This is a genomic window from Salinicola endophyticus (genome assembly GCF_003206575.1).
GTDB lineage: Bacteria > Pseudomonadota > Gammaproteobacteria > Pseudomonadales > Halomonadaceae > Salinicola > Salinicola endophyticus.
Map to the genome: position 1 here is coordinate 1 of NZ_PZJO01000003.1, position 114,467 is coordinate 114,467.

103 protein-coding genes, 1 tRNA gene and 1 riboswitch (1 of these 105 running past the window's edge) are annotated in these 114,467 nt (G+C 65.0%); of the genes, 37 read left to right on the forward strand and 67 right to left on the reverse strand.

From position 1 onward, the window contains the following. Positions 1-191 precede the first annotated feature (191 nt). Both DOM66_RS06625 and DOM66_RS06630 read left to right on the forward strand, forming a co-directional pair. On the forward strand, positions 192-1,121 hold the full coding sequence (locus tag DOM66_RS06625) for a transposase (protein ID WP_110689628.1): 930 nt from the start codon (positions 192-194) through the stop codon (positions 1,119-1,121). Positions 1,122-1,227: 106 nt separating this feature from the next. Then, positions 1,228-1,515, forward strand: coding sequence for a DUF4235 domain-containing protein (locus DOM66_RS06630; protein WP_110673983.1), 288 nt, complete (start codon positions 1,228-1,230; stop codon positions 1,513-1,515). A gap of 39 nt (positions 1,516-1,554) precedes the next feature. Here the strand turns inward: DOM66_RS06630 and fhuE are convergent, their stop codons facing one another. The 3 genes from fhuE to DOM66_RS06645 form a co-directional block, all read right to left on the reverse strand. Further along, complete coding sequence (gene fhuE / locus DOM66_RS06635; protein WP_110689629.1) at positions 1,555-3,729, reverse strand: ferric-rhodotorulic acid/ferric-coprogen receptor FhuE; 2,175 nt, start codon at positions 3,727-3,729, stop codon at positions 1,555-1,557. A gap of 205 nt (positions 3,730-3,934) precedes the next feature. Next, positions 3,935-5,242 carry a D-mannose isomerase gene (locus DOM66_RS06640; protein ID WP_110689630.1) on the reverse strand — a complete coding sequence of 436 codons (1,308 nt, stop codon included), beginning with the start codon at positions 5,240-5,242 and terminating at the stop codon, positions 3,935-3,937. Positions 5,243-5,410: 168 nt separating this feature from the next. After that, on the reverse strand, positions 5,411-6,274 hold the full coding sequence (locus tag DOM66_RS06645; RefSeq protein WP_110673980.1) for an SDR family oxidoreductase: 864 nt from the start codon (positions 6,272-6,274) through the stop codon (positions 5,411-5,413). A 675-nt stretch (positions 6,275-6,949) separates the two neighbouring features. Here DOM66_RS06645 and DOM66_RS06650 point away from each other — a divergent pair. The 4 genes from DOM66_RS06650 to DOM66_RS06665 all read left to right on the forward strand — a co-directional run bounded on the left by DOM66_RS06650 (position 6,950) and on the right by DOM66_RS06665 (position 11,673). After that, complete coding sequence (locus DOM66_RS06650; protein WP_110689631.1) at positions 6,950-7,858, forward strand: LysR family transcriptional regulator; 909 nt, start codon at positions 6,950-6,952, stop codon at positions 7,856-7,858. Next, positions 7,859-9,439 carry a BCCT family transporter gene (locus DOM66_RS06655; protein WP_110689632.1) on the forward strand — a complete coding sequence of 527 codons (1,581 nt, stop codon included), beginning with the start codon at positions 7,859-7,861 and terminating at the stop codon, positions 9,437-9,439. A gap of 88 nt (positions 9,440-9,527) precedes the next feature. Beyond that, entirely contained in the window at positions 9,528-10,397 is an 870-nt protein-coding gene (locus DOM66_RS06660; RefSeq protein WP_110689633.1) for a HalD/BesD family halogenase, read from the forward strand. A gap of 4 nt (positions 10,398-10,401) precedes the next feature. Further along, positions 10,402-11,673 (forward strand): M24 family metallopeptidase, encoded by a 1,272-nt coding sequence (locus DOM66_RS06665; protein ID WP_110689958.1) that lies wholly within the window; start codon positions 10,402-10,404, stop codon positions 11,671-11,673. A gap of 216 nt (positions 11,674-11,889) precedes the next feature. On the opposite strand, the gene DOM66_RS06670 is transcribed toward DOM66_RS06665, so the two are convergent. Continuing rightward, positions 11,890-12,597, reverse strand: a complete 708-nt coding sequence (locus DOM66_RS06670) for a VIT1/CCC1 transporter family protein (protein ID WP_110689634.1) — start codon at positions 12,595-12,597, stop codon at positions 11,890-11,892. 189 nt (positions 12,598-12,786) lie between these two features. On the opposite strand from DOM66_RS06670, the gene DOM66_RS06675 reads away from it, so the two are divergent. Next, on the forward strand, positions 12,787-13,326 hold the full coding sequence (locus DOM66_RS06675) for a cytochrome b (protein ID WP_110673975.1): 540 nt from the start codon (positions 12,787-12,789) through the stop codon (positions 13,324-13,326). A gap of 81 nt (positions 13,327-13,407) precedes the next feature. Here DOM66_RS06675 and DOM66_RS06680 read toward each other — a convergent pair whose 3' ends face one another. Both DOM66_RS06680 and denD read right to left on the reverse strand, forming a co-directional pair. Then, complete coding sequence (locus DOM66_RS06680) at positions 13,408-14,793, reverse strand: GntP family permease (protein ID WP_110689635.1); 1,386 nt, start codon at positions 14,791-14,793, stop codon at positions 13,408-13,410. Next, positions 14,790-15,773 (reverse strand): D-erythronate dehydrogenase, encoded by a 984-nt coding sequence (gene denD / locus DOM66_RS06685; protein ID WP_110689636.1) that lies wholly within the window; start codon positions 15,771-15,773, stop codon positions 14,790-14,792. The genes DOM66_RS06680 and denD overlap by 4 nt, the downstream gene beginning before the upstream one ends. Before the next feature lie 225 nt (positions 15,774-15,998). Between denD and DOM66_RS06690 the strand changes: the two genes are divergently transcribed. The 3 genes from DOM66_RS06690 to otnI all read left to right on the forward strand — a co-directional run bounded on the left by DOM66_RS06690 (position 15,999) and on the right by otnI (position 18,566). Further along, positions 15,999-16,751 carry a FadR/GntR family transcriptional regulator gene (locus DOM66_RS06690; protein WP_110673972.1) on the forward strand — a complete coding sequence of 251 codons (753 nt, stop codon included), beginning with the start codon at positions 15,999-16,001 and terminating at the stop codon, positions 16,749-16,751. A gap of 15 nt (positions 16,752-16,766) precedes the next feature. Beyond that, positions 16,767-17,714, forward strand: coding sequence for an L-threonate dehydrogenase (ltnD, locus tag DOM66_RS06695; RefSeq protein WP_223161918.1), 948 nt, complete (start codon positions 16,767-16,769; stop codon positions 17,712-17,714). A 75-nt stretch (positions 17,715-17,789) separates the two neighbouring features. Then, positions 17,790-18,566, forward strand: coding sequence for a 2-oxo-tetronate isomerase (otnI, locus tag DOM66_RS06700; protein ID WP_110689637.1), 777 nt, complete (start codon positions 17,790-17,792; stop codon positions 18,564-18,566). 1 nt (position 18,567) lies between these two features. On the opposite strand, the gene DOM66_RS06705 is transcribed toward otnI, so the two are convergent. Further along, on the reverse strand, positions 18,568-19,257 hold the full coding sequence (locus tag DOM66_RS06705; RefSeq protein ID WP_110689638.1) for a CvfB family protein: 690 nt from the start codon (positions 19,255-19,257) through the stop codon (positions 18,568-18,570). Positions 19,258-19,558: 301 nt separating this feature from the next. Here DOM66_RS06705 and DOM66_RS06710 point away from each other — a divergent pair, with 301 nt between their 5' ends. Beyond that, positions 19,559-19,921 (forward strand): hypothetical protein, encoded by a 363-nt coding sequence (locus tag DOM66_RS06710; RefSeq protein WP_110673969.1) that lies wholly within the window; start codon positions 19,559-19,561, stop codon positions 19,919-19,921. A gap of 564 nt (positions 19,922-20,485) precedes the next feature. On the opposite strand, the gene DOM66_RS19740 is transcribed toward DOM66_RS06710, so the two are convergent. Next, positions 20,486-20,830 carry a helix-turn-helix domain-containing protein gene (locus DOM66_RS19740; protein ID WP_188115151.1) on the reverse strand — a complete coding sequence of 115 codons (345 nt, stop codon included), beginning with the start codon at positions 20,828-20,830 and terminating at the stop codon, positions 20,486-20,488. Positions 20,831-20,992: 162 nt separating this feature from the next. Here DOM66_RS19740 and DOM66_RS06720 point away from each other — a divergent pair, with 162 nt between their 5' ends. From DOM66_RS06720 to DOM66_RS06730, 3 genes are all read left to right on the forward strand, one after another. Continuing rightward, on the forward strand, positions 20,993-21,391 hold the full coding sequence (locus tag DOM66_RS06720; RefSeq protein ID WP_157959007.1) for a helix-turn-helix domain-containing protein: 399 nt from the start codon (positions 20,993-20,995) through the stop codon (positions 21,389-21,391). Positions 21,392-21,622: 231 nt separating this feature from the next. Continuing rightward, on the forward strand, positions 21,623-22,003 hold the full coding sequence (locus DOM66_RS06725) for a hypothetical protein (RefSeq protein ID WP_110673967.1): 381 nt from the start codon (positions 21,623-21,625) through the stop codon (positions 22,001-22,003). A 79-nt stretch (positions 22,004-22,082) separates the two neighbouring features. Then, a complete protein-coding gene (locus tag DOM66_RS06730; RefSeq protein WP_110689640.1) occupies positions 22,083-22,781 on the forward strand; it encodes an aspartate/glutamate racemase family protein in 699 nt (232 codons plus the stop codon). Between the two features lie 40 nt (positions 22,782-22,821). Here the strand turns inward: DOM66_RS06730 and DOM66_RS06735 are convergent, their stop codons facing one another. Next, entirely contained in the window at positions 22,822-23,232 is a 411-nt protein-coding gene (locus DOM66_RS06735) for a MerR family DNA-binding protein (RefSeq protein WP_245392379.1), read from the reverse strand. Positions 23,233-23,297: 65 nt separating this feature from the next. On the opposite strand from DOM66_RS06735, the gene DOM66_RS06740 reads away from it, so the two are divergent. Further along, positions 23,298-23,996 (forward strand): cation diffusion facilitator family transporter, encoded by a 699-nt coding sequence (locus DOM66_RS06740; protein ID WP_110689642.1) that lies wholly within the window; start codon positions 23,298-23,300, stop codon positions 23,994-23,996. A gap of 89 nt (positions 23,997-24,085) precedes the next feature. Here the strand turns inward: DOM66_RS06740 and DOM66_RS06745 are convergent. Further along, positions 24,086-24,162, reverse strand: a tRNA-Arg gene (locus DOM66_RS06745). A 342-nt stretch (positions 24,163-24,504) separates the two neighbouring features. On the opposite strand from DOM66_RS06745, the gene DOM66_RS06750 reads away from it, so the two are divergent. Next, entirely contained in the window at positions 24,505-26,184 is a 1,680-nt protein-coding gene (locus DOM66_RS06750) for a methyl-accepting chemotaxis protein (protein ID WP_188115152.1), read from the forward strand. 162 nt (positions 26,185-26,346) lie between these two features. Here DOM66_RS06750 and metC read toward each other — a convergent pair whose 3' ends face one another. The 3 genes from metC to DOM66_RS06765 all read right to left on the reverse strand — a co-directional run bounded on the left by metC (position 26,347) and on the right by DOM66_RS06765 (position 29,792). Beyond that, on the reverse strand, positions 26,347-27,516 hold the full coding sequence (gene metC / locus DOM66_RS06755; RefSeq protein WP_110689644.1) for a cystathionine beta-lyase: 1,170 nt from the start codon (positions 27,514-27,516) through the stop codon (positions 26,347-26,349). A 108-nt stretch (positions 27,517-27,624) separates the two neighbouring features. Further along, positions 27,625-29,190: a rhodanese-like domain-containing protein gene (locus DOM66_RS06760; RefSeq protein WP_110673961.1), complete on the reverse strand. Its 1,566-nt coding sequence runs from the start codon at positions 29,188-29,190 to the stop codon at positions 27,625-27,627. Further along, positions 29,190-29,792, reverse strand: coding sequence for a cysteine dioxygenase family protein (locus tag DOM66_RS06765; protein WP_110689645.1), 603 nt, complete (start codon positions 29,790-29,792; stop codon positions 29,190-29,192). The genes DOM66_RS06760 and DOM66_RS06765 overlap by 1 nt, the downstream gene beginning before the upstream one ends. Positions 29,793-29,930: 138 nt before the next feature. Here DOM66_RS06765 and DOM66_RS06770 point away from each other — a divergent pair, with 138 nt between their 5' ends. Further along, the gene (locus DOM66_RS06770; RefSeq protein ID WP_110673959.1) at positions 29,931-30,788 is read left to right on the forward strand and encodes a LysR substrate-binding domain-containing protein; all 858 of its coding nucleotides are present in this window, start codon (positions 29,931-29,933) and stop codon (positions 30,786-30,788) included. Positions 30,789-30,830: 42 nt separating this feature from the next. Here DOM66_RS06770 and DOM66_RS06775 read toward each other — a convergent pair whose 3' ends face one another. The 4 genes from DOM66_RS06775 to rep form a co-directional block, all read right to left on the reverse strand. Continuing rightward, positions 30,831-32,342 carry a tripartite tricarboxylate transporter permease gene (locus DOM66_RS06775; protein ID WP_110673958.1) on the reverse strand — a complete coding sequence of 504 codons (1,512 nt, stop codon included), beginning with the start codon at positions 32,340-32,342 and terminating at the stop codon, positions 30,831-30,833. A gap of 19 nt (positions 32,343-32,361) precedes the next feature. Then, entirely contained in the window at positions 32,362-32,817 is a 456-nt protein-coding gene (locus tag DOM66_RS06780; RefSeq protein WP_110673957.1) for a hypothetical protein, read from the reverse strand. Beyond that, positions 32,814-33,770, reverse strand: coding sequence for a tripartite tricarboxylate transporter substrate binding protein (locus tag DOM66_RS06785; protein WP_110673956.1), 957 nt, complete (start codon positions 33,768-33,770; stop codon positions 32,814-32,816). Before DOM66_RS06785 ends, DOM66_RS06780 begins: the two co-directional genes overlap by 4 nt. Before the next feature lie 141 nt (positions 33,771-33,911). Next, entirely contained in the window at positions 33,912-35,975 is a 2,064-nt protein-coding gene (gene rep, locus DOM66_RS06790; protein ID WP_110673955.1) for a DNA helicase Rep, read from the reverse strand. A 78-nt stretch (positions 35,976-36,053) separates the two neighbouring features. Between rep and DOM66_RS06795 the strand changes: the two genes are divergently transcribed. Continuing rightward, the gene (locus tag DOM66_RS06795) at positions 36,054-36,509 is read left to right on the forward strand and encodes a GNAT family N-acetyltransferase (RefSeq protein ID WP_110673954.1); all 456 of its coding nucleotides are present in this window, start codon (positions 36,054-36,056) and stop codon (positions 36,507-36,509) included. Positions 36,510-36,530: 21 nt separating this feature from the next. On the opposite strand, the gene trmL is transcribed toward DOM66_RS06795, so the two are convergent. From trmL to pyrE, 3 genes are all read right to left on the reverse strand, one after another. After that, positions 36,531-37,001, reverse strand: coding sequence for a tRNA (uridine(34)/cytosine(34)/5-carboxymethylaminomethyluridine(34)-2'-O)-methyltransferase TrmL (gene trmL, locus DOM66_RS06800; protein WP_110673953.1), 471 nt, complete (start codon positions 36,999-37,001; stop codon positions 36,531-36,533). Between the two features lie 138 nt (positions 37,002-37,139). After that, entirely contained in the window at positions 37,140-37,709 is a 570-nt protein-coding gene (locus DOM66_RS06805; RefSeq protein ID WP_110673952.1) for a YfaZ family outer membrane protein, read from the reverse strand. 150 nt (positions 37,710-37,859) lie between these two features. After that, positions 37,860-38,561, reverse strand: a complete 702-nt coding sequence (gene pyrE, locus DOM66_RS06810; protein ID WP_110673951.1) for an orotate phosphoribosyltransferase — start codon at positions 38,559-38,561, stop codon at positions 37,860-37,862. A 127-nt stretch (positions 38,562-38,688) separates the two neighbouring features. Here pyrE and DOM66_RS06815 point away from each other — a divergent pair, with 127 nt between their 5' ends. Beyond that, on the forward strand, positions 38,689-39,456 hold the full coding sequence (locus DOM66_RS06815) for an exodeoxyribonuclease III (RefSeq protein WP_035470213.1): 768 nt from the start codon (positions 38,689-38,691) through the stop codon (positions 39,454-39,456). A 121-nt stretch (positions 39,457-39,577) separates the two neighbouring features. Here DOM66_RS06815 and poxB read toward each other — a convergent pair whose 3' ends face one another. After that, entirely contained in the window at positions 39,578-41,311 is a 1,734-nt protein-coding gene (gene poxB / locus DOM66_RS06820) for a ubiquinone-dependent pyruvate dehydrogenase (protein ID WP_110689646.1), read from the reverse strand. Positions 41,312-41,470: 159 nt separating this feature from the next. Continuing rightward, on the reverse strand, positions 41,471-42,193 hold the full coding sequence (gene rph, locus DOM66_RS06825) for a ribonuclease PH (protein WP_110673949.1): 723 nt from the start codon (positions 42,191-42,193) through the stop codon (positions 41,471-41,473). 214 nt (positions 42,194-42,407) lie between these two features. On the opposite strand from rph, the gene DOM66_RS06830 reads away from it, so the two are divergent. Continuing rightward, positions 42,408-43,271, forward strand: a complete 864-nt coding sequence (locus DOM66_RS06830; RefSeq protein ID WP_110673948.1) for a YicC/YloC family endoribonuclease — start codon at positions 42,408-42,410, stop codon at positions 43,269-43,271. A 718-nt stretch (positions 43,272-43,989) separates the two neighbouring features. Here DOM66_RS06830 and DOM66_RS20080 read toward each other — a convergent pair. The 6 genes from DOM66_RS20080 to chrA form a co-directional block, all read right to left on the reverse strand. Then, positions 43,990-44,439: a DUF6884 domain-containing protein gene (locus tag DOM66_RS20080; protein ID WP_407071978.1), complete on the reverse strand. Its 450-nt coding sequence runs from the start codon at positions 44,437-44,439 to the stop codon at positions 43,990-43,992. Between the two features lie 138 nt (positions 44,440-44,577). Then, the gene (locus DOM66_RS06840) at positions 44,578-46,413 is read right to left on the reverse strand and encodes a hypothetical protein (RefSeq protein ID WP_110689648.1); all 1,836 of its coding nucleotides are present in this window, start codon (positions 46,411-46,413) and stop codon (positions 44,578-44,580) included. Between the two features lie 563 nt (positions 46,414-46,976). Further along, on the reverse strand, positions 46,977-47,312 hold the full coding sequence (locus DOM66_RS06845) for a DUF190 domain-containing protein (RefSeq protein ID WP_110689649.1): 336 nt from the start codon (positions 47,310-47,312) through the stop codon (positions 46,977-46,979). 60 nt (positions 47,313-47,372) lie between these two features. Then, positions 47,373-47,900: an inorganic diphosphatase gene (ppa, locus tag DOM66_RS06850; protein ID WP_110689650.1), complete on the reverse strand. Its 528-nt coding sequence runs from the start codon at positions 47,898-47,900 to the stop codon at positions 47,373-47,375. 31 nt (positions 47,901-47,931) lie between these two features. Further along, entirely contained in the window at positions 47,932-49,236 is a 1,305-nt protein-coding gene (eno, locus tag DOM66_RS06855; RefSeq protein ID WP_110689651.1) for a phosphopyruvate hydratase, read from the reverse strand. 60 nt (positions 49,237-49,296) lie between these two features. Then, positions 49,297-49,359, reverse strand: a riboswitch (Fluoride riboswitch). Between the two features lie 82 nt (positions 49,360-49,441). Further along, positions 49,442-50,644 (reverse strand): chromate efflux transporter, encoded by a 1,203-nt coding sequence (gene chrA, locus DOM66_RS06860; protein WP_110689652.1) that lies wholly within the window; start codon positions 50,642-50,644, stop codon positions 49,442-49,444. Between the two features lie 511 nt (positions 50,645-51,155). Between chrA and DOM66_RS06865 the strand changes: the two genes are divergently transcribed. Further along, positions 51,156-52,316: a carbohydrate porin gene (locus DOM66_RS06865; RefSeq protein ID WP_157958768.1), complete on the forward strand. Its 1,161-nt coding sequence runs from the start codon at positions 51,156-51,158 to the stop codon at positions 52,314-52,316. Here DOM66_RS06865 and DOM66_RS19520 read toward each other — a convergent pair. Further along, positions 52,307-52,537, reverse strand: coding sequence for a hypothetical protein (locus tag DOM66_RS19520; protein WP_157959008.1), 231 nt, complete (start codon positions 52,535-52,537; stop codon positions 52,307-52,309). The two genes, DOM66_RS06865 and DOM66_RS19520, sit on opposite strands and share 10 nt — an antisense overlap. A gap of 317 nt (positions 52,538-52,854) precedes the next feature. On the opposite strand from DOM66_RS19520, the gene dsbD reads away from it, so the two are divergent. The 3 genes from dsbD (at position 52,855) to dsbG (ending at position 56,422) form a co-directional block, all read left to right on the forward strand. Further along, complete coding sequence (gene dsbD / locus DOM66_RS06870; RefSeq protein ID WP_110689654.1) at positions 52,855-54,747, forward strand: protein-disulfide reductase DsbD; 1,893 nt, start codon at positions 52,855-52,857, stop codon at positions 54,745-54,747. 2 nt (positions 54,748-54,749) lie between these two features. After that, positions 54,750-55,574, forward strand: a complete 825-nt coding sequence (locus DOM66_RS06875; RefSeq protein WP_110689655.1) for a redoxin family protein — start codon at positions 54,750-54,752, stop codon at positions 55,572-55,574. 68 nt (positions 55,575-55,642) lie between these two features. After that, entirely contained in the window at positions 55,643-56,422 is a 780-nt protein-coding gene (dsbG, locus tag DOM66_RS06880; protein ID WP_245392380.1) for a thiol:disulfide interchange protein DsbG, read from the forward strand. Between the two features lie 64 nt (positions 56,423-56,486). On the opposite strand, the gene DOM66_RS06885 is transcribed toward dsbG, so the two are convergent. From DOM66_RS06885 to DOM66_RS06915, 7 genes are all read right to left on the reverse strand, one after another. Beyond that, positions 56,487-57,791 (reverse strand): sensor histidine kinase, encoded by a 1,305-nt coding sequence (locus DOM66_RS06885; RefSeq protein WP_110689657.1) that lies wholly within the window; start codon positions 57,789-57,791, stop codon positions 56,487-56,489. Beyond that, positions 57,788-58,483, reverse strand: a complete 696-nt coding sequence (locus DOM66_RS06890; RefSeq protein WP_110689658.1) for a response regulator — start codon at positions 58,481-58,483, stop codon at positions 57,788-57,790. Before DOM66_RS06890 ends, DOM66_RS06885 begins: the two co-directional genes overlap by 4 nt. A 75-nt stretch (positions 58,484-58,558) precedes the next feature. Continuing rightward, complete coding sequence (locus DOM66_RS06895; RefSeq protein WP_110689659.1) at positions 58,559-58,972, reverse strand: DUF6691 family protein; 414 nt, start codon at positions 58,970-58,972, stop codon at positions 58,559-58,561. Next, positions 58,969-59,445, reverse strand: coding sequence for a YeeE/YedE family protein (locus DOM66_RS06900; RefSeq protein ID WP_110689660.1), 477 nt, complete (start codon positions 59,443-59,445; stop codon positions 58,969-58,971). The genes DOM66_RS06895 and DOM66_RS06900 overlap by 4 nt, the downstream gene beginning before the upstream one ends. Before the next feature lie 44 nt (positions 59,446-59,489). After that, positions 59,490-61,280: a SulP family inorganic anion transporter gene (locus tag DOM66_RS06905; RefSeq protein ID WP_110689661.1), complete on the reverse strand. Its 1,791-nt coding sequence runs from the start codon at positions 61,278-61,280 to the stop codon at positions 59,490-59,492. A gap of 52 nt (positions 61,281-61,332) precedes the next feature. Beyond that, complete coding sequence (locus tag DOM66_RS06910; protein ID WP_110689662.1) at positions 61,333-62,595, reverse strand: NAD(P)/FAD-dependent oxidoreductase; 1,263 nt, start codon at positions 62,593-62,595, stop codon at positions 61,333-61,335. A gap of 67 nt (positions 62,596-62,662) precedes the next feature. Further along, complete coding sequence (locus DOM66_RS06915; protein WP_110689663.1) at positions 62,663-63,577, reverse strand: MBL fold metallo-hydrolase; 915 nt, start codon at positions 63,575-63,577, stop codon at positions 62,663-62,665. A 768-nt stretch (positions 63,578-64,345) separates the two neighbouring features. On the opposite strand from DOM66_RS06915, the gene DOM66_RS06920 reads away from it, so the two are divergent. Then, entirely contained in the window at positions 64,346-64,801 is a 456-nt protein-coding gene (locus DOM66_RS06920; RefSeq protein WP_110689664.1) for an NUDIX hydrolase, read from the forward strand. Between the two features lie 252 nt (positions 64,802-65,053). Here the strand turns inward: DOM66_RS06920 and DOM66_RS06925 are convergent, their stop codons facing one another. After that, positions 65,054-66,505 (reverse strand): aspartate ammonia-lyase, encoded by a 1,452-nt coding sequence (locus DOM66_RS06925; RefSeq protein WP_245392381.1) that lies wholly within the window; start codon positions 66,503-66,505, stop codon positions 65,054-65,056. Between the two features lie 277 nt (positions 66,506-66,782). Here DOM66_RS06925 and DOM66_RS06930 point away from each other — a divergent pair, with 277 nt between their 5' ends. The 3 genes from DOM66_RS06930 to DOM66_RS06940 all read left to right on the forward strand — a co-directional run bounded on the left by DOM66_RS06930 (position 66,783) and on the right by DOM66_RS06940 (position 69,811). Then, positions 66,783-67,916, forward strand: coding sequence for a tyramine oxidase subunit B (locus tag DOM66_RS06930; RefSeq protein ID WP_110689665.1), 1,134 nt, complete (start codon positions 66,783-66,785; stop codon positions 67,914-67,916). 82 nt (positions 67,917-67,998) lie between these two features. Further along, positions 67,999-68,424 carry a Rid family hydrolase gene (locus DOM66_RS06935; RefSeq protein ID WP_110689666.1) on the forward strand — a complete coding sequence of 142 codons (426 nt, stop codon included), beginning with the start codon at positions 67,999-68,001 and terminating at the stop codon, positions 68,422-68,424. Between the two features lie 91 nt (positions 68,425-68,515). Continuing rightward, positions 68,516-69,811 (forward strand): NAD(P)/FAD-dependent oxidoreductase, encoded by a 1,296-nt coding sequence (locus tag DOM66_RS06940; RefSeq protein ID WP_110689667.1) that lies wholly within the window; start codon positions 68,516-68,518, stop codon positions 69,809-69,811. 23 nt (positions 69,812-69,834) lie between these two features. Here the strand turns inward: DOM66_RS06940 and DOM66_RS06945 are convergent, their stop codons facing one another. Continuing rightward, positions 69,835-70,752: a helix-turn-helix domain-containing protein gene (locus DOM66_RS06945; RefSeq protein ID WP_157959009.1), complete on the reverse strand. Its 918-nt coding sequence runs from the start codon at positions 70,750-70,752 to the stop codon at positions 69,835-69,837. Positions 70,753-70,915: 163 nt separating this feature from the next. On the opposite strand from DOM66_RS06945, the gene feaR reads away from it, so the two are divergent. Continuing rightward, positions 70,916-71,854, forward strand: coding sequence for a transcriptional regulator FeaR (gene feaR, locus DOM66_RS06950; RefSeq protein ID WP_110673926.1), 939 nt, complete (start codon positions 70,916-70,918; stop codon positions 71,852-71,854). A 139-nt stretch (positions 71,855-71,993) separates the two neighbouring features. Here the strand turns inward: feaR and DOM66_RS06955 are convergent, their stop codons facing one another. The 3 genes from DOM66_RS06955 to DOM66_RS06965 form a co-directional block, all read right to left on the reverse strand. Continuing rightward, positions 71,994-73,478: an aldehyde dehydrogenase family protein gene (locus tag DOM66_RS06955; protein WP_110689669.1), complete on the reverse strand. Its 1,485-nt coding sequence runs from the start codon at positions 73,476-73,478 to the stop codon at positions 71,994-71,996. 367 nt (positions 73,479-73,845) lie between these two features. Next, positions 73,846-75,189 carry an alginate export family protein gene (locus DOM66_RS06960; protein ID WP_245392382.1) on the reverse strand — a complete coding sequence of 448 codons (1,344 nt, stop codon included), beginning with the start codon at positions 75,187-75,189 and terminating at the stop codon, positions 73,846-73,848. Between the two features lie 491 nt (positions 75,190-75,680). Next, entirely contained in the window at positions 75,681-77,567 is a 1,887-nt protein-coding gene (locus tag DOM66_RS06965; protein ID WP_110689670.1) for an FAD-binding monooxygenase, read from the reverse strand. Between the two features lie 441 nt (positions 77,568-78,008). On the opposite strand from DOM66_RS06965, the gene DOM66_RS06970 reads away from it, so the two are divergent. The 5 genes from DOM66_RS06970 (at position 78,009) to DOM66_RS06990 (ending at position 82,732) form a co-directional block, all read left to right on the forward strand. Further along, a complete protein-coding gene (locus DOM66_RS06970) occupies positions 78,009-78,395 on the forward strand; it encodes a 5-carboxymethyl-2-hydroxymuconate Delta-isomerase (RefSeq protein WP_110673923.1) in 387 nt (128 codons plus the stop codon). 28 nt (positions 78,396-78,423) lie between these two features. Next, a complete protein-coding gene (gene hpaE, locus DOM66_RS06975; protein WP_110689671.1) occupies positions 78,424-79,932 on the forward strand; it encodes a 5-carboxymethyl-2-hydroxymuconate semialdehyde dehydrogenase in 1,509 nt (502 codons plus the stop codon). Positions 79,933-80,002: 70 nt separating this feature from the next. Then, positions 80,003-80,983, forward strand: a complete 981-nt coding sequence (gene hpaD / locus DOM66_RS06980; protein WP_110673921.1) for a 3,4-dihydroxyphenylacetate 2,3-dioxygenase — start codon at positions 80,003-80,005, stop codon at positions 80,981-80,983. Positions 80,984-81,054: 71 nt separating this feature from the next. Beyond that, complete coding sequence (locus tag DOM66_RS06985; protein ID WP_110689672.1) at positions 81,055-81,945, forward strand: fumarylacetoacetate hydrolase family protein; 891 nt, start codon at positions 81,055-81,057, stop codon at positions 81,943-81,945. Further along, positions 81,932-82,732 carry an FAA hydrolase family protein gene (locus tag DOM66_RS06990; protein ID WP_110689962.1) on the forward strand — a complete coding sequence of 267 codons (801 nt, stop codon included), beginning with the start codon at positions 81,932-81,934 and terminating at the stop codon, positions 82,730-82,732. Before DOM66_RS06985 ends, DOM66_RS06990 begins: the two co-directional genes overlap by 14 nt. A 12-nt stretch (positions 82,733-82,744) precedes the next feature. Here the strand turns inward: DOM66_RS06990 and hpaA are convergent, their stop codons facing one another. Further along, entirely contained in the window at positions 82,745-83,644 is a 900-nt protein-coding gene (hpaA, locus tag DOM66_RS06995; protein ID WP_110689673.1) for a 4-hydroxyphenylacetate catabolism regulatory protein HpaA, read from the reverse strand. A gap of 284 nt (positions 83,645-83,928) precedes the next feature. Between hpaA and hpaI the strand changes: the two genes are divergently transcribed. Beyond that, positions 83,929-84,732 (forward strand): 4-hydroxy-2-oxoheptanedioate aldolase, encoded by an 804-nt coding sequence (gene hpaI / locus DOM66_RS07000; protein WP_110689674.1) that lies wholly within the window; start codon positions 83,929-83,931, stop codon positions 84,730-84,732. Between the two features lie 167 nt (positions 84,733-84,899). On the opposite strand, the gene DOM66_RS07005 is transcribed toward hpaI, so the two are convergent. The 4 genes from DOM66_RS07005 to DOM66_RS07020 form a co-directional block, all read right to left on the reverse strand. Beyond that, a complete protein-coding gene (locus DOM66_RS07005) occupies positions 84,900-86,345 on the reverse strand; it encodes an amidase (RefSeq protein ID WP_110689675.1) in 1,446 nt (481 codons plus the stop codon). Continuing rightward, the gene (locus tag DOM66_RS07010) at positions 86,335-87,597 is read right to left on the reverse strand and encodes an MFS transporter (RefSeq protein WP_110689676.1); all 1,263 of its coding nucleotides are present in this window, start codon (positions 87,595-87,597) and stop codon (positions 86,335-86,337) included. The genes DOM66_RS07005 and DOM66_RS07010 overlap by 11 nt, the downstream gene beginning before the upstream one ends. Before the next feature lie 8 nt (positions 87,598-87,605). Then, positions 87,606-88,490 carry a SphA family protein gene (locus DOM66_RS07015; protein WP_245392383.1) on the reverse strand — a complete coding sequence of 295 codons (885 nt, stop codon included), beginning with the start codon at positions 88,488-88,490 and terminating at the stop codon, positions 87,606-87,608. 101 nt (positions 88,491-88,591) lie between these two features. Next, a complete protein-coding gene (locus DOM66_RS07020; protein ID WP_157959010.1) occupies positions 88,592-89,452 on the reverse strand; it encodes a helix-turn-helix domain-containing protein in 861 nt (286 codons plus the stop codon). Between the two features lie 500 nt (positions 89,453-89,952). Here DOM66_RS07020 and hpaR point away from each other — a divergent pair, with 500 nt between their 5' ends. After that, positions 89,953-90,360 carry a homoprotocatechuate degradation operon regulator HpaR gene (gene hpaR / locus DOM66_RS07025; protein ID WP_280951259.1) on the forward strand — a complete coding sequence of 136 codons (408 nt, stop codon included), beginning with the start codon at positions 89,953-89,955 and terminating at the stop codon, positions 90,358-90,360. 98 nt (positions 90,361-90,458) lie between these two features. On the opposite strand, the gene DOM66_RS07030 is transcribed toward hpaR, so the two are convergent. From DOM66_RS07030 to DOM66_RS07120, 19 genes are all read right to left on the reverse strand, one after another. Continuing rightward, positions 90,459-91,916 carry an APC family permease gene (locus DOM66_RS07030; RefSeq protein ID WP_245392384.1) on the reverse strand — a complete coding sequence of 486 codons (1,458 nt, stop codon included), beginning with the start codon at positions 91,914-91,916 and terminating at the stop codon, positions 90,459-90,461. Between the two features lie 154 nt (positions 91,917-92,070). Beyond that, positions 92,071-93,276 carry an MFS transporter gene (locus DOM66_RS07035; protein WP_110673910.1) on the reverse strand — a complete coding sequence of 402 codons (1,206 nt, stop codon included), beginning with the start codon at positions 93,274-93,276 and terminating at the stop codon, positions 92,071-92,073. A gap of 129 nt (positions 93,277-93,405) precedes the next feature. Beyond that, positions 93,406-93,882 carry a MarR family winged helix-turn-helix transcriptional regulator gene (locus DOM66_RS07040; protein ID WP_110673909.1) on the reverse strand — a complete coding sequence of 159 codons (477 nt, stop codon included), beginning with the start codon at positions 93,880-93,882 and terminating at the stop codon, positions 93,406-93,408. Positions 93,883-94,039: 157 nt separating this feature from the next. Continuing rightward, positions 94,040-94,972, reverse strand: coding sequence for a helix-turn-helix domain-containing protein (locus DOM66_RS07045; RefSeq protein ID WP_110689679.1), 933 nt, complete (start codon positions 94,970-94,972; stop codon positions 94,040-94,042). Positions 94,973-95,050: 78 nt separating this feature from the next. Next, the gene (locus DOM66_RS07050; RefSeq protein ID WP_110689680.1) at positions 95,051-96,379 is read right to left on the reverse strand and encodes a hypothetical protein; all 1,329 of its coding nucleotides are present in this window, start codon (positions 96,377-96,379) and stop codon (positions 95,051-95,053) included. 79 nt (positions 96,380-96,458) lie between these two features. After that, positions 96,459-97,889 carry an aldehyde dehydrogenase family protein gene (locus DOM66_RS07055; protein ID WP_110689681.1) on the reverse strand — a complete coding sequence of 477 codons (1,431 nt, stop codon included), beginning with the start codon at positions 97,887-97,889 and terminating at the stop codon, positions 96,459-96,461. 43 nt (positions 97,890-97,932) lie between these two features. Next, positions 97,933-99,375 (reverse strand): APC family permease, encoded by a 1,443-nt coding sequence (locus DOM66_RS07060; RefSeq protein WP_110673905.1) that lies wholly within the window; start codon positions 99,373-99,375, stop codon positions 97,933-97,935. Positions 99,376-99,589: 214 nt separating this feature from the next. After that, the gene (locus tag DOM66_RS07065) at positions 99,590-100,444 is read right to left on the reverse strand and encodes an intradiol ring-cleavage dioxygenase (RefSeq protein ID WP_110689682.1); all 855 of its coding nucleotides are present in this window, start codon (positions 100,442-100,444) and stop codon (positions 99,590-99,592) included. Between the two features lie 53 nt (positions 100,445-100,497). Continuing rightward, on the reverse strand, positions 100,498-101,556 hold the full coding sequence (locus DOM66_RS07070) for a maleylacetate reductase (RefSeq protein WP_110689683.1): 1,059 nt from the start codon (positions 101,554-101,556) through the stop codon (positions 100,498-100,500). Between the two features lie 8 nt (positions 101,557-101,564). Then, entirely contained in the window at positions 101,565-102,131 is a 567-nt protein-coding gene (locus DOM66_RS07075; RefSeq protein ID WP_110673902.1) for a nuclear transport factor 2 family protein, read from the reverse strand. Positions 102,132-102,215: 84 nt separating this feature from the next. Continuing rightward, positions 102,216-103,142, reverse strand: coding sequence for a flavin reductase (locus tag DOM66_RS07080; RefSeq protein ID WP_110689684.1), 927 nt, complete (start codon positions 103,140-103,142; stop codon positions 102,216-102,218). Positions 103,143-103,175: 33 nt separating this feature from the next. Beyond that, a complete protein-coding gene (locus DOM66_RS07085) occupies positions 103,176-103,367 on the reverse strand; it encodes a 2-hydroxymuconate tautomerase (protein ID WP_110673900.1) in 192 nt (63 codons plus the stop codon). A gap of 20 nt (positions 103,368-103,387) precedes the next feature. After that, a complete protein-coding gene (locus tag DOM66_RS07090) occupies positions 103,388-104,359 on the reverse strand; it encodes a PDR/VanB family oxidoreductase (protein ID WP_110689685.1) in 972 nt (323 codons plus the stop codon). A gap of 5 nt (positions 104,360-104,364) precedes the next feature. Then, complete coding sequence (locus DOM66_RS07095) at positions 104,365-105,123, reverse strand: SDR family NAD(P)-dependent oxidoreductase (RefSeq protein ID WP_110689686.1); 759 nt, start codon at positions 105,121-105,123, stop codon at positions 104,365-104,367. Next, a complete protein-coding gene (locus tag DOM66_RS07100; protein ID WP_110673897.1) occupies positions 105,123-105,617 on the reverse strand; it encodes an aromatic-ring-hydroxylating dioxygenase subunit beta in 495 nt (164 codons plus the stop codon). Before DOM66_RS07100 ends, DOM66_RS07095 begins: the two co-directional genes overlap by 1 nt. Beyond that, positions 105,614-106,888, reverse strand: a complete 1,275-nt coding sequence (locus DOM66_RS07105; RefSeq protein ID WP_110673896.1) for an aromatic ring-hydroxylating oxygenase subunit alpha — start codon at positions 106,886-106,888, stop codon at positions 105,614-105,616. Before DOM66_RS07105 ends, DOM66_RS07100 begins: the two co-directional genes overlap by 4 nt. An 89-nt stretch (positions 106,889-106,977) precedes the next feature. Continuing rightward, a complete protein-coding gene (locus DOM66_RS07110; protein WP_110673895.1) occupies positions 106,978-107,325 on the reverse strand; it encodes an IacB protein in 348 nt (115 codons plus the stop codon). Between the two features lie 55 nt (positions 107,326-107,380). Beyond that, positions 107,381-108,526 carry an acyl-CoA dehydrogenase family protein gene (locus DOM66_RS07115; protein ID WP_110673894.1) on the reverse strand — a complete coding sequence of 382 codons (1,146 nt, stop codon included), beginning with the start codon at positions 108,524-108,526 and terminating at the stop codon, positions 107,381-107,383. Then, positions 108,519-109,673, reverse strand: coding sequence for an amidase (locus DOM66_RS07120; RefSeq protein ID WP_110689687.1), 1,155 nt, complete (start codon positions 109,671-109,673; stop codon positions 108,519-108,521). Before DOM66_RS07120 ends, DOM66_RS07115 begins: the two co-directional genes overlap by 8 nt. Before the next feature lie 508 nt (positions 109,674-110,181). Between DOM66_RS07120 and DOM66_RS07130 the strand changes: the two genes are divergently transcribed. Further along, positions 110,182-111,369, forward strand: a complete 1,188-nt coding sequence (locus DOM66_RS07130; protein ID WP_245392385.1) for an MFS transporter — start codon at positions 110,182-110,184, stop codon at positions 111,367-111,369. Between the two features lie 64 nt (positions 111,370-111,433). On the opposite strand, the gene DOM66_RS07135 is transcribed toward DOM66_RS07130, so the two are convergent. Both DOM66_RS07135 and DOM66_RS07140 read right to left on the reverse strand, forming a co-directional pair. Then, positions 111,434-113,428, reverse strand: coding sequence for a hypothetical protein (locus DOM66_RS07135; protein ID WP_110673891.1), 1,995 nt, complete (start codon positions 113,426-113,428; stop codon positions 111,434-111,436). 58 nt (positions 113,429-113,486) lie between these two features. Further along, positions 113,487-114,467, reverse strand: partial view of an ATP-grasp domain-containing protein gene (locus DOM66_RS07140; RefSeq protein WP_110673890.1) — the 3' portion only. The gene runs 243 nt beyond the window's last position; 981 of the gene's 1,224 nt are visible here — the last part of the coding sequence; its start codon lies off the right edge, out of view; its stop codon occupies positions 113,487-113,489.

Genomic DNA, 114,467 nt, shown 5'->3' on the forward strand with positions numbered 1-114,467 from the left:
GCGTGAGATATCCGCGCGCAGGTCCCATCCAATACGGTAATTGCCAAATAAAAGAAGGGTTATGGAAGCAAATCGATAACGCGTTACGCTAGTGAGGGCCTATCCGACACCCGATAAGCCACGCCATCGGGCACGCCACCATGGTCACACCATAATCGTCACGTCATCATATTCGGGAGAGCGTATTGCGCATGGCGACCGCCGATTCGACGCCATTTTCGACCTTCGAGATCCCGCCGACACGCCGCCACGTCGAGACCATCGATTTCATGCTGTCGCGCCCTGCCCTGGCGCTGCTGCCGGAGTCGCTGCGCCCGGCGGCGCGGGGATTTCTCGCCTATCTAGCCACGCTCCCCGGCAGCGCACCGCACGTCTGCCCCGTCTGTGACAGCCGCGCGATCCACCTGGCCATGCCCGCCGGTACCCGCGGCATGCGCCGCGACAGCTACCTCTGCCGCGACTGCCGCAAGCGCTTCACCGTCTTGACCGGCACGCCGCTGCGGCTGCTGCGCTCGGAGGAGAAGTGGAAGCCCTGGATGAGCTACCGCTTTCAGGGCTTCTCCCAGGAGCTGATCGCCAACTTCCTGGGCATCAGCAACAAGGCCTCGATGACCTGGAGCCGCGCCTTTCTCAAGGCCATGGCCGACTATGACACCGAGCTCCACGCCTGGTGGCAGGCGCATCAATCCACCGAGATCTCCGAGCTGACCGAAGAGGCGGCGCGGGCACTGGCCGAATGCCAGGCGATGCTGGCCGGGCTACGCGCCACCAGCGACCGGCGCTGCCCCCACTGCGGCTCGGCCTCGGTTCAGGTGATCACCAGCCGCCGCGCCACCGAGTACCAGTGCCACGGCTGCCAGCGGCGCTACAGCAATCTCACCGAGACGCCGCTCTCCCATCTCCAGCACATCGAGCTATGGCCGGACTATGTGCGCCATCTCGTACTCGGCTATCACGACACCGAGCTGGAGCAGATCTTCGACCTGAGCAAGCCGCTGACCAACCTCTGGCGCCAGCGCTTTCTGCAGCTACTCCAGGCGCGCTGGCCGCTGCTGGCCCACTGGACGCTGTGGCAGTGGTCGCGGCGCCGCGCCAACCCCGGCAACGTGCCGCTGGCCTGAACTGCGAGCATGTGCTGCCAGCCCGCAGCGCCAGCACCATAGCCCCGCTGGCGGGGCGCCCGGGGATCGACCATGCTGGGGATTCAACCCCGGCAAGGAGGCCTGCATGAAACCGCAAACGCTATGGACACTCGTGGGCACCACGATGGCGATCGCCTCGGGCGTGGCCGCCCGGGAGGCGCTGAAGCACACCGCCAAGCGCAGCGCGTTCGAGCCACCGGTCAACCCCGATGACCCCGATGTGCGCTGGCGCGAGGCACTGCTGTGGGGCGCGGCCTCCGGTGCCGCCGTGGGCCTGGCGCGTATTCTGGGCTGGAAGATGGCCTCCAGCGGCATGCGCCGGGCCCGCCGTTCGCGGCATGGCCAGCGGCTGCTGTCACGCCTGGAGCGTTGACCCCGCTAGCCGGGAAAACCGCCAGCCGCCGGGGGCGCCTCAAAACGTGTAGCTCAGCGTCGAGGTCACGTTGAGCGGTTCGCCATAGACGCCGTACGTATCGAAGTAGGCGTAGTACTTGCGGTCGAACAGGTTGTGCACATTGACCTGCAGCGCCAGATTCGACGTGAACTGGTAGCGCCCGAAGAGGTCGGCAAGAGTGTAGCTGGGCTGCTCGAAGTCGCGGGTCACGCCCTTGGGGCCGACCTGGCTGGCGTAGGTGCGGCTCTGCCAGCGCCAGCCGCCGCCCAGGGTGAGCTGGCGCCACTGCGGTACCCGGTAGCTGGCGAAAAGATTCGCCTGGGTGCGCGGCCGATCGCTGTTGAACGCGCCTTGCGCCGAGGTCGCCGTGTAATGGGTGAAGCCGGCTGTCAGCTCCAGATCGTCGGTGACCGCACCGCTGATCTCCATCTCGAAACCTTCACTGACCACGTCACTCACCGGGGTCGCCGTGGTGACCAGCGAGCCGGGGGTCAACACGATATCCGCCACGTTGTCCTGTTCGAGCCGGAACACGGCGAACGAGGCGTTGAGCAGGCCATCGAACCAGGCCGCCTTGAGCCCGGTCTCGTAGTTCTTGCCCACCAGCGGGTCGAGATAGCCGTTGCCATCGGCCAAGCGGTAGCTCTGCGGCTGGAAGATCTCGGTGTAGCTGACATAGGCCGACCAGGTGTCATCGATCGCATAGATCAGCCCACCGTAGGGCGTGATATCGCTCTCGTGCTGCGCATGGTTGCCCAGCGTGCTCGACCAGGTCCGCCCGTGCCAGTCGGTGTAGCGTGCACCGAGAATCAGTGTCAGCGGGTCGGCCAGGGAGAAGCGAGCCACGCCGTAGAGCGCCTTCTGGCGGCTGCTGGCGCGCTCCGAGGGCGAGAAGTCGGGCCACGCCTGTGCCGGCGTGGCGCCGTTCCAGGCATCGAAGTCGTCGACCGCAAAGCCGTTGGTGAAGGCGTTCTCGTAGTCATTGGACTGGTCGTGATAGCTGCCCCCGAGCACCAGCTGGTGATGGCGGCCGAACAGCGAGAACGGCCCCTCGACATAGCTATCCACGCCGTCGACCCGGCGCTCACCGGTGTTCCACCCGGTGTAGTAGTAGACGCCCTGCCCCGTCTCCCGGTCCGGAAAGCCGTAGGGATAGGCGAGCCGCGAGTCCAGCGTGCTCTCTTCGTGGGTCGCCACGCCGTGCAGCGTCCAGCCCCCACCGAAGCGATGCTCGAGCTGGGCAAAGGTCTTCTTCGACTCCCACTCGTTGTAGGACCAGTCCGGCGCCACGCTGAACCCGCGGGTATAGTCCGTCTCGCTGCCGTCGCTGTACCACAGCGGCAGGCCACCCCAGGTCGGCGACGAGGTGCGGCCGCGCTGCGTGTCGTAACCCAGCGATAGCGTGGTGTCGTCGGTGACGTCGGCATCGATCACCAGATAACCGTAGCGCTTGCGCTCGCCGAAACGCTCGAGATAGCTATCACCCTCTTCATAGCCGCCGACGAACCGCGCCCGTACGTCACCCGAGCGGGTCAGCGGCGTGGTGACATCGACCACACTGCGCGAGCGATCCCAACTGCCGTAGCTAGCGCTGAGCGAACCGGTGACTTCACGACTGTCGGCATGCTTGCGCACGAAGTTGATCGAGGCGCCGGGGTTGCCCGCCCCGGTCAGCAGGCCGTTGGCACCGCGGACCACCTCGATCCGGTCATAGATCGCGGTGTTCAGCGCGCCATCGCCGAAATACCAGCGGCTATCGGTGTTGAGCGTGGGGATGCCGTCGTACTGGTAGCTGTTGATGCGAAAACCACGGGAATAGAAGTCGACGCGGCTGCTGTCGATCTGGTTCACCGAGACGCCCGTGGTGTGACTCAGGACATCCTCGACATCCCACAGCCCCTGATCCCGCATACGCTGCTGGGTGATGATGCTAACCGCCTGCGGCACCTCACGCAGTGTGGCGTCGAAGCGCGTGCCGGCGGTGGTGGTGCGACGGGTATAGCCGACATCGTCATAGAGGCTCGGGGCGGAGACGGTCAGCGTCTGCAGCGCGGTCGTCTCCTCGCTGTGGGCCATGGTGGGCGAGAGCGGCAGCAGCGCGGCGGCCCCCAGCAGCAGCGGCAGCCGCGGACCGAGCGGCGTGCGCGCAGCACACGCCGACGGCGGCGCCCGATGGAGAACGGGGGTTGGCATGGTAGATCCCTTGGGTGGCATCGCAGTGCGACGCTCGTTGTCATGGCATCGCCGATGCCCAGCGAGCAAGCGCAGGCCCGGCGATTGCCCAGGATCTTATGCAAACAATTCTCATTTATCAACGCGTGTGATAATCATCTGCAATTATGCACAGCGCGACTTCATCACCGCCTACCTTGGCGTCGAGCCGCGATCGCTCCGCGCCCTATAGCGCCCCATCGGCAATGGCGCGGGCCAGCGTGGGTGACAGCGGCAGGCGCGGCAGCAGCGTGGCCTGATAGGCGTGATAGAGATCGGGCTTGCCCGACCACACCTCGTTCGAGGGGCGGTTGTGACGGTCGAGCTCCTGCCACCAGCTGCCTCGCTCACGGTCGACCAGGTAGCTGTCGATATAATCCCAGAAGCGCCGGTACCAGGTTTCGTACTCGGCATCGCCGGTGCGCTTGAGCAGCGCCGCGGCCGTTGATGCTGCCTCCGCCAGGGTCCAGTGCATGCGCTCGTGCACCACCGGCTGGTCGTTCCAGTCGTGGGTGTAGATCAGCCCCGGTTCACCATCGACGTGCCAGGCCAGCTCGGTGGCGCGCCGGAACAGCCCCTGGGCATCCTCCAGCAGCCAGCCGGGGACGCTCTCGCCATGACGCTGCAAGCCACCCTCCAGATGCAGCATCAGCCGCGCCCACTCGAAGGCGTGGCCTGGGGTGGCGCCGTAGGGGCGAAACGGGTCCTTGGGGGTATCGCGGTTGTAGTCGCGCCACTCCTGCCACTCGCTATCGAAGTGCTCGACCACGCGGTAGTCGTTGGGACGCGCATGGGCATGGATGATCTTGTCGACGATGGAGAGCGCGCGCCGGTGCCACTTGGGCGCGTCGAGCACGTCGCCGAGCTGCAGGAAGGCCTCGGTGGCGTGCATGTTGCTGTTGCCGCCGCGATACGCCTCGCTGTCGCGCCAGTCGCGCGAGAACCCTTCGCGCAGGCGGCCTTCGTCTTCGGACCAGAAGCGTGTCTCGATGACCTCGACGATCTCGTCGAGCAGCGCCTTGGCCGCCGGATCGCCGGCCTGCCAGGCGCTGGCAGCGGCCAGGGCGACGAAGGCGTGGATGTACGCCTGCTTGGTCTGGCTCTCGCCTTCCCGCGGTAACGCACCGTACCAGCCGCCATGCTCGGCATCCCTGAGCGGGCCGCACAGGGCCGCCACGCCGTGGGCCACCAGCGGCGCCGCTCCGGGCTCGCCGCGCATCGTCGCCAGGGCGAAGCAGTGGGTCATGCGCGCAGTGATCATGGTGTCCGGGTGGGCATCCTCGGGCAGACGTCCATCGTCGTCCAGGGCAGCAAAACCACACTGGGGATGGCGCGAGGCACGATAGAACGCCAGCAGACGCCGCCCCTCCGTCTCCAGCCAGGCCCAGTGCGAGAGGCGGTTCAACCAGCTATCGCGCCGCGGCGGCAGATCCGACGAAGCGGCGGGCCGATAATTGCCCGTCAGGGGTATCCCGTTGCAATGACTATCAGACATGGATAACGGGCCTCCTCATGCCCGGGTGTCACGTTCACGCCTTGGCGCCCAGTGTCGGAGCCGTGCCCCGCTGCATCGATAATCCAGCGGGGCTAACTCATTGTCGATAACCCAGCGCCCATAACCCCCTGTGGGTAAGTCAGTGTCGAACACCCAACGCTGCAATTCTCAACCGTTGACCACGACGCCGCCATTGGGGTGAAGGGTCTGGCCGCTGATGAAAGAGGCATCCAGCGAGGCCAGAAAGACATAGCAGGGCCCCAGTTCCCAGGGCTGGGCGGCACGCCCCATCGGGGTCTCGCTGCCAAAATCCTCGAGCATCTGCGGATCGTGCGCCCCCAGCGTCGCCGGCTGCAGCGGCGTCCACACCGGCCCCGGCGCCACCGCGTTGACACGCAACCCACGCCCGACCACCTGATTGGAGAGCGCGCGGGTAAAGCTGATGATCGCACCCTTGGTCGCGCTGTAGTCGACCAGAAAATCGGGGCCGATATAGGCGTTGACCGAGGCGGTGTTGATGATCGCATCGTCCTCGCCCAGATGCGGCAGCGCCGCCTTGGTGAGATAGAACATGCCATGCATGTTGGTGGCAAAGGTCTCCTCCCACTGGGTGTCGCTCAGCTCGGCGAGGTCGTTGCTCACCTGCTGGGTGCCGGCGTTGTTGACCAGGATATTGAGCCCGCCGAAGTGATCGATCACCTTGTCGAGCGACGCCCGACAGAAGGCCGCATCGCGCATGTCGCCAGCGATCAGCAGACAGCGGCGGCCCTCGGCCTCGACCAGGCGCTGGGTCTCGCGGGCATCGTCGTCTTCGCTGAGATACATCACCGCCACGTCGGCGCCCTCACGCGCGAAGTGGATCGCCACCGAACGACCGATGCCGCTGTCGGCACCGGTGATCAGCGCCACCTTGCCTTCGAGCTTGCCGCTGCCGCGATAGCCGTCACGGATGAAGACAGCCGGCGGCTGCATCAGGCTCTCCTTGCCGGGCAGTGTCTGCTGCTGGGCATGGATGTGGGTCTTCTTGACCATGATGTTACTCCCTGTAAGTGACCGTTTGACGAAAACACGACTTCACGCCGAGATGAATCGAATCAGCACGCCGAACGTGACAATAAAAGGCTTATTCGACATGACGTCGAGAGCTGCTTTCACACCTAGTTCAGGGTGCCCGTCCTGGCAAGCGCCGGCTCGTACAGACCGGTCTGGAAGCGACGATAAACGGCTGACCCGACATGGCATCGAGAGCGACTGTCACACCGGGTTCAGGGGCACGTCCTGGCAAGAGAGGGCCTGAACGGAACGGTCTGGAAGGGTTGACCTGAAAGACGGGCCTGGCCGGACGGGTCGCCCAAGCCACCGACGCCGTGGCCGTGGCCGTGGTGCCAGCCACTTTCTTCAGGCTCACCAGCGCGCAGTGCGATCTATCCACGTAGCGAGAGCGGAGCGATGGCGGTGGTCATGGCCCATGGCAAAAGCGTCACTGATGGGGCACATGTTGCACTTGGTCTTTGAGAGCACCAAACCTCAATCCATCAGCGTCGCCTTCGGGCGCCGCTTTTTGTCTCAAATGGCTCATCGGCCTGACATCGCAGGGCGGCATTCATTAGAAATTCGTCGCAAAAGTGATGCAAACACTTATTTGACTGTGGGTTACCATGAGTATCGAATAGATTGCATATCAAAAACAAAAATGATGACTAGCGAATGCTCGATATCAAATATTACGTCTTGATCGACGCGGTCGAGCGACATGGATCTCTCCAGGCGGCGGCGGCCGCTATCGGTCTGACCCAGCCGGCGGCGACCCATCGCATCCGCGAGATGGAGCGAAGGCTGGCAGTTTCACTGTTCGAAAAGCGCGGCCGGCGTCTGTTTCTGACGCCGGCGGGATGGCGTTTGCTCGAGGCGGGCCGCGAGGTCATTCCCATTCTGATGGCAGCCGAGAGCGAGGCGTCTTTACTGGCACGTGGCGACCAGAAAGCGCTCAAATGGGGCGTCGACGCCTACGACATCGTGGATCGTATTCTGAGCAAGAGCATGGAGTACGACGTTCACCCGATCGAACTCCATCGGTTTTCTCCTCACACGATCCTCAGCGCGTTGTTCGATCAGCAGATCGACCTGGTACTGACGACCAATCCGCCTGTGCAGAAAGGCATCGAGACACTTCCACTGTTCGAGGACGAGCTCAAGGCGGTAGTGCCTGCAACGCACCCATTGGCCAGGCGAAAGTCCGTCAGCGCCGAGGAGATTGCAAGCGAGCCCTACCTGACCTTCAGCGCGGCTAGAGAGCCTGGCTACGAGTTCGATCTTTTTTTTCATCCGAGCCGCCAGGTGCCAGAGTCGATTCAGATCATTGAATCCGTCCGCTCGATTCTGGATGTCATCGCCACCACTCAGCGGGGCGTAACCATCCTTTCTTCCTGGATCATCGAGGCGGCTCAGATGCAGAAAACGCTCAAGACCATTCCTCTGCAGGACGTCAAGATTCCGGTGACCTGGCATCTCGCTTACCTAGACAAGGAGAGCATCAAAGAGCGGCTTCCGGCGCTGAAGGCAGTGTTTAAAAGCCTCATGAGAAGCCCTGACATTCAATCAAAACGGAGTCCGTGAATGAGCAAAACCTCACTACGAAAAGCCACGTTTTATCCCTCGCTGACGCTATTGGGAGGAATGACAATCCTCGCCCTAGAGAACAGCGAATTTCTCCTCAAGATCACCAGCGCCATACACGAATTCCTGATGAATGAGTTCAGCTGGCTCTATGCGCTATCCGCTTTTGCCCTGGTGCTCGTCGCGGCGGGCACTCTGTTCTCTCCGATCGCGAGACTACGTATCGGTGGCGAGAGCGCAAAGCCTATATTGACCCGTTGGCAGTGGTGCTCCATCACGCTGTGCAGCTCGGTAGCCATAGGGCTACTTTTTTTTGCCGCCGCGGAGCCGATCTTTTTCATGTCGGCCCCACCCTTGACGCTCGGCGCCAAGGCGTTCTCGACCGAAAGCGGAGTAAACGGTATCGCTTCGCTCTACATGCACTGGTCCTTTACCACCTACGCTATCTACACCGTGCCCGCTTTGATGTTCGCGATCGCCCACTACAACCTGGGCATGAAATTCAGCATTTCATCGGCCATGACCGCGGCCCTCCCCATCAGGATGGGCCCCGTAACGCGTCAGATCATAGATGCGCTGGCACTGATCGCGCTGGTTGCCGGCATGGTCGCCTCCCTGGGTACCGGCGCCATGATGCTGGGCGGCGGTATCAATCGCTTGTTCGGAGTAGAGGTCACCGACTCGCTGATCGGTGCGCTGTGCATGATCGTCATGCTGGCCTCGGCGCTCTCCGCAGCGACGGGCCTGCTCAAGGGCATTCGCATTCTCTCCAGCTGGAACGCTCGCGCGCTGGTCTTCATGGCGGCGCTGGTACTGATTTTCGGCCCGACCTCTTTTATCGCCAACGGCGGTATCGATGCGCTGGGGCGCTATCTTTCCGGATTCGTCAAGAACAGTCTCAATACCGGCACGATCAACGGAAACGGCTGGCCACGCGCCTGGACGCTATTTTTCTGGGCAAACTGGTTCGCCTGGGCCCCCGTCACCAGCATGTTCCTGGGCAAGATCTCGCGCGGCTACACGGTGCGCGAATTTCTGCTTTTCAACTTCCTCCTGCCGGCTTCATTCGTCCTGGTATGGTGTGCCACCTTCGGCGGCCTTGCGGTGTTCACCGAGCTCAATAGTGCCCATATCCTCAGCCAGGCCTTGAAGAATAGCGGCCCGGGCGACGTCATCTGGGTTCTCCTGGAACAGCTCCCGGCGGCCCTGCTCTTTGTGGCGTTGTTTCTGTGTCTTTCGCTGGTCTCCTACATAACCGCTGCCGACTCAACCATCGACGCCATTTCTGGCATGTGCTGCAACAGCAGCACCAGCAGCGAGATCAACTCATCGCCCTACTACATCAAGCTGATCTGGGGTGCCATCATCTCCATCATCACCCTGGTGCTGACCGTCAACGGTGGCCTGGAAGCGCTCAAGATGATCTCGACCATCGGTGGCTTCATTGGACTCTTGATCGTCATGTGCGCCGCCGCTTCTCTAGTCAGAATCATCTGCTGGCCAACCCTGCTGCCCGAGTTAAAAGGCGGCGCAATCCTGCCCCCCTTGAAGACACCGAGCGTCAGGCACAACGACATATAATTTTTACATCGCCCGGACGTGCTGAATCTTCATTATTCATTTATCGAGATCTCAGTAGCATGAAGTTATCAGCCAAGGAGATATCATCATGGGTTTACAGCAGAAAAGACAGGATATGGCCACCCTCGAAGACATCGTCAACCTGGAGTGCTATCCGCTCAACGCCCCTGATTCCGAAAAATATCGCGAGTGTGTCGAGCGGATTAGCCGTCAGCTGGACGAGGATGGTTGCGCCCATTTCGCGCGCTTCATCCGCAGTGACCTGATCGAACGCCTGCGCGAAGAGAGCGAAGAGGTCGCGCCCAAGGCGCACTATCACAGTAATAAGGTCACACCCTACGCAACCGCCGATGACGACGCCTACCCGGAAGATCATCCCATGCGTCGCTTCCAGGCATTCAGCAACGGCTTCGTGGCCAAGGATCTCATCGACGAAGACAAACTCGTTCAGCGTCTCTATCGCAATCCGATCTTTCAGCAGTTCATCGCCGACTGTCTCCAGGAGGAGCGCATCTACGAATACGCCGATCCGATCGCTGGACTGGTCATCAACGTGATGCCGGAAAACACCACCTTGCCGTGGCACTTCGACACCAACGAATTCATCGTCAGCCTGATGACACGGCGGCCCGAGTCCGGCGGCGACTTCCAGTATGCGCCCAATATACGCACCCCGGGTCATGAGAACTTCGAAGAGGTTCAGCGCATACTCGATGGCGACCATGGAAAGGTAAAGTCGCTCACGCTCAACACCGGTGACCTTCAGTTGTTCAAAGGCCGCTACTCCATGCACCGTGTCGCCCCCACTCAAGGTCAGCGCCTTTGCGCGCTGCTGGGCTACGCCAAGGAGCCGGGCATGATCGGTCGCGTCAAGCGCACCCAGGATGTCTACGGGCGCGTCACCCAGGCGCACATCGATGCCGAAAATGCGCAGCGCGAAGACTCACTGGCTGGTTGATATCATGACAACACTTTACTCGACTACGTCGCAGCCCCATCCGGCGCTCAACTACAGCACGGTCGATTTCAAGGACACTCCGATCGACCGGGCACTGGAGCATCGCGTGGCGCTCTATCGCCTTGGCCGCCTGCGCCAGCAGGTCAAGGAGCACGATTTGAATGCGGTGGTGCTCTTCGATCCCATCAACATCCGCTACGCCTGCGGCGTGCGCAACATGCAGGTCTATTCCCAACGCAACCCGGCTCGCTACCTGGTCGTCCCGGCCGAGGGGCCGGTGGTGCTGTTCGAGTACCGTGCCTGTGGTCACCTCGCCAAGGATATGCCCACGATCGACGAGATTCGCGGCGCATCACCGATCATGCCGCTGCACAGCGGCCCGCACTCGCCCCGTCACGTCAGCCACTTCGTCGCCGATATCGAGGACGTGATGAGCCGTTCGACCTCGGGCGGCAAGCGCATCGGTATCGAGAGCGCGCCAACGGAAGTCGTGAGCGCCATGATCGAGCACGGCTACACGCTCGTAGACGCCTCGCGGCCGGTGGAGATCGCCAAGTCCATCAAGAGCTTCGATGAACTCACCTTGATAGCCAAGTCGGTCGAGCTGACCGAGCAGGCCATGACCTTGATGGAGCGCGCCATCGAGCCCGGACTGACCGAAAACGCCCTGTGGTCGATTTTCCAGCAGAAGGTCATCGAAACCGGTGGCGAGTACATGGAGACCCGGCTTCTGAACTCCGGCGATCGCACCAATCCGTGGTTTCAGGAAACGTCGGACAAGAAGCTCGCCGCCGGCGAACTGATCGCCTTCGACACCGACACGGTCGGCGTCTACGGCTACTACACCGACTTCTCGCGGACCTTCTTCGTCGGCGGCGAAGGCGCAAGGCCCAGCGCCAAGCAGAAGGAGCTCTATTCACTGTCGCGCGACGAGATCGAGACCAACATCGCTTTGATGCGCCCGGGCATGTCGTTTCGAGAATACTCGGAAAAGGCGTGGAAGATTCCGGAAGGCTACCAGGAGCACCGCTATCTGGCCGTGGTCCACGGCTGCGGCATGACCGGCGAGTGGCCGATCATCTCGCACAGCATGGACTGGGACGAGGTCGGTTATGACGGTGTCATCCAGCCGGGCATGACACTGTGCATCGAATCCTTCTGCGGCCACCGCGACGGCGGCGAAGGGGTCAAGCTCGAGGAGCAGGTGCTGGTGACCGAAACCGGCATACGCCGCATGTCCACCTACGGCTACTCGGACATCCTGACGCTGGACTGACATACGTTTCCCGCCGAGAGCGCGATGGCCTGGTGTCTGCTGGCGCTGGGCACGTTCGGGGTGGGCTTCGTGATCCCCTCGCTCGGCGGCACTCCTCTGGGCATCCACGCCGAGCGGGTTGACCGCCGCCCGGCGCTGACGCTCACCATCATGCTGATCGCGAGTGCGATGCTGTCAATCGGGTCTCGCCGTCGGGATACCGACGAACGGCCGGGCTCACCCCCCGGCGATCCCGAAGGCCCAGCCCACCAGCGCCGTGGCGAGCATCGCCAGCACGCCCCAGAAGGTGACACGCACCACCGCCACCCGCGCCCGGGAGCCGCCGATACGCGCCGAGACCAGCCCCAGCAGCGCCAGGGCCAGCAGCGACCCCAGCGCCACCACCAGGGGTATCGCCAGCGCCGCGCGGGATAGCGCCCCTAACAGGGTAAAGGCCAGCGGCAGGGCCGCACCGGAGAAGAAGGAGAGTGCCGAGGTCCAGGCTGCCTGCAGCGGCTGCGCCGAGTTGACGCTGCTGAAACCCAGCTCGTCACGCGCGTGGGCGGCCAGCGCATCGTGCTGCATCAGCGTCTCGGCGACTTCATGGGCGAGCGGTGGCGACAGCCCACGGGTTTCGTAGATCTCCGCCAGCTCGCGCACCTCGAGTTCATAGTTGGCCTTGAGCTCGCGCCGCTCCCGCGCCAGATCGGCGTGCTCGGTATCCTTCTGCGAACTCACCGAGACGTACTCGCCGGCCGCCATCGACATCGCCCCGGCCACTGCCCCGGCGACACCGGCGGTCAAGACGCCGCCCAGGCCGGCACCGGCCGCCGCCATGCCGATCACCAGACTGGCGGTCGAAACGATACCGTCGTTGGCCCCCAGCACCGCGGCACGCAGCCAGCCCACGCGGTCGGAATAGTGGCGCTCCTTGGGAATGTTCATCGCAGGCTCCTGTAGGGTCCGTTCCCATCTCATCGCGATGAGTTTGGCGTTGTTACCTTAAGACAAACCTAAGCCTGCCGCCTGTAGTCTGACCCCGTCGAACGCTCCCGGGGGGCCGCGGCCGAAACCCGCCCCGGGAAGTGTGTCTCGACCTCGACGCCGACTCGTTCATCACCAGGACTGCCCGCCGTGAACTCGACATCTCCCCAGCGATACTCCGCCAAGGCCCGCCACTTCCACTGGAGCGTGGCATCCTTCGTCGTGCTGGCCTATGCGCTGATTCTCTCGACGGACCTCTTCCCACGCAGCAGCGGCATCCCCGAAGTGCTGCTGCAGAGCCACTTCTGGGCCGGTATCGGCGTGCTGCTGCTGGCGATACCGCGTCTGCTGGAGCGCCTGCGGCGCACGCCGCCGCCGGTCACCCCGGCGCTGCACCCGCAACTCGAGCGACTCTCGCGGGTCACCCACTGGGCGCTCTACGCCTTCCTGTTCGCGCAGCCGCTGCTCGGCATCTTCACCGTGTGGCTGAGCGACGGCGCCATTCCCGTGCCCGGCACGTCGCTGGCGCTGCCGTCGCCCTTCCCGGTCAGCCCCGCGCTGGGGCATGACGTGGAGTCCATACACACCACCCTGGGCACGATCTTCTACTACGTCATCGGGCTGCACCTGGCCGCGGTGTGCTGGCATCAGTTCGTGCGCAAGGACAATCTGCTCAAGCGCATGCTCTGACCCTCAGCCAAGCCATTAATCGACAGCGCCCGGGACTCTCGCGAGCCCCGGGCGCTGTCAGTGGAGAGACCGCTGGGGTCACTACCCCAGGAAGGCGTTGGCGATCAGCAGCGCTACCAGGCTAGTGGCCCAGCCCAGCGTGGTCGGCACCGACAGCACCAGCAGCTGGTGCTTGGCGGTCTTGACCCCGAGCAGACGGTTGACCACCCAGAAGTAGCTGTCGTTGAAGTAGCTGAAGAAGAGCCCGCCCAGACACGCCGCCTGCGCCGCCAGCACCATGTTGACGTCGGGCATGGCGGAGAGAATCGGCGCCGAGATCGAGGCCCCGGTGATCATCGAGACGGTGCCGCTGCCCTGTACGAAGCGCACCAGGGTGGCGATCAGAAACGGAATCAGCACCGCCGGCAGCGCCAGCCCGGCAATGCTCTCGCCGATGTAGTCGCCGGCGCCGCTGGCCCGCAGCACCGCACCCAGCGCGCCCCCGGCACCGGTCACCAGCAGGATGATACCGGCGCTCTCGACACCCTTCTCCAGGTGCGCCAGCACCTGATCCTTGGGCATCTTCGGCACCAGGCCGTAAACCGCCACCAGCACCCCGATGCCCACCGCGATGACCGGATGGCCGATGAACTGCACCCCCTGGACGAAGACACCCGGCGCACCGCTACCGCCGACCAGAGCGGTCACCAGGGTGTTCAGGAAGATCAGCGCGATCGGCAACGCAATCGGCAGCACCGCCTTGGCCAGGGTCGGCAGTTCGGACTCCGCCAGCGGCGTGGCGACCGGGTCCGTCTCATCACGCTTGAGTGAGCCGGGCACGTCGCGCTCGATCATCGCTTCGATGCGTGGGCCCATGATGCGTGCATAGAGCACCATCACGATCAGCGCCGGCGCGGTGAACACGATGCCCCAGGCGATCATCAGCCCGATATCGACACCGAAGATACCGGCCACCCCGAGCGGGCCCGGGGTCGGCGGCACTGCACTGTGGGTCACCGCCAGCCCCGAGGCGAGCGCGATGCCCAGGGTGAGCACCGAGCGCCCGCTGTTGCGCGCCAGCGCCCGCACCAGCGGGTTGAGGATCACGTAGGCGGAGTCGCAGAAGATCGGAATCGAGACGATATAGCCGGTGATCGCCATGGCCCAATCCTCGCGCTCCTTGCCGAGCAGCCTGAGGATCGCGTAGGCCATGCGTTGCCCCGCCCCGGAGACTTCGAGAATCCGCCCCATCATCACCCCGAAACCGATCACCAGACCGATGGTGGAGAGCGTCTTGCCGAAACCGGTGGTGATCGCATCGATCACCGCATTGGGCGACATGCCGCCGATCAGACCGGCGATCGAAGCGGCGATCACCAGCGCCAGCAGCGCGTGCACACGGGTTTTGATGACCAGCGCGATCATCACGAAGATGGCGATGCCCAGGCCGATGATGACCTGAGGCCCCGCGGCAGCAGCGTCTGTCATGAGTGGACTCCTTGATTGGATTTATCGTTGAGTTCGTCTTCCCGGTAGGCGCGGATGATGGCGTCGAAGTCGGCATCGGCACGCAGGCCCAGGGCCAGCGATTGCGTGACTTCCAGCCCGCCGGGCCAGCTGGCGACGATGGCATCGATGCGATCATCGGGTACGAAGCGCACCCGTTCGCGCGCGGCCGCGCCGGCGCTGCGTTCGAGCGCCGCCAGCATCTCGTTCACGCTGACCGTGATGCCGGGCAGATTGAGGGTGCGCCAGGCGCCGAGCCGGGCAGCCGGCAGCGCCAGCGTCTGGGCCAGGTTCTCGACCACGGTGCGGGGTGATGAGAGCCACAGCGGCAGCTCGCCGGACACCGGGCAGGTGGTCTCGACCCCGGCCAGCGGCTCGCGGATGATCGCGCTGGCGAACGACGACGCCGCCTGATTGGGCTTGCCGGGGCGCACCACGATGGTGGGCAGACGGCACACCCGGCCGTCGACGAAGCCACGTCGGCTGTAGTCGTTGACCAGCAGCTCGCCGATCGCCTTCTGCGCGCCGTAGGAGGAGCGCGGCTGCGGGCCGACCGCCTCGGCCACCGGCTGTGCCAGCCCCGGCCCGAACACCGCCAGCGAACTGGCGAACAGGAAACGCAGCGGCTGCGGGCGGTTGCGGCAAGCGTCGAGCAGCGTCCGCGTCGCCTCCAGATTGACCCGCATGCCGAGCTCGAAATCCGCCTCGGCCTGGGCGCTCACCACCGCGGCCAGATGGCACACGGCGCCGGTATCCGCAGCAAACGCCGAGGCCACCAGCGCCGGATCGGCGACATCCCCGATCAGCGACTCCACCCGCGCATCGGCCAGCGGGCACGCCGCCAGATCGATCGAGGTCACGCGGGTGACCGGCTGTCCGTCGATGGCGATCTCTCCCGACAGCAGCCGGCTGATCAGTCTGGCGCCGAGAAAACCGGCGCCCCCTGTGACGATGACATGCATGCTAACTCTCCTGGTTGAGCGCCCCCGTCCGGCACCTGGCACTGCGGGGTCTGAATCCGGACGACTGCCTGACCAAAGGCGAATGGCGCTGGCGTTTGAGATTTAGCATCTTGTCTGACAAATTATGCGTGGCAGCAATATCGCCATTGGTCGGATAGGGTCTACAGAGGCGCCACGACGGGGTTTCCCGGCGGCACACTACGACCAACGGATAAGGAGAATCCCTTGAGTGGAGACACCTCGACGCCCTCGCGCGGCCCGCAGCTCTCGGAGCAGGTGGCCGCACGTCTGAGCGATGCCATTCAGAGCGGCGAGTGGGCCCGCGGCGAGCGCCTGCCCACCGAGGCCGCCCTGGGCCAGCGCTTCGGCATCAGCCGTTCGGTGGTGCGCGAAGCGATCTCGATGCTGCGCAACGCCGGCCTGGTCACCTCGCGTCGCGGCAGCGGCAGCTTCGTCGCCGACGCGCCGACCGTATCTTTGCGTCTGGCCCTGCCCGACTCGGATCTGAGCTCGGTGATCGAGGTGCTCGAGCTGCGCCGGCCGCTGGAGGTGGAAGCGGCACGGCTCGCCGCCAGCCGCCGCACACCCTCGCAGCTACGGCGCATCCGCAACGCCATGGTGGATATCGACGAAGCGGTGGAGGCGGGCCTCTCCGGGGTGGAGCAGGATCTGGCCTTCCACCGCGCCATCGCCGAAGCCGCGCACAACGCCCACTTCACCGCGGTGCTCGACTTCTACAACCGCTTTCTGCACCACGCGATCCATGTCACGCGGACCAACGAGTCGCTGCGCGAGACCTTCATGCAGCAGGTGGTCGCCGAGCACCAGACCATCGTCGACGCGATCGCCGCCGGCGACCCGGAAGCCGCGGCGCAGGCCGCCGCACGCCATCTGGAACACGCCGAGGTGCGTCTGCGCCAGGCACCCGAAGATCTGATCGCGCGTGTGCGGGCCCAGCGCCCGAACGCACCGGACTAACACAGGAGAGAAGGCATGACACAGACACACAGCGGCGCCGGCACCGTCATCGGACCCAGGGTCGGCCTGATCGGGCTCGGCTCGATGGGCATGGGCATGGCCACCTCACTGGTCAAGGCCGGTTTCGAGACCTGGGGCTGCGATCTGCGCCCGGAGGCCCGCGAGCAGTTCGCCGCCGCCGGCGGCCACGCCGTCGCCACGCCGGCCGAGATGGCCACCGAGGTCGAAATCGTGCTCACCGTCGTGGTCAATGCCGAGCAGACCCGCGCGGCACTGTTCGGCGACGCCGGGCTGGTGCAGGCCAGCGGCGGCCTGGCGCCGGGCAGCGTGGTGATCTCGTGTGCGACCTGCGCCCCGGAAGCGGTGCGCGAACTCGGTGCGGAGCTCGCCGCCCACGATGTCCAGCTGCTCGACGCGCCGATCTCCGGCGGCTCGGTGAAGGCCGCCCAGGGCCAACTGACGATGATGACCTCCGGCCCCGCGCCGCTCTACGAGCGCACCGGCACGGTGCTCGATGCGCTCGCGGCCAAGGTCTTCCGGCTCGGCGACCAACTCGGCCAGGGCTCCCAGGTGAAGCTGGTCAATCAGTTGCTGGCGGGCGTGCATATCGCCGCCGCCGCCGAGGCGATGGCCTACGGCATTCGCGGTGGCTGCGACCCGCAGACCCTCTACGAGGTGATCACCCAGAGTGCCGGCAACTCCTGGATGTTCGAGAACCGGGTGCCGCACATCCTCGCCGGCGACTACACCCCGCACTCGGCAGTGGATATCTTCGTCAAGGATCTGGGGATCGTTCACGATACCGCCCATCGCGACAAGTTCCCGCTGCCGCTGACCGCCCAGGCGCTGAGCCAGTTCACCCTCGCCTCGGCCCAGGGCCTGGGGCGCGAGGACGACTCGGCGGTGGTCAAGGTCTACCCGGGCATCACCCTGCCCGGCAGCGCCGCCAACGACCCCGGCTGAATGGAATACCCCTCGTCGAAAAGCGGTAGTCGAAAAGAGACCGTCGAAAAAAGTAGCCGAAAAGAGAGCCACGCCATGCCACGCTTTGCCGCCAACCTGAGCATGATGTTCAACGAGGTGCCGTTTCTCGAGCGCTTCGCCCGCGCCGCCGAGTGCGGCTTTGCCGGGGTCGAGTTCCTGTTCCCCTATGTCTGCGAACCGGCGGCCATCGCCGCCGAGCTGCAGCGCCACGGGCTGACCCAGGTGCTGTTCAATCTACCGCCGGGGGAGTGGGAAGCGGGAGAGCGCGGGCTGGCCGCGCTGCCGGGGCGCGAGGCGGACTTCCGCGCCAGCATCGACACCGCGCTGCGCTACGCCGAGGCGCTCGGCTGCACGCAGCTGCATGCCATGGCCGGGCTGGTGGCGGAGGGCGTATCACACCAGGCGATGCGCGAAGTCTATCTAGAGAATTTGCGCTTCGCCGCGCGCAAGCTGGCCGAACAGGGGCGCACGCTGCTGATCGAACCGATCAACACCCGCGACATGCCAGGCTACTTTCTCAACCACCAGGCCGAGGCCCACGCCCTGCTCGCCGAACTCGGCGAACCCAACGTCAAGGTGCAGATGGACTTCTATCACACCCAGATCATGGACGGAGACATCTGGAAGACCTACCAGCGCTACCGCGACGGGGTCGGCCACATTCAGATCGCCGGGGTGCCGGAGCGCCACGAGCCGGACACCGGCGAGGTCAACTACCCCTGGCTGTTCGGCCAGCTGGATGCGGCGGGCTACGCCGGCTGGCTGGGGTGCGAGTATCGGCCGCGGGGGGAGACAGCGGCGGGTCTGGGCTGGCTGGCAGCGTGGCGCTGATTCAGTTGGCGTCAGCGTCCCCGCGCAGGCGGATGCCGTCGGTCTCGATCACGATGCGGCGCTGCTTGTAGAGCCTGCCGATGGCCTGCTTGAAGGCGTTCTTGCTGACGCCGAGGCGGGCCTTGATCGTCTCCGCCGGGCTCTTGTCGCCGAGCGCCAGGAACCCATCGTGGCGGGCCAGTTCGGCGAGGATCTTCTCGCCCACCACGTCGAGCCGCGCCGAGCCCGGCGGCAACAGCGAGAGATCGAGCCGGCCATCCTCGCGCACCCGCTTCACATAGCCCTGGACACTATCGCCCCGGCGCAGCGGGCGGCTCATGTCATCGTGGTAGAGCAGGCCCCAGAAGCGGTGATTGACCACCGCCTTGGCGCCCAGGTCGGTGAGATCGGCGATGATCAGCTGCACCGCATCGCCCGCCGCCAGCCCCTCGGCCTCATCCTGCAGAAAGCGGTCGAGCTTCATGCTCGCCACCGGCCGCATGCGATCGTCGACATAGATCATCACCAGCACGCGCTTGCCTTCGTCGGGACGAAAGCGCTGCTCGCCGAACGGCAGCAGCAGCTCCTTGGGCCGGCCCCAGTTCAGGAAGGCACCGATATCCGTGACCCGCGACACGCGGAGATAGGCGACCTCGCCCACGTTGGCGTGGGGCTCGGCGCTCGGGCCAGCAGCAGGGGGGCGTGAAGACATGGGCAGATTCCTGAAGGGTGCATGGGCGGGCGATCGCGGCCCATCCTAGCGTGCCGACGCACCGGTGCAAGGCCGGGGCATGGCGAGATACAACTTTCGTATCAATCGCATCGATAATCGAATTCGTCAGACTTGATTAGCAGACTAACGTAACCCTCTCCATACTGTCGTCAACGGTCGGGGGCAAGGAGACGCCCCCCGAAAACGGCCAGGAGCCGCTTTCGACGTCGCCCAGCGACGACCCGAAAGGGTGACCGCCACGGATGGCGGATCACACAACGATATGATTGGAGGTAACACCATGAAAGCACGTATTCTCGCAGCCGTCGCACTTGCCGTTGCACTGCCGACCGCCGCTCAGGCCAACAGCTTCATCAACGAGCACATCTTCGAGCAGCAGAGCGAGCAGCTCAACACGCAGCAGACCGCTCAATACCAGGCACTGCCGACCGCCTACAGCGTCGATACCGTCAGCGGTGGCCACAGCGCCGCAGCCGATCAATCGCTGCACAACGTCGCCGAAAAGACCCAGCTCTCGACCCAGATCCCGGCCGGCGGCAGCAGCCTGATCGCCCAGGGCCACAGCGCCGCAGCCGCTCAAGGCCTGGCCAACGCCAATCAGACTGGCCAGGACAACGGCAGCGTGAGCTTCTCCACGCTGTAATCGATACGCCAGACGGCTTATCATCGCCAAAACCGCCGGCCCAGTGCCGGCGGTTTTGCGTTCATGGTGCGATGAATCCCTGAGCACATGGCGAATTTACCGCCAGCAAAGCGTGCCTAAGGCTGATCGCCATGCGTCCGTTTGCGATACGGCAAACCTGTTTGCATTTCATGGCTCCCATCGAATGCAAGAGTCCCGCAGCCACTGTCGTCAACCAAGCTCTCTTGGCGCTGACATCCGCGGCAGAATCCCGGATCGCGGTGCCCACCATTGGGGCACTCGCCAGAGATCCCTCGAGTGTGATCCAGGCAAGGTCATACTCTCTTGTCCAGACTTTTTACGAAAATCAACTCCGCTCACTGATTTTTCTTATAAACCCTATGGTTTTGACTACTCTTCTGCCAAATCGCGCCAGGGATTCATGGCCTCGGGTTCGTTATCTGTCATCGTAAAGGGCCCGATATCGCTCTTCGGTAAACACCGGCTCGATGGCACGATACAACGACTCTTAAAAAACACCTGCACTCATTAGGTATTTGTATTTTAACTGCCCCCGGCAGGTCGCTATGATGAGCGCTCATGGTCTGAATACTGCCTGGCTTCGGCTGGGCTTTTTTGTGCCCCTTTCTCCTGCCCTCTCTCTGCCGCATTTGCCCCGCTCTCCTTCGGCTCCAGCGCTCGGTGGGGTAACGCGACAGGCTTGGCATTCGCCAGCAGCCACACGGCGCTGAACGCCCCTTCGCTGGCCATGGCCATGCGCTGCGCGTGGTGCGTCTCACCGGTGTACTCCGTGCGCGGCAGGCAGTCGCGGCGCAGCCATTTGCACACCGCCGAGGGAGAGACCCTGCAAATTCGCGCGCAGCGTGACACCCCGCCCACCCGCTCCACCGCAAATCGAATGGCACTCATGGCACCCTCGCTGAGCGTGTACTTTGGGTACACACATATCAGGCACTGAAAGTACATTCAAGCAGTGAGACTATTGAACCTATGGTTCACACTGGTCATCGAGACGATTTCAGCGCTCGTCTGCTCGAAGCACTCCGTCACGCAGGAAAGGACGGCCATGGGATGGGCGCTCGCCTAGCCCGAGCCGTGCGCGTCACGCCCAAGGCGGCAAGCAAATGGATCCACGGTGAAGCGCGCCCCAGCCATGACAAGAAGATCGCGCTGGCGCGCTGGCTGGGAGTACGCGAAGCCTGGCTGGACTACGGCCAGGGCCGCATGCTGCGCGATGACGCAGAGGCCGAAGCGAACTATGCGCGCCCCCCGCGAGAGGCCCTGGAGGTCGCGGAGCCATCGCCGGCCCGGCCGTTAGCGAACGCCGAGCACACGCTGTCGCTCATCGAAGAGGCCGTGCTCGCCGGCGAACTGGAAGAGTCTGACCTACTGCTGCTGGAGCAACTGGTACAGCGCTTGCGGCGGACCAGTCATCACCCGGCGGGCCAGCATGACGACGCCGACGCCTGAGCCACGCCACTTTGTGGGTCTATCCCTCTCGTAACCCTTCTTCGACAGCTCCGCTTTCCGACAACGCGGCTTTCTAGCAGCACGGCTTTCAAGCAGAGCGGCTTTGGCGACAACGCCGATAAAAGAGATTGAACTTACAGTCCTTTTATTATGTACTACAAGTACATTATTGGTAATTATCTACGACCCGCCACCGCGCAGTCTGGCTCGGATGTTGATCACGAGGACGCCATGAACCGTTTTCGCTACAAAGACACGCTGGTGCTCGATGATGACTGGCTGCGGTTCGAAGTACCGATGCCGCCGCAGCGCTTTCGCTATACCGGCCGGCAGATCGCCACGATCTACGATAGCCATATCTGTCAGGCCGGCATTCCCGATATCGATACCGTCTACTGCGCGCACATTCAGCACGCCCCGAACATCGATAGCTATCAGCCGGCGCTCTACGTGCCGAGCCAGCACCACGCCATCGTCGTCATCGACCACCGCTTCGCGCTGGCGCGTCACGCCAAGGCGTGGATCGCAGATCGCGTGCGTGAGCTCATCATCGCCCGCCGCCAACCCTGGCCCGGCAGTCACCGTTCCCCCCTGCTCTCGAACCCCGCCTAGGCCCCGGCTCTCGCTTCCTGGCGACACTGGCATCGAGCGATCATCGATGATGTAGTGGCTGGCCAACAGGGAGGAACCCATGAAGACGATCGGTGTACTCGGTGGCATGAGCTGGGAATCGACCCAGAGCTACTATCGCCTGCTCAATGAAGGCGTGCGTCAGCGCCTGGGCGGGCACCACTCGGCCAGGATCGCGCTGGTGAGCGTCGACTTTGCCGAGATCGAAGCCCTACAGCGCAGTGGCCAATGGGACGAGGCCGGCCAACAGCTCGCGAAGGCGGCAGGCCAGGTGGAAGCCGCCGGTGCCGAGTGCCTGCTGCTGGCCACCAACACCATGCACAAGGTCGCCCCGGCCATCGACTCGGCGCTGGGCATTCCGCTGCTGCATATTGCCGATGCCACCGGCGAACGCCTGGCGGCAGACGGCATCGACCAGGTAGGGCTGCTGGGCACACGCTTCACCATGGAGCAGCCCTTCTATCGTGAACGCCTCACCGAGCGCTACGGCATTCACTGCCTGATCCCCGAAGAGGACGAGCGCGAGGCGGTCCACCGCATCATCTTCGAGGAGCTGGTACAAGGCGTCGTGAGCGACGACTCCCGCGAGCACTATCGCGACATCGTCGCCAACCTGCACGCCCGCGGCGCCCGCGCGATCATCCTAGGCTGTACCGAAATCGCCCTGCTGCTGAGCCCGCAGGACAGCGCACTGCCGCTCTACGACACCACCGCACTGCATGTGGAGATGGGGCTCGCCTTCGCGCTCGACGCCCGCTGAAAGACGACCGTTGAGAACGCCCGCCTGCCAAGGCAGGCGGTCAGGGGCCATGGGCCCGCGAGAGCGACTCGATGATCTGGCAATCGGCGATCTTGTCGCCGTGACAGCAACGCTCGAGCCGGTCGAGTTCCTGCTCCAGCTGGCGAAGGTGCTTCAATCTCTCCCTAACCCGCGCCAGCTGTACATGAATGATCTCATCGACCCGATCGCACGGGGCCTCCTCGTCGTCGGCGAGCCCCAGCAGCGCTTTGACATCCTCCAGACTCAGCCCCAACTGACGAGCGTGCTTGATGAAGATCAAGCGATCCCGCTCGCGCGCCGTATACAGGCGATAACCGCCCGCCGTCCGGGTGGCCGGCGACATCAGCCTCGCCCGCTCGTAATAGCGGATGGTCACCGCCTTGGTCTCTGTCGACTTGGCGAGCTGACCGATCGTGAGTCGCGACTCCATGACGCTTGACCCTATAGCCACTAGAACCTTCATGCTATCAGCCGGTCATTCGAGGAGGTATCGGCATGGACTCCTGCTGCGAAAGCAAGGCTGGCGAGCTGGCACGGTTACGAGGCGCACAGGCCAGGGTGCTGTACGGGGTACTCGGCATCAACGGCGCGATGTTCGTGATCGAGTTCGTGGCGGGTTGGCTGGTCGGCTCGACCGCCCTGCTGGCGGATTCACTCGACATGTTCGGGGATGCCACCGTCTACGTGCTGACCCTTTACGCGCTCAACCGCAGCGAGAAGACGCGAGCCGGCGCGGCGCTGATCAAGAGCCTGTTCATGTTTGTCTTTGGCCTGGCGGTCATCGCCGAGGCCATCCACAAGAGCATCACCGGTAGCGTGCCCGACGCCGGCGCCATGGGTGCCATCGGGGCGCTGGCACTGGCGGCCAACACGGCCTGCTTCCTCATGCTGCTGCGCTACCGTTCGGCGGATCTCAATATGCGCTCGACCTGGCTCTGCTCGCGCAACGATCTCATCGCCAATAGCAGCGTGGTGCTGGCAGCGGTCGCGGTCAGTGTCACCGGCACGCTCTGGCCCGATGTGATCGTGGGGCTGGCCATCGCCGCGCTGTTTCTACACTCGGCCTGGCGGATCGGACACGAGGCGCTAGCCGCGTGGCGGGAGGCTGGGGCAGCCCGCGAAGAGACACCTCGGCCTGCCGGCAACGCCGAAGCCAGTAGCTGCTGCGGCGCGAAATCCTGTTGCGGTGATTGAGACGACTGGCGTCACGGCAGGAACAAGCCGCCCCCACAAACGAAAACCGCCACCCGGCGTGAGCACGGGTGGCGGTCTTCGTAACAATATGGCGCGCCCTAAAGGATTCGAACCTTTGACCTTTGCCTCCGGAGGGCAACGCTCTATCCAGCTGAGCTAAGGGCGCGTAGTGCAGGTTGTCACAAGCGGTGGTTCAACAAGCGCTTGGCCGTTCTGCGAACGGTGATTCGCCCGTTTGCGGCGCGGCCATCCTACCTGCTCGCCTGCAGGGTGTCCAGCCTCGGGCTGGCGCTGTCGTCATGATGGGCTAAGCTCAGCGGGCCCAAGGCTACGCAAATCTAAAATATTGTTACAATAGAAAACACTAATTGAACTTAGCCGCGTTTTCTGCCGATATAGCTACTGGACACGCAAGCAAAGAATGAAGAAGAGCGCCGTCAAACCGGTGCCACCATCCGCCCAGCCAGGCGTGCAGGCAGCGGAACCACTATCCAAGGACACCCAAGCCATGTCATTCCTCAAGCGCAGCGTCAAACTCAGGCTCGGCACGAGTCTAGGCCTGTGTACCGCCATGCTGATCGCCACCGGCCTGATCGGGCTCTACGGCGCCAGCCAGGAGCGTGATCACGTCGAACGGACTTACACCAACAACCTGCTGCCCATCACCACACTGGCCCAGGTCCGTGCGGGTCTTCTGCTCAACCGGGGGCTGATCGGCGAAGCGCTGACCTCGGGCCAGGACGCCGATCTGACCGAGATCAGACAGGAGATCGACGAGAACCGCCAGAGCATCAAGGAAAACTGGGCCCGCTATGACAAGAACAGCGTCAAGGATGGTGCCGAAGCGGCAGCCGCCAAGGCGTTCCCCGAACGCCTCGCCACCCTGGAGTCTCAACTCAATGGCATCATGAGCGACCTCAACGCCGGCAACCTCGCCAGCGCCACGGCGGCCATGAACGGCCCCGTGAAGCAGAGCTATGATGACACGCTGGAGAGTCTGCAGCAGGCAATCCAGGCCAATATCTCCCAGGCCGACACCGGCTTCGCCTCGGCTGAGAAGAGCTTCAGCGACCTGCGCATGCTGATCATCGGCAGCATCGTGCTGGCCACGCTGCTGGCCGGCTTGCTCACGCTGTGGCTGGTGCGCGGTGTCATGACCCCGCTGGGCAAGGCGCGGGAACTGGCCACGGCACTCGCCGAAGGGCGTCTGGATACCCATATCAATGTTACCTGCCAGGATGAGTTCGGCGACATGCTGCGCGATCTCACCTCGATGCAGGAACGTCTGACCCAGGTCGTCACCGCCGTACGCCATAACGCTGAATCCGTGCAGCAGGCGGCCGACGAGATTGCCCAGGGCACCGACGACCTCAACCGCCGTACCCAGGAGCAGGCCGCGAGTCTCGAGCAGACTGCCGCATCGATGGATGAGATCACCGCTACCGTGCGCCACAACGCCGACAACTCCTCCCAGGCCGATACGCTGGTCGACGAAGTCAGCCTGCGCGCCCAGCAGGGCGGCGTGGTGGCCAAGCAGGCGATGCAGGCCATGGCGGAGATCAACGATTCGAGCCAGCGCATCTCCAGTATCGTCGGACTGATCGACAACATCGCCTTCCAGACCAACCTGCTGGCGCTCAACGCCTCGGTGGAAGCGGCACGTGCCGGCGAGCAGGGTCGTGGCTTCGCGGTCGTCGCCGGCGAAGTTCGCACCCTGGCCGGGCGCAGTGCCGATGCCGCCAAGGAGATCAAGGAGCTGGTGAAGGAGAGCGTAGAGAAGGTCGGCTCGGGCACACGCCTGGTGGACGACGCCGGCAACGCGCTCAACGAGATCGTCGAGGGGGTCAAGCGGGTCAACGACCTGATGGGCGAGATCGCCGTGGCCAGCCGCGAGCAGTCCCAGGGTATCGATCAGGTCAACCAGGCGGTATCGCAGATGGACACCGCGACACAGCAGAACGCCGGGCTGGTCGATCAATCGAGCACCTCCAGCCGTCAGCTGCTGGCACATGCCCGGTCGCTGTCCGAAGAGATGGCTTTCTTCAAGGTGAAAGAAGACCACGCCGCGTCGGCCAAGCGCCGCCCGCAGCCGTCGGTGAACGCGCCCCAGGCTCGGCTGGCGAACGCCAAGCCCAGCCAACCCAAGGCTACCGCCAAGCAGCAGGAAGAGGAGTGGACGACCTTCTGAGGCCGCCAGACCGCCGGCTCGACGCGAGCCGGCGGTAACCCCTGGTTCCACCGTTCGATCGTGACGTTTGAAGGCCTGGCGTATCCGCCAGGCTTTTTTTCGTGCGAGGCCGGTTTTCCTGTGGATGCGGTTGGCGGAGGCGACTCACGGCCCGGCCATGGCTCAGCGCAGAACGGCCTGCCAGGCCTGGGCCAGATCTGCCTGCAGATCCTCGACGGCTTCCAGACCGACATGCAGCCGCAGGCAGGGCCCGCGGCTCGACCACTCGGTAGAGAGGCTGCGCGCAGCGGCCACATTGCATGGCAACGCCAGGCTTTCGTAGCCCCCCCAGGATGAGCCAATGCCAAACAGGTGGAGGCTATCCACCAGGGTATCCACCTGAGCCTCGCTCACCTCGCGCTCGAACTCGAGGGTGAGCAGGCCATTGCTGCCCCGGAAATCGCGCTGCCACCAGGCGTGCCCCGGGTGCTCGGGACGGCACGGCTGGTGTACCCGGGCGACCCGCGGCTGCTCGCAGAGCCAGCCGCCGAGCGCCTCGGCATGGCGACCGTGGGCGTCCATGCGGCAAGCCAGCGTGCGAAGACCGCGTAGCGCCAGATAGGCGTCGTCGCTGCTCAGTGACTGACCCAGCGTGACCGCCATCTCACGCAGTCGCCGGCCGGTCTCGCCATTGGCGCTGACGCTGCCCATCATTACGTCGGAGTGGCCGACCACGTATTTGGTGCCCGCCATCAGCGACACCGTGGCCCCCAGCGACAGCGGCTGCATCAGCACACCGCTGGCCCAGGTGTTGTCCACCACCAGCGGTATCTCTCGGGCGCTCGTCAGCGCGGCCAGGGCGGGCAGGTCCTGCATTTCGTAGACCAGCGAGCCCGGTACCTCGGTGTAGACGAGACAGGTGTCGTCGGTCAGGAGCGACTGCAGATGCGCGACGCTGCCGTCGAAGTAGTCGACGCGTACGCCCCAGGGCCGCAACCACCCATCGACGATGCGTCGCAGCGGCTGGTAGACGCTATCGGCGACGATGATCTGAGCGCCGGGCCGGGCCAGGGTCATCAGCACCAGGTTGATCGCGGCCACACCGGAGGGCGTCAGCAGCGTCTGTTCGGCGCCCTCGAGGCGCGAGACGGCATCCTCCAGCGCGTAGGTGGTCGGGGTGCCGCGCCGGCCGTAGCTGAACGGACGCTCGCCCTGTTCGCGACGACGCTTGGTGTCGCGCATCTGGGCGAGCGAGTCGAAGGTGACGGTGCTGGTACGCACCACCGGGGGATTGACGGAGGCCGGCCCCGATTGGGGCCGGCCGATATGAAGCAGATCGGTTTCCAGCTGCATGCATGGCTCCCTGCCGGCACTCCGAGGCTCGGGCCGGCGGCGTTAGACAAGTGTCGTTGTTGGCCGTCCGCGCTCGCCGAATCGCCCCTCGGCGAGCGCCCGGGAGGATCAGATCGCGAAGGTGGCGCGCTCTTCAGCGTCGAGCTGTGCCAGCAAGCCGGTCTCCCACGCCAGATAGCGACGTGACGCTTCCAGATTGCCGTCGTGACGGTCGTGGACGAAGAACAGGTAGTCGATACACTCGGCATCGGCAGGGCTCTCCGGGGTCGAGACCAGGTCGATACCCTGGCTACGCCAGGTGTCGAGCGCCAGCGGCAGCCACTTCACGCGGTGAAACCCGCGCATCTTCAGGTCCGGCAGCAAGCAGGCCACGGCGCCGGCATCACCTACCAGCACGGTGTGTGCACCGGGGTCGAGATCGGCGAGCTGGGTCTCCAGCAGCGCACGATTGACCCAGCGGGCACCGCGAAGATGCGCCTGGCGATAGGCCATGCCGGGCTGCAGATCGAGCAGTTGGGCGCTATCGAGGGCCGCTGCCACCTCGAGCGTCGGCACGTCGGGGGTCACTTCCGCCACCCCGCGCCCCTCCGCCACCGCGATCTCGCCCCAGCCGCGGCGACCGCCCTCCAGCCACGCCACCTCGTGCCCCATCAGCGCCAGCCATGCCGCCACCATGGGGGCACGGCAGGCATCGTCATCGAGCAACACGATCCGCGCCCGGTAGACACCGACCCAGTGATCGGTGGCCTGGATCAGCTGCCCACCCGGCGCGTGAACCGCCTCGGGATGGCCGTCGTCGTGGTACTCCTCGGCGGTACGCACATCGAACAGATAGGTGGTGCGGGTCTCGTCGGCGAGCCAGTCATTGAGGCAAGCGGTGTCGATCGCCCGCGCCCCGTGCGCCGTTGCCGTGGTCTGCGCGGCCTGCGCCCAGCGCTCATCGACCGGCGCCCGCGCCGGGTAGCGGCGTTGGCTGCCGTACTCGAGTTCGAGCCCCGCCAGCCGCCAGCCCTGGGTCCCGTTCTCCAGGGCGTAGACCGGATTGTCGACCCCCAGCCAGCGCAGCGTCTGGGCGCCGACGATACTGCGCGTGCGGCCGGCGCAGTTGATCACCACCGGCGTCTCGCGATCGCCATCGAGCAGCGCCGGCAGCCGCCGGGCCAGCTCGCCATTGGGGCAGCACACGCTGCCGGGGATGTTCATCTTGTGGTACTCGGTCAGCGGGCGACCATCGAAGATGTGCAGCGGCTCGTGCCGCGCCTGCTTCGCGGCCAGCGTCTCGGCATCGATGACGGGCGTGTGGAAGCGCTCATGGGCCAGTTCGCCGAACGTCTTGCTGACCACATTGACCCCGGCGAAGCAGCCGAATCCGGCCTCGGTCCAGCCCTCGATACCCCCCGCCAGCACGGCCACATCGCGATACCCCAAGGCGCTCAGGCGCTGCTGCGCATGGCGGGCTCGACCTTCGTCGGCGCGATCCATCACCACGATCGGCGCCGCCAGCCTGGGCACCAACCGGGTGATACCCGCCTCCAGCCGGCTGAGCGGCAGATTGACGACGTGAAACGGATGCGACATGCCGTACTCGCCGAACTCGCGCACGTCCAGAAACGCCAGCTCCGCACCCGCCGTGCCGAGTCGTGCCTTGAGTGCGGCAGGGGAAATCGTCGACATCAACGTGCTCCCGTCGAGCGCGTCTGCACGCCGATGTCCATCAGCCGACGGGTGCCGGCCTCGACATCGAAGGTGGTACGTTCGGTGAGCGTTTCCAGCGCGCGACCATAGAGGTGCAGGTGGCGAATCGGCTGCTCGCCCTCGATGAGCACCGAGTGGATATCGTTGGGCATCAGGGCCACGCCGCTACCGGCACCGATGCGCACCTCACGATCCACCTCGATTTCGGCCCTGCCGTCGACACTGCCGTCGTCGAGCCGCCGATAGAGCGTGTTCAGCTCCTCCCCCTCGACCCCGGCAATGCAGGCCCAGGTCGTATGATCGTGGGGCGGAATCCGCTTACCCGGGCGCATCACGTTGAGATACAGGGCAAAAGTCTGCTCGGGGGTCTGATCGATCAGATAGCGCGCCTGGCGTTCGTCGGCCCCCGGCGGCGGGAACTCCGCCTCGTTCCAGATTTCGCGCTGGGCGGCCAGCCCCTCGAGGGCCTTCAGCACCTCCGCCAGCGCATCACGGTTGACGCCCTGGCGTTCGATGATGTCACGCACGTGATGCAGCGTGGACTCGACGGTCTGTTGACGAATTTCAGCAGTGGGAGCCATGGCACGGTTTCCTCGGTAATGGCAAACGATGAGCGCGTCGCAGGCGGCGCGTCCCGGTAGGAGAACCCCAAGCTACTGCATTAAAGTTCTCCGATATATTAAGCTTTCAGGCCACAAACATAACGAGGTCTTAACAATATGCGGCACCTGGATCTCTCTCTGCTGCGCACCTTCGTGGCGATCTGCGACGAGTCGAGCTTCGCCCGGGCCGCGCTCAAGGTGCACAAGTCGCAGCCGGCGATCAGCCAGCAGATGCGACGTCTGGAGGAGGAGCTGCAGGTGTCGCTGTTCTTCAAGCAGGGGCGCCAGAAGCAGCTGACGCCGGCGGGTATCCGTCTGGCCGAATACGCCCGGCGGCTGCTGGCCCTGCACGACGAACTCTGGTCGACGCTGCACGATCAGGAGTTGAGCGGTCCGGTGCGCATCGGGGCGCCTGCCGATATCGCCGATACCGTACTCCCCGGCATCCTGCAGCGCTTTGCGCGTGCCAATCCGCGCCTGTCGATGGCGATCCATGTCGGCCGCAGCCCCGACCTGATGGACATGCTGTTCGCCGGCGAACTGGACCTGACCATCTCCACACGTCAGGCCGAAGACCGCGAGCATCTGCTTCTGCGCAGCTCACCGGTGGTGTGGCTCGCCGCCAGCGACTATCAGCTCGACGAGGGCGCGCCGCTGCCGCTGGTGCTGGCCGACGAGCCGAGCATTTTCCGCCGCGTCGCGCTGGAGGCGCTCCAGCGCGCCGGCTGCGCCTACAAGGAGAGCTACGTCGCCCCCAACCTGGCCGGCATCAAGGCCGGGGTACGCGCGGGGCTCGGTATTACCGCCCGCAGCGTCGAGATGGTCACGCCGGAGTTTCGCGTACTGGGCGAGCGTCAGGGCCTGCCGCCGCTGCCGGACATGAACTTCTACCTCTACCTGCGCGACGACAATCCGAGCGAGGCGGCCACCAAGCTCTATCAGTTGATCGCCAGTCAGATCGGCGGGCGGGCGTGACTCCGGCGTCTCACAAAGACGGTGCCTCACAAAGACAGTGCCTCACGAAGCCAGCGCCTGTTGCCGCCGACGGAAGTAGCGTCGCCCCAGCGGCCAGAGCAGAAACAGCAGCGTGAACAGCAGCATGCCGGCGCTCAGCGGCTGCGTGACGAAGTAGGTGAACGAACCGTTCGACAGCGCCATGCTCTGGAAGAATGCGCGCTCGATCACCGGCGCCAGCACCAGCGCCAGGATGAATGGCGACAGCGGCACCTGCAGGCGATTGAACACGAAGCCGATGCCGCCGAAACAGACCGCTACCACAACCCCGAATACGCTGTTGCCGATGGCGTAGGCCCCCGTGAGGCATAGACAGGCGATCGATGCCGCCAGCAGCGGCTGGGGGATGGCCCGAATCAGATTCGGCACCAGCCGGGCCAGGAGCAGCCCCAGCGGGAACATCATCAGGTTGGCGATCACGAAGCAGATCACGATCAGATAGGCGACGTCGGGGCTGGCCTCGAATAGCCCGGGCCCGGGACGCAGCCCCTGGATCAAGAGCGCCCCCAGGAACAGCGCCGAGGTGGAGTTGCCCGGTATGCCCAGCGACAGCAGCGGCACCATCGAGCTGGCGACCACCGAGTTGTTGGCGGCTTCCGGGGCGGCCACGCCCTCCGGCAGGCCCTGGCCGCAGCGCTCGCCGAAGCGCCGTCTCACCCGCTCGTAGGCCAGGTAGATCGCGACCAGCATGCCGGCTCCCGGCAGAATACCGATCAGATTGCCCAGCGCGGAAGCGCTCAGCCAGGTCGGGAGCAGCCGCTTGATCATCGACGCCGACAGCAGCATGTCACCGAAGCGGATCGGCGTGCGGTCGATGCGATCGCCCGCCGCCGTCTCGGCGCGGGTGGAGAGCATCTCGAACACCACGCTCAGCCCGAACAGGCCGATCAGGATCGGCGTCAGCGGCAGCCCTTCGAAGAGCCAGAAGCTGCCGAAGGTGAACCGCGGGAAGCCCGCCTCGGGACTCATCCCGATCATCGCCACCAGAAGCCCGAGTAGACACGCAAAGGCGCTCTTCATGGCATTGCCGGCGCCCATGCCGACCACCGTCGATAGCCCCAGCACACTCAGCGAGAAGTACTCCGCAGGGCCGAACTTGAGCGCGTACTGAGCCAGCAGCGGGGCGAAGAACACCAGCACCAGCGCCGACAACGTACCGGCGAAGGTCGAGCTGTAGGTGGCGATCCCCAGTGCCATGCCGGCCTTGCCCTGCTTGACCATGGCATGACCATCGATGGCGGTGAGCACCGAGGAGGCGGTGCCGGGGATCTTGAGCAGAATGGCCGGGAACGAGCCGCCGAAGCAGGCCGAGCAGTAGACCCCCACCAGCAGGGGGAAGGCGATGTCCGGCGGCATGGCGAAGGTCACCGGCACCAGTACCGCCAGGGTGATGGTGTCGTTGAGCCCGGGAATGGAGCCGACCACCAGCCCCAGCGCCACGCCCGCACACAGACTCAACAACGGCCACAGGCTGAACGCATGCAGCCCCGCGGCCCACAACGCAGAGTAATCCATCGAATGCTCCTCGGAGGGGTCAGGCGAACAGCGGGCCGAAGATCGGGCCCGGCAGGGCGACGCCCAGCAGGCCGCCGAACACCGCGCCGATCAGCGCCACCAGGGCCAGCGCCATGACCAGCAGGCGTCCGCCCAGCGGATAGCCCATGATCCAGGCACAGCCGACGAACAGGACCCACAGGCCGATATCCGCGCCGACCCACTCGATCAGCGCGACCGCCGCGATCACCAGGACCAGGGTCATCACCAGCCTGGCGCCACGCACCGCCTCGAAGTCGGCACGCTTGCCGGGGAAGCACCCCAGCGCGACGGCGCAGGCCAGCAGCAGATAACCGATGATCTCGGGCAGTGCCGCCGCCGACTCGGGGTAGCCTCGGCTGACGATCAGTACAGCGACCGCCAGACCGCCACAGAGGAGCGCCAGCGCGAGGTCGAAGCCCCGCGCCGGCGCCGAGATTCCCAGATGACGACTCACGACTGGCTTTCCAGCAGCGGAATCACCTGCTCCATCTGGGTGGCGGTCTTGTCGAGATACTGACGGAAGGCAGCGTCGTCACGGTAATCGACCTTGTAGCCGGCTGCGGCCATCCGCTCGATGAACTCGGGAGAGGTCAGCACCTTCTGCAGACGCGAAGCGAGCTCGGCTTCGACTTCGTCGGGCAGGCCGGCCGGTGCGCCGATGCCACGGAAGGTGCCCCACTGCACGTCGTCGCCGGTCACTTCCTGATAGGTCGGCACGTCCGGTGCCAGATCACTGCGGGCCTGGTCCATCACCGCCAGAATACGGATGTTGCCATCCTTGGCCGGCCCCACCGCCTCGCCCAGCGACATGAAGCCCGCCTGCACGTGGCCACCCATGAGCTGCTGCAGCTGCATGGCAGCGCTGGCATTGTGGACATAGCGGAAATCGAGCCCCTGCTGCTGGGCCAGCGCGAGGGCGGCGATATGGTGGGAGGTGGAGTTGCCGGGGGTGGCGATGCTGACGCTGCCATGGGAAGCCGCCGCCAGGAACGCCTCGAGATCGGGAAGGTCACCCTTGGCCGAGGTGACGATGACCTCCGGATCGAGGTTGTAGAGCGCCAGCGGCGTGAAGCTGTCGAGGTCGTAGCTGACGTCTTTCATCAGCGAGTTGTTGATCACCGACGAGGTCATCGCCAGCAGCGTATAGCCATCGGCCGGCGCGGAGCTCACGTAGGTCTGACCGACGACCGCCCCGCCACCCGGCATGTTCTTGACGATGAATTTCTTGCCGTCGAAGGCTTCCGGCGCCGCTTCGGCGATCATGCGACCGGTGATATCCACCGCTCCGCCGGAGGCGAAAGGCACGACGTAATCGATGTTCTTGTTGGGATAGTCAGCCGCCTGAGCCAGTGAGGCGGAGGCCAGCATGACCAGGGCGACGGAAAACGACGAGCGGAGGCGAATCATGGGAGGTCCTTGGTTGTGTTATGTATGGGACCCCCTCACGCTATCGCCGAACAGTTACGCCATCAATTAAACAAATCCGATTAATTTATAAGCATCCTTTAACTTTGACAGCCCCTATCGGCCTCCCGGCAGCCATTTCCTCTACCCCAGCAGCGACCTCAGCCCGGCGATGGCGCTCTGGCCACGCTCCTGCTTGCGCTCCGGGTTCTCCTTGTCGGCGCGTCCTTCCCACTCCAGATCGTCCGCCGGCAGTTCGTCGAGGAAGCGGCTCGGGGTGCAGTCGAGCAGTTCACCGTAAGCCTTGCGCTGGCGCGCCAGGGTCAGCGTCAGCGTGCGCCGGGCGCGGGTGATGCCGACATAGGCCAGGCGGCGCTCCTCTTCGATGGTGCCGGCCTCGATCGCGTTGCGGTGCGGCAGCAGCTCCTCCTCCAGGCCCATCAGATAGACATGGGGAAACTCGAGCCCCTTGGAGGCATGCATGGTGAGCAGTTGCACGCGGTCGGAGTCATCCTCCTCGGCCTGCTGCTCGAGGATGTCGCGCAGCACCAGGCGCGAGATCGCCGCCTGCACGTCGTCGGTCTCCTCGCTGGCCTCGCCCTCGTCGTCGTCGCGGTGCATCGACTTCTCGAGCTGGTCGATCAGCGTCCAGACGTTGGCCATGCGGCGCTCGGCGATGGTCGGCGCGCTGGCATTCTGGTAAAGCCAGGCTTCGTAATCCATGTCGCGGATCATCTCGCGGATCGCGGCGATGGCGTCGCCCTGGTCCATGCGCTTGCGCACACCGTCGATGAAATGCGCAAAGCGGCCGAGACGCTCTACCGCACGGGTCGGCAGCACCTGCTCCAGCCCCAGCTCACCACAGGCGGCGAACATCGAGCGCTGGCGTTCGCTCGCCTGACGTTCAATGACATAGTTGGCGAGCTTCTCCAGCGTGCCGGGGCCGATCTCCCGGCGCGGCACGTTGACGATGCGCAGGAAGGCGTTGTCGTCATCCGGATTGATCAGCAGGCGCAGATAGGCCATGGCGTCCTTGATCTCGTTGCGCGAGAAGAACGAGGTGCCACCGGAGAGCTTGTAGGGAATCTGGTGGTGCTGCAGCTTGAGCTCCAGCAGCCGAGCCTGGAAGTTGCCACGGTAGAGCACGGCGAAGTCGCGCCATTCGGCACGCTCCTTGATCCGCCGGGTGAGGATCTCGCCGGCCACGCGCTCGGCCTCAGCCTCCTCGTGACGGTTGACGATCACGCGGATCGCATCGCCCTGGCCCATGTCCGACCACAGGGTCTTGTCATAGACGTGGGGGTTGTTGGCGATCAGAGTATTGGCGGCGCGCAGGATGGTCGCGGTGGAGCGGTAGTTCTGCTCCAGCTTGATCACGTTCAGGCGTGGGAAATCCTCGCCCAGGGTGACCAGGTTCTCCGGGCGTGCGCCGCGCCAGGCATAGATCGACTGGTCGTCGTCGCCGACCACGGTGAAGGTGGCGCGTTCGTCCATCAGCATCTTCACCAGCTGGTACTGGCTGACGTTGGTGTCCTGGTACTCGTCCACCAGCATGTAGTGGATACGCTTGCGCCAGCGCGCCAGGGCTTCGGGGTCGCTCGACAGCAGCACCACCGGCAGCATGATCAGGTCGTCGAAGTCGACCGCGTTATAGGCCTTGAGATGGCGGTTGTAGGCCTCGTAGATGCGCGCGGCGTACTGCTCGTCCTCGTCCGCGGCGTGGGAGATCGCGTGCCCCGGCAGCACCAGGTCGTTCTTCCACTGGGAGATCTGGCTCTGCACCGCGCCGATCTGCTCGGCGTCGGTGTCGGCCTCCTTCTGCATCAGGTCGCGCAGCAGCGCCTTGGCATCTTCCGGGTCGAACAGCGAGAAGCCCGGGCGGAAGCCCAGCGCCTTGAGCTCGCGGCGGATGATGTTGAGCCCCAGGTTGTGGAAGGTGGAGACGGTCAGCCCGTGGCCCTCACGCCCCTTGAGCATCTGCCCCACGCGCTCCTTCATCTCGCGCGCCGCCTTGTTGGTGAAGGTGACCGCGGCGATCTTGCGCGCACTCATCCCGCACTCCTGGACCAGATAAGCGATCTTGGTGGTGATCACGCTAGTCTTGCCCGAGCCGGCCCCGGCCAGGACCAGACAGGGACCATCGATATAGCGCACCGCTTCCTGCTGGCGCGGGTTGAGCTTGGCAAGGCGTTGGCGGATATCGGACATGGGGGCAGAATCGCAGAGGTAGGAACGGTGAGATCAGAACGCTGACATGAGAACGATAGACAGGGAATGATACACCCCATGCAGATCAAAAGAGACGACCTGAGCGGGCCGGAGATCGCCGCGCTACTCGAAGCCCACCTGGCGGACTTCGCCCCCCACTCCCCGCCGGAGAGCCGGCATGCGCTGGATCTCTCGGCCCTGCGCCACCCGGACATATTCTTCTATAGCGTGTGGGAGGCAGGGGAACTGCTCGGCTGCGGGGCCTTCAAGCGCCTCGACGCGACACACGCCGAACTCAAGTCGATGCGCACCGACGCGCAGCACCTACGCCGCGGCGTGGCTCGCGCGCTACTCACCCATCTGATCGACGAAGCGCGGGCGGCGGGGTTCGAGCGCCTGAGTCTGGAGACCGGCTCGGCGGCGCACTTCGACCCGGCGCACAGGCTCTATGCGGCATTCGGCTTCGAGACCTGCGGGCCCTTCGGCGATTACGTCGAAGACCCCTACAGCGTGTTCATGACCCGGCGGCTGTAAACCCGATGCCCCAGGCCGCGCTCACACATCCACCGCCCCGGCGAAGTCGAGCTGGCGCCACGCCTCGAAGACGATGATGGCGCAGGCGTTGGAGAGGTTCAGGCTGCGGCTGTCGGCCAGCATGGGAATGCGCAGACGCTGCGCCGGCGGCAGGGCATCCAGCATCTCCTGGGGCAGGCCGCGGGTCTCGGGACCGAAGACCAGCGCATCGCCCTCGCGATAGTGGATATGGTTGTAGCCGTGGCGGCCGCGGGTCGAGACCGCGAAGACCCGCTCCGGGCCGACGGTTTCGAGAAACGCCGCCCAGTTGGCATGAACCTGGACCCGCGCCCACTCGTGATAGTCGAGGCCGGCGCGACGCAGCCGCTTGTCCTCCAGCTCGAAGGCCATCGGCTCGATCAGGTGCAGCCGAAAGCCGGTATTGGCACAGAGCCGGATGATGTTGCCGGTATTGGGCGGAATCTCGGGTTCGAACAGCACGATATCGAGCATGGCGACAGCCTCGCGGTGATGACGGGCATCAGCGCATGATACGCCATCGGCGCCCACATGGGGCGCCGATGGCAGGGCCAGTTACCGTGACCGGTTAAACAGGCTGGGTATCGCCGAGCTGATGGCAGATACGCGGCATCAGAAGCCGACGCTGACGCCCAGCACCGGCCCGCTGTCCAGCGTGTGCCCGTTGTCGTTGTCGAAGTCGGTGCGCAGGTAGCGGTAACCACCGTAGACGTAGGTGTGCGAGATGATGTTCACCCGCGCCTGGGCGCCGTACTCGTAGCTCTTGTCGATATCGCCGTGGGCCAGCCCCTTCGGCGTGTAGAAGCCGTAGGCGCCCACCGAGGTGAGCGGAATCGGGGTGTCGACGAAGGCCGAACCACCCAGACCCAGGCCGCCACCATTGCCGTAGTGGGTGTCCTGGTACTGATAGCGCCCGCCGACCGAGAGATCGATCCCCGGCAGCCACGGCGAGAACATCAGCGAGCCGGAGTACGCCTTGGCGTTGTGCCCGCTGTCGTCGGTATTGAGATAGCCCACCCCGGCACGCAGGCTGGGCAGAATGGTCTGGCTGGCTTCGACCCCGAAGGAGTCCTTGCCGCCGTTGGCGGATACGCTCAGCGCCATCGCCTGCTGACTGGCGAAAACGAAGGTGGCGGTGGCGAGGGCGAAGCCCAAAGGTTTGAAATGGCTGCGCTTGATCATGTCACGTCTCCAGAAAGTCGCGCCGAAACGCGTTGGCCTTGCGGCTTAAGCGTGACATAATCCGGCAAATTATCAAACGGTGTTTTTAAACCGATTGTAATTCCCCGGTGCCCGACCCGAGCCGCCGGGGGAGCGGCCGCCTCGCCGGACTCAGCGCGTTTGGGTCACGCCGTAGCGGTCGCGGTAGGCGCGAATCGCCTCGGCGTGGTGGGCGAAGTCATCCCGCTCGCCCGCGCCGGGTTCGCGCGCTTCGAGATAGGCGAGCATCTGGTCGAGATTGACGATACTGATCACCGGCATGGCGTAGGCCGCCTCGACCTCCTGGATGGCGCTGTGCGGCTTGAGGCCGTCGCCATCCTGGCCGCGCTCCTGGCGGTCCAGCGCGATCACCACGCCGGCGGCACGCGCACCGGCGGCCTCGATCAGCTGCATGACTTCGCGGATGGCGGTGCCGGCGGTGATGACATCGTCGACGATCAGCACCCGGCCGCGCAGTTCGGCGCCGACGATGTTGCCGCCCTCGCCATGGTCCTTGGCTTCCTTACGGTTGAAAGCAAAGGGAATATCGCGGTCGTGATGGTCGGCCAGGGCAATGGCTGCGCTCGCCGCCAGCGAGATACCCTTGTAAGCTGGACCAAACAGTACATCTGTCTCGATCCCGCTGTCGGCGATTGCGCTGGCGTAGAAACGCCCCAGCCTGGCCAGGGCGCGGCCGGAACGGAACAGGCCGGCATTGAAGAAATAGGGACTGACCCGACCGGATTTGAGCGTGAACTCACCGAACCGCAGCGCCCCTTCGGCGATGGCAAATTCGATGAACTCTCGTTGATATGGTTGGATCTCCGCGCTCACTCGAGCCCCCCTGTGTCAGTCCCGGCCGTTGTCTTGTGTCGCTTGCGCCCCCATTTAAGGCGCTTCGCTTTTACCTAAATCTCGCAAGCTCGGGTATCATACACGCGCGACGAAGAAGGAACACGGTATGAAAATCGCCAGCATCAATGTCAACGGGATCCGTGACGCCGTCGAACGAGGCTTTCTCGATTGGCTGGCCGAGCAGGATGCCGATGTCGTCTGCGTGCAGAACCTGAAAGCCAAGAGCTTCGAGCTGGACGACAGCATCCTCTATCCGGAGGGTTACGAAGGATACTTCCTGGACGCCGAGCAGGACGGCTTCTCCGGCGTCGGGCTCTATTGTCGCAAGATCCCCAAGGCGATCATGTATGGCCTGGGCTTCGAGCAGTGCGATCACGAAGGGCGCTTTCTGCAGGCGGACTACGACCGCTTCAGCATCGCCACCTTCCTGATGCCGGACGGCCAGGACCCGGCCGCCAAGCAGACGTTCATGACCCAGTACCTCGAGTACCTGAACAAGATGGCGCGCAAGCGGCGCGAATACATCATCTGCGGCACCTGGCACATCGCGCACAAGACGCTCGACCTGGCCAACTGGACCGACAACCAGACGACCCCCGGCTTCAAGCCCGAAGAGCGGGCGTGGATGGATCAGGTCTTCGGCCCCACCGGGTTCATCGACACCTTCCGCGAGGTCAATCGCGACGCCAACCAGTACACCTGGTGGCCCAAGCTGGATCAGGAAGTGCCGCGGGCTCGTCAGGAGGGCTGGCGTCTCGACTATCAGGTGGTCGGCCCCAACTTCCGCCGCCATGTGAAGGACGCCTGGATCGATACCGATGCCACCTTCAGCGAGTTCGCTCCGCTGATCGTGGAGTATGATCTCGAACTCTGAGGCGAACCGGCCGCACCTGGCCGGGCCCGATCTCGGAAACTAGACGCCCCGCTGATGCGGGGCGTCTTGCGTTGGGTACGACAGCGGGCGGCGTGACCGCCGCTGCCAGCCCCGGCGACGACTAGCCGCGTTGCCAGGGCCAGTTGGTCTTGACCAGATCGATCACCTCATCACCCCGGCCACTCATGATCGCGCGCAGGGTATAGAGGCTGAAGCCCTTGGCCTGCTCGGCCTGGATACGCGGCGGGATCGACAGCTCCTGCTTGGCCGTGCGCACGTCGACCAGCGCCGGGCCTGGATGTTCGAACGCCGCCGTCAGCGCCGCATCGAGGGCCTCGGAAGAGTCAACCCGCTGGCTGAACAGACCCAGCGACTCGGCAACCTCGGCGAAGTTCGCCGGCGATAGATCGGTCACCTCGTCGACGAACCCAGCGGCCTTCATCTCCATCGCCACGAAACCCAGGGTCTGGTTGTTGTAGACCACGATCTTCACCGGCAGCTGCTGCTCGACCAGGGTGATCAGATCACCCATCAACATGCTGATGCCGCCATCGCCGGCCAGCGCCACCACCTGGCGATCGGGAAAGGCCGCCTGCCACCCCATCGCCTGCGGCGTCGCAGTCGCCATCGAGCCGTGCATGAACGAGCCGGTCAGGCGCCGCTGCCCGTTCATCGCCAGATAGCGCGCCGCCCACACCGTCGGCGTGCCCACGTCGCAGGTGAACACCGTGTCCGCGGCGGCAAGCTCGCTGACCCGCGCGGTCAGATACTGCGGATGCAGCGGCTCGCCCTCGGCGCGCGGCGTGGCCAGCTCGTCGAGCCCCTGGCGCGCCTTGTGGTAGTGCGCCTGGGTCTCCTCGAGGAAGCTGCGATCGGGCTGTTCGGCCAGCCGCGGCAGCAGTGCGTCCAGCGTGGCGCCGATATCCCCCACCAGCCCCTGGAGCAGCGAGCAGCGGCGCCCGAGATGCGTACCCCGCTCGTCGATCTGGACGATATTGCCGTGCTCGGGGAAGAAGTCGCGATAGGGGAAGTTGGTCCCCAGCAGCAGCAGGAAGTCGCACTCCTTGAGCGCGTGATAGCCGGAGCTGAAGCCGATCAGCCCGGTCATGCCGACATCGTAGGGGTTGTCGTACTCCAGCGACTGCTTGCCGCGCAGGGCGTGGATCACCGGGGCGTTGAGCCGCTCGGCCAGCGCCACCACCTGGGCGTGATGGCCGTGGCAACCATAGCCGCCGAGAATCGCGATGCGCGAGTGGCCGGCGAGGTGCTCGGCCAGCGCATCCAGCGCCTCTGGCGGCGGCACCGCCACGGCGCGTACCGGGGCGTTCCAGCTCGCCTGCTTGACCGGCGCCGGCTGGAGCGCGACATCCCCCGGCACCACGATCACCGCCACCCGGCGCTGGGTCAGCGCCGTGTTCATGGCGGTCTCGAGGACCTGCGGCATCTGATCGGGTGAAGAGACCAGCGCGCAGTAGTCGCTGCACTCGCGGAACAGGTTCTCGGGGTGGGTCTCCTGGAAATAGCCCAGGCCGATCTCGCTGGAGGGAATCTGCGCCGCGATCGCCAGCATCGGCACGCCGGCGCGCTGGGCCTCGTAGAGGCCGTTGATCAGGTGCAGATTACCCGGGCCGCAGGAGCCGGCGCAGACGCTCAGCGCCTGGGTGGCATCGGCCTCGGCGCTGGCTGCCAGCGCCGCCACCTCTTCGTGGCGCACGCCGCGCCAGCGAATCTGCTCCTGACGGCGCAGGCTCTCGGTGAGGCCGTTGAGGGAGTCCCCCGGCAGGCCCCAGATATGACGTACGCCGGCACGGGCGAGTGTCTCGATGATCAGATCCGCGATGGTGAATTCGGCCACGTTGCTCTCCTGGTGATGGTGGCCGCGCCGGCACAGCGCCAGGCTCGGCCCGGTGACTGATGGCTTGGGCTGAAGACTAGACTTTAGTCTAGTCTATCCCGTCCGCCACGCGAGTCGGGCCGAGTGCGGACCGAGTTAGAGCGGCGCGCCATGGCGCGCTCAGCGGCGGACGCCGAGCACCTCGCGCTGCTTGTCGAACAGGGTCTGGCAGCCGCCCTCGGCAAGATCGAGCATGGCGTTGAGTTCGGCACGCGAGAACGCCTCGGCCTCAGCGGTGCCCTGCACCTCGATCAGCTTGCCATCCTCGGTCATCACCACGTTCATGTCGGTGTCGGCGGCGCTGTCCTCGGGATAGTCCAGATCGAGCACCGGGGTGTTCTTGTAGACCCCGACCGAGATCGAGCTGACCAGCTGGCGAAAGGGGTCGGACTTGATCAGCTTCTTGCGCTGCATGTGCTGCAGCGCCTCGACCAGCGCCACGCAGGCACCGGTGATCGAGGCGGTACGCGTGCCGCCGTCGGCCTGGAGTACGTCGCAGTCCACGGTGATGGTGAATTCACCCAGCTTCTTCAGATCCACCGCCGCGCGCAGGCTGCGGCCGATCAGGCGCTGGATCTCCAGCGTGCGGCCACCCTGTTTGCCGCGCGCTGCCTCGCGCCCGCCGCGGGTATGGGTGGCGCGGGGCAGCATGCCGTACTCGGCGGTGACCCAGCCCTGGTTCTTGCCGCGCAGCCAGCGCGGCACGCCGGCCTCGACGCTGGCGTTGCAGAGCACCTGGGTGTCACCGAAGCTCACCAGCACCGAGCCCTCGGCGTGGCGGGTGAAACCGCGGGTCAGCGTGACCTCGCGGGGCTGGTCGGGGCGTCGTCCACTCGGGCGCATGAAAGCCTCATCGAAAACCTATGAATTGAGACGTCACATTCTACCCGAGTGTGCGACGAATTCCCCGCCGGCCCGTCCTTCTCCCGCGGTGGCGATGCGCTACACTCGACCCCCACGCGATCTCACGCCGAGCGTGACGCTGTCCAAGCCAGAGACGGTCTGCGCCCGAGACGCGACGCAAGACCCAGATGCCCCATGCGCTCAAGGACTTCCCATGCCCCATAGCATGACCGCTTTCTCCCGCCAGACCCATGATGCCGAGTGGGGCAGCCTGCAGCTCGAACTGCGCTCGGTGAACCAGCGCTATCTGGAGCCGCACTTCCGGCTCGCCGACGCGCTGCGCGACCTCGAACCAGCCTACCGCGACGCCCTGCGCCAGCGCCTGTCGCGGGGCAAGGTGGAGTGCACGCTACGCTTCGAACCGGCGGAGGGCGGCGCCACCCCGGAGATCAATGATGCTCAGTTGGCAGCGCTGGCCCAGGCCCTCGGCCAGGTACGCCAGACGCTGCCGGAAGCGCCGATGCCCAATGCCCTCGAGCTGCTCGCCCACCCCGGTGTGATGGCGAGCCAGCGCCTCGATCTGGACGCGGTCAAGGCCACCGCCCTGGCGCTGTTCGAGACCGCACTGACGGATCTGGAGAGCGGGCGTGCCCGCGAGGGCGAGCGTCTGGCGGCGCTGATCCGCGAGCGCCTGGACGGCGTACGCGAACAGATCGCCAGCGTGCGCGCGCACTTGCCCACGATGCTCGAACGCCAGCGCGCCCTGCTGCTCGAACGTCTGGAGAGCGCCCGCGCCGAACTCGACCCGCAGCGGCTGGAAGCGGAGATGGTCCTGGTGGCCCAGAAGGCCGATGTCGCCGAAGAGCTAGACCGCCTGGAGACCCATGTCGGCGAGGTCGAGCGTCAGCTCAGACAGAAGGGGCCCATCGGCCGGCGGCTGGACTTCCTGATGCAGGAACTCAACCGCGAAGCCAACACCCTCTCCTCCAAGGCGGTGGTCGCCGAGACGACTCGCTGCGCGGTGGAGCTGAAGGTGCTGATCGAACAGATGCGCGAGCAAATTCAGAATATCGAGTAGGCTTCATCAAAATCCAAGAAAAGGGTGACATCAGTGGCACAGGCAGCGTTGAATGCCATTACGTCAAATTGGCGGTCCTAATAGTTGGGCAACACGACCGCCAGCAGCCTCCACAGTCGCCTGACCACTGCAGGTAACCGGTCTGGGAGCGCAGCCCTCGCCGAAGTATCAGGCGGACCACACGGTACTCATCGCGTGTTTCGCCGGACTCCCAGAGATCCTGGTGAATCTGCAATCGCCGCGGACACCTCCACTCTTGAGCCAGGCATGCTTGATCAACGATAGGCGCTGACTCGCTGCTCGTGAGCTTTTTCTCTTTCCTGTGCAGCCAAATCCGCTTTCAATTCGATCGGCCGCGAACTGCCACGTCCCCACCAAGGCAGCTCATGACAATCACGAGCCTGTAGGGCCGTCCCGATGTGCAAACGGAAGATAGAGCCTCGATAGTTTCCGCTCCCGGCCTGAGTCCCCTTATGGGCCCTTGGTCGCTGCCAAAGCGTAGATCGTGAACCTGCTGCAACACCATGAGTTCCTACCCGCACGATTCGGCCCGGCATGGCCGGATGTACAGGTTGCTCATGGGGATCAATGAATAGATAAAGCCCTGCACGAGGAAGTGCCGATTGGCCGCTATACTGAGCAAGTGGCAACCCTTGGCCCTCCCGGGTGAGCAGCTTCGCCAACTGCTCGTGAAAATGGTGATGGGCCTGATCGCGCGTCATACTGATCTTCCCATTTGATCCCGTAGCCAGCTAAGTTGATGGCCGAGACGCTTGCCTGCCAAGGGCACTTCCACGGTGTGATCTCTTGCTGCTAACCAAGGCATCAGGTTTTCTCGATAGCGCTCGCCTGCCAGCATCAAAATCGACGCGTCAGAGGGAATTGCTTCGCTCAGTGAATGGCAAACACGAGCGGCCCAGGCGCGTCGATCAGCGATGGGCATACGATTCAGAGTCCGCTCGTAGGGCGCGATGACGGTCTCTGGCGCTAGAAGACCGTGTTCGGCAGAAAGAACGTACCAACAATCGGCCTGCCGACTAGCGTAAGCTCGCAAACTGCGGAACAGATTGGAGGTATAAAGCTCCCCAGCCGGAGCTGGAACAGACTGTTTGGTCTTTACGCATGAGACAAGAGCAATCTTCAAAGGAGGACCCCTACCATTGGACAATGTCGGCGGATCGACCTTTGAATCTTATTTGCATTCAATTCTCAAAGACCATTTATTCTAAAAAGTTCGGCCATATTATCTCCATCCACCCCGTCCGAGACCAATAAAACAAATGAGATTTCTCATGCTCGCCTTCTATTATAGCAACTGCCCCTCCACTGCTTCACCTTCCTCCATTCGCAAAAGTACTTTTATATCCGATTGATCGAAAAAATGTTGGTACAGCTGCTGCGCAACCGTGGGGCCTTCTTTCAAAGAGTTGGTCAAAGCTTCAAGTTTGGCTGCATATCGCTGTTTCTGATCTTCTTGTACAGAGGAAAGGAATGAATGGCTCATCGACATTTGAGCGCTGAAAATCTGTTGGTTTCGGGATGCGGTCCCAGGCAGATCGGCTAGGCCATCGATAATTCGACACGCTTCGGTTCGATAACGAGATAGCGGGTTGGCTATATAGAGTAGAGCGTAGCTGACGACACGTAGCTGAACGACTTGAAGATAAGCGGTCGTCCACTCCTGTTGCTTCGCGAGACTCTCCTCAAGCTTTAGACGTGAGCTCTTGGCGCTCAGGATTTTCCCTTGCTCTATTTTTTTAGCGAGCTCTTCTTCTCTTGAGATTCTATCTTTAAAATGGCGTTCTAATTCGTATAAATCAATAAGCCGCTGTTCCAAATGATTCTGAGCAGCCCCATCGACACCTTCGATGGGATAGTGATCCAGAAGGCTCTGAATATACTGGACCATACCTTCTAGCTTATATCGTCGCTCATTGTCGAAATCTGCCTGCAAGGCATCAATCTGTCGAATAATTTTTGTCAGCTTTTCATTGATGTCATGTAGATGTTTCTGTGCCACTGCAGTAGATACGACATTCCATATGGCTCCGCTAACCAGAACGTTTTGTAAAGCCTCCGGCTTACTCAGGGTCGCATGCTCCTTAAATCGCCCTCCATGAGTGACAATAGCCCGCGCTCCTTCCTGACCTTTGGCTTCAGTCAAAGAGCTAAATGGCAAACTGCATAGCACATAATTACCCCGCTGCTGTTCTGCCATCGCTGCCAGCCCCGGAATATTGGATAACAGTGGATTCAGCATACTGATTTGCTCATCCGGCAAATCACTACCTGACCCTTCGGGCTCACGGTCGAATAGGCTGATTTTCATGAGGGGCCCGCCGTTTTCGTCGGTTAGCTCCAGACTATTGATCGCGGCGGCGTCTGCAGTCGAGAGCGAACTTTGAGACGGCACCATTTTCGTTGGTTTCTCAGCGTCCAGCTGCTGTCGCAGGCTTATCCATCCCATTTGCGCCACAAAAGGTATGGTTACTCGATAGGCTTCAGAGAGCACACTATTGACAGCGAGACCGGCGCCAATCAGCGCTCCCGCTGGGTTCAACCGCATGCCAACCGCAGCTGTTCGCATACCGATTGCAGCTGCTAGCGTTTTGGTCTTGCCGTTAAAAACTTTCGAGGCAAATCCGCGCGCTTTGTCACTGATATCCTGGGGGATGAAGAATGCTCCAGACAGCACTCGAGCGCTGGTGCTTTTTTCCAGACGCTCGGCCGGACTCAAATCACGCCATTCGTCGCCAAACAGGGCTAGCGCAATCTCACGCTCCTTCTGCTCGCAGCTTTTGCCCTCATTATCCGTACCATTCAACTTTTTGAAGACGTCCCCAACGATCTCGTCGTAGGTGGCTGTGGGGCGTTTCAGAATTCGACGTGTGACGTTCGCGATGGAGTGGCCGCCAAACGCCTGAGCTTCGAAAGCGATCAAACTGAGCACATTGTCATCGTATCGGCCGGGTTCGGGGTTCTGCCTCGCGAAGACCAATGCTCTTTTATATTCAGCAGCCAGACTGGTGCGCCCCTTGCCCGAATCAGTGATCACATCGACCAATACATCGATTTCCTCGGGGAGGGATTTTTGCAGCCGTTCGAGTAACACCTCATCGCACGGCCATTTCTTCTGGCTCATCTCTGACTCCCCTCAGGCAGGTTGGATCTCAGTGGGCGGCAAAGGACCTCGGAGAAGTTAAGGGTCTCGCCGTTTTACGCTAGGTATATCGGCAGATGGGTAACTATCTTCAATAATGAGACCTTCACGTTGAAACTGCTCGTTCGTGCCAGAAGGGGGTGGAAAATTCGTCGTTTTGTCTCCTCAAGCGAACCAGCAAAGGGTGGATCCGTTCCCAAACGCTTCTGATCGGTTGAGGGCAGGCCTTCCTCGTCGGTGATGGATAGAGCTTCAGTCGGCCCCAGAGACCCTTTCCGAGGTCCAACCACAGCCAAACGGAGAGCACTATGGGTAGCAAAAAGAAAAACAGACAAAATTATCAGCATAACTAATTGATTTTAAGAGGAATGATACAAATATTCCATATTAAGATTCAGAATATCGAGTAGTGCCAAGGCGCTAGGGGTTGTGCGAAAAGTCGACGAGCAAGGCAGTTTCCGTACACAGCCTGACGCGGACATCTACCACTGCGGCGAGCCAGCCATGCGAGAAGGGCTCCGGGGGAGCCCTCGGTGATCCCGGCCTCAGCCGTTGTGTTCGTTCAGTTGACCGAAATGGACGGGGCGGCAGAGGCAAAATACCGGGGCGCCAGTGGCTTCGATGGCGTCGATGAAGCGCTCAGCCGCTTCCTCTCCCAGGGCGTAGATGAGCTCGACCGGCTGATCCGCCAGTTCGAAGAAATGGGCGGCGTGCATCCGGCCATCTTCTCCCACGCCCTCGACATCGCGACGCCAGGTCATCCGGGTAATACCGTGCGCTTCTGCCGTGTCCGTCACCAGATCCACGATACGCTTGCCCTCGTGACGGCGTGATTCCGGCACAATGAACGTGACTTCGTAACCGCTTTTCAGACGTTGCATATCTTCACCTCCCAGCCGGGCGGCCTGTCGCTGACCGTCCGGCTGACATGGTCGTCCGACCTATGCCTGGTAGCGCTCGACGGACGAGGCGATCTCCTGACGCGCCTGGTCGAGATCCCCCCAACCATCCGTGCGTACCCACTTATCCTGTTCCAGCCGCTTGTACTGCTCGAAGAAGTGCACGATGCGCGCCAGTGTCGCGGGCTCCACGTCCTGCCAGCGGTGGATATTGTCATACAGCGGCGTCAAGTCGCTGTGCGGCACCGCCAGAATCTTGGTATCCGTCCCGTGCTCATCGGTCATGCGAAGCATGCCAATGGGGCGGCTGCGAATCACCACGCCGGGGTCCAGCGGACAGGGCGTCAGCACCAGCACGTCGATCGGGTCACCATCTTCGCTCAGGGTCTGAGGAATGAAGCCGTAGTTGGCTGGATAGACCATCGATGTCGACAGAAAACGGTCCACGAACAGGGTACCGCTAGGCTTGTGGCCTTCGTATTTGATAGGGCGGTGATTGACGGGTATTTCAATCACGACGTTGATGTCGTCCGGAATCGACTGGCCGGCTGCAATCAGGTCATAACTCATGGCATGACTCCCTCTAAAGAGTGATGAACGTTCAGGCACTGCGCGTGCGGAAAGTCCCACGGCCGGCGAAGCTCGCCTGGCTGCCCAGTTCGTGTTCTATCCGCAGCAGTTGGTTGAACTTGGCGACCCGTTCGCTACGACAGCCCGATCCGGTTTTCATGTGCCCACAGCCGATCGCCACGGCCAGATCGGCAATGAAGGTATCCTCGCTGTCTCCGGATCGGTGGGAGAGATAGCAGCCGTAACCATGGCGATTGGCTAGGGCCACGCAGTCGAGGGTTTCGGTGACGGTGCCGATCTGGTTGGGCTTGATCAGCACCGAGTTGGCGACACCCCGATCGATGGCGCGCTGAAGCAATTCAGGGTTGGTGCACAGCAGATCGTCGCCGACCAGCTCCACCCGGCCTGCGAGCTGCCGTGTCAGTGTTTCCCAGCCGGCCCAGTCCTCCTCGCCCAGCGGGTCCTCGAGCAACAGGATCGGGTAGCGATCCAGCCACGCCTGCCACAGTTCGATCATCTCGTCGGCACTGCGCAGGGCGTTGTCCGAATGGCTGAACCGATACCCCCCGGTGTCGGCCATTTCGCTGGCCGCGGGGTCCAGCGCCAGTGAAATATCCTCGCCGGGGCGATACCCGGCCGCCTCGATGGCTTGGAGGATCAGCTCTACCGCCTGTTCGTTGCTCGTCAGCATCGGCGCGAATCCGCCTTCGTCACCGATCCCGGTGCCGAGGCCACTATCGGCCAGCAGGGTCTTGAGCGCATGGAAGGTCTCTTCCCCCATCCGAATCGCCTCGGCAAAAGAACTCGCCTGGTGGGGCACGATCTTGAACTCCTGGATATCCAGGTTGTTGCTGGCGTGCCGACCGCCGTTGATGACGTTCAGGCACGGCACCGGCAGCAGATGCGCGTTGCTCCCCCCCAGGTAGCGATAGAGCGGCTGGTGGTGATGACTGGCGGCGGCGCGGGTCAGCGCCATCGATACGGCCAGGATGGCGTTGGCACCCAGCTGCGATTTGCTGTCGGTGCCGTCGAGTTCGCACATGAGGCGATCCAGCCGACGCTGTTCGTCGGCCCGCTGGCCGATCAGTGCCGGGGCGATCAGATCGTTGATGTTGGCCACCGCCTTGAGCACGCCACGCCCCTGATAGCGAGCGGGGTCATCGTCACGCAGCTCGACGGCTTCACGACAGCCGGTAGAGGCGCCCGAGGGCACGATGGCGCGGCCGCTGGAGCCATCGTTGAGGGTCACGCAGGCCTCCACGGTGGGATTACCGCGGGAATCCAGAACTTCGAGAGCGAAAAGCGAAGAGATATGACAGGCAGGTTGTGCTGACATGATGCCGCTCCTGAACATTCGCGAAAATGCCGCCAGCGATCACGCTGGGCAAGCTTCACGGGTTGAACAGGCATCATCAGCCGAAATGGCGGTTAAAGGAGGAATGCCATCTCCTTATTCCAACGTAGCAGCCCCCTGACCTCCGCGCCAGGACGAATCGACAGCCTGTTGCGTGAACAGGTCGCGATCGCGTCGCGCCTCAGGCTCACCCCACGAGTCCGATACCCACCGCGGCCGCGACGAGCAGCACGACCACCCGCCACGCCGGCCAGTGCCAGCGCGTCAGCAGCCCAAAGCCCAGCGCTGCCAGGACGATATCCAGCGGCGCGACGATGGCGCTCTGCCAGATCGGGTCGTACAGCGCCGCTGCGAGGATACCGACCACGGCGGCGTTGGTGCCCTGGATCAGCCGCTGCGCACTGGCCGAGGCGCGCAGCCGCTCCCAGTAGGGCAGCACACCGATCAACAGCAGCATGCCAGGTAGAAAGATCATGACCGTGGCCAGCGCCGCCAGCAGCCAGCCGTGAGTACCGGGGGCCATCGCCGCGCCCAGATAGGCAGCAAAGGTGAACAGCGGCCCCGGCACCGCCTGGGCCATGCCGTAGCCGGTGACGAAAACGCTCTGGGTGACCCAGCCGGGCTCGACCACCGCGGCCTCCAGCAGCGGTAGCACCACATGCCCGCCACCGAAGACCAGCGCACCAACGCGGTAGAAGGCCGCCATCACCGCGATCACCGCCCCGCCCCCTGACGCCGCCATCAGCGGCAACAGCAGCAGCAGTACCAAGAACACGATCAGCGCCGGCAGGTTCCAGCGCCGCGAGGGTATCAGAGGGTGGGCGCTGGCCAGCATCGGCACCGGGCGGCAGCGCCACAGGCCGATGCCCGCGCCCATCAGGATGGCGCCCAACTGACCGGCGGCGCCACCGAGCAGCAGCGCCAGGCACAGGGCGATCAGCGCAATGGCAGCGCGGATCAGGTCGGGGCAGAGCTTGCCGGCCATGCCCCAGACCGCGTGGGCGACCACCGCGACCGCCACCAGCTTGAGGCCATGGAGCAGCGCCTGACCGAGCTCACCCCCCAGAGTCGAGGCGCCGGCGGCGAACAGCACCAGCGCCACGGCAGAAGGCAACGTGAAGGCGCACCAGGCGACGAGCGCACCGGGCAGGCCGCCGCGGCGCAGGCCGATGGCAAAACCAACCTGGCTGCTGGCAGGCCCGGGCAGGAACTGGCACAGCGCAACCAGATCGGCGAAGTCCGACTCGCCGAGCCAGCGTCGGCGCACCACGAACGCCTCGCGGAAGTAGCCCAGGTGCGCCACGGGCCCACCGAAGGAGGTGATCCCCAGCCAGAGAAAGATGCGGAACAGCTTCCCCAGGTGGGCAGAGGAGACTTTGGGCGTGTGCATATGGCTCGCGCTTCGACGACGGTTCCTCCAGCCGCCACGGCAGCGCGCCGGGCGACTCCCGATCCCGGCTGGCCGGGGCAAAGGCACTATCTCAGGTTCGGCAAACACCCGCCACAGTGCCATGGCGCCGGCCATCCGCCCCATCCTGGGGCATCGAAATACGAGACTGTTTCGCTAGAGGAAGCTATTTCGTAACCAAATGTAAACAAAGCAGGCGCCAAATACACTCCCGTGTAACAAGCGGGCGGAAAGGCCATGCCCAGTCAGCGACGGCCGCTGGCGCCCCATGCGCTCACGGTACCGAATCAAGACACGCAGACGCCGCACACCGACAACAAGAGCAAAGAGACGCAGGGAAAAGAGACGCAGGGAAAAGAGAGCAAGAGGAAGGGAGCTGCCGACAGGGGCCGGCAGCTCGAAGATCGCCCGGGCGTGCAGGCCCGAACGATCACATGGCGCCCCATCACCCACCAGGCATCACAACACACCAGTTGGAAACGGGAATACACCGATGAAAAGCATAGCACACGATAGCCGCCTGCCATTGGCGGCACTGGGCCTGCTGACGCTGGCACTGACCTCCACGGCGCACGCCGACCTGCGTCAAGAGACCGACGATGGTTACCTTTCCCTCGGCGGCGACGTGGAGCTGAATATCAACGCGCAGAACAACCAGACCGCGTCCGGCCCACTCTTCTCCGGCGATGCTGCCAAGAATCACGACGAGTATGACCAGGATGGCCGCATCCGGCTGACGTTCAAGGGCGAAAAACGCCACGCCGGTTACTATGCAAACTTCAAGGCGCAGCCGACGGTAAAAACCGCCGGCAAGATGGGCGTCGACGACGCCTGGCTGGCATTGGGCAACGACGCCGGCACACAGATGAAGATCGGACGCTTCAAGGCCTTCAACCTGTTCCCCAAGGGGCAGGACGTCTTCGTCAAATATAGCGGCGATACCTCGGACAGCCTCTATCGTGACGGGCGCGGCTATATCTACCAAGCCAAAGAAGCCCGAGGGCGTGCCGGCGATGCCGGGCAGGTGATGTTCAGCCAGAAAAGCGGCGACTTCTACGCCGAGATCTCGACCCTGTTCGGCGATCGCCGCGATCTGTTCGGTTCCAAGACCTATCACGGCTACAAGATCGACCCCAAGGACAACGCCAAGGACTTCTTCATGGTACGCCCGGTCGTCGCCTGGACCCCGGGCCCCTGGACGCTGGCTGCCGGCCTCGAAACCAATCTGGTCAACGACGCCCTGGTCGACGCCAACGGCACCGACATCAGCGACCGCCACGGCTACGCCACGCGCCTCTCCTACGCCGACGGTGAATGGACGCTGAACGCCAACCTGGCCTACATGGACGCCCCGGACGAAAAGGACTTCACGCTGGGGCTGAACGCGCTGTGGAACGATTTTGGCCTCGGCTATATCCACGCCCGCAACGACATCGATAACGTCAGCGAAAACGCCGACAGCGACAAGCTCATCTCCATGGCGGGCCGCTACAAGATCGACACCGTCTACACCTCCTACCGCTTCAGCGACGTGATGTCGCTCAAGGGTATGGAGATCTACCCGGGCGCCTACTACAGCCATCTCCGCCACGACGGTTCAGACAAGGCCGTGGACCGCTACGGCGTGCGGGTACGCTTCAAGTACTACTTCTGAGGTCCCAGTCGTCCCCTGGGGATGACAGGTGTCACTGCAGGCTGGCCAGGGAAGGCCGCCTTGCCGCTCTCTCTCGCTTGCCCTTCTCTCTTGCCCTTCCCTCTTGCTAGCCCCGCCACCCAGTGGCCCAGCGCCAGCCGGCGCGCCAGCCACCAACCCAGCACCAGCGCCACCAGAAACGCCGCCAGCGAGCCCGAACCAGGCACTCGATAGATCCACACTCATATCTCCTTGGATAGCGTTCGCTGCGCTACGATACCCCTCTCTACTCCGCCGCCGAATGTGCCGCTGCCGGCGTGGCGAGACAGGGGTGACTCAAGGGCGCCGCCCCTCGACCGTGCAGGGCGCACCAGGAGACGCTGACCACCAGCTTCTTGACGGGTGGCGCGGCGCTGCTGATCGGGCTCCTGGTGGTCACCCGCCAGTAGGCTGGTACCGCCGGCTCTCGATATTCAGCGTGTCAAACATCGCTTCATCTTCAGCTCATCTCTCTGGTCCAACCTGCCAGCATCGAAACGAACAGGCACAGGAGTCGAGGATGCCATCTAGCCGGGAACGCTGGGCCGTGGCGCTGGTCCTGTTCGCCATGGCCACGCTGGCCATGGCGCAGGATCCGTTCGGGCAACAGAGCGACTTCCTGCCACCGGACCAGGCCTTCGCACCGACGCTGATACAAGACGGCGACGAGGTGAAAATCGACTGGCAGATCGAGCCCGGTTACTACCTCTATCGCCACAGCTTCTCTGCTCAGGCCGATGAGCGCGAACTATCGCTCGACATCCCCGAGGGGGAAACCATCGAGGACGAGTATTTCGGCCGTTCCGAGATCTACCGTCATGCGTTGCGCATGACCACGCAGCCCGGGGAAGCCGATACCCTCACCCTTCACTGGCAGGGTTGCGCCGATGCCGGCCTCTGCTATCCACCCCAGCAGCGGACCTTCGATCTGGAGTCGGTCGCCGAGGCCTCGGGAAGCGACACCGCGAACGCGCCATCTGCCACGTCATCGTCTGTCACACCGAGCCCCGATACCCAGACAGGCGCGGCGATGGCGAAAGATCAGCAGCTGGCGGCGCAGCTCGCCGGTGGCAACGGCATCTGGACGCTGGCAGCGTTCTTCGGCATGGGGCTGCTGTTGACCTTCACGCCTTGCGTGCTGCCGATGATCCCCATTCTCTCCAGTCTGATCGTTGGCCAACGTCGCAGCGGAGGGAATCCGCGCACCGCCGGCTTCATGCTCTCACTTGCCTATGTCCTTCCCATGGCCGCGACCTACGCGATACTGGGTGTGGCCGCGGCCATGGCCGGCGCCAATCTGCAGATGCTGTTCCAGAACGTCTGGTTCATCAGCATTTTCTCGGTGCTGTTCGTGGTGCTGGCGCTCGCCATGTTCGGGGCCTTCGAGCTCGAACTGCCACGGGCGCTGCGTCAACGCCTGGATGCGGGACTGTCGAGACAACGCGGCGGCCGCTTCACGGGCGTCGCTGCCATGGGGGGGCTCTCCGCCCTGCTGGTCGGCCCCTGCATGACCGCTCCTCTCGCCGGCGCCCTGCTCTTCATCGCCGACACCGGCAATCCGTGGTTGGGCGGTGCGGCACTGCTCGCGCTGGGCCTCGGCATGGGCGCCCCGCTGGTGCTGATCGGCACGCTCGGCAGCCAGTTGCTGCCCAGGCCCGGCGCCTGGATGACCCGCGTCAAAGCGCTGTTCGGCTTCGTGCTGCTGGGCATGGCGATCTGGTTCGTCGCCCGAACCCTCTCGGATGCCATCGTTCTTGGCCTGTGGGGCGCACTGGGCCTGGGGGTAGCGATCTCTCTCGTCGCCATGGCGCGTGGTGCCGACCCGAATGGCAATCGCCTGGAAGAGAATAGGACGGGTAGCGTTCTCCCCCTGATGGCGACAACGTGCGCCGCGATCATCGGCTTGTGGAGCGTGTTGATCCTGATCGGTGCCGCCGGTGGCGCCAAGGATCCGTGGCACCCCCTCTCGGTCTACGTCCCGAGCGGTGTGGCAGCAACCTCGCAGGGTGCCAATGGAGCTGGGCCCATCGCGTTCGACGATGTAAAGGACCTGGACACGCTCGAACGCCGCGTCCAGGCCAGCGCCAACAGCGGCCAGATGACACTGGTCGAATTCACTGCTGACTGGTGTGTCTCCTGCGAGGTCATCGAACGGGAAGTGTTCAGCGACCCGGCCGTGAAGGATGCGCTCCAGGACGTGCAGCGACTGAGTATCGACGTTACGGATTACGACGCCGAGGACCAGGCGATCATGCAGCACTTCGGTGTCGTTGGACCACCGACCCTGATGTGGTTCGGCCCCAACGGTCAGGAGCAGCGCAGCGTCCGCATCATCGGCGAGGTGGATGCCGAAGCCTTTCTCGACCGCTATGCGCAAGCCAGGCAGCGGGCCAACGAGTCCATGGAGGGCTGACCATGAATCCGCTCGATCGCAGTATCGCTCTGGGGCCCCTGGGCGTGAGTCTGGGTCAGCTTCTGCTGGTCGTGGCCATGATCGTCGCCCTGATCGTAGGTGCTTGGATGGGCCGTCGTCGACAGATCAGCGTCGGCGATGTCCTGTTCAATGCGTTGCTGTTCGGCGTGATGGCTGCACGCATCGTGTTCGTGGCCCGCTACTGGCAGAGCTACGACACGTTCTGGTCCTGGCTAGACATCCGGGATCGCGGGTTCGAGCCACTGGCGGGGCTGGTCATCGCTTTCATCTATCTGGCTTGGCGTTTCTGGCGGCAGCCGGCCATGCGCCGTCCCCTAGGTGCAGCGGTTCTCTCGGGTGCCCTGGCGTGGTCGATGACCGCTGGCGCCCTGACATTGATGACACCCCGCGGGGCGAGCCTGCCCTCGATCCCGCTAGCAGACCTCGATGGTTCGCCGGTGGTTCTGCCCACCGTACTGCAGGAAGCCGACCAACCCATGGTGGTCAATCTCTGGGCGGGCTGGTGCCCGCCCTGTCGTCGTGAGATGCCGATGCTGGAACAGGCCCAGCGAGAGCGGGGCGACGTGTCGTTCGTGTTCGTCAATCAGGGCGAGAGCGTCGAGGTCATCAAGACGTTTCTGCAGCGAGAGTCACTCACGCTCGATCACCTCTATCGCGATCCGAACATGACCTTCGGTCGGAAGGTGGGCGCGGTGGCGATGCCGACCACGCTCTACTACGACGCCGATGGCCAGCTCGTCGACACCCACTTCGGTGAGCTTTCCCGTGCCACGCTCGATCGCAGTCTCGAGCGCTTCGTTCCATGACGCCCCGGACGCGCGTTCAACCCGAGTGCTTCATTCGCCCCGGATATCCAGAAAAGGAGACGACAACGATGCAAGACCACGCCCCCCGAATGATGCCACTGCGCCTCGCGCTGCCATTGGCCGCCGGTATTGCCCTGGCGACGAGCCTGCCCGCCGCCGCCGACTGGCCCACGCCGATCCAGACACTCGAGCGGCAGGGCCTCACCATTCACGGTGAATTCGACGCCCCCGGCGGGCTCAAGGGCTACGCTGCCAGCATTCGAGGGCAGAGCGTGGCCGCCTATCTGACGCCGGACGGCGATCATGCCGTCGTCGGCACGCTGATCGACGCCCAGGGCCGCGACGTCTCCGCCGGGCCGCTGGAACAGCTCGTCGATGGACCAAAGAATGCCGAGCTATGGAAGGCAATGGCGGAGCAACACTGGGTTCGCGAGGGTGATACCGATGCCTCGCGCGTGGTCTACACCTTCAGCGATCCCAACTGCCCCTACTGCCGCAAGTTCTGGCAGGATGCTCAGCCCTGGGTCGAAAGCGGTGATGTGCAGATTCGTCATCTGATGGTGGGCATTCTGAAAGCGGACAGCCCTGAGAAGGCCGCCGCGATCCTGGCGGCAGACGATCCCAGCGCCGCGATCGCCGAGCACTATCGCACCGACGCCATGCCGGACAGCGAAGGAACCGATCAGAGCGAGCGATGGGTCGCCGACAACACGCAAGTGATGCGCGACGCCCAGCTCCATGCCACACCGGTGATTTTCTACCAGGACGACGATGGCGCGGTGCACAAGGTCATGGGTGCCCCCGCACCGGACAAGCTGCGCACCATCATGGGTAGCGACTCGCCCTGAGCTTTCCTGTCCACCACTGCTTATCCCCCTTATTCATCCCCCCTGCTCACCCGCCCCTGGCGAATCAGGCCAGGGGCAGCGAGAGCGTAACCCGCAGCCCGACATCATCGTCGGAGGCGAGCCGCAGGCTCCCGCCGGCCCGGGTGGCGATCGTCTCGACGATGGATAACCCCAGGCCGCTGCCCTGAGGATGATTGCCGCGATGGAAGCGCTCTGTCAGTCGGGCCAGTTCATCGGGCGGGATGGTCTCGCTCCGGTTGGCGATGTCGATCACGGCCATGCCATCCGTCTCGTGTGCCTCGACCTCGATCGGGGTGTCGGGCGAACCGTGACGCATGGCGTTCTCGAGCAGATTGCGCAGCGCGATCACCAGCAACTCCCCGGACAACGCAACGTGAAGCCGACCGACCGACGCGTGCCAGTGGCATCGATCACGACTGCCGGTCTCCACCATCGCGGCCTCCAGGGCGTCGCCAAGCCGCGTAGAGTCGACACTCCCCCGAGTGATCTCCTCGCTCTCCATGCGTGCCAGCAACAGCAACTGGTCGAGCGTCTCCGTCAGCCGTCCCACCCCCGCCTCCGCCTGCTGCATCGCCTCCCGGCGGGGATCGCCGTCGACGCGTCGCGCGATCTGCAGATGGGTACGAATCGCGGTCAGCGGCGTGCGCAGTTCATGCGCGGCATCGTCAGTAAAGCGCTGCTCCAACTCCAGCATGCGCCGGGTGCGTGCCAGCAGGGTGTTGAACCCCTCGATCAGTGGGCGAATTTCCCCCGGCAAGCCGCGGATCGGCAGTGCCGAGAGATCGTCGTGATCGCGTGACATCAAGCGCCGCTGCAGCCTCGACAGCGGCGACAGCCCCCGGGTCACGCCCCACCACAGCGCGATCAGACTGCCGATCGACGCGAGCAGAAAGGGGTAGAAAGCGGCACGGCGTACTTGAGCCAACAGTGACGCCCGTTCCCGCAGGCGATCCGCCACGGTGATGCGCTTGTCGTCGTCGACCAGGGTATAGACGCGCCAGCGCTGCCCATTGTGATCGCGGTCGCTATAGCCTTCGTCATCGACTGCGAGAACATCGTTCATTTCCGGATGCGTACCCGCCACCACCTGCCCGCGCAGCGAAGACACCCGGCACGCAACACCCTCGAGCGCAGGGATGGTCGATGTCTCGCCCACTTCTTCATCCCAGGCCGCCGCCGGCACGCGATCGAGCAGGCCGGCCACCATTCGCGCCGACTGTGCCAGACGCTGATCCAGCGAACGCTCGAGCTGGGTCGAGAGATCGCGCATCGACCACGCCGCCGTCAGCCCCCAGAGCAGCATCAGCGTGATCCCGAGCGTGGCGACGAGACGCAGCCGCAGGCTCATGAGGGCGTGTCGCCATGCAGTCGCTCGGCGGCGGCAAGCGCGCCGAGACGGTAGCCGACGCCCCGGACCGTCTCGATGACATCGCGTCCCAGCTTGCGACGCAACTGATAGATATGCACGTTGAGGGCGTTGCTCTCGATCTCGTCATCGATGCCGTAAAGGCGATCCTTCAGCTGGTCGGCGCTCAGGACCCGCCCACGCGCCCGCATCAGCGCCTCCAGCAGCATCAGCTCGCGACGCACCAGCGCCACCGGTGCGCCATCCAACGTCACGCTGCGAGCAACGGGGTCCATCGCCAGGTGCCCGTGACGAAGGGAGCGGTCGACCTGCCCGGCGCTGCGGCGCAACAGCGCCTGCAACCTTGCCGTCAACTCATCAAGGTCGAATGGTTTGACCAGATAATCGTCGGCCCCGCCCTGAAGCCCTTCGACACGACTGGCCACGGCGTCTCTCGCCGTCAGCATCAGTACCGGCATGGCAATACCCGCGCGACGCCACTGTTGCAGCAGCGTCAAACCATCGCCGTCAGGCAGACGGCGATCGAGCACCGCGGCATCGTAGTCGATCGCGGCCAGCGCCCCGCGTGCACCGTCCAGCGTGGTCACGGTATCGACGACGAAATCGCTCAGCGCCAGTCCCGCTTCGATGCCGGCCGCCACCGGTGCATCGTCTTCCACGAGCAGTACGCGCATGTTTCTCCCGTTTTCACCCGATCCATCCCCGCCACAGTCTGGCGAACGGCGATGATGCCAGGATGAGTTGGCTCCTCAGTGAACGGGAGAAAGCCGGCGCGATAGCCACCAACCCAGCACCAGCGCCACCAGAAACGCCGCCAGCGGCCAGCTCAGCCCTGCCAGCGAGGCCACTGCCGGCCCCGGGCAGTAGCCGGAGAGCCCCCAGCCGATGCCGAAGAGCGCAGCGCCACCCAGCAGACGGGCATCCAGGTCGCGCCGGGTCGGCAGCTGGAACCGCCCCGCCAGCAGCGGCGTGCCGCGGCGCCACACCAGCCGGTAACCGATGAAGGTAGTGACCACGGCACCGCCGAGCACGAAGATCAGGATCGGGTCCCAGGCGCCGGCGACATCGAGAAAGCCGATCACCCGGGCAGGGTCGGTCATGCCGCTCAGCGCCAGCCCGAGCCCGAACAGCAGCCCGGCGAGATAACCCGCCACGGGCTTCATGCGCCACCTCCCGCCAGATGGCGCACAACGAACACGGTGAGCATCGCCACCAGTACAAAGACCAGCGTGGCGGCCAGTGAACGTGGAGAAAGACGGGCCAGCCCGCACACCCCGTGGCCGCTGGTGCAGCCACTGCCGAGCCCGGTGCCCAATCCGACCAGCAGCCCGGCGAGCAGCATCGTCGGCGTGCCCGCGAGCGGCGCGCCGATCACCGCACTACCGAGCGCTGCCACGCCGCCGCGAGGCGCCACATTGCCCCAGTCGAGACCCAGCAGCAGCAGTAACGCCGGGCCGGAGACCAGCCCCAGCAGGAATGCCAGCCGCCAGCCGCGGTCCCCGCCGCGCTCGAACAGCGCACTGGAGAGAATCCCGCTGATGCCGGCGATCCGACCCAAGAGCCCCATCAGCAGGGTGGCGGAGAGCCCGATCAGCACGCCGCCAGCGAGCCCGAACCCGGCACTCGATAGGTCCATCTTCATACCTCCTTTGATAGCGTTCATGATCCCGGGAGCCGCTTTCACTCCGCCGCCGAATGTGCCGCTGCCGGCGTGGCGAGACAGGGGTGACTCAAGGGTGCGGCACCCCGACCATGCAGGGCGCACCAGGCGTCGAAGGTGCTCAGGAAGACCCGGCCGTTGAGCGTCTCCAGCAGCTCGGTGCGGCTCAGGCGATCCATCACCGGCCCCTTCACTTCGGCCAGATGCAGCCCGATGCCGCGCTCGCGCAGGCGTCGGTTGAGCGACTCGAGACTCTCCAGCGCGCTGGCATCGATCACGTTGATCGCCTGGCACGCCAGCACCAGGTCATGGGGCGGCGGCGTGCGATTGACCACCGCGGTGACCAGATCTTCCAGATGGCGCACGTTGGCGAAATAGAGGCTCTCGTCGACCCGCAGAATGGCCACTCCGGCATCGGTCTCCACCGCGTGGCGGCGCACGTTGCGGAAGTGCTCGGTCCCCGGGATGCGACCCACCTCGGCGCTGTGGGGCCGGCTGGTGCCGTAGAGATGCAGCGCCAGCGACATGCCCACGCCGACCACGATCCCCACGTCCACGCCCAGGATCAGCGTCGCCAGCGCGGTGGCGGTCATCGCCACACCCTCGCCGCGGGCGTAGCGCCAGACCCGCGCGAACGCCGGCAGATCGATCAGCGACAGGGTGGCAATGACGATCGTCGCCGCCAGGGTCGCCAGCGGCAGCACCCCCAGCCAGGGCGACAGGCACAGCATGGCCAGGGCGATACCCACCGCGGTGAAGGCGCTGGCCGCCGGGGTGCGGGCACCGGCATCGAAGTTGACCACCGAGCGCGAGAAGCCGCCGGTGATCGGCATGCCACCGGTGAAGGCCGCGGCCAGATTGGCACCACCCAGACCGATCAGCTCCTGATCCGGGTCGACCCGCTCGCCGCGGCGCATCGCCAGTGCCTGGGCCACCGAGACCGACTCCACGTAGCCGACGATGCTGATCAGCACCGCCGAGCCCAGCAGCGATTGCCACAGCGCCGGGTCCCACTCGGGCAGGCGCAGCGGCGGCAGCCCGGCGGGAATCGGGCCGATCACCGCGATCTCACCGCCCAGCCAGCCGGCGCCGCCGGCGATGGCGGCGGCCAACGCGATGGTCACGATCGGGCCCAGCTTGACCAGCATGGCGGCCGCCCCCGTGGGTACGCCACAGCGCCCCAGCAGCGCCTTGCCGTGGCGGCGGATCGCCCATAGCAGCGCCAGCGAGCCCAGCCCGACCAGCAATGTCGGCAGGCTCAGCCCCGGTAGCGCCCCGGGCAGCGCCTGAGCCAGCGCCGGCAGCGTGGCCCCGGAGAGCTCGATGCCGAGCAGCGACTTGATCTGGCTCGCCGCGATCAGCAGCCCCGAGGCACTGACGAAGCCGGTCATCACCGGGTGGCTCAGGAAGTTGACCAGAAAGCCCAACCGACACAGCCCCATGATCAGCAGGATCGCCCCGGAGAGCAGCGCCAGCACCAGCGCCGCGGCGATATACGCCGCCGACCCCGCGGGGGCGACCGGAGCCAGGGCCGCGGCGGTCATCAGCGAGACCACCGCCATCGGGCCGACCGAGAGCGTCGCGCTGCTGCCGAGCAGGGTGTAGATCACCAGCGGCACCAGGCTGGCATAGAGCCCCACCACCGGCGGCAGACCGGCGAGCATGGCGTAGGCCAGCGCCTGCGGAATCAGCATCAGCGCGACGATGATCGAGGCGAGCAGATCCTGGCCCAGCAGGCCGGCGTGGTAGTGCCGCCCCCAGTCGAGGATCGGCAGCCAGCGCGCCCACCCGCGCCGAGGCAACGGGGTCATGCGCTCACGGCTCCGCTACCCGCCCACCGCCGGCTCAGGAACCTGCGCATGCTCACCCCCGCGCCTGCGGCTTGGCCAGCCACTCGCGCCCCTTGAGCAGCAGGTGCCAGTAGATGAAGGGCAACTGCTGCGCCTTGAGGTGCCAGCCGAGCCGGGTCGGCCGGGTGGCCTGGTTGAGCCAGGCGGGAAAGGTCGGCTGCAGCTGGCCGCCGTAGCCGAACTCCGCCAGCACCACCCGGCCGCGCTCCACCGTCAGCGGGCAGGCGCCATACCCCGCATAGCCGGAAGGCATCGGCTTACCATCAAGTGCCGCCAGCAGGTTGTCCGCCACCACCGGCGCCTGCTTGCGCACCGCGGCGGCGGTCTTGGCGTTGCCGGTACCGCTGGCATCGCCAAGACCGAAGACATCCGGGTAACGGTTGTGCTGAAGGGTCTCGGCATCGAGATCGAGCCAGCCACCGGCGTTGGCCAGGGGCGAGTCACGCACCAGCCGTGGCGCGCGCTGGGGCGGCACCACGTGGAGCATATCGAAATCGGTCTCGATCTCCTCGCTGGACTCACCGTCGGTGACGCGAAAGCGCGCTTTCTGGGCCGTACCGTCCACGGCGATGAGATCCTGCTGGAACCGCTTGTGGATGCCATAGCGCTGAACGTAGGCATCCAGCGCCGGCACGAAGTCCGGGACGCCGAACATCACACCGCCAGCGTTGTGGAAGTTGACCTCGATATCGCCCAGGACGCCCTGCTTTTCCCACTCATGGCAGGCGAGATACATCGCCTTCTGCGGTGCCCCGGCACACTTGATCGGCATCGGCGGCTGGGTGAACAGCGCCTTGCCGCCGCGCATGCCCTGCACCAGCGACCAGGTATAGGGCGCCAGATCGAAGCGGTAGTTGGAAGTGACGCCATGGCTGCCCAGGCTCTCCTCCAGCCCCTCGATCGCCTGCCAGTCGAGTTCCAGACCCGGCGCCACCACCAGCGCCCGGTAGCCGAGCGTCGAACCGTCACCCAGTACCACCTGGCGGGACTCCGGCAACAGGCGTTCGGCGCTGGTCTGGTGCCAGGTGACGAAGCCCGGCATCACCGAGCGCATCGAACGGCGCGTCTGCTCCGGGGTGAAGACGCCACCGCCGACCAGCGTCCAGCCGGGCTGATAGAAGTGATCCTGCGCCGGCTCGACGATGGCGATATCGAGATCGGACTGGCGCCGATGCAGGCTCGCCGCGGCGGCGATGCCGCCGGCACCGCCGCCGACGATCACCACATCATGGTGCCGGGTGGTGGATGCCGTCGAGGCGTCTGGGGTCTCACTCATGAGGCTGTCTCTCCTGCGGCCTGTGCTTGTGTCATATCGATGGGGCGGCGTATCGAGCGGGCCCACCTCACTCCCAGGCCGCGCCCTCCAGCGCATCCAGCGGGATCTTGAGGTAGCGCTTGCCGTTCTCTTCCGGTTCCGGCAGACGGCCGCCGCGCACATTCACCTGCAGCGCATGCAGGATCAGCTTGGGCATCGGCAGCTCGTGATCGCGCTGCTGGCGCAGTGCGACGTACTCCGCCTCGCTGCTCTCGCCCAGGCGATGCTTGTTGTGCTGGCGCTGCTCGCGCACCGTGCTCTCCCACTGCGGCTCGCGGCCGTCGGGCATGTAGTCGTGGCCGGTGAACAGGCGGGTGTCATCGGGCAGCGCCAGAATCGCCTGAATCGAATGCCATAGCTGGTGGGCGCTGCCCCCGGGGAAGTCGGCCCGGGCGGTGCCGAAGTCGGGCTGGAACAGGGTGTCGTGGACGAAGGCGGCGTCACCGATCACATAGGTGACCGAGGCCAGGGTATGCCCCGGCGAGTGCATCACCCGCACCGGCAGTTCACCCAGGGTGAAGGTCTCGCCATCGCTGAACAGGCGGTCCCACTGGCTGCCGTCGGTGGGCAGTGCCGGCCAGTTGTAGATGCGCTTCCACAGCGCCTGGACCTCGACCACCTGGGCGCCGATCGCCGTCGGCGCGCCGGTCTTGTCGTGCAGATAGCGCGCGGCGGAGAAGTGATCGGCGTGGGGGTGGGTATCCAGAATCCACGCCACCTCGAGCCCTTCCCGGGCGATATAGGCGAGCAGCTCATCGGCGTGGTGGGTCGCGGTCGCCCCGGATTTTTCATCGTAGTCGAGCACCGGATCGATGATCGCGCAGCGGCGCGTGGCCGGGTCACTGACGACGTACTGGACGCTGAAGGTGCGCGGGTCGAAGAAACCGGCGACATCGGGCCGGCCGTGTTCCCGATCACCACGGGAGATAGCGAAGGTGTGCATGACGGCTCCTTGGTGGGCGACTTCCTCAGCATAACGCCATTTAAGTTCTAACGTTATACCTTTTTGAAATATAACTTATGCCGTTTTTCCTGCATGGAGACAGGCTTTCCGGTGCCTTGCTGGCCGCCTTGACCTACGACCGGGCCACTGGCGCGCAGCGGAACCGGACGGGCGAGTGGCACTGCGGGCCTTGGCGCTGTGCAAGCGCGCGAGCGCGGGTTTTCGCTTGCCAAAGTGGCCTTCTAGCCAGTCAGAGAGGCCCGATGAAAACAGAAGGTATGGGAATCAATGGGCTATGATGGGCCGAATTGGGCGGCCTCTCAGAGGGTGTTTACAAAGTCGGCGAGCGAAGGCAAGACAAGGCAAAATCGGTCGAAAAAGCGGAGTTTACGCGGGGTAAATGAGCATTTTGAGGCCGATTTTAACGCCGTATTGCCGAGCGCAGGCATTTTGTAAACACCCTCTCAGGGGTGTCGTACAGACGGGTTATCCCGTGGTCGACGCTGTTGTCGACGCTGTTGTCGACGATATGGCCGGGTGGATTTTGTTCTTTTCGGTTGTGCTGCCATTGGTGGCGCCGCCGATGCTGAGACGGCCTTGTTGAGGCGGCACGACGACAGCTATCGATCGATATCACATCAGATAGCTATCCCGTAGCTGTCGGCCGATATCCCCCGGTGGTCTCTGTTTGAGAAGTCTGCCCTGCTGAGCCCGGCGGCGCATGAGAGGCGCTGCCTGAAGTGTTGTTTCCGTTAGCGGTGGTGAACAATGGAAGTGCGTTACTGCTCCAGATTGATGCTCGTGAACGAACAGAGTGCCTTGTTGCTGTTTCAATACCAGGATGAACATACGTCGTCTGCTTTTTGGGCCACGGCAGGCGGAGAACTGAAACCGGGTGAGTCCTATCTTCAGGCGGCCAGCCGGGAACTGTACGAAGAGACGGGGCTGCGCGAGGAGATCGGGCCGCTGGTGATGGAGCGCGAAGCCGTGTTCGCCGTTGCCCGCTCGCAGCCGGCGTTGTGGCGGGAACGTTATTACCTGGTGCGCTGCCCCAAGACGTCCCAGGTTTTCGCGGCGGATTGGACCGATGAGGAAAAGGCCACCATCCAGCGATGGAAGTGGTGGTCGCGGGAGGCGATGCGCGCCGAGGGACGCCAAGCCTTCAAGCCCGAGAACCTGATCGACCTGCTGGCCGATATCATTGAGGGCAAGCCGGTAAAGTGAAGATCTCATCAAAGCACGACAATGGAGAGTCGGGCCCGGCCTGGCTCTTGAAGCACGGCCTGGCAAAACCGTCTGACTCGATACAACCGATTCCGGCTATCCACGTGGTTCAGCGGCGAGTATCCATTGCCCTGCATTGATAATGAGGGGCGACGGTGATTGTCTTTTTTCCTCGACGACGCTGTCGCATTGAAGGAAGCCGCGGCGGTCATGACCGTCGCGGCTTCTCTGTCTGCCCCTCTTGGGCGTTACCTAGACTCGTAAGGGCGCGAGCCTGGGCGCAATCATATTCTCCGGGCGCAGGATATCGGCGAGCGAGGCTTGATCGAGCAAGTTCTCCTCCAGCACCAGCTCCAGCACGCCGCGGCCGGAGACCAGCGCCTCGCGGGCGATGCGCGTGGCGTTGTCGTAGCCGATATGCGGGTTGAGCGCGGTGACCAGCCCGATCGAGCGCTCCACCATCTCGCGGCAGTGGGCCTCGTTGGCGGTGATGCCCTCGATGCAGTGCTCGCGCAGCATGTGCATGGCGCGGGTCAGCAGGCGGATGGAGTCGAACAGCTTGTAGGCGATCAGCGGCTCCATCACGTTCAACTGCAGTTGCCCGCCCTCGGCGGCCATGGTCAGCGCCAGGTCGTTGCCGATCACCTCGAACGCCACCTGGTTGACCGCCTCGGGGATCACCGGATTGACCTTGCCGGGCATGATCGAGCTGCCGGGCTGGCGCGGCGGCAGATTGATCTCGTTGAAGCCGGCACGCGGCCCGCTGGAGAGCAGGCGCAGGTCGTTGCAGATCTTGGAGAGCTTCACCGCCAGGCGCTTCAACATGCCCGAGAAGAGCACGAACGCCCCCATGTCGGAGGTGGCTTCGATCAGGTCCTGGGCCGGCACCAGCGGCTGGCCGCTGATCGCGCCGAGGCGCTCCACCGCCAGGCGCTGATAGCGCGGGTCGGAGTTGATCCCGGTGCCGATGGCGGTGCCACCCAGGTTGACCTCACACAGCAGGCGCGGAATCTGCGCCTCCAGGTGGCCCAGATCCTCGCCCAGGGTGGTGGCGAAGGCGTTGAGCTCCTGGCCCAGCGTCATCGGCACCGCATCCTGCAGCTGGGTGCGGCCCATCTTGAGCACGTCGGCGAAGGCCGCGCCCTTGTCCGCCAGCGCGTCGCGCAGCTGCGCCAGACTGCCGAGCAGCGCATCGTGGCCCAGCAGCAGACCGAGGCGGATCGCGGTGGGGTAAGCGTCGTTGGTCGACTGCGCCATGTTGACGTGGTTGTTGGGGTGCAGGTGCGCGTAGTCACCCTTGGCGTGGCCGAGGTGTTCGAGTGCCAGATTGGCGATCACCTCGTTGGCGTTCATGTTGGTCGAGGTACCCGCCCCGCCCTGGATCATGTCGACCACGAACTGATCGTGGTGCTCGCCGGCGATCAGCGTCTGGCAGGCGTGGCGGATCGCTTCCAGACGGGTGGCGTCGAGATAGCCCAGCTCGTGATTGGCCTCCGCCGCGGCCTGCTTGACCATGGCCAGCGCGATCACCAGCTTGGGATAGTGCGCCAGGGGCACGCCGCTCAGGTGGAAGTTCTCCACCGCGCGCTGGGTCTGGATGCCGTAGTAGGCGCTCTGGGGCACGGGCAGCACGCCCAGCAGGTCCTTCTCTTCACGGGTGGGGATCGTGTCGGCGTCAGTGCCGAGATCCGGGGTCGCCATCATGGTGGGTATCGTCTTCAGTCAGGGGGTTCGAACGGCCTGGGCGCCGGGGTGCCGGCGCCGCTGGGCGTAAGGTAACGCCGCTCCGGCTCGCCTGCCCAATGCCGTTGCGTGGTGGTGCATGCCCGCCCGGCATGGGGAGAGCACCGCTGATGAGGAGACCGGTAACGACCCGGCAGCGCGGAAACGCATATGTTGCCGATCTGTGCTAACGCTGACTCCAGAGGGTGCGCAATATGAGTCCGTGCATATCAAGAATAATATTGCGACGGAGTCAGCAATGAACGATACGAAGATCGATTTTATCTACCTGTCCGAGCAGGACATGATCCGCGCCGGCGTCACCGATATGGCCGCCTGCGTCGATACCATGGAAGAGGTCTTTCATCTTCTCCATACCGGTGACTACCGTATGGCCGGCCCCAACAATGACTCGCACGGCGCGATGATCATGTTCCCGGAGGAGTCGCCCTTCCCCACCATGCCCAAACCGACCGCGGACCGCCGCATGATGGCGATGCCGGCCTATCTGGGCGGCAGCTTCTGCACCTCGGGCGTGAAGTGGTACGGCTCCAACATCGCCAACCGCGACAAGGGCCTGCCCCGCTCCATTCTGATGTTCACGCTGACCGACCCGGACACCGCCGCGCCCCTGGCGTACATGTCGGCCAACCTGCTGTCGGCCTACCGTACCGGCGCGGTGCCGGGTGTCGGCGCGCGTCATCTGGCACGCAAGGATTCCCGTGTCGTCGGCCTTCTGGGCCCGGGCGTGATGGGCCGCACCAGCGTCGCCGCGTTCATGGCGACCTGCCCTGACATCGACACCGTCAAGGTCAAGGGTCGCAGCGAGAAGAGCGTCAACGAGTTCATCGACTGGGCCAAGACGCACTATCCGCAGTTGACCGTCGAGGTGGTCGATACGGCGGAAGCGGTGGTGCGCGACTCCGACATCGTGACCTACTGCGCCTCCGGGGAAGTCGGCGACCCCGACCAGTACCCCCTGGTCAAGCGCGAGTGGGTCAAGCCCGGTGCGTTTCTGGCGATGCCGGCACCGACCAACTTCGATGAAGACCTGGAGGCGCCCGAGATCCGCAAGGTGCTCGACAACACCGGCCTTTACGAGGCCTGGTACGAGGAAGTGCCCAAGCCCGCGCACCACACCATTCCGCTGATCGGCGTGAAATTCATGGACATGCTGCACGCCGGCACCCTCGATGCCAGCGCGCTGGAAGACCTGGGTGCGATCGTCTCCGGCGATAGCCCGGGGCGCAGGAACGACGACGAGATCATCATGATGTCGGTCGGCGGCATGCCGGTCGAGGATGTCGCCTGGGCGACGGTGATCTACCGCAAGGCCGTGGAACAGGGCATCGGCGTCAGGCTGAATCTGTGGGATGAACCTGCCCTGAAATGAGCCGACACGGCCCCCGTTTGCGGGCATCGGCAGTATGGCCGGTGTCCGCCTTTTTCGTCGATTGCAACATGAGCGCCCTACCATGACCCACATCACCAAGGTCAAGACCGGTTCCCCCTTCGAAGAGCACGCCAGTTACTCCCGCGTGGTAGCCGTCGACAACTGGATCCTCGTCTCCAACACCGCCGGACGCCATCCGACCACCAAGCAGATTCCCGACGACGTCGGTGAGCAGTTGAAGCAGGTGTTCGCCAATATCGAGCGCGGCCTAGCCGCGGTCGACAGCAGCCTTGCCGACATCGTATCCGCGAAAATCTTCATCCAGGACCCGGCCGACACCAACACCGTCATGGGTCTGTTCGGCGAGATCATGCACGGCATCGACCCCGTCATCACCGTGACCTGCCCGCCGCTGGGTGCCGAGGTCTACAAGGTCGAGCTGGAAGTGACCGCCTATCGCGGCGCCGGCAGCGCCGAGATCCACCGGATCGACACCTCCGCACAGTGAGAGCTCGTCCGCGCCCCATCCGGGCGCCCGACAGGTGGCTGGCAGTGACCGGCCGCCTCCGGTTCGCCGACTCATCGACCAGGACACTTTCATGGCTCCAACCATTGCACCCGTCGATACCTCCAAGGATTTTCCCGACGCCACCACCGTGGTCATCATCGGTGGCGGCATTATCGGTCTGACCGCCGCGCTGACGCTCGCCGAGCGCGGTGTGCCGGTCGTCGTGCTGGAAAAGGGCCGGCTGGCCGGCGAGCAGTCCTCGCGTAACCTGGGCTGGGTTCGCAAGACCAATCGTCATCTCGAGGATGTGCCGCTGGCACTCGCCGCTGACACGCTGTGGGCGACCATGGCCGAGCGGACCGGCAGTGACGTCGGCTATCGCCAGTCGGGGATCATGTTTCTATCGCGCACCCCCGCTCAGCTGGCCGTGCACGAGGCCTGGCTCGACTCGGTATCCGAGCTGTCGCTGGACTCCAGGCTGCTGAGCCCCCGCGAGATCGACGCGCAGGTGCCGGGCGGTCGTGGCGACTGGGCCGGTGCTATCTTCACGCCGTCCGACGGCCGCGCCGAGCCGACACTTGCCTCCAGCGCCATCGCCCGCGCGGCCATCGCCCGTGGCGCGGTGATCGTCGAACACTGCGCGGTGCGCAACATCACCCGCGCTGGCGGCCGGGTCAGCGGAGTCGTGACCGAGCGCGGCGAGATCCGCTGCGATCAGGTGCTGCTGGCCGGCGGCATGGGGTCCCGCCGCTTTCTGGGCAATATCGGCATCTCCCTGCCGACACTCCCGCTGGTCCTGTCGGTGTTTCGTACCGGCGCCATGGAAGGCCCCACCGATGTGGCCGTCGGCGGGCCGGATTTCTCGTTCAGAAAGCACAAGGATGGTGGTTTCATCGTGACCCAGCGTGGCGCACTGGATGCCCCCCTGACGCTGGATCACCTGCTGGTCGGCGCCAAGTACTTGAGCGCCTTGCGCGCGCAGCGCGGGATGCTGCGGATCTCGCTGGGCAAGCCTTTCTGGCGGGATCTCACACTACCCAGGCGCTGGAAGCAGGGGCGATCGCCGTTCGAGCGCGAGCACACGCGCACCATCGACCCAGCGATCAACGAGGGGCTCAACCAGGAGGCGTACCGCAATCTGGCGGCGGCCTGGCCGGTGTTCGAGAACATGAACGTAGTGGAATCATGGGCGGGCATGATCGACATCACTCCGGACTCGAACCCGGTCATCGATGCGGTGCCGGGCGTGCCGGGACTGACACTGGCCACCGGCTTCTCCGGCCATGGTTTCGGTACCTCACCGGCAGCGGGGCAGCTAGCGGCCGATCTTGTCATGAACTCGGCGCCGCTCATCGATCCAAAGCCCTACCGATTCGGCCGATTCTAGGCGCTGTACGACAACGGACGCCGTCAACTTGGCGACTCGAGCAATCGGGCCCGCGTCGCAGAGGGTGACTCCTGGAACAGGCGCCGATATTCGCGGCAAAAATAGCTCTGGTGGAAAAAGCCCTGCGCGGCAGCAGCATCCGCCAGGTACTGGGCCGGATCCTGAAGCAGGCTGCGTCGCACGGCATTGAGCCGTAGCGCGCGCAGATAGGCCACCGGCGACTGCCCCACCTCGGCCTGAAAGCTGTATTGGAGTGTGCGTCGTGAGATCTTCAACTGGTCGCAGAGTGCCATCAGCGAAGGCGGGTCCTCCGGACGACTCTGGATCAGCGCCTGGCAGCGTTCGACGATATAGCGCCGGGTCCGATAGTTGTTGGCATCCGGCTCGATGGTGGGCACATCGCTGCCGAGCAGCATGTCGATGCTCTCTTCGAGCTGACGGATCAGCGACTGCTGCAGCGCCGGCGGTATCGGTTCATGGGCGGGGCGCTGGCTCAGGTAGTCGGTCATCCACTGCCACTGCCCGCGGACCTGGTGCAACAGCCCCGGGGATACCTCGAGTCGTCGCAGTCGATACTCATCGCGCCCCAACCATTCGTGACGGCTGCGGTCAATGGAGACCACCAGCAGATCGTAATTCGAGGGCACCACGCTCCAGAACTGATCACAGCGGGGCAATAGCGTCACGGTATCGATACCGAACAGACTCGCACTGGGCCAGCGAATCGGCGTCACCAGATGCCACTGGGACTCGGGGAAATGCATGCGCTGGAACAGGCTCAGATTGGCACTTTCACGAAACAGGCGAACCGAATGGCTGGCGACATCGACGATCTCACCGGAAAAATGGCCCGCCTCGATCTGGCTGATCTCCTGCTGCCAGCCATCCAGGCGCAGGGCTTGCTCGGCAGCATCACGACAGTGGTGCAGGGTGATGTTCACGAATGACTCCTTCGAGCGCAGCGCTCGAGGCCATGGCATCTCGTTGTCGCCCGCCAGCCACGGCGACCAGCCCGTGCTGGCTCGACCCGTAGGTGGCGATGACAAGGCATCTTTTTATTCAGAACCCAAAAATAATTAGTGTGTTAGTGAAAAAGGTGACTCCATGCTCTCCACGAATGCAACCTCTCAATCGTTCGACGTCTGGCTCGATGCCATTCGTCAGATTTGTGGCAATTTCGATGCCAAGCCAAGAGAGCACCTGAACTTTCAAGGCAGTATCTCGGCACGCACCAATGGCGGCATCGATATCGCCCATATCGTCACCAACGCCGCAAAGATCACCAGCAGCCAGGCTCAGCGTTGCCACGAGGACCGTCACTGCTTTCTGGTCGTGCAGAAGCTGGGACACGCCACCCTGGAGCAGAACGACACCCAGATCACGCTGCGCCCGGGCGACATGGTACTGATGGACTCCCCCAGGGCCTTCGAGATCACGCCCCACGGCCTGGTCGAACAAAACTCGCTGCATCTCTCGCGCAGTGACATCGCCCGGCACTTCGGCGACACCGCGATCCCCTTCATGAAGATCACCGCAGACTGCGCCAGCAGCCAGGTTCTGCAGCTCATCGTCAATCGCATCGTGAGCGAGCCGTTGGCCGCGACCGACGAACGCGACCAGGGGGTCCTGGCGTCCCTGGCGGCCCTGCTGCCGGCGATCCACCAGCACCAGGCCCTCACGCCCTCGTTTCTGGCGCAGGCCGATGGCACGCTCTTCACCTGTGTTCAGCAATTCATCGATCAACATCTGCACGAAGAGGACATCGGCCCGCAGCGGCTGGCCCACGTCTTTCATATATCGGAGCGCCAGCTCTACCGCCTGTTCGAGCAGCACGATGAAACGGTGTGTCGCTATGTGCAGCGCCGCCGACTGGCCCGCTGCGCCGAGGCGCTGGCCAGCCCGGTCCTGACCAAGCGCTCGATCACTCAGATCGCGTATCAATGGGGATTCACCGACTCGGCGCACTTCAGCCGCGCCTTCAAGCGCGAGTTCGCGAGCTCGCCTCGGGAATACCGTCGTGCGCGACTCGCGCAGGTGGCCTGAGAATCACAGCCGGGCGGTCGTGCAGCAAAACGGTGCGTGAGTATGGGTCGGCGTGCCGAAAGCGTGCATGAGTGTGGGCGGTAGTACTGACACGTTGGCGCGGGCCGGCCCCCGAGACCCCAGGAGGCCGGCTCCTCGCTCAATAAGCGATGCAGATCGACTTGAGCTCGGTATAAGCGTTGACCGCTTCCGGGCCGAACTCCTTGCCGATGCCGGACATCTTGAGACCACCGAACGGCATGGCCGGATCGAGCGTCACGTGGGTGTTGACCCAGACGGTGCCGGCTTCGATACGCGGTGTCATCGCCATGGTCTTGGACAGGCTCTCGGTCCAGAGGCTGGCTCCCAGACCATAATCGCTGTCGTTGACCATGCGCAGGGCCTCCTCCTCATCGTCGAACGGAATGACCGTCAGCACCGGGCCGAAGACCTCTTCCCGGGCGATCTCCATGTCGTGATTCGCGCCGCTGACCACGGTGGGCGAGATATAAAACCCCTCGGCCGGCACCTCGTTGCCGACATGCACCTGGGCACCCTGCTCCCGCGCGCGGTCGATATAGCCCTGCACGCTCACCTGCTGGCGTTTGGACACCAGCGGATTGACCTGCGCCTCGGGGTCGATGCCGGGGCCCGCCCGCATGGCGTCGACGGCCTTGGCCAGATGCTCGCAGAAGCGATCGTGCAGGCTGCGGTGCACGTAGAACCGCGAGGCCGCCGCGCACACCTGCCCCTGATTGAGCAGGCCGCCCATCAAGGCGCCATTGACCGCCTTCTTGAGATCGGCATCTGCCAGCACCAGCATCGGATTCTTGCCGCCGAGCTCCAGCGAGAAGTTCGCCATGTGCTCGACCGCGGCGTGGCCGATCTGCTTGCCGATCTCGGTACTCCCGGTGAAGGTCACTTTCTTGACGTCCGGATGCTCGGACAACCGTGTTCCCACCGTCGACCCCGAGCCCAGCACCACGTTGAAGACCCCTTTGGGCACGCCGGCCTCGATGGCAAGCTCGGCCAGCCGCAGCACGCTGAGCGGCGTCTCGGAGGAGGGCTTCAACACCACCGTGCAGCCCGCCGCCAGCGCTGGCACCACCTTCCACAACGCGATCATCATCGGGAAGTTCCACGGCACGATGGCCGCCACCACGCCGACCGGCTGGCGCAGCGTGTAGGCGTTGAACTTCGCACCCTCGGGCATGCCGATGGAGACGTCCCGGGTGCTGCCTTCGAGCTTGGTGGTCCAACCCGCCATGTAGCGAACGAAATCGATCGAGAAGCCGACATCGACGCCACGGGCGATATTGATCGACTTGCCCTGGTTGAGTGTCTCGATCTGAGCGAGCTCGTCAGCGTGCTGCTCGATCAGGTCGGCAAAACGCAGCAGAATCCGCTCCCGCGCGGCCGACGTCATGCCGCCCCAGCGGCCATCGTCGAAACTTTGCTTGGTCAGCGCCACCGCCCGGTCGGCAAGGGCCACATCGCCCTCGGCCACCTGAGTCAGCGGCTTGCCGGTCGAGGGGTCGAGCACGTCGCGAGGCGAGCCGTCGCTGACATAGGCACCCTCGATGAACGACCCTGTCGCCCGTTTGAAAAAATCCTGTACGGCCTGTGATGCTGAGTCCTGGCTCATGAACGATCTCCTGCGCATGCAAGGTGTCGAGAGGGACGCCCGTCTGGCGTCGCTCGACCGTAAAAGGGGTAGCTGAGGCTAGGCCTTGTCTTAAAAGTCACCGAGCGGAGGCAAACCCGGGGCGCGTAGCCAAGGCAAAAATCGGCGAAAACGGATCTGGCTGGCGCTCCAGTTCACGGAGGAGCCGATGACTCGCTCCGCTCGCCTGTCGGGCCATCCTTCGAACGTTCTGAACGTTGTTCAGTGAGCCGATTGTTAACGCCTTATGGATAAGCGCTGTACTTTTCAGACATGACCCAAGGCTAGTGCGCCATGCCCCTGAAAACTTGCCCATGCCTGCCAGGCTCATGACGCTGTCTGCCGAAGCCTAAAAGTTGAATCCGGCCAGCAGCTGGGTGTAGTAGTTAGCGCCGCTCCCACCGAGCTGGGAGCCGCCATTCGAGGCCGATGCATCCGGATCGAAGCGGCCCACCAACGGCATCACCCACCAGTGGTCGTTGATCGTCCAGGTGGCATAGAGATCGATCTCGTTGCCATCGAGGTTCTGCCCCTGATCGCGATCCAGGGTGTCGAAACGATACGCCAGCATGCCCAGGCTGAGCTGTTCGGTAGGCGTGACTGACAGCGTGATCTGTTGAATGCGCGCATTGGTCTCGAACGGCCCGGCGTAGTTGGCCGCCACCTCCCCCTGGAACCAGGTGCCGAGCGCCCGGCCGTTGCCGTAGAACAGCGGATCATAGCCATCGGAGAAGCGGCTGAAGCGATAGCTGGCGTAGGGGGACCCGGGCAGCTCGTCGAAGGTCCAGCCCATCTCCAGATACCAGGCATTCTCAGCGGCACCGTTACCCTTTTCCTGAAAGGCGTACTGCCCGGACAGAAACAGGTTCTCGACACCGGCGTTGCCGTGGCCATAGAGGCTGTAGACCTTGGTGCCATCGCGGTCAGGATGGAGGAAGGCGTAGTCGTTATCGGTATCCAGCACCTTGAGGTAGGTCGCGCCGAGGGTGTTGTCATCGCTCACGTGTTCGAGCGTACCGACCGCCATGGCGGGTTTGGCCTGGGCGGGATTGTCCGATTCGAGCCACATCAGATCGCCACGCCAACCCGAGTCGCCGCCGAGTTTGACCACGGCGGTTCGCGCGAACGCCTGCCGCGGGGCCAGATAATAGGCGCCACCCCGGTCGAGTTCGCCGCCGAGCAACCCATCGCCGACATTGAGCGAATCCCCGGAAATCAGAAACCCGTCGCCGACCTGAATGCGCTGGCGTCCCACCGACACATCGAGACCATCGCGTCCGAGCGCCGGGATCAGATCGCCGGATTTCCAGCCGACGGCCAGGTCCTCGATATGCGTGCGACGCTCATCACCCGTGGTGAATCCCCCTGCGTCACCCTGCCCCCAGGTAGCGCTCGACACCCACGCCACGTTGGCATAGAGCGAACCCGCCGTGGGCGACAGCGCCTGTGTGACGTCGACGCCGTACTTGATGAACCCTTCCTGCCAGTCGCGCCCTTTCGCCTCAGCCGTCTCCGACTGGGCGTAGCCCTTCTGGCTGTGAAACACCCCCGCCACCCCGGTGACGTTCAGATTGATCTTGGTCCTGGCGGTGTCGTAAATCTCGAGCGCCGAGGCATTTCCGGACAAGGCGAGCGAAATGACCGTACCGGCAGCGAGTGTCGGCAGCATGGGGCGGTAGCGTGAAATCGTCATGAAGCAGTCTTCCCTTTGTTGTTGCAGTGCATGGGGTGGCAATGCTCGTTGTTACGGGGATTGTCGCTACGACACTTATCGTTGTAGTGCTCCTGGGGCGAGTGATCTCAGGCGTCGAAGGGACATCCCCGATGGACAGGCTAGCGAGACTGGCTGCGCGACTCTTGTCCGCTCCTGACAAAAACCTGCCTCAAGTTGCCACAATGCGAACTCCAGACGAGTTCAGGAAAGCCTGACCGTCGATGACACAATGGCTCATCCAGCGCCGAGAGCAACAGCGACGCTGCGGTTGTCTCCCTCCAACATCAAAGCATGCTCAATCCACTGACCAGGCCAGTGCAGACGCCGGTACCCACACCACCACCGCGATAGACACCCTGTCCGCCTCCAGACAGGGCACGCTGCCCCGGCTGACCGTGCCGAGCGAGGCGGTACGGTTGTCTTTCAGACGAACGGATCGAGCGGCATGCCGATCGGGATGGTCAGCAGGATCATGGACATCGCATCAATATGGGTTTGAAAAAGGCCGCCAACTCGTCAGTGGCTGTCAGAGGCAGGACATTGGCCACGTATTGATCCGGACGGACCACCACCAGCGCACCGGCGCGGTCGATGCCACGAACCTCGAAGATATCCTCATCGGCTGCCACGCCGTAGACGTTCTCGAGATCCAGCAGCGCAAACGGGCCGACCTCGGGCGTGAAGACACTCGGCACCTCGCCCATCGCAACATCCTCGTGGCGCTGCTGATAGATCACCTTGACGTCGAACCAATCGACCCAGGCGCCGCCCGGCAAGGCCGCATTGAGGGGAGAGTCGGGCGAGTGCACCAGCCATTCGGCGAGGTGTCGGGTCTTCGAGTCGGCCCCGGGGCTCGCGGTGTCGGCAAACACATAGAAGCGCCACCGGCCATCGGCCCTGGCCTGATGCCCGAGCTGTAGCGGGTTGCCGTCGCAGACCCGCGAGGCCCTTGCCGACTTGAACCGCTTGCCGATGGGAAAGCCGGTCGCAAGCGCCTGATGGTCGGCGGCATGGGTGATCAGCGACGGCTCGTACTCGGTCATGAAACCGGCCGGGAACTCGATGGTTCGGGTGTAGAACGCTTCCAGTTCGTTGGGATCCTCGAACGCTTCCGGATGCTTGGCCATCATCGTCGACCACTGCTTGTCGAAATCGATCAGGTTCCTGGCCACCACCTGACGCTCGGTGGAGTAGGTCGACAGCAGGCTGGCCGGGCTGCAACCGGACAGCACATGGCCAAGCTTCCAGCCCAGATTGAAGCCATCCTGCATCGAGACGTTCATGCCCTGACCGGCCTTGGCACTGTGGGTATGGCAGGCATCGCCGGTAATGAACACCCGAGGCAGCCGCCCGGAATCCGGATTCTCGACGTCATCGAAGCGGTCGGTCAGGCGATGGCCGACCTCGTAGACGCTGTGCCAGGCCACGTTTCGCACATCGAGCGTGTAGGGCGTGAGAATCTCGTTGGCCTTGGCGATGATCCGCTCGATGGGCGTGTTGCGCACGGCGCTGCTGCCGTCGGCCGGTACTTCGCCGAGGTCGACGTACATCCGAAACAGATGCCCGCCCTCCCGCGGAATCAACAGGATGCTGCCGCCGGCATGGGACTGGATGGCGCACTTGGTGCGGATATCCGGGAAGTCGGTGCGCGCCAGCACATCCATCACGCCCCAGGCGTGGTTGGCCTGATCGCCGGCAAGGGTGCAGCCGATGGCCCGCCGCACGCCGCTTCGTGCCCCGTCGCAGCCCACCACGTACTTGGCCCTCACCGTACGTTCGCGGCCCTCTTCCGGCCCGGCCACCTGCGCGAGCGCCACCGTGACCGGGTAGTCACCCTCCTCCTCGACCGTCAGCCCCTTGAACTCGATGCCAAAATCCGGACGGATACGTGCCGGCCCATTAGCGGCCGACTCGGCCAGGTAATCGAGCACACGCGCCTGGTTGACGATCAGATGAGGAAACTCGCTGATGCCTTCCGGATCATCGGCCGTGCGAGCGGTACGGATGATGTACTCGGGCCGCTCCGGATCCGGCTTCCAGAACGCCATCTCGGTGATGCGATACGCCTCGGCCGTGATCCGATCGGCGAAGCCGAACGCCTGGAAGGTTTCGACGCTTCTGGCCTGAATGCCATCGGCGTGGCCGATTTCGAGCCGCCCCGCCCGGCGCTCGATGATGCGGGTACGGATGTGGGGAAACTGGGCAAGCTGCGCGGCCATGATCATACCGGCAGGGCCGGTGCCGACGATCAGAACATCGACTTCGTCGGGCAGCGCCTCGGGGCGATCGAGCCCCTCGCCGAGCGCGGGCTGAACGCGGGGGTCGCCGGATACGTAGCCGTAATGGTGAAACTGCATGGTCTTCTCCTCATGGAACCTGCTGCGCTGGGCGGCAGACGTGGCAGCGCGCTCGGCGAGCGTCCCCGGTGATAAACAGCGTCTGGGCCCTGATGCCGTCCATGCTGAATACCCCCTGGCACGATGAGGATGTGTTTTACATCGCCCTGATTGTACTTTTCATAAATAAACGCCCTACCTTAGTCGGCCCACCCACCACACACCTCATCCACTCGTTAATCTATGAACAATCTGGGCACGTCAGTGCTCTCGAACCGGTGTGATGGCGCTCTCTGGCCCAGAAAGCGCGGTATCTCCTGTGCCTGGCGAACGCCATTCATGTAGATCCAAATGATGAGCAAGGCTCTCTTGACACAGTACTTCTGCAAGATTGTTAATTTATTAACGAAATAGAGAGACCCCGGTCGGCCACGCCCACTGCCGGCATGAAAGGAGAACGACGTGCCCCACTTGCATATCGAATATTCACCCCACCTCGAACAGCGCGTCGACGTGCACGAGGTCTGTCTGGCCGCCCACCGGGTGATGACGGCATCCCCGCTCTTTCCACTGGCAGGCATTCGCATCCGTGCCTTTGCCGCCGATCACTGCATCGTGGCCGACGACCACCCCGACAATGATTTTCTGGCCATGACCCTAAGCGTGGGCAGCGGCCGAGCCCAGGCGGACCTCGAGGCTGCGGGCGACCAGCTGTTCGCCGCCGTGCAGCGCGTGCTTGCCACACCGCTTTCCACAGCGCACTTCGCCCTCTCGCTCGAGATCCGCGAGATCGATGCCGCGCTGAGCTGGAAAGACACGCCGATCCATTCCCGGCTGTCCAGACAGTGAGCCCAACACCCCCTCCGGAGAATTCTCGATGAGCCAATTGAACGACAACATCGCCCGCGCGCAGGGCTACATGAAGCGCTTTCGCGATCAGGGCGTCTTGAATCACATCAACGGCGAGTCGGTGCCGGCCGATTCCGGCAAGACGTTCGAAACGATCTCGCCGGTCGACCTCACCCCCCTTGCCGAGGTGGCCCATGGCGGTGCCAGTGACATCGACCGCGCCGTCAAGGCTGCCGAACAGGCGTTCAAGCGCTGGAGCAAGACTCCGGGCAAGGAGCGACGCGCGATCCTGATCAAGGTTGCCGAAGCCATCGAGGCCCGCGCCGAAGAGATCGCCTTTACCGAGTGCATGGACACCGGGCAGTCGCTGCGCTTCATGTCGAAGGCCGCCATGCGCGGCGCCGCCAACTTCCGCTTCTTCGCCGACCGCGCCCCCCAGGCCGAGGATGGGCTGTCGCTTCGAAACGAGACCCAGATGAACGTGACCTCCAAGCGCCCGCTGGGCCCGGTCGGGGTCATCACGCCGTGGAACACGCCGTTCATGCTCTCGACCTGGAAGATCGCGCCGGCACTGGCCTCTGGCTGTACCGTGGTGCACAAGCCGGCCGAGTTCTCGCCGATGACCGCCAAGCTGCTGGTCGAGATCGCCGAGGAAGCCGGTCTCCCGAGAGGGGTATTGAACCTGGTCAACGGCATGGGTGAAGACGCCGGCAAGGCGCTGACCGAGCACCCGGGCATCAAGGCCATCGCCTTCGTCGGCGAAAGCCGCACCGGCCAAATGATCATGGCTCAGGCGGCACCGACGCTGAAGCGCTTTCACTTCGAGCTCGGCGGCAAGAACCCGGTCATCGTGTTCGACGACGCCGACATCGACCGCGCCGTCAACGCCGCCACCTTCATGATCTACTCGCTCAACGGCGAACGCTGCACGTCCTCCTCGCGCCTGCTGGTTCAGGAAAGCCTCTATGAAGAGTTCACCCGCCGCGTGGCGGAGGTGGCCAATGGCGTGAAGGTCGGCCACCCGCTGGACCCGGAGACCGTGGTCGGCCCGCTGATTCACCCGGAGCACGAAGAGAAGGTGCTGTCGTACTTCGACAAGGCGCGTGAAGAGGGTGCCACCATCGCCGCCGGCGGCGAGAAGGTCGGTGACGCAGGCTGCTTCATCCGCCCGACGCTCTTTACCCACGCCACCAACGACATGTCGGTCGCTCAGGAGGAGATCTTCGGCCCGGTGCTCACCGCCATTTCCTTCAAGGATGAAGAGGAAGCGCTGCGTCTGGCCAACGACACCCAGTACGGCCTGGCCGCGTATCTGTGGACCAGCGACCTCGACCGCGCCATGCGTCTGACCGACGAACTGGAAGCCGGCATGATCTGGGTCAACTCCGAAAACGTCCGTCACCTGGAGTCGCCGTTCGGCGGCGTCAAGGCGTCAGGCATTGGCCGCGATGGCGGTGACTGGTCGTTCGATTTCTACATGGAGACCGTCAACGTCTCCTTCCCGCGCAAGCCCCATCAGGTGCCGAAACTCGGGTGATCTCACCTGCGCAGGACGATATCGACCGCCCTGCTTCCGAACATCCGTGAGCCGAAGAAGGAGTCTCACCATGCCTATTCCAACGCCCAATCTTTATCCTGCGTTCAACATCATTCGCCTGAGCCACGTTGTACTGGGCGTCAGCGACCTGGCCAAGAGCCGTCACTTCTACGTCGACACCCTGGGTCTGCAGGTCACCGATGAGGACGACAGCCGCCTCTACCTGCGCGCCATGGAAGAGCGCGGTCACCACTGCATCGTGCTGGAAGAGAGTGAGCGCGCGGTCGTCAAGTCGCTCTCTTTCAAGGTCTTCGATGAGCAGGAACTCGACAAGGCCCACGACTGGTTCCAGCAGAAGGGACACCCGGTCGAGTGGGTCGAGCGCCCCTACCAGGGCCGCACGCTGCGCACCACCGACTGCTTCGACGTGCCGATCGAGCTGTACTTCAAGATGGATCGGCTCGCCCCGATCCATCAGCAGTACGCGCTCTACAAGGGCGTCAAGCCACTACGCATCGACCACTTCAACCTGTTCTCGCCCAGCGTCGATGAGGCGGTCGATTTCTATAACCAGATCGGTTTTCGCGTGACCGAGTACACCGAGGACGAAGGCAGCGGCAAGCTGTGGGCGGCCTGGACCCACCGCAAGGGCGGCGTGCACGACATGGCCTTCACCAATGGCCGCGGGCCCCGCCTGCACCACACCGCGTTCTGGGTGCCCACGCCCTTGAACATCATCGATCTGTGCGACCTGATGGCCACCACCGGCTACGTCGACAACATCGAGCGAGGCCCGGGCCGCCACGGCATCTCCAACGCCTTCTTCCTCTATATCCTCGATCCGGACGGTCACCGCATCGAGATCTACTGCTCGGACTACCAGACCGTCGACCCCGACCTGGAAGCGATCAAGTGGGATCTGAAAGACCCGCAGCGCCAGACGCTCTGGGGTGCCCCGGCACCGCGCTCCTGGTTCGAGCACGGCTCCGAGTTCGACAATCTCGAGCCCAGGGATTCCCAGCTCAACGCCACGCCGATCGTCGCGCCCTGAGCCGATCGGCACTCGCGTCTCACCCATGAGTCAAGAGGTCCGAGCCCGCTCGGGCCCTCAGGAGATAGCCCATGAACAACGCCCTTCCCCCGCGTCTCGCGGCCTTCCGCGCCCATGGAGCCGACCGTTTTGGGGTCGTCACCGACGAAGGCATCGTCGATCTGACGCCGGAATTCGGCCCCCGCTTCAAGGGCCTCAAGGAAGTGATCGAGGCCGGCGCCATCGACGAACTACTGAGCGCCGCCGACGGCCGCACCCCGAGCTACCATGAAGACGACGTCACCTTTCTGATCCCGGTCGCCAACCCCGAGAAGCTGATCTGTGTCGGCGTCAATTTCCCCTCGCGCAACGAAGAGTACAAGGATGGCCAGGCCGCCCCGAGCAAGCCGTCGCTGTTCATTCGTTTCCCGCGCAGCTTCGTCGGTCACAACGAGAATCTCGTGCGCCCGCCGGAGAGCGAACAGCTCGATTACGAAGGCGAGATCGCCATCGTGATCGGCAAGGGCGGCCGCCGGATCTCGCGCGAGAAGGCCTATGAGCACATCGCCGCGCTGACGCTGTGCAACGAAGGCACCATCCGCGACTGGGTCCGTCACGCCAAGTTCAACGTCACCCAGGGCAAGAACTTCGACGCCACCGGTGCCATCGGCCCGTGGCTGGTGCCGTTCAAGCGCGCCGAGCAACTCGATGACATCGAACTGACGACCCGCGTCAACGGCGACGTGCGCCAGAAGGATCGCACCTCGCGGATGATGTTCGATTTCCGCTACATCGTGAATTACGTGTCGACCTTCACCACCCTGGTGCCGGGCGACGTGATCGTGTGCGGCACCCCCACCGGCGCCGGCGCCCGCTTCGATCCGCCGATCTGGCTCGAACCGGGGGATGTGATCGAGGTCGAGGCCGACGGTATCGGCAGGCTGGTCAATGGCGTGGAGGACGAACGACATGGCACTGAGTGACAACCAGGTTGCCGAGGCGGCCGAGGCGCTGCTGGCCGCAGAAGCGACCCGCGAACAGATCGGACTGCTGTCCAGACGCTACCCGAACATGACGCTGGACGATGCCTACGCGATCCAGACCGCCCAGATGACGCGCAAGACGCGGGATCACGCCATTATCGGCTGGAAGATCGGGCTGACCTCCAAAGTCATGCAGGACGCCCTCGGCATCGACACGCCCGATAGCGGCGTGCTCTACGACTACATGCGCCATGACACCGGCGCCGTCATTCCCAGGGGCCATTTCATCGCGCCCCGCGTCGAAGCGGAGATCGCCTTTGTGATGAAGGCACCGCTCGAGGGCGACGTGACGCGCGAGGAGGTGCTGGCCGCGACCGAGTACGTGACGCCGGCCCTCGAGATCCTCGATACCCGCATCGTGCGAAAGGACCAGGAGACCGGTCAGGCGCGCGTGATCGTCGACACCGTGTCCGACAACGCCGCCAATGCCGGCATCGTACTGGGCGCCGAGCGCCACGATCCGCACGCGCTCGATCTGCGCTGGGTCGGCTCGATCGTCAAGCACAACGGCGTCGTCGTGGCGACGGGCCTTGGCGCCGGCGTCCTGGATGATCCGGTCACCGGACTGGTATGGCTGGCGCGGCGGATGGCGACGTACGGCCAGCGCATCGAAGCCGGTCAGGTCATCCTGTCGGGCTCGTTCATCGGCCCGATCGAATGCCCTTCCGGCAGCCGAATCGACGCCGACTATGGCGCGTTCGGCAGCGTATCGCTGACGTTCGACTGAATGGCAGGCCAGCTACCGGTGGCCCGGCTGGGCGCGACGGTAACCCGAGGGGGTGGTGGCTGCATGACGTGCAAAGAATCGACAGAAATAGCCCGGATCCTGAAACCCGAGCCGATAGCCGATCTCGTTGATGCTCATGCGGGTAAAGGTCAGCAGGCGTCGCGCCTCCTGCATCAGACGGTCGTGCACCACGCGCTTGCTGGGCACCCCGGCGATGCGGCGGCAGACGCTGTTGAGCCGGGCCTCGGTCACATTGAGCGCGTGGGCGTAATCCGACAGCGTCCAGTGCGCGGTGTAGTGGGCCTCGATCTCCAGATTGAAACGGTGAAACAGCGACAGCTCGCCGTGCCGCACGCTCTGGGCCGGCAGCGAGTTGGCCGACAGTCGAAACAGGCTCATGAAGATCAGCCGGGTAAGCGTTGTCAGCGCGCCCTCACGGCCCGGGCGGTCGGCCTCGAACTCGAGACACAGCTCATCGAACAGCCGCTCGACGCGGTTGACGTCGAGTCGCGCGTCGTCAGTCACCCGGCCGGTCGCCACGCATACCGGTGCCACCGCCGAGGCGTCGCCCAGCTCGGGAAACTCGTCGAGCAGCGACCACACCAGCTGCTGACGCACCGTCAGCACGTGGCCATCGCTGCCGTCCTCGGTGGTGAAGGAGTGCGGCACGGTCGGTGGCGTCAGAAAGAACATCGGGCCCTGCTGGTGAAACTGCCGCTCGTCCAGATAGACCCGCACCATGCCGCGCTTGACGTAGTGGACCTGAAAGAAGCGGTCGTGATGATGCACCGGCATGTTACGCCCGTAGAACTCCGCCATGCGGCCCAGGGCGTCGTAATGCACGGTGGCATCGGCGTACCGCTGGTCGTACTCCTGGCCGATCGTGATGTTGGGAATGGGTTCCAGCGCCATGGCTTGACTCCTGAGTTCGCGCCGGGGCATCGCTCGACAAGACGCTATCTTAACCACCGACGGGCGCGGCGCTCCATGGCGTCGCCGTGGCCGTCGACCCACTGGCAGATCGACCTCGGTACCACATCAACTGAGACAGCCAGGTGGAGGGCGTGCCCCCCGGCCACCAGCGACCGTCTTTCATTGGCACCTGGCCGACAGCGCCGACGGCGACCACGGGCTCGGTCAGATCAACGCCGTACTTACCCTGTCATTGTGATACGACAACGCACGAGGAATGCCTCATGGAGATGCCCATCAACACCTTTAAACAGGCGCTTGGCCGCAAGGATGCTCAGATCGGCCTCTGGCTCGGGCTGGCCAACGGCTACTGCGCCGAGCTTGCCGCCAACGCCGGTTTCGACTGGCTTCTGATCGATGGCGAACACGCCCCGAACGACCTGCGCACCATCCTCGCACAACTTCAGGCCATGGCGCCCTACCCAGTGCATCCGGTGGCCCGGCCACCGATGGGCGACGCCGCGACGATCAAGCAGTACCTGGACATCGGCGTGCAGACCCTGTTGGTACCGATGGTCGATACCGCCAGGCAGGCCCGCGATCTGGTCCGTGCGACCCGCTACCCGCCTGACGGCATTCGCGGCGTCGGCAGCGCCCTGGCCCGCGCTTCGCGCTGGAACTCGATCCCGGGCTACCTCGACCACGCCGATGAGGAGATCTGCCTGCTGGTGCAGATCGAGAGCCGCCAAGGGCTCGAGAACCTGGATGAGATTGCCGACGTCGACGGGGTCGACGGGGTTTTCATCGGCCCGGCGGATTTGAGCGCCTCACTCGGTCATCGCGGCAATCCGGGGCACACGGAGGTGCAAGCGGCCATCGAAGATGGCATCGCGCGGATTCAAACGGCCGGCAAGGCTGCCGGCATCCTCTCGGCCAACAAGCCCCTGGCCCGACGCTATCTCGAACTCGGTGCCTCCTTCGTGGCGGTCGGCGTGGATACCAGCGTGCTGATGAACGCGCTGACGGCGCTGGCCGGCGAATTCAGGGGCGATGCCTCCCCGGCAGCAGCGGCACCGTCGGTGTACTGATGCGATCTCCCTTGACCCGATCCACCGGGCCCGGCCCCGTGGCAAGCACCACGGGTCAGGCAGTAGCGTCTTCGAGGCGACCTTCGACAGCTCGGTCGTAGGCATCGGCGACACCGGGCGCTACCCGGTGTCGCCCCATGGTCAGGGCGTCAGGCGCGGGAGCGCTGTCAGCGACAGCATGCGTTGATCCCCGGTACCCGCCCGGTCCAGGGATGGGCGCGCTCCAGCTGTGCCGCCAGCGAGAACAGAAGGTTCTCTTCTCCGAAGCGACCGGCAAAGTGGCTACCCAGCGGCAGACCGTCATCGGTCCGGAACAGCGGCACCGACATCGCCGGCTGGCCCGTGGCGTTGCACAGCGCCGTGAACGGGCAGTAGCTGTGAAAGGCGTGGATGACCTCATCGAGCGAGAGCCGATCATCGAAGGCGTCCAGCGTGCCGATCACCGGCGGCTTGCGCGCCAGCGTCGGCGACAGCAGCACATCGACATCCAGCATGGTGGTCGCGATCTTGCGTCCCAGAGCATGGAGGTAATTGATCGCCGAGATGTAGCGGGTGGCGTCGATATGACCTCGCTCGCGCAGCATGATCCGCGTGCGCGGCTCGATCTCCTCGTCACTGATCGGCTGTCCGCGCAGGTTTCCGATCATGTCGAGCAGCTCCTGGGTGCTAGGGCCGATCACATCGAAGCAGCGCTGGTAGAGCGCCTCCCACTCGAGCGGCAGGGTGACCCGCTCCACCCGATGGCCGAGCGACTCACACAGCGTCGTCGTCTGTTGGAGCACCTTCGCCGCCTCCGGCGCCAGCTCGGGCCCATCGATCACACCAATACGCAGCGTACCGGGATCGCGCCGAGTGGCTTCCAGACAGGAGAACGCACTCACCGGAGCCGCGTAAGGGGCCCCCGTGTCCATGCCGGACGTGGCATCCACCAGTGCGGCGCTGTCGCGTACCGAACGGGTAATCGCGTGGGAGGTGCCCATGCCGCCCCAGCCTTCGCCGGCCATCGGCCCCGACGGCATCAGCCCCCGACTCGGCTTGAAACCGAAGACGCCGCAGCACGACGCCGGCACCCGCAGCGAGCCGCCGCCGTCGTTGCCGTGGGCAAAGGGGACCACGCGCGCCGCCACCAGCGCCGCGGCGCCGCCGCTGGAACCGCCCGCACTGCGCTCGGGATCCCACGGATTGCGGGTGGCACCATGACGCGTGGACTCGGTGGTGTAGGAGGTGCCGAATTCCGGCGAGGTGGTGGTGCCCACGAACACGCAGCCGGCGCGACGCAGCCGTGCCACGGCTTCGGCATCGAATTCGGCTCGCACGTCGCCGCCGACCAGCGATCCCTGGGTCATCCGCGCCCCCTTGAGCGGCGAGAAGAGATCCTTGACCAGCGTCGGCACCCCGGCGAACGGCCCACCGGACGGCTGCGGCTGACGGCTCTCCTCGCGGGCCGCCTCATAGAGACGATCCACCACGGCATTCAGGCGCGGTTCGACCCTTTCCAACCGCTCGATGACGGCCTCGACCAGCGCCTCGCGGGAGATGTCGCCGGCATTGACGCCCTCGCCCAGGGCAATGCCGTCATGGGAATCAAGCAGATGGTGAACTTCATGGCTCATGATGATGCTCCTGGGACAACAGGTGAGAGGTGGAGTCGGTCTCCGAACGGGCGTCGGAGTGCCTGAACAGGGCGCCCAGCCCCCAGACGGCGGCATAGAGCGTCAACAGCCCGGCAAGGGCAAGGATGCCGTTGGTCAATCCACCGGCCTGAGAGGCCGCCAGACCGACCACCAGCGGACTGATGAACTGTCCCAGGTAGAGAAAGGCGGTAAAAAAGCCCATGCCTCGCCCGCGACTGGTCGGAGACAGGGCGTTCATGACCGGCGCCATGGCATTCGGCACCAGCATGCCCACACCGATGCCATGGACCACGATCGAGATCAGCATCGTGGCATAGCTCTGCGCCAGCACCAGCCCAGTCAGACCGCCCGCCCCCAGCAGCAGCAGCAGCGCATTGCAGCCCCGTACGCCCAGCGTGCGTCTGACCAGCGGCCACATCAGCGCACCGGCCAGCGAGGCCAGAAGCCCTGTGCCGGTGGCCAGTCCGATCAGGGTCGTGGAGGTCACCCCCAGCCCGACCAGCAACACGGGCGCCTGCACCGGTACCACGAAGCTCATCACCATGCCGATGCCGATCAGCAGATAGCCTGCCAGCAGGGCCGGCAGGTCGACCCGGCCATTGGCAAGCGGGGGTATCTGTCCGGACACAGGTGCCGAGGCGCGCGACACGACAGGTTCCCACAGCACCCGTGCCATGAATGGCAGCAGCAGCAAGGGCAGCAGGTAGAGAGAGAACGGAGAGCGCCAGGAGTGTTCCCCCAGCATGCCGCCGATCACGAAGAAGGCCGCGCCGACCACCGCGATGGTCACCACCTGCCGATTGACGTATTTCAGACGCCGCTCACCCTGCCAGTAGTCAGCAATCAGCGTCGAACACACCGTCATGACCATGGCCTCGGCCAGCCCGAAGAGCAGACGCACACCCACGATGCCTGCCAGCCCATCCAGCAGGGCGGGCAGAGCACCCAGCAGGGCGTAGCAGAGTGTGGCGAGGATCAGCATGCGCTTGCGTCCGAACCGGTCCGCCAACCAGCCGGCCAGCGGGGCAAAGAGCGCAATGGCCAGTGCCGGGCCGGTGATGGCCAGCGGCACCCACAGGGAGGCCTGCGGGTTCACCGGAGCAAAGGCTTCGATCATGCGTGGCAGTACCGGTGCCACCATGACCGATCCCATGATGGTCAGACTGCTGGCCAGAAGCAGGATGGCCCCCTCCCGGGCGCCGGCCTGACGATGTACGGATGTCGTTGTCATGATGCCCCCTAGAAGCTGTAGGCGACGCGAACCGCTGCGTTATAGCCTTCGGTCCGGTTCTCGGCGCCAAACTCCTTGTAGACGTGGAACCAGACCGCCGGCAGACCGGGAGACAGAAAGCTGACGGCCGGCCCGGCCGCCCACACACGGGCGCGATTACCATCGTCAATTGTCAGTGACGGGCTCTTGTCGTCGCTGATCTGGTCGTAGTAATAGCCGCCAAGACCCAGCGTCCAGACATCGACATGCTGGCCAATACCGAACTCGTTGCGATACTCCACGCCGCTGCGATAGTCGGTGTCGGTATTGCGGGTGTTGACATCGAACTGGGAGAGGGTCGAGAACTCCAGACCACCCTGCGTGACATAGGTGAAGCCGACGATGGGCGAGAAGGTCCAGTGGTTGAGACCAGGGTTGACCAGACGGTCCTTGTCATACTCCCCGGTGGGCGCCTGGATCTGGAACTGTGCACTCACGCCCATGTTCGGCGCGGGCTGCCAGGCCAGCATGAGCGGCACGATCTGGACATCGGCCTGGGCCAGTACGTGTGTGTCGTCCTGAAACACGGTCTGCCCACCGGCATTGACGTCCAGCGACGCCTTCATGTCGAAAAAGGGCAGTACGCCGCCGAAGCCGTAGCGCGCGCCGAACAGTCTCTTGTCCGTCATGCGGATGTAGGCGACCCCGACCGAGAGCACGTCGAGGGAGAAATCGTTGGGCGATCTCTTGCCGCCTCTGGTACGCAGGTCATCGGCCGTGTAATAGGCCGTGCGCAGACCGATGGTGCCATTCGGGGTCGTGGGTGGAAGAAAACCGGAACCGAACTCGTAGACGCCCATGGGGGTGGTGGGCGCGCCATTTTCGGTGGCGAAGGATGAAGCCGCGCAGGTCATGCCAGCCAGCGCGAGACAGACAGGGACTATTATTTTCATTGTGCACCGTGTCATCACATGGGTGGTGCACCAGATTATGTTGCCCCTGATCGTGATCGTTATCAGGATTCGGCAGGATTCAAGCGGCCTCGCTGCAGGGTTTCCGAGGGGCGCTCACCAAACAAGCGACGGTACTCCAGCGCAAAATGGCCGAGATGGAAAAAGCCCCAGCGCACCGCCTCATCCTGAACCCGCTGTGTCTCGCCGCGTGCCAGCGTGCGGTGCACGGCATTGAGCCGAGCCAGACGCATATAGCTGGCCGGGCTGATGCCCAGGTATTCCTGAAAGCAGTACTGCAGCTTGCGCCGGCTGACGCCGATGCGGTGACAGACGGAGGGAATGGCGATGGGCCCATCCTGGTGGGCATCGATCACCTCGCGGGCGCGATCCACCACACGCTTGCGCACCGAGGGGGTGACGCGCTCCATCGGCCCCTGCTCCATCACATCCAACACGTGCCCCAGAAAGGCGTCCCGCAATGCGTGACGAGAGACCAGATCGGGTCGCAGCACCAGCCACTGACAGGCCAGATCGAACAGCAGCATCAGTGCCCGATGGTTCGAGGCCACCGGCAGATAGCCCGGCCCAGCCCGCAGGCCGTCCATGGCCTCACGGGTCTCGCCGGACAGGATTGCCAGTTTCTGATAGTCGAGGCTCAGAGAGAGCAGGTCCAGATTGGCCGCCACGCGAACCTCCGGCAGATCCCCGCCCATGACGGCCAGCACGCCGGCCTGGGTATATTGCCGCCCCTGACAGATCAGCGGAGCATCGGGTCTTGACAGCGGAAAACTGAACCCGACGAAGGCGCTGCCGAGTCCACCCCGCTTGAGCAGCGCCTGGCTGCTGTGATCGCGGACCAGCCGCAACCCCTCCAGCTCAAAGTGAGTCACACGACCCTCGAAGCGCCCCTGTGAGAGCTGCATGAGCTGCAGCTCCCAGCCCTGATATTGCTCGATGTGCTGTTCGATACCCTGCGTGCGATGACAGGACAATGGCGAGGGTGCCAGCGAGTGTCGATCTTCCTTCGGAACGCACATGAGCTCATCCTCGTTCGGCGATCGCTATCGGTACCCGTGGCAGTCGGGGCGCTCTGGCCATCGTTCAATCCAGTGCGAACGCTGCGGCCTGCCGAGGCAACGCCAGGGATTGTCCACACTGCTGCTGGCCCCGCATCGTCCTGCCCGCCTCCCGGCAGCACACCGATGCCGGCGTGTCGTCCGAGCGGGCGAGTATGGTAAGGTCAGGCTCCCGCGGAAAATCGCTTCTGCCATCATGACCCGACAGCCCGCAGAGCCACTCCGGGGCTCCGTCCTATCCTATCGGACGAGCGGCAAACCGCCTTGCATCCCGCGACAGGTAGCGGATCGTTTCCGACTTCCTTTTGAGAAGGCACAACATGGCGCGCCCGACTCCCTCTCTCACTATGGCACTCCTGCGGGCCCGTGAATCCGCTATGGGCTTTTTCCGGCCACACCTCAACCGCCACAACGTCACCGAACAGCAATGGCGCGTCATTCGCACCTTGTGGCAGGCCGAAGCGCAGACGCTGGAGAGCTATCAACTGGCCGAACGGGCCTGCATCCTGCGCCCCAGTCTGACCGGGGTGCTGGTGCGACTGGAGCAGAGCGGCCTGGTCAGGCGCTGGAAGCCCGAAGCCGACCAGCGGCGGCTGTGTGTCACGCTGACGCCCGAGGGCAATGCGCTGTTCGACGACATGAAAGGCGAGATGATGCGCCAGTATCAACGTATTCAGCAGCATCTCGGCCCGGAGAAATACCGTACGCTGATGAGCCTGCTCGATGAGGTGCAGCGGCTCGATCCCCAGGAGTGAGCTTCGTGAAGCTCCATCCATGGCCATGCCAGACCCGCGCCGTCTGAAACGAGCGCGGCGCCTCCCCTCGAGGCGCCCCACTCGTCACCCGGCACGCATCAGTCACTCAGGTCCGCCTCGAACAGCCCCTTTTTCATCTTGAACTTTACCCAGACGAGTGCGATCAGGCTGACGATGCCCAGGACGACACCAAGAAGCGTATAGATCGTGGCGGTCATCTCCGGCGAGGGCGAGGCATGGAACACCACGTAGGCCATGCCAAAGATGCCCACCATCTGCGGCAGCGGATAGAAAGGCGTGCGGTACGGACGGCGATGCTCGGGGTGGCGCCGACGCAGCACGATCACATCGATATGCGCCACGATGTAGGCCATCAACCAGCTGGTCGCCGCGGCGATCACCAGCGCAATGATCTGCTGGGGATTGACCATCAGGAAGGTAATGACGACGACGACGGTCAAGAACAGGATGCCGACCCAGGGGGTGTTATAGCGCGGATGCATCTTGCCCATGATGGAAAATACCTGGCCGTTGTCGGCCATGCCGGACAACATGCGCGGTACCGCGGCCAGTACCGTGTTGACCGTGCTGCAGGTCGCGGTCATGCCCATCACGGTCGCGATGATCAACCCGGTCTTGCCGAAGACGCCATCGACCAGATCCAGATAGGGCAGCGGTGACGTGGTCAGGGTTTCGGCGGAGAGGTAGCGCCCTCCTCCGAGGCAGAACAGGAGAAAGAGCACGAAGATGATGCCCAGCGACAGGAACATCGCCCTGGGAATGCGCTTTTCCGGCTGACGAATGTCACTGATCATCGGACACACGAACTCGCAGCCGACAAACATCCACATGGCCAGCGCCACCAGCCCGATGAAACTGCCATCGAAGATGCCTCCCAGCCCCCAGTCGATGCCCGCCGCGTCGCGGGCCACGTTCGGCGCAGGCGACTGGATCAGTGCTGTCACGCCGACCAGCAGGAGGGCGCCGATCATGGAGAAGGTGAACACATTCTGCAGCCGGGCGAAGACATCGGTACCCAGGATATTGAATACGGCAATCGCTGCCAGTATCAGGAGCGGCACCAGGTGCGTGGGTAATGTGTCAGGGAACAGTGCCTGAAGCAGCGCATCGACCAGCAGGAATTCGGCCGGGATAGCGAAGACGGCCACCACGACGTAGCCCGCAAACACCGACACGATGGCCGGGAAATGCCCGATGGCCTTCTGGGTATAGGTGGCCAGCGTACCGGCCTGTGGATACATCAACGAGAGTTCCGAAAACGAAATGGCGTTGCAGACGGCCAGCAGGGCCGCGACCAGCATGGCGGCCAGAAAACTCAGGCCGCCGATGCCGAACCCCAGCAGCCCTGATGCCATCACCCCCTGTACCACCACGGTGCCTACGCAGATGGCGATCATGGTATTGAAACCGATGGCCCGTCGGGCGGGGGGGGTAGCAGGTATCGCTGGAGCGACTTTCGTGGTATCGAGCATGGTCAATGACCTCCGTGAGACAGGGTCGGTTTTGTTATTGGCGGGTACTGACAGAGGCGTCACAGCCTAATGCTCCAACCTACGTCTGCCGGACACGACGTTCTTGTTCTCTCCTGCCAGAAACTTTCCTTTCCCTGCCTTGCCTTGCCCATCGGGGCCAAGGCGAGTGCCACCCCAGCAGACGATGGGTGGCGGTGGCCATGGGGAGGTCTCCAGCTCAGAGCGGGGGTTGGTCCTGCCGGGAGGTAGCCAGACCCGCGCGGCCGCGCAGTGCGACACCGCTCCAGCCCACGGCGTAGAGCACCGCGAGTGCGACGAGCAGCAGGATGCCCCGCCGCAGATCGCCGCCGAGGCTCACCGCCAGCCCCACCACCAGCGGACTGACGAACTGGCCGATATAGAGACAGCCAGTGAACAGCCCCATGCCGCGACCGCGGGTCTGCGGCGTGAGGGCGTTCATCACCGGCGCCATGGCGTTGGGCACCAGCATCCCGGCCCCGATCCCGTGGACGGTCACCGCCAGCAGCACGCTCGCATAGCCGGGGGCCTCGGCCAGTATCCACAGCCCGCCGGCAAGCAGTAGCAGCAGCAGTCCATTGCAGCCGTGCAACCCCAGCCCTCGTCGCGCCAAGGGCCACAGCAGTGCCCCCAGCAGCGAGGCGAGCAGTGCCCACCCGGTGCACAACCCGATCAGGGTGCTCGATGTCACGCCCAGGCCGACCAGGATCACCGGCGTCTGGATGGTGACGACGAAGCACAGCACCATGCCCACGGCGATCAGCGCGCAGCCGGCCACCAGCGCGACCCGGTCTACCCGGTCCGTGCCGCGCGCCTGATCGCGAGCCTGCTGCTGCGCCAACGGCGGCTCCCACAGGATGCGCAGCATGAACGGCACCAGCAGCAGCGGCAGCAGATAGAGATAGAAAGGGGTACGCCAGGAGGACTCGCCGAGCACCCCACCGGCGACGAAGAACAGAGCGCCGACAAGGCCGATGGTCACCACCTGGCGATTGACGTAGCGCAAGCGCTGTTCGCCGTGCCAGTAGTCAGCGATCAGGGTCGAACAGCCGGTCATGACCATGGCCTCGGCCACCCCGAACGCCAGCCGAGCGGCGACCACGCCCATCAGCGCGTCGAGCTGTGCCGGCAGCGCGCCGAGGATGGCATAGAGCAGGGTCGCGGCCACCAGCATCGGCTTGCGTCCGACACGATCCGCCAACCAGCCGGCCACCGGCGCGAACAGCGCGATCGCCAGCGCCGGCCCGGTGATGGCGAGCGGCACCCAGAGGCCGGCGTGCGGCTCGCTGGGCATGAACGCCGCCATCATCTTGGGCAGGACCGGCGCCACCATCACCGAGCCGACAATGGTCAGACTGCTGCCCAGGAGCAGCACCGCGCCCTCGCGCGTCCCAGCCTGGCGCATGATGCACCTCGATCATTGTGATTGTGATGGCGATCAGACTAGGCACAAGACGCGCACGGGCGTTATCCCGAATCGGCAATATTGGCAGCGCGGGCAGGCCCGGGGGATCGGGCCAGGTGCGAGGTGACGTCAGGGCGTGTTGAGGTTGCGGAACATCTTGCTCAGGCACTGGTTGACATAGACGATCTCCGCCTTCCCCAGGCCGTCGAACGCTCTCTCCACCACCCGCGCGGTGAGCTCTCTGGCCACCGCCAGCCTGGCTTCACCCTCGGCGGTCAACGTGACCTCGGTGACCCGGCCATCCTGCGGCGAGGGCGCGGTCTCGAGCAGCCCCGCCTCCTGCATCTTGTAGACGATCTTGGTCACCGTGGAGAGCTTGGCCACGACGTGGGTGGCGATGTCAGACATGCTCAGGCGACCCTGTTCGTGGAGGATCACCAGGACCCGCCACTTGGACGAGCTCAACCCCTGGGGCTTGAGCAGCGCGTCCACCTCGGCGCTGTACTTCGCGTTCAGCCGCGCGACCCAGTAGAGCGGGAAATCCTGGGCGCGATACTCATCGGAGAGCGGAAAGAAGGAGGAAGCCAGCTCATCCTTGTCGACCATGCGAGGGCGCTCCAAGGCGATAAAATAGTTGAATAGTCTAACATATCGCCTGACTCACAAAAGCCACTCCAGGGGCGCAACAGCGCATCATCGGGCGCTGCGAGACCCCGCCTACACTGACCTCGAGCGCCTCATCGATTCGCCAGCGCCACTCGGGTCAGGCCCGCTGGAGGGTCTCGGAGGGGTATTCGCCGAACAGCTCGTGATAGCTCGCCGAGAAGTGGCTGAGATGACGGAAGCCCAGGTCGTGGGCCACATCGCCCACCGTCAGATCCTCCGCTGGCGCACTCATCAGCCGGCGGCGCACGGCGTTGAGCCGAATGCTGCGCAAAAACGCCACCGGACGCATGCCCACCACCCGCTGGAAGCTGTTCTGCAGCGTGCGGCGGCTGACATGCAGCTGCTCGCACAGGTCGAGCACGCTGAGCGGCCGTTCCGGGTCGGCCAGCATCAGCTCCTGGCTGCGCCGCACGATATACGAACTCACCGCGAGCTCGTGGCGCCGTCGCTCGCCGCTGGCCTGCAGCAGCAGATCGAGCAGCAGCGTCATCAGCGCCTCCTCGATACGCTTCTCGTGCAGGCCATCGGTGTCCGCCCCGCGCTGACCGAGGCCGGCGACGTGACGGAAGATATCCCGCTTGATCGATTTCAACAGCCCCTGCGGCACCTCGAGTCCCGGCAGCCCCGCCAGGCGCGCGAACTGGGCGCTGCCCAGTTCGAGCTCGGCCAGGCGGCTGAAGCGTTCGATATCGACGCTCAGCGACAGAAACGCCATGCCTTCCGGCGCGTGCAGCATGAACTCCTCGCCATCGCGCAGCATCAGAATGCTATTGGCGCCGACCTTGCAGCCCTGGATGACCGGCATCTTGGCGGTGGAGAAAGAGACGCAGAAGCGCTGCCGCGGTGCCTGACCATACTGCACCACGCGTTTGTCGAGCGCTTCGTGGAAGAGCTGGAAGCGCTCGCCCGAGACCAGCAGCAGTTCACTCCTGAGGCGCCCGGCCCCGAGCTGGTCGTAGACCTGCTGCCAGCCGCTGATCGCCGCCGCATGCTGCTGGGAATCCTGGAAGGAACGCACCTCGTATCGCATACCTACCCCCTGAGCGCGCCGCGGTCGCGGCGCTGCCGAGGTCGAGCCCGCCGAACGGGCACCGCCCAAGGCGCCCGTCTAGAAGAACGCGGCCACGACCAGTTGCGCATAGACGTTGGTGCCGTTACCCCCGACCTGGCTGCCCCCTTCGGCGGCGCTCTTGTCGGGTTTGTAGAAGCCCACCAGGGGGCTGATGGCGATATGTTCGGTCGCCATCCAGCTCGCGTACAGATCCAGCTCCCGGGCATCCAAATTACGCGTATCGCGCCGCTTCAGGGTAGTGAAGTCGAAAAACAGTGCCCCCAGACTCAGACGCTCCGTCGGTTGCAAGCGCAGGCCGAGATGCTGGATACCCGTGTTACGCGCGAAGATCCCGGCATAGTTGGCCGCCACTTCGCCCTGGAACCAGGTGCCCAGTTGGGGACTGTTCTGGCCGGTGAACAGCGAGTCCCAATCCGCGGAGTAGCGGGTGTAGCGGTAGGTCAGGGTCGGTGTCCAGGCGAGTTCGGCGAAGGTGTAGCTGGCCTCGGCGTACCAGGCGCTCTCGCTGCCGCTGCGCTTGTACTGGCGCGCGTACTCGGCGGCAAAGGCGGCATTCTCGATCCCCAGATCGCTCTCTCCGCGCAGGCTGTAGACGTTCATGCCATCGCGCTGGCGGGTGAACTCGTTGGCCCAGCGGTCGTTGACATCGAGGCCGTGCACCGCGGTCAGACCGACGGTACCCGCCGCGCCGGTGTAGTCGAGGGTACCGGCAAGCAGCTCGGTATCGGCCTGGGCACGGTTGTCCGACTCGAGCCAGGCGGCGGTGCCATGCAGGCCCTGCTCGCCCCCGATGCGCGCCACCGCGGTGCGTGCGAAGGCGTGACGCGGTGCCAGGTAGTAGGCGCCCCCCCGGTTGAGGGCGCCTCCGGCTGGACCCTTGCCGAGATTCAACCCATCGTCGTTGATGATGAAACCCCGGCCGAGCTGGACCACCTGCCGGCCGGCGGAGAGATCCAGTCCATTCGTGCCGAGAAAGGGAAAGCGATCGCCCGAACGCCAGCCCAGGTAGGCCTCTTCGAGCGAGGTCCGCCGCTCCGAGCCCAGGCTGTTGCCACCGGCATCGCCGTCGCCCCAGGTCGCGGAGCTGACCCAGTCGAGCGCAGCGTAGAGCTCGCCGCGGTCGCCCAGGGTGCGATGGCCGCTGAAACCATACTTGATATAGCCCTCGCGCCAGGTACTGCCGCCGTCGCGGCCGGCGTAACTCTTGCGGCTGTCCATCCAGCCGTGAACGGCCGTGACGTCCAGGTTCAGCGCCCCCTTGGGACTCGCCAGCAGCTCGTAGGCCTGGGCGCTACCGAGCGGCGCCAGGACCAGGCCCAGCGCGGCGCAGCCGCCGACGAGCCGATGCCTCTTGTGTGCCGTCATGGCCTCTTCCTATCACTGTTGTTGTTATCACTGTTGTTGTTCGCGCCCTCGCTGCCGCGGGGCGCCGGGCGCGCACCGCTCAGCTCGCCGCCGGGGAGGGCAGCGGGCGCGTGAAGCGCAGTTGCGGCGTGGTGAACTCGAGCAGCCCCTGTAACCCGAACTCGACCCCGAAGCCGGACATCTTGCAGCCCCCGAAGGGCGTGTTGGGCTGAATCTGGGCGTGACAGTTGACCCACGCCACGCCGCTCTCCAGGCGATTGGCGATAGCCTGGGCGTGGGCCTCATCGGCCCCCCACACCGAGCCGCCCAACCCCATCGACGAGGCGTTGGCGCGGCGCAGGGCATCCTCGACGTGGGTATAGGCGATCAGCGGCAGCACCGGGCCGAACTGCTCCTCGTCCACCAGCCGCTGGCCGTCGCTGACGCCGATGACGATGGTCGGCGGATAGAAGAAGCCGGGGCGATCCAGGCGCTCGCCACCGCACAGCACCTCGGCGCCCTGGGCGCGAGCGTCGTCGACCAGCTCACACACCAGCGAGAGCTGATCGGCGTTCTGCAGCGGGCCGAAGGTCACGCCCGCCTCCAGGCCATCGCCGACCACCTGGCGCCGCGCAATGTCGGCCAGCGCCTCGGCCAGTTCGCGATACTGGGATTCGTGCACGTAGAGCCGCTTCAGCGCCGCGCAGGTCTGCCCCATGTTGATGAAGGCGGCCTGGAAGATCTCTTCGGCCACCGCCGCCACCGGCGTCTCCGGCAGCACGATGGCGGCGTCGTTGCCGCCCAGCTCCAGGGTCAGGCGCTTGAGATTGCCGGCCGCGGCCTGCATCACCTGCTGCCCGGTGGCGGTGGAGCCGGTGAAGACGATCTTGTCGATGTCCGGATGCGCAGTGATGGCACCGCCGAAGCCGTGCCCGCCGGTGACCCCGTTGATCACGCCGCGGGGCACATGACGGGCGATGATCTCGATCAGCCGCAGGGTGCTCAGCGGGGTCAGGCTGGAGGGCTTGCTGACCACGCAGTTGCCCGCCCGCAGCGCCGGCATCAGGTGCCACACGGCGATCATGAAGGGCCAGTTCCACGGCGTGATCGAGGCCACCACCCCCACCGGGCGATGGTGCAGCTCGATCTGCTGGGTCGGCGACCGTTCGATCGTCTCCACCGGGATCTCCTGGCTCGCCGCATAGCGCGTCCAGGCCACCCCACCGCCGATCTCCGCGTGCGCCAGCGCCAGCGGCTTGCCCTGCTCGCGCACGATCAGCCGTGCCAGCTCGTCGGCCTCGCGCTCGATGTCGTCGGCGATGCGGCCGAGGGCCTCGCAGCGCTGCGCGTGGCTGTAGGCCTGCCAGGCGCCGAAGGCGGCACGGGCGGCGACCACAGCGCGATCCAGCTGGGCAAGAGAGCCCGCCGGACACTCGGCGAAGGCGCTACCGCTGGCCGGATCGATCACCGCGAAGTGCCCCTCCTCCCCGGCCACCTGCTCGCCGTCGATCACGAGTCGATAGTCATGCATCACGATTCTCCTGGTGTGTGTCGTTGTCACGGGTGTCGCCGGCCTAGATGCGATGGAGGCCGAGCTGTGAAAAGCGTTCCGGCTCGGCCCGGCGCAGTCGCATCGCCATCAAGCCGCCGATGGCGAGGGAGAGCACGATGAGCAGGCAGAGGGCGTAGGAGAGCATCTTGCTCGATCCGGTCAGCACGTCGAAATGGGCCACCGCGATGACCATCACGCCCAGCAGCAGCGCACTGGCGAGCAGCGGCAAGAGACGCCCGCGCCACACGCCCACGCCGAGTTCGGGATGACGCTGGAAGTAGCACGCCACCGCCAGCGAGGTGAGCGCCATCAGCAGGATCAGCGACAGCGCCGCCAGGCTCGAGAACCAGGCGAACAGCTCGAGGATCGGATCACTGCCGCAAGCGGCGAAGATCAGCACCGCGGCAGCGGCGATCAGCGTCTGTACCAGGGAGCCGACGTAGGGGCTCCGGTGCCGCGGATGCGTGCGCCCCAGGGCCCCGGGCAGCAGGCCGTCACGCCCGATGGCATAGAAGTAGCGCGCCGCCGAGTTGTGGAACGCCAGCAGTCCGGCGTAGATGCTGACCAGAAACAGCACCCGCGCGATCTGGGTCAGGGCACTGCCGACATAGTGATCGGCCAGACCGTAGATCAGTACCGTGGGGTCCTTGAGCTGGACGAGCGTCTCCACCACCCGGTCCGACCCCACGCCGACGATCATGGACCAGGTGGAGAAGGTGTAGAAAAAGCCGATCAGCAGGATCGAGGCGTAGGTCGCCAGGGGAATGTCGCGGCGCGGATTCTTCGCCTCCTCCCCATAGATGGTGGTCGCCTCGAAGCCGATGAAGGCTGCGAAGCAGAACAGCAGCCCGATCGACGGCGAGCCGCTCAGCACGCTCTCGGCCTGGAACGAGGCAAAGTCCACCCCATGCGCACCGCCACTGGAGAGGATCGCGATATCCAGGACCAGGATGACGCCATACTCGGCCATGACGATGAGGCACAGCACCTTGGCGGAGAGATCGATCTTGCGATAGCCGAAGGCGGAGATACTCGCCATCGCCAGCAGCGCGCAGAGCCACCACGGCAGGGAGAGGCCGAATAACGCCTTCAGGGTGCCGGCGGCGACACCGCCGAACATGCCATAGAGCCCGATCTGCAGGATGTTGTAGGCGAACAGGGCCAGCCCCCCGACCGCGCCGCCGGGGATGGGCCCCAGGCCCCGGGTCGAGAAGGCATAGAAGCCGCCGGCGTCGGTCACGTGCCGGGCCATGGTGGTGTAGCCCACCGAGAACAGCAGGAGTATCGCGAGCACCATCAGAATGAGCGACGGCGTCCCGGCACCGTTGCCAAGCATGATGCCGATGGGAAAACCGCCCGCCAGCACGCTGAAGGGACTCGCGGCGGAGACCACGAAAAAGATGATGAAACCGACGCCCAGGGCACCACGCCTGAGCTCCGTCGTGGGGGAGGAAGTAACGTTCATGGCTGTGCCTTCGTCATTATGATTGTAGGAACACGTAACGCTTCCACTCATGCTAGCCCCGCAGCCCACCTCGACGTTATCCCAAATTGGAACCAATAATTTCTTTTAAAACAAAAACTTGAAACAAAGCACCGGCAGGCGCCCGAGGCCCCACCTCGAGTCGCCCTGAACGTTCTCGCGTCGCCGGCGATTCGTACCCGGACCCCGCTGCCCCTCAGCGGGACGGGGGTTTCACCATCACGAAGTCGGCCGCCGCTTCCCACTCGGTATCGCCCTGGCTCACCGGCCGGTACGCCACGATCAGCGAGGCCTTGACCCCGAACACCGCATCCGAGGCCAGGTAGTCGTCACCGGCCACGAAGAGATGGGTGACGATACGTTCGTAGTCCGGGTGGGTGAGCAGGAAGTGCATATGGGCCGGCCGCCAGGGATGGCGTCCGAGCCGGGTCAGCATATGGCCCACCGGGCCGTCGTCGGGGATCGGATAGGAGACCGGCTTGATGCCGACGAAGTCATAGCGGCCGTCGGGGCCGGTGACGAATACGCCGCGGTTGTTCCATGTCGGCTGCTGGCCGGGCTGCTGGACGTCGTAGAAGCCGTCGCTGTTGTCCGACCAGACATCGATCCGCGCCCCCGCGATGGGCTGGCCATCGAGATCGAGAACGCGCCCCGTGTAGCGGCACGACTCACCCTTGCCATCGAGCGAGATGCAGCTGCCCATGGGCAGTTCCGGCGCCCCGTCCACATGGAAGGGGCCGAACACGGTGTTCTCGGTGGCACCCGCCGGACGGCGATGCGCGAGCGCATCCACCAGCATGGAGACGCCGAGGGTATCGGAGAGCAGGATGAACTCCTGGCGCTGGGCATCGCACAGCTGGCCGGTCCGGGTCAGGAAGTCGATCGCGACCTCCCACTCGGCCTGGGTCAGCCCGACCTCCTTGACGAAGTCGTGCAGATGACGAACCAGCGACGCCATGACCTCGCGCAGTCGCGGGTCGGTCGCCTCGCCCATACGCGCATTGACCGCCTCGACGGAGTTGGCTTCGGTGAAGTAGTCGATCCGGGGCATGCTCACTCCTCCTTGTCGGCCCGGTGCCAGGGCCTCGACATGTGATCGCGCCCCTAGGCCGGGCGCTCGCCACGCCAGGCGCGGCCCAGCAGCTCGCGGATGGCATGGCGCTCGATGGGGCGCGGATTCCAGTAGGGGTTCATGACCGCCAGCTCGGCCGCGCGGTCCAGGTCGGACTCGCGCATCCCCAAGGCCTCCAGGGCCAGCGGCGCGCCCAGGCCGGCGGCGAAGTCGTGCAGCCCGCCGCCCAGCTCGCCACCGAACAGACGTGCCGCAGGCGCCAGGACATCGGCCGCCGCCCGGGCGTTGTAGGCGGCGGTGTGCGGCAGCAGGATGGCATGGGTCTCGGCGTGGGGCAGATCGAAGCTGCCGCCCAGGGTGTGGCACAGCTTGTGGTGCAGCGACATGCCGACGCTGCCCAGCACGCTGCCGCACAGCCAGGCGCCGTAGAGCGCGTCGCTGCGCGCCTCCAGGTCGTGTGGTCGGGCGACGATCGCCGGCAGCGCCCGCTGCAGGCTGTCGAGTCCTGCCACGGCCATCAGCCCGGTCAGCGGGTTGCGATCGCGGGCATAGAGCCCCTCCACCGCGTGCGCCATCGCGTTCAGCCCGCTGGTCACACTGATCGCCGGCGGCAGGCCGAGGGTGAGTTCGGCGTCGTAGATCACCACCTCGGGCAGGATGTCGGGCTCTCTGATCGTGGTCTTCAGGCCGTTCTCGGTCTGCCCCAGAATGGGCGTGACCTCGGAGCCGGCGTAGGTGGTCGCCACCACGATCTGCGGGGCGTCGTTGCGGTGGGCGATCGCCTTGGCCAGCCCCACGGTCGAGCCACCGCCCAGCGCCACGACACAGTCGGCCTCGACCTGCGCGAACGCCGCCATGGCGCGCTCGGTCACGGCTACCGGGGTGTGCATGGAGGCTTCGCTGAACACCCCCACGCTCAGCTCGCCGAGCCGGGCCTGGAGCGCGAGCGCCGCGTCGCGACGGCTGGGCGTGGAGAGTACCAGCGCCCGGCGGCACGCCAGGCGGCGGATCTCGTCGGCGATCCGGGCCTGGCTGCCAGGCCCGAACAGGATGCGCGCCGGATTGGCGGTGTAAACGAACTCGTGCGCCATGACGCCTCTCACTCCTTGAGCAGCACCGACTCGCTGGGAAAGTCCGTCGCCCAGCCTTCATGGAGCGGCGCCACGAACACGTTCTCGGTGCGCGTGCGGGTGATCTTCCACTGCCCGTCGGGCTCCTTGCGGAACGCATTGTTGAGCCGCGACGAGCGCAGCAGCGCCTTGCCGTTGGCGAAGATCCAGGGCTGGCAGTGAACCCACTGCCCCTCGGCGACGTCACCGCGGACCTGAATCTGCTCGGAGGTCAGGTAGTGGACGTTGAGCAGCAGCTTGGGGTCCTGGTCTTCTTTCCAGAAGCCCTCGAAGTGCCGCCGGATCGCCGCTGCTCCCTCGGCGCGCCCGAACTGGTTGTCGTAGTACTCGCCGACGCCTTCCCAGACCGCATCTTCGGTATACAGCGCCATGATCCGGTCGATACGTTCGGCGTCGCTGGTCACCCCGTACTCGGGAATCGGGGTGTCGCAGAGGAACATGTAGCGCGCCTGCAGACGGCGGATCTCGGCCTCGGCTTCCAGCGTCTCGATACGCCCCACCAGGGCTTTCACTTCAGCACTCGTCACTTCCGACATGGTCGGTCTCCTTATCTGGCTTATCCGGCTTATCCGGCGTGGCTTACGTGGCTTGCTTGCACAGTGACCGCTCGCCCGGAGAGGTCACGAAGGGGCGCCGAGACGCTCGATCACGCGTCCCAGCCCCGACTTGAGGGCATCGACTTCGTTCGCTGCCAGGCTCTCGAACAGCCGCCGCTCGTAGTCGTCGGCCACGGTGAGCAGACGCAGCGCCAGCGTCTGCCCGGCCTCGGTGAGGCGCACGCTCTCGACGTCATCCACGCTCAGCAGACCGCGCTCACGCAACGCGGCGAGGGTATCCTCGAGCTCCGCGAGGGGTTGCGACACGCGCCGCGCCAGCACCTCGGCGGCCAGCGGCCCGCCATCGGCGAGCAGCGTCAACACCCGCCACTCGTTGTCATTGACGCCAAGGCTGGCGAGCCGCGGGTAGAAATCCCCCCGGTAGGCAGCCAGCGCCTGACGCATCAGGTAGAGCAGGTGCTGGCCCAGCCGGCCATCCATCTCCGTCGGTTCGCCGACGTCGAGCATCAACGGATGCGGCTCGGGCACGGCGTAGCGGCCGTTGTGGAAGACCAGGGCGCTGCCCTCGTTACGGTAGGCGTAGCGCAGCACTTCGCCGACGATGATCAGGTGATCGCCGCCCTCGTAGACGTTCCAGGTCCGGCATTCGAAATGTGCCGCGGCCCCTGTCACCCGGGCGACGCCACCCAGGCCCTGATCGGTGGCGATGCCGGCGAACTTGTCCTCGCCGCGCCGGGCGAAACGGTTGGAGATGTCGACCTGCTCGTTACCGAGCACGTTGACCACGAAGTATTCGGCGTGGCGGTAGGCATCGAGGCTGTAGGCGCCCTTGTCGATGCTCCACAGGATCAGCGGGGGATCCATCGACACCGAGTTGAAGCTGCTGGCGGTGACGCCATGGTCCTCTTCGCCATCGCGTGTGGTGACCACCGTCACCCCGGTGGCGAACTTGCCCAGCGCGCTGCGGAAATCTCTCGTATCGAAATTCATCGGCGATGCTCCGTTGCGGTCCTCATAGGTTTGTCAGCGGCCCAGGCGCTCGGCGGTCTCGCCGCCGATGCCGTAGTCGCTCTTGGGAATCTCGCTGATGATCACGCGCACGTTGGCCGGCGGCGCCTGGAGAGAGTCCGCCACGGCATCGGTCACCTGGCGGATCAGGGAGGTCTTCTGGTTCGGGGTACGCCCCGCGATCATGTAGACGTGAACGGTTGGCATTGTTGTGTTCCTTGCTGGATTCAGAGATCGAGAACGAGTCGCTTGCCCCGGGCCCGGGAACAGCAGACGCACATCTGGTCGCCATCCTCGCGCTCGTCGGCGGTGAGAAAGTGGTCGCGGTGATCGATCTCGCCATCGAGGACGTCGGTCACGCAGGTACCGCACACGCCCTCCTCGCACTTCACCTCGACCTCGACCCCGGCTCGCGCCAGCGCCTTGGCGATGGTGTCCTCGGCGCCCACGCTGACGGTGACACCGGAACGTTCGGCGACCACCTCGAAGGCCTCGCCCGAGACGTCGACGTCGGCGGAGAAGAACTCCCGGTGAATGCGGGCATCATCGATACCGAAGGCACCGGCACGTCCGATCACCCAGTCCATGAAGCCCTGCGGGCCGCACACGTAGACGTTGACCCCGTCACGTGCCTCGGCCAGCACGGCATCCAGATCGAGCCGGGTCGCCGCATCGTCGTCGTGGTGATAGACCACGGCATCGGCCAGGCCGGCGGCCGCCAGCGCATCGCGGAAGGCGGTGACCTCCCGCGAGCGGGTGCAGTAGTGCAGCGCGAAGTCCTGCCCCAGCGCGTGCAGCCGCCGGGCCATGGCGATCATCGGTGTCACCCCGATGCCGCCACCGAACAGCAGGCTCTGAGGCGCCGCCTCGTTCAGCGGGAAGTGATTCTTCGGCCCCTCGACCTCGAGGGTGCCGCCGGTTCGCACGATCCGGTGCAGGGTCTCGGAACCGCCACGACTGTTGGGGTCACGCAACACGCCGATCTCGTAGAAGGCGGTCTCGGCCGGGTCCGAGCAGAGCGAGTACTGCCGCCACAGGTCGACGTCGGCGTCGCGGATGTGCACGTCCAGGTGGGCACCGGCGGTGAACGGCGGCAGCGGGGCGCCGTCGAGTGCGCGCAGTCGCACTCTGGCGATGTTGCCGGGCTCGTCGATGCGTTCGTCGATGGTCAGCGCCAGGCGCGCTTTGGGAGTCTCCATTGGCATTACCTCATGTAGATCCCGCCGTTGACGTCCCAGCAGGCGCCATTGACGAAGGCCGCCTTGGGGCCAGCCAGCAGCACCACCAGCTCGGCGACGAATTGAGGGTCCCCGAGCCGGCCCACCGGAATATTGGCGATGGCCTGCTCGAGGTTGTCGCCCAGCACCGAACGCACCATGGGCGTGTCCATCGGGCCGGGGGCGATGGCGTTGCAGGTGACGCCGAACGGCGCCAGGTCGCGGGCGAAGATCTTGGTCAGGGTCAGGATGGCGCCCTTGGAAGCGGCGTAGTGGGCGCCGGTCGCGGTGCCGCCGTTCTGTCCCGCCAGGGAGGCGAGATTGACGATGCGCCCGTAGCCCCGGGCCTTGAAGTGGCGGCCGAAGATCTGGCTGCCGGCGAAGGTGCCGCCGGCGTTGGTGGCGAGCACGGCGTTGAAGTCCGCGGGGTCGATCTCCAGCACCCCCTGGACCGCCGTGCGGGCGGCGTTGTTGACCAGCACCTCCACCGAGCCCCAGCGTTCGAGGCACTTGTCGAGCACGGCCTGGAAGTCGTCGGGGCGGGCCACGTCGAGGGTCGCGGTCACCGCGGTCTCGCCGGAGAGGTCCAGCTCGCTGGCCAGCGCCGCGGCCGGCTCGGGGTCGATGTCGGAGATCACCACCCGGAAGCCGGCGCGGTGCAGGGCGCGCACCGCCTCGGCACCGAAGCCGCGCGCGCCACCGGTGACCACGGCGGTGTGGATCTTGTCAGGGGCAGGTAGCGTCATCAGAACAAATAGCTGAACGAGTTCAGCATCCCGTCGGAGTTGAGCAGACGTGCCACCTTGTGGCGGATCTTGAAGCCGCCCGGGGTGACGATGAGGGTGTAGGTCAGGTCGGCGGCCCAGATGCGCTGGCGCCCGAACTTGTCCTCGATCAGGTGTTCGGCACAGCGCACCCTGACGTCGTCGCCGTCGACGGACTCGATCACGAAGCGCGACAGCGTGCGCACGGTGCGCGCCGGCGGCGCCGAGGAGATCGAGAAGCCCTGCTGGAAGCGGGTGATGCGCTCACGCCGCATGTGGGCATCGTCGTGGCACAGGTTGAGCGCGTCGTCGAAGTCCTGGGTATCGCCGATCGGCAGGGTGTAGAAGCCATCGTCGCTCCACAGGGCGAGCCACGCCTCGTAGTCGCGGTGGTCGAGCATGTCCGCCTCGGCCCAGATGAAGGCCTGGGCCTGCCATAGCAGGGAGTCACTGCGGGTATCGGTCGGGGTGTTCATGCCTGCATCATCCTTTTCCACATGTCGTACGCCGCGCGCATGCCGGTCTCGGCGCTGATGTGCCCGCGCGGGCCCGCCTCGCCGGGTTGCTCGTCCTCGAGGCCACGGTTGATCAGGATGGGCAGCTCGGCGCCCCCCTGGATGCCACGCTGGATGCGCTCCCACACCTCGGCGTCGTCGGGCGAACCGAAGCCCATGGGCCCCTGGAAGTGCTCGTGCAGCCGCAGTCGTGCACGGTTGGCGGCGTCGGGGCCGCCATCCATGCCGATGGCGATATGCCGGATGTCGGTGTGATCGACGCTCACCGGCGTCAGCACGCGGAAGAAGGCCAGCGAGAACGACACGTTGGGGAACAGGTTGAGGTTGAAGCCGGCGCCGCCCACGGCACGCACGATGCGCCGCACCTGGGCCTCGTCGTGCCCCTCGTCGCGCAGCTCCTGGGCCAGGGTCTGGAAGCGTTCGGGGATCGGCGCGTCGAGGTTCTCCTCGAGATCCACCAGTTCGGGGATCATCACCATGACCGAGTGGCCGTTGCCGAGATCCTCGACGTAGCCCTTGCCCTGTTCGAGGAACGAGAAGACCGCCTCGGTCTCATCGTCCAGCGACTGCAGGAACGACTTGTGTACCACCGGGAAGTGATAGGCATCGGTGGTGTTTTCGAGCTGGATCTTCCAGTTCATCGGGACGCTGAACTGATGCTCGCCGAGCACCTTGACCGGATACCCCGCGCCCTGCTTCATGAACAGGTCGATCCAGTGGGTCACCGGGCCGAGGAAATCGAGCAGCGGCTCGGCCTGCTCGTCGAAGGTGGCGAAGATCATCCCGGCGTAGGCTTCGGTGCGCAGCTTGAGCAGGCCGTGCTGCGCCTTGTCGAAGTCATCGCCGTACTGCTCGGGATAGGGCAGTGCGCGCAGCGAGCCGTCCAGGGCGTAGCCCCAGCCGTGGTAGGGGCACTGGAACGAGGCGGTCTTGCCCTGCTTCACCTCGCACACCGTGGCCGCCCGGTGGCGGCAGCGGTTGATCATGACGTGGATCTTGCCCTTCCTGTCGCGCACCACGATCACCGGATCGCGACCCACCTGGGACAGCTTGAACGAGCCCTTGTCGGGAATTTCGCTCTCGTGAGCGACCCACACCCAGGTCTTCTTGAAGATGCGCTCCATCTCGGCGTCGAACAGCGCCGAGTCGTCGTACATGGGGGTGCGGATGTGGTCCTTGAACACCAGCTCATCCGGTTCAGGGACGAGGTCGATCCGGTTGTCGATCGTCATGATGGCCTCGCGCTAGTCAGCGGTTGTCAGGTCTTTGGCGAAACGTCTGTCGTGAGACGTCTTTCTGTCAGCGTCGGGTACGGCGTACGTCACTCGGGGACGACGAGTTCGCGGCCTATGCGCGCCTCGACACGGCAGTATTTCCAGAGCTTGTAGGTGCCGTCCCCCACGGGGGTGGTGCGGAAGAAGTTGCAGGCCTCGACGATCGCCTCGTAGGTCTCGACGTCGGCCATGATGTAGAAGGTCCAGGGCGCAGCGAGGGAGGGGCCGACCTGGATACGGTCATCGTCCATGATCCCCAGGATGGTGACGCCGGGCAGGCCGTCGATGCTCTGCAGCAGGGTGCGGGTGGCTTCCCAGACCTGCTTGGCCTCGTCGGCGGTGGCGTTCATGAAGTTCTGGTTGATGCCGCAGCAGAACAGTACGCGATGTTTCATGTCGTGATTCTCCGTGGGTGCGTAAAGGGCCCGATCAGCGAAGGGATCGCCCGGCTCACAGGTAGCCCGGCAGCGGGTCGTGGTCGAAGAAGATGGCGCCGGCGTTCTTGAAGGTGATCTCGCCCATGAAGGCGTGCTGGGTACAGAGCATCGAGTCCCGCAGGATGCGTGACAGCGGATGCCCGTTGTCGGCACCGCTCATGCCACTGAGCTGATACACGCAGCGGATCGCCTCGGCACACTCCCGGGTCAGATGGGTCGTCGACAGGCGCAACAGGTTGATCTGGTCGCGACTCGGCTCACCGCCCGCCTCGACGGCGCGCCAGGCCGCTTCGGTGCTCTCGTAGAAGAAGGCGCGGGCGGCGCGTACCTGGGCCTCGGCCTTGGCCAGGCCGATCTGGGCGTATTCGCGCTCGCCCAGGTTCGGCGCGCCGGTGACCGATTTGCGGCCCCCGGCCGACGCCCGCATCACGTCGAGCGCTTCACGCGCCAGCCCCAGGGTGGTCACTGCCAGCACCTGGGCGGCAAAGGCCAGCGACGGGTAGCGGACGAAGGGCGCGTCGATGGTCGCACTGGCACCACGTACGAAGGTCCACTCCTCGGCGACGTAGGCGTCATCCACCACCAGATCGTGGCTACCGGTGGCGGCCATGCCGACCATGTTCCAGGTGGGGTCGATGCGCACCCGATCGGGCGGCAGCACCGCCATGCGCGGCGCGGCGCCAGGCTCGTCGGGCTGGATGCCGACACCGCACAGGGTGGCCCCCATGCAGCCGCTGGCAAACTTCCAGCGTCCCTTGATGCGATAGCCGTTATCGACCTTCTCGGCGGGGTGCGGCGGAAAGATGCCACCGGCGAACACCACGTCCGGGGAGTCCCGCCAGATCCGGGTGATGGTCTCCTCGGGCAGCGCGGCCAGGTAGAAGGGGTTCATGCCGAAACTCGCCACCCAGCCGGCGGAACCGTCGGCCGCCGAGATCGCCTCGACCATCTTCAGAAACTCGGCCGGGGATTTCTCGTCGCCGCCGTAGCGCTTGGGCACCAGGGCCCGGTAGACCCCGATCTCCTTGAACGCCTCGATGATGTCCGCCGAGATATGGCGCTGCGCTTCGAACTCCTCGCGTCGGCCACGGATGTCGTCGAGCAGCGCATCGAAGCGCGCCTCGCCGCCCCATTGGGCTTTATCGACAAGGCTATACATACGCATCTCCTTTGATTGAGGGGGTTGCTGCCGAGCGTGCGAGCAGATAGCGCGCGGCCCGACAGACCCCGGCGTCATCGCCGCGCCGGCCGACGAGCTGCAGGCTCACCGGGCGGCCGTGATCCGGCGCCAGGGGCAGGCTCAGGGCGGGATGACCCGACAGGTTGAAGGGCCGCACCAGGGCCGAGATGGTCAGGTCCTGCTGCCCCGCTTCGGCGGCGGCGAGGGTCAGCGGAAAATGCGGCAGCGTCGGCAGCGCCAGCACCGTGTGCCCCTCCAGCAGCCGATCGACGCTGGCGGCGAAGGCGCGGCGTACCGCTTCGGCCTCGTGCACCTCGGCGTCGGTGATCTCGGCGGCCGCACGCAGCCGGCGCTCGACATCGGCCCCCAGGCGGCCGCTGTCGAGCCAAGGCCGGCAGGCGAGATAGGTTTCACGGTTGATCAGCACCATGGCTGCGGCGTAGGCCTCGTCCATCAGCGGCAAGGGGCACGTGGTGCTGTCCAGCCCGGCGCTTTCCAGACAGGCTGCGACCGCTCCGCGGATCGCGGGATCGGCACTGACCGCCAGCGCGCACAGGCTGGGCGGCGTGTTGTCGGCGCTGGCGCTGAACGTGGGATCGACCGCCGCCATGAACGCGATCAGGGTGTCGAGATCGGCGCTCAGCGGCCCTACGCAGTCGAGGCTGCTGTGCGCCGGCATGACGCCCCGACGGTCGAGCCGGCCAAAGCTGGGCTTGAGCCCGTAGACGCCGCAGCACGCCGCGGGTACCCGAATCGAGCCCCCGGTATCGGTGCCGATGCCGATCTCCGCCAGCCCCGCAGCGACCGCTGCCGCCGAGCCGCTGGACGAGCCGCCCGGGATCAGCGCCGGGAAGCGCGGATTCTCGGGGGTTCCGGTCCAGGCGTTGAGCCCGCTCATGCCGAACGCCAGCTCGTGCAGGTTGGCCTTGCCGACGAGGCGATAGCCCGCGGCCAGCGTGCGCTCGACGATTGCCGCATGGCGCGTGGCCGGCGGTGTCTCGGCCAGCGCCGCGCAACCGGCGCGGGTGGGATAGCCGGCGATGTCGATGCTGTCCTTGACCACGACCCGGGCGGGGCCGGTGCCGAGATCCAGGGCGTGAACGAGTGCGGACGAAGTCGATTTCATTGACTTATCACATGAAATTTCAAGTTTATAGATAAAAAAAGCGCACGCTCACCGCCCCTCGGACGACGCAGGTCACGAGCCCGGGCACAGGCCGCCACGCGATACCCGCCGGATCGGGCATCGATAAGCGCTCCGGGGAGGGGGATGGCGGATGAGATCGTGGCACGACCTGGGCGAAAGCTGCTGGCGGCGACGTCGGAACTCGCCGGCCAGCGCGTGGGGCCGGCGGCCCCTGCCCGGGGCGAGACGCTGGCGACTCGCTGTCTCTTCGTCATGGTGCTCTCTCGCGTTGTCGTTGTTGTGGAATCTGTCCATATCGGCAATACAGTCAATATCACATGAAATTTCAAGTAAAGTAAAACCACCTTTCGTCGTAACCCGGTCAGACCACCGCCATACACCCGTCGTATCACACTGTGCCTTGCGCTCGACGCGGCCAGCCACCATCCTTCGCGACGTCTCGGCGGCACCAGCGGTGCCGCCTTCGTGACTCTCAAGGATGAAACCCGTGTACCGTTCCGCTCTGCCCCACCGGGGCCTGCTTACCCTCGTCGCGCTGCTGCTGGTGGCACTCAATCTGCGCCCGGCGCTCACCAGTGTCTCGCCGGTGCTCGGCAGCATCGCCGAAGCCCTGTCGCTGTCGCCCAGCGTGCAGGGCATCCTGACCACCCTGCCGGTGCTATTCCTGGGGCTGGCCGCGCCGCTGGCGCCACGCCTGGTGCGCCGGCTGGGCCCGGAGCGCAGCGTGTTCCTGGCGCTATTGGTATTGGGGGTAGCACTGGCGGCACGACCCTACGTCGGCACCCTGGGGCTGCTGCTGGGAAGCGCCCTGGCCGGCGGCTGCATCGGGGTGATCGGGGTGCTGCTGCCGGGTATCGTCAAGCGCGACTTCCCCGAGCGGGTCAGCATCATGACCGGGCTCTACACCGTGGCGCTCAATCTCGGCGCCTCAGCGGCGGCCGGCAGCACCGAGCCGCTGCGTCAGGCGCTGGGCGCGGACTGGCAGGGCGCACTGGCGTTCTGGCTGCTGCCCGCAGTGCTCGCCGCGCTGCTGTGGCTGCCGCAACTGCGCGGCAGCGCGGCCACCCGGGTGGCGGCACGCGCCGGGGCGCGCCTGCGCCATGATCCACTGGCGTGGCAGGTATCGCTGTTCATGGGGTTGCAGTCGTCCCTCGCCTATACCGTCTTCGGCTGGCTGCCGACGCTGTTGCAGGATCGCGGCCTGGCACCGGTCACCGCAGGGCTGGCGCTGTCGGTATCGATTCTGCTGCAGGTGACCACGGCGCTGGCGGCGCCGTGGATCGGCAGCCGCATGAAAGATCAGCGTGCGGTGCTGGTGGCGGTGATGGGGCTGACGCTCACCGGCCTGATGGGCTGCCTGTATGCGCCTATCGGCGGTATCTGGCTATGGGTGGTGATCCTGGGGCTGGGCCAGGGCGGTACCTTCAGCATGGCGCTGACCCTGCTGGCGCTGCGCGCGCCGGATGCGCTGACCGCCGCCAGCCTCTCCGCCATGGCCCAGGGCATCGGCTATACCCTGGCAGCGCTGGGCCCACTGCTGGTGGGCCTGCTGCACGACTGGAGCGGTGGCTGGAACGCGGTTGGCGGACTGCTGGTGGTCATCGCGCTGGGCGCCATGGGCGCGGCCCTGGGGGCCGGTCGCGACCGCCAGGTGGCGTCGGTTCAGGGCGGTTGAGTCCCGCCCCGGTGCCAACTAGCCTGGCTCTGGTTCTTGCCCAGGCTATGGTTATGGCCTTAGCTCAGGCCGGAGCCAGGCGATCCGCGCCCCAGCTGCGGCGCAGGTAGCCCATCACCTCCCCTAGCTCGTCGGCGGAGACATGGGCCGGGGCGCCCTCCTCCTGCGGGTCGAGGTGGAAGATATAGAGCCGCGAGGCGAACTGGGCGAACGGCAGCGAGGCCTCGCCGAAGCGCTCGCCGTTGCCGTCGGTGCTGACCTGCACGCCGTCACCCCAGTCCTGGCCGCTGTCGTTGTTGGGGTTGAAGAAGTAGACGCGCATGCCCTCGTCGGGGCCGATCGCCGCCCGCAGGATGGTGATCGCGTGCCAGCCGATGAAGCGCGCGGCGCTGTCGGTCACCGCGATCCCCGCCGGCTGCGGATGCACCAGCGGCTGGTTGCCGTTGTAGAGCGGATGGTAGGCGGCGTAGAAGTGGCGATAGAAGGTCTCGGGGTCTTCGATCCCGCCGGTGGCGATATCCACGCAGATGTGGAAGCCACGCCCGGCCCACCAGCCGTGGAACTCGGGATTGACCCAGCGGTGCGGGTCGCCCTCGCGGCCGATGCACAGCCGCCCCATCTCGGCATAGATGCGGTCCAGATGCGGCACCACCAGCAGCGAGACCGGATCGAGATCCAGCGCCATGCCATGGGATAGCCCGACACCGCTGGCATTGGAGGAGATCGGCTGGCCCTCGAAGTGCATCACGATCTCGTCGTCGCGGGCGGCCCAGGTCACCATCTGCAGCAGATAGTCCGGGTCGTTGTAGGCCCACATCGACAGCGCTCGCGCCGACTGGCAGGTGGGGTTGTTGCCCTGCCCCACGCCCAGCGGCAGGCCGAGCATGCACAGTACGCCCTCCAACAGCCGCGCCTCGGGGGTGGCGGCGTCACCGTAGGCCAGGCGCAGGCGCTGACGCGAACTCTCGCTCAGCAGCAGACCCAGTTGACGCCACAGCGCCGGCGCCAGCGGCGGCTGGTAGAGAATCCCGCGTTCGAGCAGCAGCGCCAGCCCGTAGAGCCCCTGGGCGGTGGCCGGGTGCGCCACCGCATCGATCAGTGCCCGAATCAGCTGGTGATAGCAGAGCAGACAGTCACGCCCGGTGGTCGAGAGCCCCAGCGCCTCGCTGAGCAGGTGATCACCGTGATCGAGCAGATAGCGCAGCAGTACCGGATGGTAGGGCGAGACCAGGCCGGTATCGTGCATCGCCCGCGCCATGCCGGTGGCTTCCTGCTGCAGCGCCGCGGTATCCATCCCCGCGAGCCGGCCGGCATAGGCCTCGATACCGGGGTCCTCGCGACTCCCCTGGGTCGGCCCATAGAGGCTGCTGACCAGACGCGCCGCGCCCTGACCGCTGGTGCCGAGATCGATCTCCGGATTGGCCTGGCACAGCGCCATCTGGTCGATCATCCGACGCACCGGGGCGACCATCAGCGGACGCTGTCCGAGCAGCCGCCAGATCTCGTCGATCATGGTATCGACGATGAACTCGTAGCCGATGCGCTCGGCGAGATAGCGCAGCAGCGCCCTGGGCACCTCGGCCAGACGCCCCTGGGTCTCGCGCTCGGCCTCGCCGGAGAAGGCGAAGATCCGCGACAGGTTGAGCGCCAGCACCTGGGTGAGATGGTTGTGCGCCTGCTCGGCGGAGAGCAGCGGATGCACGTAGTCGCCCCGCGCCACCGCCAGCAGCCGCAGCTCGCTGAGCGCTTCGATCACCACCGTCTCGGCCTGGGGGCTGCCGAGGGAGGCCGGGGTCAGCGCCGGCTGCAGACGCTGCGGTTCGGCCCAGTCGGAGTCGGCGAAGGTCCCCGCCTGCTCGATCGCCTGGGCGCGCTGCTCCAGCGCCGCGCAGCCACCTGGCTCGAGCAGGATACGCCGCGCCAGATCGAAGACCCGCCCGGCACGGCCGGGACGGGAGAAACTGGGCGCCGACTCGAGCGCGGCCAGTGCCACCTCGAGCTGTTGCAACAGCGCACCCAGGCGCTGCTCGCTGACCGGCAGCTCGTTATCTGATGACATGCGCTGTGACTCCTCACCGCCATGGGCAAACCTGGAAAGACCCTGCCACTGTCGCGGATCAGACGTAGAAATCAAGCGACTCCTGATGTTTGAGCAGATCGCGTAGCGTGTGCGGGTCGTCGCCGAAGAAGAACATCAGCCCCCAGTGGGTACCGAAAGCCGTGCGCTTGGTCACGGTCGCCTCCAGTGGTGCCGAGAGCTCGTGGTAGTCGAAATAGGGGTGCTGCTCGGTCTCCTCCGGGATCTCCAGACGGCTGACCACACGCCGGCGTGGATAGACGCCGAAGCAACCGGCGTGGCCCTTGGCATCCTTGACCGGCTCGGGGAAGAAGGCGGCGACCTCGTCAGCGGTGGCCTTGGGATCGAACACCAGCATCGATGCCTGGTAGGCGTTGAAACCGTAGGCGCGCTCGATCAGCTCGAACGCCTTGAACCCCGGCGGGCGATAGGCGACCTCGCCGAAGTACATGGTGCCGTCGCTGGTGACGAAGTACTCCGGGTGGATCTGGCCGAACTGGATGTCGAAGGTCTTGATCAGCAGCTCGATCTGGCGCGTGATCTGCTCGCGATACTGCTCCAGCTCCGGGGTCGCCGGGACGAAGACCGAATAGCCGAGGGTGACGTATTCGGAGATGTTGAGGAACTGGATCTTGCCATCCCAGACCCAGGCCTCGACGGCGAACTCCCAGCCGTCCAGATGGCTCTCCATCAGCAGCGGATACTCGCTCTCGGGGATGGCGTCGATCTCTTCATAGGTGCGGATCACCCGGTGGCCGAGGCAGCCGGCCTTGTCGAAGGCCTTGAGATGGATCGGGTCGTCGGGGTCGCCATCGAGCTTGAGCAGCGTCTGGTTGACGCGCTTGAAGAAGCGCACCACGTCGCTCTTCTCGTGGGCCTCCTCGAAGATACCCACGCGGATACCGCCGAGCTGCGCGCGGCGCTTCATCAGTGCCTTGTCGCGGAACAGCACCGCCTGGCCGTGCAGGCGCGGATTCTGCATCAATACCGAGTTGATCGCCCCGGCCCACTCCACGGTCTC

Excerpts from the sequence above, each read along its gene's own strand:
- DOM66_RS06660 (WP_110689633.1), top strand. The coding sequence starts at position 9,528 with ATGGGTTTACAGCAGAAAAGACAGGATATGGCCACCCTCGAAGACATC.
- DOM66_RS06965 (WP_110689670.1), bottom strand. The coding sequence starts at position 77,567 with ATGCAGTTTCACCATTACGGCTACGTATCCGGCGACCCCCGCGTTCAG.
- DOM66_RS06740 (WP_110689642.1), top strand. The coding sequence starts at position 23,298 with ATGGACTCCTGCTGCGAAAGCAAGGCTGGCGAGCTGGCACGGTTACGA.
- DOM66_RS07120 (WP_110689687.1), bottom strand. The coding sequence starts at position 109,673 with ATGAAATCGACTTCGTCCGCACTCGTTCACGCCCTGGATCTCGGCACC.
- DOM66_RS06650 (WP_110689631.1), top strand. The coding sequence starts at position 6,950 with ATGCTCGATATCAAATATTACGTCTTGATCGACGCGGTCGAGCGACAT.
- ltnD (WP_223161918.1), top strand. The coding sequence starts at position 16,767 with ATGACACAGACACACAGCGGCGCCGGCACCGTCATCGGACCCAGGGTC.
- DOM66_RS06885 (WP_110689657.1), bottom strand. The coding sequence starts at position 57,791 with ATGAGCCTGCGGCTGCGTCTCGTCGCCACGCTCGGGATCACGCTGATG.
- DOM66_RS06795 (WP_110673954.1), top strand. The coding sequence starts at position 36,054 with ATGCAGATCAAAAGAGACGACCTGAGCGGGCCGGAGATCGCCGCGCTA.
- DOM66_RS06940 (WP_110689667.1), top strand. The coding sequence starts at position 68,516 with ATGGCTCCAACCATTGCACCCGTCGATACCTCCAAGGATTTTCCCGAC.
- DOM66_RS07110 (WP_110673895.1), bottom strand. The coding sequence starts at position 107,325 with ATGAAACATCGCGTACTGTTCTGCTGCGGCATCAACCAGAACTTCATG.
- DOM66_RS07090 (WP_110689685.1), bottom strand. The coding sequence starts at position 104,359 with ATGGAGACTCCCAAAGCGCGCCTGGCGCTGACCATCGACGAACGCATC.
- DOM66_RS06930 (WP_110689665.1), top strand. The coding sequence starts at position 66,783 with ATGAACGATACGAAGATCGATTTTATCTACCTGTCCGAGCAGGACATG.
- DOM66_RS06990 (WP_110689962.1), top strand. The coding sequence starts at position 81,932 with ATGGCACTGAGTGACAACCAGGTTGCCGAGGCGGCCGAGGCGCTGCTG.
- dsbG (WP_245392380.1), top strand. The coding sequence starts at position 55,643 with ATGCAAGACCACGCCCCCCGAATGATGCCACTGCGCCTCGCGCTGCCA.
- fhuE (WP_110689629.1), bottom strand. The coding sequence starts at position 3,729 with ATGCCAACCCCCGTTCTCCATCGGGCGCCGCCGTCGGCGTGTGCTGCG.
- DOM66_RS07070 (WP_110689683.1), bottom strand. The coding sequence starts at position 101,556 with ATGGCGCACGAGTTCGTTTACACCGCCAATCCGGCGCGCATCCTGTTC.
- hpaI (WP_110689674.1), top strand. The coding sequence starts at position 83,929 with ATGGAGATGCCCATCAACACCTTTAAACAGGCGCTTGGCCGCAAGGAT.
- DOM66_RS06670 (WP_110689634.1), bottom strand. The coding sequence starts at position 12,597 with ATGAACATTCCCAAGGAGCGCCACTATTCCGACCGCGTGGGCTGGCTG.
- DOM66_RS06900 (WP_110689660.1), bottom strand. The coding sequence starts at position 59,445 with ATGGACCTATCGAGTGCCGGGTTCGGGCTCGCTGGCGGCGTGCTGATC.
- DOM66_RS06875 (WP_110689655.1), top strand. The coding sequence starts at position 54,750 with ATGAATCCGCTCGATCGCAGTATCGCTCTGGGGCCCCTGGGCGTGAGT.
- DOM66_RS07050 (WP_110689680.1), bottom strand. The coding sequence starts at position 96,379 with ATGACGGCACACAAGAGGCATCGGCTCGTCGGCGGCTGCGCCGCGCTG.
- DOM66_RS06720 (WP_157959007.1), top strand. The coding sequence starts at position 20,993 with ATGGGCGCTCGCCTAGCCCGAGCCGTGCGCGTCACGCCCAAGGCGGCA.
- DOM66_RS07015 (WP_245392383.1), bottom strand. The coding sequence starts at position 88,490 with ATGACCTGCGCGGCTTCATCCTTCGCCACCGAAAATGGCGCGCCCACC.
- DOM66_RS06785 (WP_110673956.1), bottom strand. The coding sequence starts at position 33,770 with ATGATTCGCCTCCGCTCGTCGTTTTCCGTCGCCCTGGTCATGCTGGCC.
- DOM66_RS06895 (WP_110689659.1), bottom strand. The coding sequence starts at position 58,972 with ATGAAGCCCGTGGCGGGTTATCTCGCCGGGCTGCTGTTCGGGCTCGGG.
- DOM66_RS06705 (WP_110689638.1), bottom strand. The coding sequence starts at position 19,257 with ATGTCTTCACGCCCCCCTGCTGCTGGCCCGAGCGCCGAGCCCCACGCC.
- DOM66_RS06640 (WP_110689630.1), bottom strand. The coding sequence starts at position 5,242 with ATGTCTGATAGTCATTGCAACGGGATACCCCTGACGGGCAATTATCGG.
- DOM66_RS06830 (WP_110673948.1), top strand. The coding sequence starts at position 42,408 with ATGCCCCATAGCATGACCGCTTTCTCCCGCCAGACCCATGATGCCGAG.
- DOM66_RS06910 (WP_110689662.1), bottom strand. The coding sequence starts at position 62,595 with ATGAGTGAGACCCCAGACGCCTCGACGGCATCCACCACCCGGCACCAT.
- DOM66_RS06865 (WP_157958768.1), top strand. The coding sequence starts at position 51,156 with ATGAAAAGCATAGCACACGATAGCCGCCTGCCATTGGCGGCACTGGGC.
- DOM66_RS06680 (WP_110689635.1), bottom strand. The coding sequence starts at position 14,793 with ATGACAGACGCTGCTGCCGCGGGGCCTCAGGTCATCATCGGCCTGGGC.
- DOM66_RS06845 (WP_110689649.1), bottom strand. The coding sequence starts at position 47,312 with ATGCAACGTCTGAAAAGCGGTTACGAAGTCACGTTCATTGTGCCGGAA.
- DOM66_RS06725 (WP_110673967.1), top strand. The coding sequence starts at position 21,623 with ATGAACCGTTTTCGCTACAAAGACACGCTGGTGCTCGATGATGACTGG.
- rph (WP_110673949.1), bottom strand. The coding sequence starts at position 42,193 with ATGCGCCCGAGTGGACGACGCCCCGACCAGCCCCGCGAGGTCACGCTG.
- DOM66_RS06775 (WP_110673958.1), bottom strand. The coding sequence starts at position 32,342 with ATGGATTACTCTGCGTTGTGGGCCGCGGGGCTGCATGCGTTCAGCCTG.
- DOM66_RS07005 (WP_110689675.1), bottom strand. The coding sequence starts at position 86,345 with ATGAGCCATGAAGTTCACCATCTGCTTGATTCCCATGACGGCATTGCC.
- DOM66_RS06985 (WP_110689672.1), top strand. The coding sequence starts at position 81,055 with ATGAACAACGCCCTTCCCCCGCGTCTCGCGGCCTTCCGCGCCCATGGA.
- DOM66_RS06890 (WP_110689658.1), bottom strand. The coding sequence starts at position 58,483 with ATGCGCGTACTGCTCGTGGAAGACGATGCACCGGTGGCGGCCGGCATC.
- DOM66_RS07065 (WP_110689682.1), bottom strand. The coding sequence starts at position 100,444 with ATGCCCCGGATCGACTACTTCACCGAAGCCAACTCCGTCGAGGCGGTC.
- DOM66_RS19740 (WP_188115151.1), bottom strand. The coding sequence starts at position 20,830 with ATGAGTGCCATTCGATTTGCGGTGGAGCGGGTGGGCGGGGTGTCACGC.
- metC (WP_110689644.1), bottom strand. The coding sequence starts at position 27,516 with ATGCAGCTGGAAACCGATCTGCTTCATATCGGCCGGCCCCAATCGGGG.
- DOM66_RS07075 (WP_110673902.1), bottom strand. The coding sequence starts at position 102,131 with ATGTCGGAAGTGACGAGTGCTGAAGTGAAAGCCCTGGTGGGGCGTATC.
- DOM66_RS06925 (WP_245392381.1), bottom strand. The coding sequence starts at position 66,505 with ATGATGGCGACCCCGGATCTCGGCACTGACGCCGACACGATCCCCACC.
- DOM66_RS06710 (WP_110673969.1), top strand. The coding sequence starts at position 19,559 with ATGAAAGCACGTATTCTCGCAGCCGTCGCACTTGCCGTTGCACTGCCG.
- dsbD (WP_110689654.1), top strand. The coding sequence starts at position 52,855 with ATGCCATCTAGCCGGGAACGCTGGGCCGTGGCGCTGGTCCTGTTCGCC.
- DOM66_RS07020 (WP_157959010.1), bottom strand. The coding sequence starts at position 89,452 with ATGCAGCTCTCACAGGGGCGCTTCGAGGGTCGTGTGACTCACTTTGAG.
- DOM66_RS06815 (WP_035470213.1), top strand. The coding sequence starts at position 38,689 with ATGAAAATCGCCAGCATCAATGTCAACGGGATCCGTGACGCCGTCGAA.
- DOM66_RS06735 (WP_245392379.1), bottom strand. The coding sequence starts at position 23,232 with ATGGAGTCGCGACTCACGATCGGTCAGCTCGCCAAGTCGACAGAGACC.
- DOM66_RS07115 (WP_110673894.1), bottom strand. The coding sequence starts at position 108,526 with ATGTATAGCCTTGTCGATAAAGCCCAATGGGGCGGCGAGGCGCGCTTC.
- rep (WP_110673955.1), bottom strand. The coding sequence starts at position 35,975 with ATGTCCGATATCCGCCAACGCCTTGCCAAGCTCAACCCGCGCCAGCAG.
- DOM66_RS06655 (WP_110689632.1), top strand. The coding sequence starts at position 7,859 with ATGAGCAAAACCTCACTACGAAAAGCCACGTTTTATCCCTCGCTGACG.
- DOM66_RS07045 (WP_110689679.1), bottom strand. The coding sequence starts at position 94,972 with ATGCGATACGAGGTGCGTTCCTTCCAGGATTCCCAGCAGCATGCGGCG.
- DOM66_RS07080 (WP_110689684.1), bottom strand. The coding sequence starts at position 103,142 with ATGAATTTCGATACGAGAGATTTCCGCAGCGCGCTGGGCAAGTTCGCC.
- DOM66_RS06760 (WP_110673961.1), bottom strand. The coding sequence starts at position 29,190 with ATGTCGACGATTTCCCCTGCCGCACTCAAGGCACGACTCGGCACGGCG.
- DOM66_RS07060 (WP_110673905.1), bottom strand. The coding sequence starts at position 99,375 with ATGAACGTTACTTCCTCCCCCACGACGGAGCTCAGGCGTGGTGCCCTG.
- DOM66_RS07100 (WP_110673897.1), bottom strand. The coding sequence starts at position 105,617 with ATGAACACCCCGACCGATACCCGCAGTGACTCCCTGCTATGGCAGGCC.
- DOM66_RS07040 (WP_110673909.1), bottom strand. The coding sequence starts at position 93,882 with ATGGTCGACAAGGATGAGCTGGCTTCCTCCTTCTTTCCGCTCTCCGAT.
- DOM66_RS06805 (WP_110673952.1), bottom strand. The coding sequence starts at position 37,709 with ATGATCAAGCGCAGCCATTTCAAACCTTTGGGCTTCGCCCTCGCCACC.
- DOM66_RS06665 (WP_110689958.1), top strand. The coding sequence starts at position 10,402 with ATGACAACACTTTACTCGACTACGTCGCAGCCCCATCCGGCGCTCAAC.
- DOM66_RS06645 (WP_110673980.1), bottom strand. The coding sequence starts at position 6,274 with ATGGTCAAGAAGACCCACATCCATGCCCAGCAGCAGACACTGCCCGGC.
- denD (WP_110689636.1), bottom strand. The coding sequence starts at position 15,773 with ATGCATGTCATCGTCACAGGGGGCGCCGGTTTTCTCGGCGCCAGACTG.
- DOM66_RS06765 (WP_110689645.1), bottom strand. The coding sequence starts at position 29,792 with ATGGCTCCCACTGCTGAAATTCGTCAACAGACCGTCGAGTCCACGCTG.
- DOM66_RS06960 (WP_245392382.1), bottom strand. The coding sequence starts at position 75,189 with ATGACGATTTCACGCTACCGCCCCATGCTGCCGACACTCGCTGCCGGT.
- DOM66_RS07095 (WP_110689686.1), bottom strand. The coding sequence starts at position 105,123 with ATGACGCTACCTGCCCCTGACAAGATCCACACCGCCGTGGTCACCGGT.
- DOM66_RS06750 (WP_188115152.1), top strand. The coding sequence starts at position 24,505 with ATGTCATTCCTCAAGCGCAGCGTCAAACTCAGGCTCGGCACGAGTCTA.
- DOM66_RS06770 (WP_110673959.1), top strand. The coding sequence starts at position 29,931 with ATGCGGCACCTGGATCTCTCTCTGCTGCGCACCTTCGTGGCGATCTGC.
- DOM66_RS06935 (WP_110689666.1), top strand. The coding sequence starts at position 67,999 with ATGACCCACATCACCAAGGTCAAGACCGGTTCCCCCTTCGAAGAGCAC.
- DOM66_RS07085 (WP_110673900.1), bottom strand. The coding sequence starts at position 103,367 with ATGCCAACCGTTCACGTCTACATGATCGCGGGGCGTACCCCGAACCAG.
- DOM66_RS06625 (WP_110689628.1), top strand. The coding sequence starts at position 192 with ATGGCGACCGCCGATTCGACGCCATTTTCGACCTTCGAGATCCCGCCG.
- DOM66_RS07010 (WP_110689676.1), bottom strand. The coding sequence starts at position 87,597 with ATGACAACGACATCCGTACATCGTCAGGCCGGCGCCCGGGAGGGGGCC.
- DOM66_RS06915 (WP_110689663.1), bottom strand. The coding sequence starts at position 63,577 with ATGCACACCTTCGCTATCTCCCGTGGTGATCGGGAACACGGCCGGCCC.
- hpaE (WP_110689671.1), top strand. The coding sequence starts at position 78,424 with ATGAGCCAATTGAACGACAACATCGCCCGCGCGCAGGGCTACATGAAG.
- DOM66_RS06955 (WP_110689669.1), bottom strand. The coding sequence starts at position 73,478 with ATGAGCCAGGACTCAGCATCACAGGCCGTACAGGATTTTTTCAAACGG.
- otnI (WP_110689637.1), top strand. The coding sequence starts at position 17,790 with ATGCCACGCTTTGCCGCCAACCTGAGCATGATGTTCAACGAGGTGCCG.
- DOM66_RS06730 (WP_110689640.1), top strand. The coding sequence starts at position 22,083 with ATGAAGACGATCGGTGTACTCGGTGGCATGAGCTGGGAATCGACCCAG.
- hpaR (WP_280951259.1), top strand. The coding sequence starts at position 89,953 with ATGGCACTCCTGCGGGCCCGTGAATCCGCTATGGGCTTTTTCCGGCCA.
- ppa (WP_110689650.1), bottom strand. The coding sequence starts at position 47,900 with ATGAGTTATGACCTGATTGCAGCCGGCCAGTCGATTCCGGACGACATC.
- DOM66_RS07105 (WP_110673896.1), bottom strand. The coding sequence starts at position 106,888 with ATGACGATCGACAACCGGATCGACCTCGTCCCTGAACCGGATGAGCTG.
- eno (WP_110689651.1), bottom strand. The coding sequence starts at position 49,236 with ATGTCAGCACAACCTGCCTGTCATATCTCTTCGCTTTTCGCTCTCGAA.
- DOM66_RS07035 (WP_110673910.1), bottom strand. The coding sequence starts at position 93,276 with ATGCGCCAGGCTGGGACGCGCGAGGGCGCGGTGCTGCTCCTGGGCAGC.
- hpaD (WP_110673921.1), top strand. The coding sequence starts at position 80,003 with ATGCCTATTCCAACGCCCAATCTTTATCCTGCGTTCAACATCATTCGC.
- hpaA (WP_110689673.1), bottom strand. The coding sequence starts at position 83,644 with ATGGCGCTGGAACCCATTCCCAACATCACGATCGGCCAGGAGTACGAC.
- DOM66_RS06630 (WP_110673983.1), top strand. The coding sequence starts at position 1,228 with ATGAAACCGCAAACGCTATGGACACTCGTGGGCACCACGATGGCGATC.
- trmL (WP_110673953.1), bottom strand. The coding sequence starts at position 37,001 with ATGCTCGATATCGTGCTGTTCGAACCCGAGATTCCGCCCAATACCGGC.
- DOM66_RS07055 (WP_110689681.1), bottom strand. The coding sequence starts at position 97,889 with ATGCATGACTATCGACTCGTGATCGACGGCGAGCAGGTGGCCGGGGAG.
- DOM66_RS06905 (WP_110689661.1), bottom strand. The coding sequence starts at position 61,280 with ATGACCCCGTTGCCTCGGCGCGGGTGGGCGCGCTGGCTGCCGATCCTC.
- DOM66_RS06920 (WP_110689664.1), top strand. The coding sequence starts at position 64,346 with ATGGAAGTGCGTTACTGCTCCAGATTGATGCTCGTGAACGAACAGAGT.
- chrA (WP_110689652.1), bottom strand. The coding sequence starts at position 50,644 with ATGCACACGCCCAAAGTCTCCTCTGCCCACCTGGGGAAGCTGTTCCGC.
- DOM66_RS07135 (WP_110673891.1), bottom strand. The coding sequence starts at position 113,428 with ATGTCATCAGATAACGAGCTGCCGGTCAGCGAGCAGCGCCTGGGTGCG.
- DOM66_RS06840 (WP_110689648.1), bottom strand. The coding sequence starts at position 46,413 with ATGAGCCAGAAGAAATGGCCGTGCGATGAGGTGTTACTCGAACGGCTG.
- feaR (WP_110673926.1), top strand. The coding sequence starts at position 70,916 with ATGCTCTCCACGAATGCAACCTCTCAATCGTTCGACGTCTGGCTCGAT.